78 protein-coding genes are annotated in these 101,126 nt (G+C 48.1%); 58 read left to right on the top strand and 20 right to left on the bottom strand.

Annotated elements, in window-relative coordinates:
- The 5 genes from FC96_RS09795 to FC96_RS09775 form a co-directional block, all read left to right on the top strand.
- Nucleotides 1-2,825: MiiA motif-containing surface protein (locus FC96_RS09795; protein WP_156403212.1), on the top strand; the 2,825-nt coding region annotated here is incomplete at its 5' end.
- Nucleotides 2,826-2,976: 151 nt separating this feature from the next.
- Nucleotides 2,977-3,945, top strand: coding sequence for a glycosyltransferase family A protein (locus FC96_RS09790; RefSeq protein WP_056942865.1), 969 nt, complete (start codon nucleotides 2,977-2,979; stop codon nucleotides 3,943-3,945).
- A gap of 176 nt (nucleotides 3,946-4,121) precedes the next feature.
- Nucleotides 4,122-4,436 carry a hypothetical protein gene (locus FC96_RS09785; protein ID WP_054661120.1) on the top strand — a complete coding sequence of 105 codons (315 nt, stop codon included), beginning with the start codon at nucleotides 4,122-4,124 and terminating at the stop codon, nucleotides 4,434-4,436.
- Nucleotides 4,437-4,892: 456 nt separating this feature from the next.
- Entirely contained in the window at nucleotides 4,893-6,887 is a 1,995-nt protein-coding gene (locus FC96_RS09780; RefSeq protein WP_054661119.1) for a KxYKxGKxW signal peptide domain-containing protein, read from the top strand.
- A gap of 747 nt (nucleotides 6,888-7,634) precedes the next feature.
- Complete coding sequence (locus tag FC96_RS09775; RefSeq protein ID WP_056942864.1) at nucleotides 7,635-8,096, top strand: universal stress protein; 462 nt, start codon at nucleotides 7,635-7,637, stop codon at nucleotides 8,094-8,096.
- 209 nt (nucleotides 8,097-8,305) lie between these two features.
- Here FC96_RS09775 and FC96_RS09770 read toward each other — a convergent pair whose 3' ends face one another.
- Nucleotides 8,306-8,491 carry a DUF6290 family protein gene (locus FC96_RS09770; protein WP_056942863.1) on the bottom strand — a complete coding sequence of 62 codons (186 nt, stop codon included), beginning with the start codon at nucleotides 8,489-8,491 and terminating at the stop codon, nucleotides 8,306-8,308.
- Nucleotides 8,492-8,721: 230 nt separating this feature from the next.
- Here FC96_RS09770 and FC96_RS12935 point away from each other — a divergent pair, with 230 nt between their 5' ends.
- The 3 genes from FC96_RS12935 to FC96_RS09760 all read left to right on the top strand — a co-directional run bounded on the left by FC96_RS12935 (nucleotide 8,722) and on the right by FC96_RS09760 (nucleotide 10,400).
- Complete coding sequence (locus FC96_RS12935) at nucleotides 8,722-8,898, top strand: hypothetical protein (RefSeq protein ID WP_156403211.1); 177 nt, start codon at nucleotides 8,722-8,724, stop codon at nucleotides 8,896-8,898.
- A gap of 159 nt (nucleotides 8,899-9,057) precedes the next feature.
- The gene (locus FC96_RS09765) at nucleotides 9,058-10,044 is read left to right on the top strand and encodes a type II TA system antitoxin MqsA family protein (protein WP_054661116.1); all 987 of its coding nucleotides are present in this window, start codon (nucleotides 9,058-9,060) and stop codon (nucleotides 10,042-10,044) included.
- A 44-nt stretch (nucleotides 10,045-10,088) separates the two neighbouring features.
- Entirely contained in the window at nucleotides 10,089-10,400 is a 312-nt protein-coding gene (locus tag FC96_RS09760) for a helix-turn-helix domain-containing protein (RefSeq protein WP_056942862.1), read from the top strand.
- A 191-nt stretch (nucleotides 10,401-10,591) separates the two neighbouring features.
- On the opposite strand, the gene FC96_RS09755 is transcribed toward FC96_RS09760, so the two are convergent.
- The 4 genes from FC96_RS09755 to FC96_RS09745 all read right to left on the bottom strand — a co-directional run bounded on the left by FC96_RS09755 (nucleotide 10,592) and on the right by FC96_RS09745 (nucleotide 14,677).
- Nucleotides 10,592-11,575 carry an AAA family ATPase gene (locus tag FC96_RS09755; RefSeq protein ID WP_235804753.1) on the bottom strand — a complete coding sequence of 328 codons (984 nt, stop codon included), beginning with the start codon at nucleotides 11,573-11,575 and terminating at the stop codon, nucleotides 10,592-10,594.
- Between the two features lie 49 nt (nucleotides 11,576-11,624).
- Nucleotides 11,625-11,777, bottom strand: a complete 153-nt coding sequence (locus tag FC96_RS13205) for a hypothetical protein (RefSeq protein WP_235804752.1) — start codon at nucleotides 11,775-11,777, stop codon at nucleotides 11,625-11,627.
- A gap of 599 nt (nucleotides 11,778-12,376) precedes the next feature.
- Nucleotides 12,377-13,807 (bottom strand): MFS transporter, encoded by a 1,431-nt coding sequence (locus FC96_RS09750; protein ID WP_056942861.1) that lies wholly within the window; start codon nucleotides 13,805-13,807, stop codon nucleotides 12,377-12,379.
- A gap of 24 nt (nucleotides 13,808-13,831) precedes the next feature.
- On the bottom strand, nucleotides 13,832-14,677 hold the full coding sequence (locus tag FC96_RS09745; RefSeq protein WP_056942860.1) for an NAD(P)-dependent oxidoreductase: 846 nt from the start codon (nucleotides 14,675-14,677) through the stop codon (nucleotides 13,832-13,834).
- 590 nt (nucleotides 14,678-15,267) lie between these two features.
- Between FC96_RS09745 and FC96_RS09740 the strand changes: the two genes are divergently transcribed.
- The 7 genes from FC96_RS09740 to FC96_RS09715 all read left to right on the top strand — a co-directional run bounded on the left by FC96_RS09740 (nucleotide 15,268) and on the right by FC96_RS09715 (nucleotide 22,706).
- The gene (locus tag FC96_RS09740) at nucleotides 15,268-15,636 is read left to right on the top strand and encodes a hypothetical protein (RefSeq protein ID WP_056942859.1); all 369 of its coding nucleotides are present in this window, start codon (nucleotides 15,268-15,270) and stop codon (nucleotides 15,634-15,636) included.
- Between the two features lie 199 nt (nucleotides 15,637-15,835).
- Nucleotides 15,836-16,951, top strand: a complete 1,116-nt coding sequence (locus tag FC96_RS13200) for a protease pro-enzyme activation domain-containing protein (protein ID WP_235804751.1) — start codon at nucleotides 15,836-15,838, stop codon at nucleotides 16,949-16,951.
- Between the two features lie 18 nt (nucleotides 16,952-16,969).
- Entirely contained in the window at nucleotides 16,970-17,683 is a 714-nt protein-coding gene (locus tag FC96_RS13195; protein ID WP_054661110.1) for a S8/S53 family peptidase, read from the top strand.
- A 148-nt stretch (nucleotides 17,684-17,831) separates the two neighbouring features.
- Nucleotides 17,832-19,688, top strand: a complete 1,857-nt coding sequence (locus FC96_RS09730; RefSeq protein ID WP_056942858.1) for a S53 family peptidase — start codon at nucleotides 17,832-17,834, stop codon at nucleotides 19,686-19,688.
- Between the two features lie 136 nt (nucleotides 19,689-19,824).
- On the top strand, nucleotides 19,825-20,484 hold the full coding sequence (locus tag FC96_RS09725) for a hypothetical protein (RefSeq protein WP_056942857.1): 660 nt from the start codon (nucleotides 19,825-19,827) through the stop codon (nucleotides 20,482-20,484).
- A gap of 336 nt (nucleotides 20,485-20,820) precedes the next feature.
- Complete coding sequence (locus tag FC96_RS09720; protein WP_056942856.1) at nucleotides 20,821-21,873, top strand: matrixin family metalloprotease; 1,053 nt, start codon at nucleotides 20,821-20,823, stop codon at nucleotides 21,871-21,873.
- A 152-nt stretch (nucleotides 21,874-22,025) separates the two neighbouring features.
- Nucleotides 22,026-22,706: a hypothetical protein gene (locus FC96_RS09715; RefSeq protein WP_056942855.1), complete on the top strand. Its 681-nt coding sequence runs from the start codon at nucleotides 22,026-22,028 to the stop codon at nucleotides 22,704-22,706.
- 309 nt (nucleotides 22,707-23,015) lie between these two features.
- Here FC96_RS09715 and FC96_RS13190 read toward each other — a convergent pair whose 3' ends face one another.
- Nucleotides 23,016-23,138, bottom strand: a complete 123-nt coding sequence (locus FC96_RS13190; protein WP_235804750.1) for a type II toxin-antitoxin system RelB/DinJ family antitoxin — start codon at nucleotides 23,136-23,138, stop codon at nucleotides 23,016-23,018.
- A 56-nt stretch (nucleotides 23,139-23,194) separates the two neighbouring features.
- Entirely contained in the window at nucleotides 23,195-23,992 is a 798-nt protein-coding gene (locus FC96_RS09705) for a hypothetical protein (RefSeq protein ID WP_054661101.1), read from the bottom strand.
- A 195-nt stretch (nucleotides 23,993-24,187) separates the two neighbouring features.
- On the opposite strand from FC96_RS09705, the gene FC96_RS09700 reads away from it, so the two are divergent.
- On the top strand, nucleotides 24,188-24,862 hold the full coding sequence (locus tag FC96_RS09700; RefSeq protein WP_054661100.1) for a hypothetical protein: 675 nt from the start codon (nucleotides 24,188-24,190) through the stop codon (nucleotides 24,860-24,862).
- A 42-nt stretch (nucleotides 24,863-24,904) separates the two neighbouring features.
- Here the strand turns inward: FC96_RS09700 and FC96_RS09695 are convergent, their stop codons facing one another.
- Nucleotides 24,905-25,438: a helix-turn-helix domain-containing protein gene (locus FC96_RS09695; RefSeq protein WP_056942854.1), complete on the bottom strand. Its 534-nt coding sequence runs from the start codon at nucleotides 25,436-25,438 to the stop codon at nucleotides 24,905-24,907.
- A 416-nt stretch (nucleotides 25,439-25,854) separates the two neighbouring features.
- Here FC96_RS09695 and FC96_RS09685 point away from each other — a divergent pair, with 416 nt between their 5' ends.
- From FC96_RS09685 to FC96_RS09645, 9 genes are all read left to right on the top strand, one after another.
- Entirely contained in the window at nucleotides 25,855-26,601 is a 747-nt protein-coding gene (locus FC96_RS09685; protein ID WP_054661098.1) for a WxL domain-containing protein, read from the top strand.
- Between the two features lie 97 nt (nucleotides 26,602-26,698).
- Complete coding sequence (locus tag FC96_RS09680; protein WP_082593549.1) at nucleotides 26,699-27,757, top strand: WxLIP family cell surface protein; 1,059 nt, start codon at nucleotides 26,699-26,701, stop codon at nucleotides 27,755-27,757.
- Entirely contained in the window at nucleotides 27,720-28,124 is a 405-nt protein-coding gene (locus FC96_RS09675) for an LPXTG cell wall anchor domain-containing protein (protein WP_056942852.1), read from the top strand. Before FC96_RS09680 ends, FC96_RS09675 begins: the two co-directional genes overlap by 38 nt.
- The gene (locus tag FC96_RS09670; RefSeq protein ID WP_056942851.1) at nucleotides 28,124-29,761 is read left to right on the top strand and encodes a hypothetical protein; all 1,638 of its coding nucleotides are present in this window, start codon (nucleotides 28,124-28,126) and stop codon (nucleotides 29,759-29,761) included. The genes FC96_RS09675 and FC96_RS09670 overlap by 1 nt, the downstream gene beginning before the upstream one ends.
- Before the next feature lie 660 nt (nucleotides 29,762-30,421).
- Nucleotides 30,422-31,867, top strand: coding sequence for a SpaA isopeptide-forming pilin-related protein (locus FC96_RS09665; protein ID WP_054661094.1), 1,446 nt, complete (start codon nucleotides 30,422-30,424; stop codon nucleotides 31,865-31,867).
- A 110-nt stretch (nucleotides 31,868-31,977) separates the two neighbouring features.
- On the top strand, nucleotides 31,978-33,228 hold the full coding sequence (locus FC96_RS09660) for a glycosyltransferase family 2 protein (protein WP_162253153.1): 1,251 nt from the start codon (nucleotides 31,978-31,980) through the stop codon (nucleotides 33,226-33,228).
- Entirely contained in the window at nucleotides 33,228-34,778 is a 1,551-nt protein-coding gene (locus tag FC96_RS09655; RefSeq protein WP_056942850.1) for a glycosyltransferase family 39 protein, read from the top strand. Before FC96_RS09660 ends, FC96_RS09655 begins: the two co-directional genes overlap by 1 nt.
- Before the next feature lie 189 nt (nucleotides 34,779-34,967).
- Complete coding sequence (locus tag FC96_RS09650; RefSeq protein ID WP_082593541.1) at nucleotides 34,968-36,890, top strand: acyltransferase family protein; 1,923 nt, start codon at nucleotides 34,968-34,970, stop codon at nucleotides 36,888-36,890.
- Nucleotides 36,891-37,286: 396 nt separating this feature from the next.
- Entirely contained in the window at nucleotides 37,287-37,685 is a 399-nt protein-coding gene (locus tag FC96_RS09645; RefSeq protein WP_056942849.1) for a hypothetical protein, read from the top strand.
- Nucleotides 37,686-38,251: 566 nt separating this feature from the next.
- Here FC96_RS09645 and FC96_RS09640 read toward each other — a convergent pair.
- The 3 genes from FC96_RS09640 to FC96_RS09630 all read right to left on the bottom strand — a co-directional run bounded on the left by FC96_RS09640 (nucleotide 38,252) and on the right by FC96_RS09630 (nucleotide 39,407).
- Nucleotides 38,252-38,848, bottom strand: a complete 597-nt coding sequence (locus FC96_RS09640) for an NADPH-dependent FMN reductase (RefSeq protein ID WP_054661080.1) — start codon at nucleotides 38,846-38,848, stop codon at nucleotides 38,252-38,254.
- Between the two features lie 84 nt (nucleotides 38,849-38,932).
- The gene (locus FC96_RS09635) at nucleotides 38,933-39,190 is read right to left on the bottom strand and encodes a hypothetical protein (RefSeq protein ID WP_056942848.1); all 258 of its coding nucleotides are present in this window, start codon (nucleotides 39,188-39,190) and stop codon (nucleotides 38,933-38,935) included.
- Complete coding sequence (locus FC96_RS09630; protein WP_054661076.1) at nucleotides 39,183-39,407, bottom strand: hypothetical protein; 225 nt, start codon at nucleotides 39,405-39,407, stop codon at nucleotides 39,183-39,185. Before FC96_RS09630 ends, FC96_RS09635 begins: the two co-directional genes overlap by 8 nt.
- A 239-nt stretch (nucleotides 39,408-39,646) precedes the next feature.
- On the opposite strand from FC96_RS09630, the gene FC96_RS09625 reads away from it, so the two are divergent.
- From FC96_RS09625 to FC96_RS09600, 6 genes are all read left to right on the top strand, one after another.
- The gene (locus FC96_RS09625; protein WP_054661074.1) at nucleotides 39,647-40,264 is read left to right on the top strand and encodes a hydrolase; all 618 of its coding nucleotides are present in this window, start codon (nucleotides 39,647-39,649) and stop codon (nucleotides 40,262-40,264) included.
- 12 nt (nucleotides 40,265-40,276) lie between these two features.
- The gene (locus tag FC96_RS09620) at nucleotides 40,277-41,071 is read left to right on the top strand and encodes an alpha/beta hydrolase (RefSeq protein WP_054661072.1); all 795 of its coding nucleotides are present in this window, start codon (nucleotides 40,277-40,279) and stop codon (nucleotides 41,069-41,071) included.
- Between the two features lie 18 nt (nucleotides 41,072-41,089).
- Nucleotides 41,090-41,437, top strand: coding sequence for a hypothetical protein (locus FC96_RS09615; RefSeq protein ID WP_054661070.1), 348 nt, complete (start codon nucleotides 41,090-41,092; stop codon nucleotides 41,435-41,437).
- A 500-nt stretch (nucleotides 41,438-41,937) separates the two neighbouring features.
- On the top strand, nucleotides 41,938-42,630 hold the full coding sequence (locus FC96_RS09610) for an Ig-like domain-containing protein (RefSeq protein WP_054661068.1): 693 nt from the start codon (nucleotides 41,938-41,940) through the stop codon (nucleotides 42,628-42,630).
- Nucleotides 42,631-42,694: 64 nt separating this feature from the next.
- On the top strand, nucleotides 42,695-43,243 hold the full coding sequence (locus tag FC96_RS09605; protein WP_054661066.1) for a TetR/AcrR family transcriptional regulator: 549 nt from the start codon (nucleotides 42,695-42,697) through the stop codon (nucleotides 43,241-43,243).
- A 151-nt stretch (nucleotides 43,244-43,394) separates the two neighbouring features.
- Complete coding sequence (locus FC96_RS09600) at nucleotides 43,395-45,284, top strand: S53 family peptidase (protein WP_056942847.1); 1,890 nt, start codon at nucleotides 43,395-43,397, stop codon at nucleotides 45,282-45,284.
- Nucleotides 45,285-45,334: 50 nt separating this feature from the next.
- Here the strand turns inward: FC96_RS09600 and FC96_RS09595 are convergent, their stop codons facing one another.
- Nucleotides 45,335-46,867: a DUF5776 domain-containing protein gene (locus FC96_RS09595; RefSeq protein ID WP_056942846.1), complete on the bottom strand. Its 1,533-nt coding sequence runs from the start codon at nucleotides 46,865-46,867 to the stop codon at nucleotides 45,335-45,337.
- Nucleotides 46,868-47,070: 203 nt separating this feature from the next.
- Here FC96_RS09595 and FC96_RS09590 point away from each other — a divergent pair, with 203 nt between their 5' ends.
- Entirely contained in the window at nucleotides 47,071-48,897 is a 1,827-nt protein-coding gene (locus tag FC96_RS09590; protein WP_056942845.1) for an FAD-dependent oxidoreductase, read from the top strand.
- 472 nt (nucleotides 48,898-49,369) lie between these two features.
- Nucleotides 49,370-50,269 (top strand): 3-hydroxyacyl-CoA dehydrogenase, encoded by a 900-nt coding sequence (locus FC96_RS09585; protein WP_056942844.1) that lies wholly within the window; start codon nucleotides 49,370-49,372, stop codon nucleotides 50,267-50,269.
- A 61-nt stretch (nucleotides 50,270-50,330) separates the two neighbouring features.
- Here FC96_RS09585 and FC96_RS09580 read toward each other — a convergent pair whose 3' ends face one another.
- The 6 genes from FC96_RS09580 to FC96_RS09560 all read right to left on the bottom strand — a co-directional run bounded on the left by FC96_RS09580 (nucleotide 50,331) and on the right by FC96_RS09560 (nucleotide 55,561).
- Nucleotides 50,331-51,527 (bottom strand): MFS transporter, encoded by a 1,197-nt coding sequence (locus tag FC96_RS09580; protein ID WP_056942843.1) that lies wholly within the window; start codon nucleotides 51,525-51,527, stop codon nucleotides 50,331-50,333.
- A 148-nt stretch (nucleotides 51,528-51,675) separates the two neighbouring features.
- Nucleotides 51,676-52,182 carry a transcription repressor NadR gene (locus FC96_RS09575; RefSeq protein WP_054661052.1) on the bottom strand — a complete coding sequence of 169 codons (507 nt, stop codon included), beginning with the start codon at nucleotides 52,180-52,182 and terminating at the stop codon, nucleotides 51,676-51,678.
- Between the two features lie 19 nt (nucleotides 52,183-52,201).
- The gene (locus tag FC96_RS09570; RefSeq protein ID WP_054661050.1) at nucleotides 52,202-53,077 is read right to left on the bottom strand and encodes a DegV family protein; all 876 of its coding nucleotides are present in this window, start codon (nucleotides 53,075-53,077) and stop codon (nucleotides 52,202-52,204) included.
- A 107-nt stretch (nucleotides 53,078-53,184) separates the two neighbouring features.
- On the bottom strand, nucleotides 53,185-53,358 hold the full coding sequence (locus FC96_RS12930) for a hypothetical protein (RefSeq protein ID WP_156403210.1): 174 nt from the start codon (nucleotides 53,356-53,358) through the stop codon (nucleotides 53,185-53,187).
- 132 nt (nucleotides 53,359-53,490) lie between these two features.
- Nucleotides 53,491-54,027 carry a GNAT family N-acetyltransferase gene (locus FC96_RS09565; RefSeq protein ID WP_056942842.1) on the bottom strand — a complete coding sequence of 179 codons (537 nt, stop codon included), beginning with the start codon at nucleotides 54,025-54,027 and terminating at the stop codon, nucleotides 53,491-53,493.
- A gap of 97 nt (nucleotides 54,028-54,124) precedes the next feature.
- Entirely contained in the window at nucleotides 54,125-55,561 is a 1,437-nt protein-coding gene (locus FC96_RS09560) for an NAD-dependent succinate-semialdehyde dehydrogenase (RefSeq protein WP_056942841.1), read from the bottom strand.
- Nucleotides 55,562-55,966: 405 nt separating this feature from the next.
- Between FC96_RS09560 and FC96_RS09555 the strand changes: the two genes are divergently transcribed.
- The 3 genes from FC96_RS09555 to FC96_RS09545 all read left to right on the top strand — a co-directional run bounded on the left by FC96_RS09555 (nucleotide 55,967) and on the right by FC96_RS09545 (nucleotide 59,971).
- Nucleotides 55,967-57,223, top strand: a complete 1,257-nt coding sequence (locus FC96_RS09555) for a hypothetical protein (RefSeq protein WP_054661048.1) — start codon at nucleotides 55,967-55,969, stop codon at nucleotides 57,221-57,223.
- 201 nt (nucleotides 57,224-57,424) lie between these two features.
- A complete protein-coding gene (locus FC96_RS09550; protein ID WP_156403209.1) occupies nucleotides 57,425-58,372 on the top strand; it encodes a hypothetical protein in 948 nt (315 codons plus the stop codon).
- 408 nt (nucleotides 58,373-58,780) lie between these two features.
- Nucleotides 58,781-59,971 carry a M57 family metalloprotease gene (locus FC96_RS09545; RefSeq protein WP_056942839.1) on the top strand — a complete coding sequence of 397 codons (1,191 nt, stop codon included), beginning with the start codon at nucleotides 58,781-58,783 and terminating at the stop codon, nucleotides 59,969-59,971.
- 65 nt (nucleotides 59,972-60,036) lie between these two features.
- Here FC96_RS09545 and FC96_RS09540 read toward each other — a convergent pair whose 3' ends face one another.
- Nucleotides 60,037-60,486, bottom strand: coding sequence for a hypothetical protein (locus FC96_RS09540; RefSeq protein WP_056942838.1), 450 nt, complete (start codon nucleotides 60,484-60,486; stop codon nucleotides 60,037-60,039).
- A gap of 324 nt (nucleotides 60,487-60,810) precedes the next feature.
- Between FC96_RS09540 and FC96_RS13240 the strand changes: the two genes are divergently transcribed.
- The 14 genes from FC96_RS13240 to guaB all read left to right on the top strand — a co-directional run bounded on the left by FC96_RS13240 (nucleotide 60,811) and on the right by guaB (nucleotide 82,855).
- The gene (locus tag FC96_RS13240) at nucleotides 60,811-68,214 is read left to right on the top strand and encodes a DUF7601 domain-containing protein (RefSeq protein ID WP_056942837.1); all 7,404 of its coding nucleotides are present in this window, start codon (nucleotides 60,811-60,813) and stop codon (nucleotides 68,212-68,214) included.
- A gap of 208 nt (nucleotides 68,215-68,422) precedes the next feature.
- On the top strand, nucleotides 68,423-69,103 hold the full coding sequence (gene rpiA, locus FC96_RS09530) for a ribose-5-phosphate isomerase RpiA (RefSeq protein WP_056942836.1): 681 nt from the start codon (nucleotides 68,423-68,425) through the stop codon (nucleotides 69,101-69,103).
- Between the two features lie 1,905 nt (nucleotides 69,104-71,008).
- On the top strand, nucleotides 71,009-71,812 hold the full coding sequence (locus tag FC96_RS09525) for an alkaline phosphatase family protein (RefSeq protein ID WP_056942835.1): 804 nt from the start codon (nucleotides 71,009-71,011) through the stop codon (nucleotides 71,810-71,812).
- 55 nt (nucleotides 71,813-71,867) lie between these two features.
- On the top strand, nucleotides 71,868-73,133 hold the full coding sequence (locus FC96_RS09520; protein WP_056942867.1) for a NupC/NupG family nucleoside CNT transporter: 1,266 nt from the start codon (nucleotides 71,868-71,870) through the stop codon (nucleotides 73,131-73,133).
- A 406-nt stretch (nucleotides 73,134-73,539) separates the two neighbouring features.
- Entirely contained in the window at nucleotides 73,540-74,841 is a 1,302-nt protein-coding gene (locus FC96_RS09515; protein WP_056942834.1) for an NCS2 family permease, read from the top strand.
- 76 nt (nucleotides 74,842-74,917) lie between these two features.
- Nucleotides 74,918-75,832, top strand: coding sequence for a ribonucleoside hydrolase RihC (gene rihC / locus FC96_RS09510; protein ID WP_056942833.1), 915 nt, complete (start codon nucleotides 74,918-74,920; stop codon nucleotides 75,830-75,832).
- Nucleotides 75,833-76,060: 228 nt separating this feature from the next.
- The gene (gene rsmG, locus FC96_RS09505; protein WP_056942832.1) at nucleotides 76,061-76,792 is read left to right on the top strand and encodes a 16S rRNA (guanine(527)-N(7))-methyltransferase RsmG; all 732 of its coding nucleotides are present in this window, start codon (nucleotides 76,061-76,063) and stop codon (nucleotides 76,790-76,792) included.
- Nucleotides 76,793-76,812: 20 nt separating this feature from the next.
- The gene (noc, locus tag FC96_RS09500; protein WP_056942831.1) at nucleotides 76,813-77,643 is read left to right on the top strand and encodes a nucleoid occlusion protein; all 831 of its coding nucleotides are present in this window, start codon (nucleotides 76,813-76,815) and stop codon (nucleotides 77,641-77,643) included.
- 9 nt (nucleotides 77,644-77,652) lie between these two features.
- Nucleotides 77,653-78,420 carry a ParA family protein gene (locus FC96_RS09495; RefSeq protein ID WP_056942830.1) on the top strand — a complete coding sequence of 256 codons (768 nt, stop codon included), beginning with the start codon at nucleotides 77,653-77,655 and terminating at the stop codon, nucleotides 78,418-78,420.
- Entirely contained in the window at nucleotides 78,410-79,294 is an 885-nt protein-coding gene (locus FC96_RS09490) for a ParB/RepB/Spo0J family partition protein (RefSeq protein WP_056942829.1), read from the top strand. The genes FC96_RS09495 and FC96_RS09490 overlap by 11 nt, the downstream gene beginning before the upstream one ends.
- 22 nt (nucleotides 79,295-79,316) lie before the next feature.
- A complete protein-coding gene (locus FC96_RS09485; RefSeq protein WP_056942828.1) occupies nucleotides 79,317-79,508 on the top strand; it encodes a DUF951 domain-containing protein in 192 nt (63 codons plus the stop codon).
- Between the two features lie 24 nt (nucleotides 79,509-79,532).
- Entirely contained in the window at nucleotides 79,533-80,633 is a 1,101-nt protein-coding gene (gene ychF / locus FC96_RS09480; protein ID WP_056942827.1) for a redox-regulated ATPase YchF, read from the top strand.
- A gap of 126 nt (nucleotides 80,634-80,759) precedes the next feature.
- Entirely contained in the window at nucleotides 80,760-81,515 is a 756-nt protein-coding gene (locus FC96_RS09475) for a DUF1129 family protein (RefSeq protein ID WP_056942826.1), read from the top strand.
- Between the two features lie 200 nt (nucleotides 81,516-81,715).
- Nucleotides 81,716-82,855: an IMP dehydrogenase gene (gene guaB / locus FC96_RS09470; RefSeq protein ID WP_056942825.1), complete on the top strand. Its 1,140-nt coding sequence runs from the start codon at nucleotides 81,716-81,718 to the stop codon at nucleotides 82,853-82,855.
- A gap of 99 nt (nucleotides 82,856-82,954) precedes the next feature.
- Here the strand turns inward: guaB and FC96_RS09465 are convergent, their stop codons facing one another.
- Nucleotides 82,955-84,277 (bottom strand): MFS transporter, encoded by a 1,323-nt coding sequence (locus tag FC96_RS09465; protein ID WP_056942824.1) that lies wholly within the window; start codon nucleotides 84,275-84,277, stop codon nucleotides 82,955-82,957.
- 233 nt (nucleotides 84,278-84,510) lie between these two features.
- Here FC96_RS09465 and croR point away from each other — a divergent pair, with 233 nt between their 5' ends.
- The 8 genes from croR to FC96_RS09425 all read left to right on the top strand — a co-directional run.
- The gene (croR, locus tag FC96_RS09460) at nucleotides 84,511-85,200 is read left to right on the top strand and encodes a response regulator transcription factor CroR (RefSeq protein ID WP_054661012.1); all 690 of its coding nucleotides are present in this window, start codon (nucleotides 84,511-84,513) and stop codon (nucleotides 85,198-85,200) included.
- A 20-nt stretch (nucleotides 85,201-85,220) separates the two neighbouring features.
- The gene (locus FC96_RS09455) at nucleotides 85,221-86,420 is read left to right on the top strand and encodes a sensor histidine kinase (protein WP_056942823.1); all 1,200 of its coding nucleotides are present in this window, start codon (nucleotides 85,221-85,223) and stop codon (nucleotides 86,418-86,420) included.
- Nucleotides 86,395-87,717: a D-alanyl-D-alanine carboxypeptidase family protein gene (locus FC96_RS09450; protein WP_056942822.1), complete on the top strand. Its 1,323-nt coding sequence runs from the start codon at nucleotides 86,395-86,397 to the stop codon at nucleotides 87,715-87,717. The genes FC96_RS09455 and FC96_RS09450 overlap by 26 nt, the downstream gene beginning before the upstream one ends.
- Nucleotides 87,718-87,836: 119 nt before the next feature.
- Complete coding sequence (locus FC96_RS09445) at nucleotides 87,837-88,643, top strand: AzlC family ABC transporter permease (protein ID WP_056942821.1); 807 nt, start codon at nucleotides 87,837-87,839, stop codon at nucleotides 88,641-88,643.
- Nucleotides 88,644-88,652: 9 nt separating this feature from the next.
- The gene (locus FC96_RS09440) at nucleotides 88,653-88,997 is read left to right on the top strand and encodes an AzlD domain-containing protein (RefSeq protein ID WP_056942820.1); all 345 of its coding nucleotides are present in this window, start codon (nucleotides 88,653-88,655) and stop codon (nucleotides 88,995-88,997) included.
- Nucleotides 88,998-89,319: 322 nt separating this feature from the next.
- A complete protein-coding gene (locus FC96_RS09435; protein ID WP_056942819.1) occupies nucleotides 89,320-90,921 on the top strand; it encodes a glycosyltransferase family 4 protein in 1,602 nt (533 codons plus the stop codon).
- The gene (locus tag FC96_RS09430) at nucleotides 90,921-92,435 is read left to right on the top strand and encodes a glycosyltransferase (RefSeq protein WP_054661005.1); all 1,515 of its coding nucleotides are present in this window, start codon (nucleotides 90,921-90,923) and stop codon (nucleotides 92,433-92,435) included. The genes FC96_RS09435 and FC96_RS09430 overlap by 1 nt, the downstream gene beginning before the upstream one ends.
- 29 nt (nucleotides 92,436-92,464) lie before the next feature.
- Nucleotides 92,465-101,126: KxYKxGKxW signal peptide domain-containing protein (locus tag FC96_RS09425; protein WP_056942818.1), on the top strand; the 8,662-nt coding region annotated here is incomplete at its 3' end.

Raw genomic sequence — 101,126 nt, 5'->3', positions numbered from 1 at the left:
CATTGACGATTCCTAAGGGTAAGGATGCCACGATCACTAGCCAAACTACTGACGAAGACGGCAACACTGTTCTGATCTTCGGTGACGGTTCTAAAGTCACGGTTGCCAAGGGCGACAAAGGCGACAAGGGTGATAAAGGTGAAGATGGTCAAACGCCTAAGGTTGAATTAGGCCAAGATGCTGATGGCAACCCAGTCTACAACTTCTACTACACCGATGAAGATGGCAACAAAGTCATTACTAGCACTGTTCCCGCACCTAAGGATGGTCAAACGCCATCAATTGATGAGTCGAAGACTGTAACTGACGCTGATGGTAACACCACCTACTTCTTCGTTTACCCAGATGGCAGTAACGCTGGTTCAATTACGGTTCACAACGGTAAAGATGGTAAGGATGCGCAGATCCCTGATATCACGGCAACCCCAAGTGATGACGGCAAGACGACGCACATTACCTTCACCTACACGAACCCAGATGGCTCAACGACCACTAAGACCATTGATGTTCAAAATGGTAAGGACGGTCAATCACCATCAATCGATCCTTCGAAGACGACGGTTGACGAAGACACGAATTCAACCACCTACTACTTCACTTACCCAGACGGCACGCCTGCTGGTTCCTTCACTGTTTACAACGGTAAGGATTCAACCATCTTGAACTCAACCACTGATGAAGATGGCAACACCGTTGTAACCTTCAACGATGGTAAGACGATTACCATTAAGAAGGGTAATGATGGCAAGGATGCTGAAATCACTGATCAGTATAATGACCAAGATGGCAACACGGTTATCGTCTTCAGCGATGGTAAGAAGGTCACTATTTCTAAGGGTGACAAAGGTGACAAGGGTGATACTGGCGAAGCCGGTCAGGATGCCACGATTACTGACACCACCACGGACAAAGATGGTAACACGGTCATTATCTTCGGTGATGGTTCAAAGGTCACTGTCGCTAAGGGTGACAAGGGTGATAAAGGCGATGATGGTCAAGATGCCACCATTACTGGAACTACGAAGGATGAAGACGGCAACGTCGTTATTACCTTCGGCGATGGTTCAACAGTCACGATCCCTAAGGGCGATAAAGGTGACAAAGGTGATAAGGGCGATCAAGGTGAACCTGGTCAAACACCGACTATCGAAGCTGGCCTAGATAAAGACGGCAACCTCGTTTACAACTACTACATCACTGATGATGAAGGTGGCAAGATCCTCGTCGGAACTGTTCCAGCACCTAAGGACGGTAAGGATGGTCAAACGCCGTCGATCGACCAAACTAAGACCACGGTTAACAAGGACACTGGGACAACCACTTACTACTTCACTTATCCAGATGGTACGCCGGCTGGCTCAATTACCGTTCAAAACGGTAAGGACGGCAAAGACGGTGAAGATGGTAAGGATGCGCCAATTCCAACGATCACGGCAACTCCAAGTGACGATGGTAAGACGACCAACATTACCTTCACTTACACCAACCCAGATGGGACGACCACGAGTCAAACAATCAACATCCCTAATGGTAAGGACGGTCAAACCCCTTCAATTGACTTGTCGAAGACGACAACTGACGAAGATGGCAACACCACTTACTACTTCACTTACCCAGATGGTAGTGAAGCCGGTCACTTCACCGTGAAGAACGGTAAAGATGGCGCCGACGGTAAGGATGGCGTTGATGGTAAAGACGGTGTTGACGGTAAAGATGGTCAAGACGGCAAAGACGGTCAAGATGGCAAAGATGGTAAGGACGGTACCGATGGCACCAACGGGACTACCGGCACTGGTGATATTAACATCGACAACAATAACACCAATGGCGATAACACCAACACCAACAACGTAAACGTTAACGGTGAAGGCACTGGTACTGATACCACAACCACTGAAACTACCAAGACGACTACGACGAACTCTGATGGTTCAACGACCACGAAGGAAACGACCAAGACGACCACGACTAAGAGCGATGGCGGCAAGGAAGTTACCGTCAATGTCAACGTTAAGATCGAAAATCCAGACGGCAATTCTACCGAAACGACGACTACAACCACGACTACGACGCCTGGTAAGGATGGTCAGACAACCACTACTACCACGACAACTGGTGAAGGTGGCAACGGTGGAAATGGTGGTAACGGTGGCAACAACACCAATACCAACACGAACACTAATACGAACATCAACAACAATGGTGGGAATACTGGCACAAATGGTGGTAACACGAACACTAACACCAACACCAATACACCAGGTAACGGTGGCAATACCACAACGACAACCACGACGCCAGGTAATGGCGGTGGTACGACAAATATCACTAATATTACCAACACCCCAGGTAACGGTGGTAACACCACTACTACCACGACGCCAGGTAATGGTGGCAATACTGTTAACATTACCAACACGCCGGGTAACGGTGGCAACACCACGACAACCACGATTACGCCAGGTAATGATGGTAACACCACCACGCCGGGTAACGGTGAAAATGGTGGTAACACTGGGACCAATCGTCAAGGTGAAGATGGCATTATCACCACTGGGTACGTTGTTTCTAACAACGGATCTGGTAACGGTGGCGCAGGGTCATCAACCATCGCCGGGGCGATGAGCAATGGCTCACAAACCGACTTGGTTAATGGCTTGAACAAGGCTACAAACGGCAAATTGCCACAAACTGACGACGCTAACAATTCTGCATTGGTTGTTGCCGGCATTGGTTTGACAGTAATGGAAGCCATGGTCGCATTCGGCGTTGCCCGTCGTCGTCGGAACCGGCGCGATAGCATCGAACACGAATCGTTGTACTAAGCTTTCATCTGATAGTCACTCGCAGCATCGTTGAGTGACAAACGAGAAGCTGTGTGTCGACATGAGTTCCGTGGCGGCATGCAGCTTTCTTGTTAGGAAAGGGGCGAAGCGCTCCTTTCCATACATAACTGAGTAGAAGGGGGAACTCACTTTGAATCCACATATTAGCATCATTATTGCCGTTAACGACGCGCGCGAGGACGACCTGGCGATGCCGTTATCATCCATTAATAACCAATTAGGCGTTGACTTCCGCGACATCGAGATCATTTTGGTCGATGGTGGCCGGTATCGGCTTACGGACTTGACCGCGTTTCGGTTATTTAAAAACATCCGGATCGACTACCAACAACCCGACAACGTTTTATCTTGGACCGAGTCCTTTGAATGGGGACTCAGCGTCGCCCACGGGGACTATGTCATGTTTATGGGACCTGACGGCTTGTTGAATCAGACGAGCGTTATCCAGACGTTCAATACCACGGCCGAGCAGAATCCTGATGCCGATGTGCTGACAGGGCTGGTGCTTGAACAAGACATCACTCGATCACGGCAGACCGAATACACGATCGGTGAGGAACTCACGACCGTGAGAGGACGCTGGCTTAAGCGCAGTTTTCTGAATCAGTTTGGGCTTCACTGGCAGGACAATGGCGAGTATGCCGACGAATTATATAGCCGGTTGGTTAACGCGTTTGCCCGCGTCGATGTATCAGTGAACGAGATTGCGTACGCTCGCTTTGTGAGTCGTGATGTTCGTGGTGAGGTACTGGCAACAGCTTCCAGAGAGATGACGGTGGGGTGGTTAACCATGATTGGTGACTATTTGACAGCGTTACAGCGGGTCGATCAAAAGACCTACGAAGACGAATTTGCGCGGGAATGTGTGCGGTATTATACCCAACAGCAGCGGGTACTGGAATCTGAACGCAAGCCGTTTGCGGCGGTCATGCAGGCGATTGTGGAACAAAACGCCAACGCTTGGCCCCGGGTGCAAGATTTTATCGCCCATGTGAAACTTCAGGATTCATCACCGGAAGCTCCTTGGAACGCGAACCCACAAGCGTTTGACCAGTATGTGAATTGGTTGAATCAGGTCGTTGTTGCAGCGCAGCAGTAACGTGGGTGACTGAATGGCCATTCAAGTGTGATTAGGAAATGCACGATATCCTTGGTCTAGTGGACCGGAATCGTGCGTTTTTAGTTGTTTAATCGACCACATAGCAAGGGAGAATCGAGTGCCATGGATAAACTTATTTCAATTATTATTCCGTTTCACGGCAACTTGCAACTTGGGTGGTTGCAAACCGGTATCAACTGGCCGTCATCAAGAAAAAGTTGCCAGAGCGGTATCATTCGGATTTTTGTTGGTACATCGCTGAATTAGCGCTGAGAATGCAGGTCACCCAATCTACGGACCTCGATCAGGCATTAGCCGAACAAAAGCAGTTGTTGCGGGAGAACCAGGTAATCTGGACGGGACTGTACACGGCTAAGGAACCGGTTCAGTTAGTGGCTCAAGACCTGATTGGCAAAACAGCCAAATATCATGGGTTGACAACGGCTGTGGTTCCACAATATCTGGAGATGATGAACGGGTTGCTACGCTAACCGGTTAAAGAAGCCTAGAAGTGTGTTCGATAGCTGGCCGAAAGCTGGGTAAATCAAGTAAGAACGTTACAGCCAGCGTGGTTGGCTTATTTGTTGGACAAGTAAACCTTTTTTTGAGGGATATTGTGATGTTTTAAAGTAACCGAGTGATATTAGGCTATTAAGCGACCAGCAACTGTTAGTAGGCTGAAAAAGTGATGTAAAGCATTCGTTTTTATAAAGCGCTTGTTCGTCGAACTGATTAGAAATTATAAATTATGATTGTTAAAGGATCGTGATAACAAGCCATCTATTATTTTGACGATAAGATAAATTTCTGTCAAAAAATTCATTATTTTTTAAATAAATTACATTGACACTATTAATAAAATGTACTATTTTTGTTGGTAGGGAGCCGTGCCAACAAAAGAGGCCCAATCTTTGGGAGAAATGCTCGAATAACAAGGAGGACTACATATGTCTAAGTATGTTGAAAAAGCGCACAATAAATTAATCAATGATTCGATTGAAAAGAAAGAACATCGCAAACTTTATAAATCAGGTAAGCAGTGGTTGATTGCAGGCATTATGGTGGCATCATTTGCTGGCACGTTATTAGGCGTTGGGCAGTTTACAGATGCTCATGCGGCGACGACTGTTGAGGCGCAGCGGACACAGACCGCACCAGTAGAGACGACACCAACTGATGCTAGTACTCAGGAGGCGCCGAGTTCGGATTCAAGTACAGAGTCTAGCGTAGCGTCAAGTGCCGCGTCGGGTTCAGCTTCGAGCGCAGAAAACAGTGCGGCCGGCTCGCAGTACACTGTTAACTATGTTGATGAAGATGAAAACAATACAGCGTCGGGAGCTGAGTCCAGTGCAGGTTCCAATGCAGGTTCCAGTGCAGGTTCTGGTGCTATATCAAGTGCGGGTTCCAGCGCCGCATCAAGCGCAGGTTCCAGCCAAGCAGCTTCATCTTATACGGTTAATTATGTTGATGACGAAGAAGACGATGCAGTACTTAGGTCGTATGTTATTAAGCCAACAGGATCAACCATAGGAGCTGATTATACTGCTACTTCTGCTGATGAGTCAGGTGCCATCGCAGACGATCTTGATATGACTATCTACGAATTAGACCCATCATTAGTGTCTGAAGATGGTGAAGATGGCTATGTGAATGGTCAACTAGAACGTATCGCAAGTCCTGAGCTTGGGAAGACGTATATTATTCAGCTCAAACATAAGCATAAGTCTGGAGAAGCTACAGTAACTCAAAAGGTCTTCTATCAGTATGAAGATGGTAGCCAGGCGGCAAAGCCTACTTCTACTACCGTTAATTTCACGACTGATACTGACCTAGTGCTGAAGGCTCAGGGTAAGGATTCGTACACTCGTCAAGATGGTAGCGTAATCCAACAAGTGACTTACACAAACGTTGATGGGCAAAAGGAATTCGCTGAAGTGACGGCACCGGTTATCAAAGGCGCGACTCCGGATAAGCAAAGTGTTCCGGCGGTCAGCACCAGTGATGAAAACGGGGTTCCTAAGGATAGTACCATCACTATTACCTATACGCTGAATCACGACACACCAGCTGATAATCCAGATAAACTTGATTTAACTGAAACGGTTACCGAAAACGTTGTCTATCAAGACGATAAGGGAAACCAAATCAGTCAAGATAACGGGGTCCAAAACATCACGTTCTACCGAACGGCAACCGCTAAGAATGACGGAAGTGGAGACTTTGACTATACGGCATGGACAACTGATCCAAGTGGTGTTTCTAAGTCTGATACTGATAAGACAGGTGTCTTCCAAGCCCTGACACCAGTGCTCTTGAATAAGGACGGTTACACCAGTAAGTACGTCAATACAACGGTTGATGATAAAGAAGTGGGCACCACTAACACAGACGTATCAGTTGCTGGCGACGCAAAGGTCGTGGTTCGGACCGTTCAACTGACGGCGATCCCGAAGACCACAGGGACTGGGACCTCAACCGGCACCGGGACTAGTACTGGTACCCCAATTGTGACAACGGGGACGCCGACCGATACCGAAACAACCACTGGTACTGGGACGCCAACCGGGACGGGAACGACCACCGGTACCGGCACCTCAACTGAGACGCCAATCGTCACGGAAACAGATACCAACACGCCAACGGGTCAGCAGACCGAAACACCGACCAACGGTAATACTGGTGAAGGCGGCAATGACGTGGTCGAAACTGGGACGGACGAAGCCGTAACCAATGGCACCAGCCAAGGCGGAACGACTTATACGTACCGTGACACGGCTACCCCAACTCAGGTAGGTACTGGAAGCGCAGCAATCACTGAAAGTGCTAAGTTGCCACAAACAGGTGAAGAGTCTAACGCCGGATTGCTTGGCCTTGGCCTTAGTTTGATTTCACTTGAAATCGTTGGTGCATACGGGTTAGCTCGGCGTCGACACGATGCTTAACACTTGGTTTAAGTAGAATTAAAGAATGAAAGGCACCATACTGAACCCCTAATGTTGACCAAGCATTAGGGGCTCAGTTTGTGAACTGCCTGATTTTTTAAAAATAACGAAAATTATGACAGCGTGAATGGCTTGTTTTTGCCTGATTATAATTTATTATAGAGAGTGTAGAGGGCTTAGCAGTCAGCGTGTGACGAGTTTTAATTCTGGTCAGGGGGAGCCGACCGGGACTGACTAGTGACGCGGGCTAAGTTTATGAGCCACCCATCGGTATTCAATGGTACCGATTGACCCGACGCTGAGCCGCTCGATACTATAGGGAGTATTTTGGAAACCGTTAACAGGTAACCGCATGTCAGTGTGTGACGGGCTCTAGCTCGTCGACTGTTTTAAAGTCTAGTAGGTGGTGGCAGATTGCAGGGAGGATGCCACACCGCCTACCGGACTCGTGTGTTGCGTGACCGTGATCACGGATACTTAGACGGACCAGGTGCGCTGCGTCCGTCGCTTCAACTCGCCAGTACCGTCGGGGGACTTACTGGAGTTTGTAGAAAACATAAAAAATGCACGATACCGTGGATCTGAAAAGACCGGTATCGTGCATTTTTTATAGTTTTAATTTGAAAAAATCTAGAATATTTCGAAAATTCTTCACACTTCTTTTACATCTGGCCTGTATATTAATCATTACAGGTTGGTTATGGCTACCTCCAGCACCAACCAAGTTAAAAAATGGGAGATGTTAGAATGAGTAATGGATTCGAATCGCAAGGCAACTACGGTTATTTAGCTGATAAGAAACAGATTGTGGTTGGGGTCGACGGCGGCCATCAGGCCAAGGGCGCCCTGGATAACGCGGTGAAGCTATCGCGGGCTGGCCAGATTCCCATCACACTGGTTCAAGTGGTGGACCCCGAGCTGACGAAGCACGTGGCCAATCCCCAATCATACTTAAAACATCTCACGGAAACGGTTGAGCAGGAGCTAAAGGCGTTGTGTGAACAATTACCAGCCGATATCAAGCATTCGTACCAGATGACCATCGGCGACCCGGTCAACACGTTAATTAGTTACTTGAAGGAGTCCACCAACTACCTGTTAGTGGCCCAGTCAAACGGTGGCGGGTACAACATTCAAAAGATCGGTCACGTAGCGAAGGCGTTAATGAGCAACGGTCACCGAAACTTGGAAACGGTCTTAACAATCTAGTGAGTTTTGACAACGTTAATGAAGTGCGCAAAGAAATTGCGTCCTGACGTCTTGCCCGGAGAGGCGACGTGGGACGCAATTTTTGGTTGTTCACTCAATTTCGAGCACATCGCGGTGAATCTAATCGGCATAGCGTATCCGTGGCTGAGATGGATGAGCGCTAATTTGGCAACTGGTGCTGCTTGAATTTCAGTGGTCGGTCAGTGTCATCAACGGTCAAGCCCCAGCCGCTGACGAATGGCAGCACTTGAGACTGTTTTGCCATGACTGGCTGTGAGGTTTGCATTGGCGTCGTTGTAGTCTACTTCATCTGTCATTCGGTCAAGCACAGCCTCGCGCATGTAGGTTGTAACAGAGACACCATGTAAGTCGGCAAGTTTTTTTGATTTTTTCATATTGATCGGCTGTAAAACGGAGAGAGGTCACGGTTGATTTGGTCATCTTGATCACCCTTTCTTTTCTTAAGATTATTATAGCGGGGTGCGGGCCCTGTTTGAAGTGGTTAGGTTTGATAATTGCACGCCAATGCGGTGGAGACTGCGTAGTTTCTTTTTGATAGCGAAATTCTTGCTACAAATTTGTAGCAATGCTATGCTAATTTTAGGAACTGGAGTGTAGAAAAGCCATGGGCCCAGCAAGCGATGCAACGATTCGCCGATTTCTACTGGAGTTCAAGAAATCCCTTAGGCGTGGTCAGTGGCACATTGTTCAACGGACGGTTGATTATGCTCGAATCACTGAAATGACGCCTAAAGCAATTAAAATTATCCTTTTGGGACTGACGCCCAACGCGACTACGTGAAGGGACCTGAGGAGGATAGGGATAGACCGGGTGAATATTTGTGGGTCTTCAATAAAAACGGTGAGAGTGTTAAGCCTTTGTATATAAAGCTAAAGCTCATGAATGGATGGGTGAAGGTTATTTCTTTTCACGAAACGATTTACGATTAGGGGAGATAACATGAAAACTGAAGTAAAGGTCATCAATGAAACCTATACGATTCGGGGGGAAGAAGTTCGCCTGTCTATTAAAGCTCGGATTGACGTGGATAGCGGCGAGCGCATGTTTGATGAAGAACTGGACAATGAGGCGGTTTCAAGGGCGTTTGATCAATACCGGCAGCGGCATGGCATGATTACTCCTGAACGGATTAAAGCCCTCCGACAGTCATTTGGACTGACTCAACGAGACTTTGCGGCATTGCTGGGGTGGAGTGCCACCACCATCGCAACCTATGAGACGGGTTCGCTGCCTTCGGTGGCTAATAATAAGCTATTATTAGCGCTTGAGAAGGATTCTGATATGGCTCAAACAATATATGAGTCTTCTAAACAGGCAATGACCGAGCAAGGCAAGGCAGCGTTTGAACAAAAGCTTGATCCGCCAAAAAGAGCCAACGCTACGAAGATGATTGAGCGCGGCATTAATGACCTATTTGCGGCCCGACGCTATTCAGAATTTTCTGGCTATCAGGCGTTTGACTTAAAGAAATTCTCTAATATGGTGTTGTTCTTTGTGAGCCATGTTTCGAAATTAACGAAGACTAAGCTGAACAAACTGTTATTCTACTCGGATTTCGAGTATTTTGGCCGGTATACCGTCTCGATAAGCGGGGTAGCGTATGCGCGCCTTCCCCATGGGCCAGCCCCGGATCAATTTGATTTACTATATGGCGCTATGGAGGGTGCTCAGCTCATGACCGGAAAAGAGAGTGAGTCGGGTCAGTATGACTGGTATTACGAGGCGGCTAACGTTGATTTTGATGCCGATCTTTTCTCGAAAGAGGAATTAGAGGTGATGGCGGTGACGTTGGCGCGCTTTAAAGACATGGACACCAAAGCAATATCGGCCTTTTCTCATGGGGAGGCGGCCTGGCGGAACAACGCGAATGGCCAATTGATTTCGTATGATGATGCCAGTTCGTTGTCCGTTTTGGCTGGTGAGTAGTGGGACCTGTTCCAAGCAAACCAATATGCAGGAGTTGATGACTGATGACCGAAAAAAAGAGTCAAATTATGCAGAGCGTCGACGATTATCAAGCCTTTCTAGCCGGTGATGAGTCAAAAGCGACGGTTGATATCGCTACGGTCAGACCGATACCTGATTTCTCGGCTGCTGAAATTAAGACAATTCGGCGCAAGAATCACATGACGCAGCAGATGCTAGCCCATACGTTACTGGTATCACCGCGAACGGTAGAAGCTTGGGAAATTGGTAAAACGCGGCCTAATGGTCCCTCTAAAGTGATTTTGTCGCTGCTTGATAAGGACCCAGACAAGTTTAAGGAGCTTATGGATAGCTGAGTGTGATGGACAGGGAGATTGCCGGTACTTTGCGGCGATAAGGCTGGCACATGTTAGACTACTAGCTTGTTATTTTTTATAAAAGAGGCGAAAACCGATTTTGGTTTTCGCCTTTTCTAGAGGTTCTAGTCATCGTTTAGCGTTGAAGTCCCAATTGATTCACCGGCTAGGGCAGTGACGGATTGATTATTTTAGGATTGAAGCTGCTGAAGAAGTTCCATGTAAGCGTCGTAGTCGGGGGCGGTGCCTCCTAAGTAATTGGACATGAAAATTTCGGCGCGGTTAATATCTTGACGGTCAGCAATATCAGAATATCGGTCGATGGCTATTTCGCTATCCTGACGGCGGGATACAAATATCTGGTCACCGCGGCTTAAGTCGTCAATTAAATCAGCATAGTGCGTGCTGAAAATTAAAACGGCGCGGTTCGGGTTAATTTTGGGATTCGTAAAATAAGCCATGAAGGTTCGAACAATTGCAAGGTTGAAATGGTTTTCCAATTCATCAATGAAAATGAGACCACCGGACCGCAAAGCAGCGACAATATACTGATACAGAGTGATCCCTTTGACGGTCCCAGAAGATAGGTAGTATTCAATGGTGGCAAAATTACTGTCGGTTATTTCCTTTTCGCTGTTATTGAATTTTAGCCGGTAAAAGGCCTGATTATCCTTATTTTCGATGTAAAGATAATCGATTGTCGGGTCAAGATAACGCAATAGTGCTTGAGAGATTTTGCTTTCCGAAGGGTTGATGAACGGCACATTTGTATTGGTAAACATTAACGTATCAAATATTGGTTGCGTCGTATACTCGTTTGAGGCGAAGACGGTGCGCATCAGCGAGTCGTCATCTGCTAGCAGACTCAACTGTAAATTATCCAATTGTTGCCGATCTATAAACACTTTTGCCGACGTAAAATCAAATAAGGCCTTTCGGCTCATATTTTGCGTTGCGTTTTTCTCAAGGATAATCTCTGAATCAACCGACCATTGGCCAGATTGATCAGCTTTTGGTTTTAAGACGATTTTGTCGAGATAAATAACATGATCACTACCATAAAAGTAGGTGTTGAATGAGATAGGTGTCGTGCCAATCAGCGTTTCCTTTAGGTGAGTTTGATCAATCGAGCGTTGGTGTAAAAGTAACGAAAGCATTCCCATCACTAGCTTCATTGACAATGTCTTTCCTGAAGCATTTCGGCCGATTAAAGTGGTGATGTTGTTAAATCCAAACGTTCCCAAAAAGATGGGTTAGATCGAAGTGTTTGTCAGTAAAAACCCGCTGACTAGCGACTAGTGAGAACGAGACGTTTTTCTTGAATAACGGATGATTGATAATTTCAATTTTTAAGAAGCTTAGACGGTTATTTTTCATTCCTAGCACCTCCTTCAACGACTATAACATAGTTTTAAACGCGATATCCGTTTGAAACCGACCGTTACTTGTTTAAATTTTAATCAGAATTCGGTTTGGAAACATCGGTGTGTCGATGAGTCTAGCATTCGTTGTCGAATGGCGCTTTGTTACCCGTTATTTTGATTGACATGACCGACTTAATTCGATATATTATTGGTATTGAAAAGAGGCCACCGGGGGCCTGCCCGATGACCTCAACACGGTCTAGATAACTATTGGTCAGAAGCTAATCCTTGTGGTTAGCTTCTTTTAGTATCTGAGTTGCGCGAGCATACACGAGATATGCCTTCGCTAATACCCAGATGGTGATGGCTATTTCTAGCGTCACCCAGACCTCCAGTTTCTCTATATGGCATAACAACACCTCCTGGTCTAGGGAAGATTGAGGGGTGTATGTTATCCGTTACCGCATGGGATAGCTACGCTGTTATGCAGTAGTTGAACGCTGTAACATTTAAAATCTATCCTCTAGTGTGGGGTTTATAGGCCACCACCAAAACGCCTCCTAGTCATCTTAGCCGATTACTGGGAGGCGTTTTTTAATTCACAGATGTCACTTACTCCGACTCCTTCGCTGATTTCCGGGCCGCCCGCAAACTCGAAATGTAGCGGTTGGCGACAATGATTGCCGCGATAATTGAGATGACAAAGGCGCCGAAGAAGACGATCGCAAAGGCGTGCATGAAAGCTGGACCCACCTGTGGTGTGATGTGGGTGACGCCAGGGAGGAAGAAGAACAGCAGCGTTGCGCTAAAGCTGACCCCGACAGTCGTGCCAATCGTCCGGGCAAACGAGTTCAGTGAGCCGGCGATCCCAGACAGGTCCTTTGGCACCAATCCCATGGTCAACGCGTTGTTTGGCGACAGGAAGAACGCCATCCCGAAACCGTTGAGCACGATTGGCAGGATAATTCGTGGAAAGTCGAGGTTGCCGGGATACATAATGTAGCCAATTTGCGAGAAGGCCAAAATGACGAGGCCAAAGGTGGTCATGAGCTGCCGGTCAAAGTGGTCGGCTAGGTAACCTGAGATTGGCGAGAAAATCAGCATGACGATGGGCTGAATCATGATAATCAACCCGCTATTGAACGGCGATAGGCCGCTATAGCTCTGCAAGTAAAAGGGTAGTAAGACGTTTGAGACCGAGTTGACCAGCATCACCAACAATAAGGCGGTGATGGAGACCATGTAGCGCCGGTTGTGCAGGATTTGCGGGGCGATCCACGGTGTTTTGGCACGGTCGTCTTGAACAAACGAGTAGAAAATGAGCGCCGCCCCAACGGCCAGCACGAGAAAAGCAATCACAGTCTGAGAGTGGTCCTGAAAAATGAGGCCACTTAAGAAGAACAAGATGACCCCAACTGAGAAGATGGATTGACCCAACCAGTTGACCCCCTTGGCCGCCGTCAACACTTGGCTGGCCTTTTCTTTTGGCACCGGCAAGACCTTCATCCCAAACACGATAATGAGTAACATCAGTGGTACGTTGATCAGGTAAATCCACCGCCATGAAGCCACCGACATGATGAAACCGCCGATGGACGGTCCGGAGATGGAGCCGACTGAGATAAACATGGAGATGTAGGAGAGCGCCTCGGCCCGCTTGCTATCCGCAAAGTAATCCGACACGATCCCCATGGAATTGGCCATGATCATGGCTGACCCGACCGACTGAATCACCCGGCCAATCAAAATCACGGTCAGCGTGGGCGCGATCCCGGTGATTGCCGAACCGACAGTAAAGATGAGGCCGCCGGCGAGGAAAATGCAGTTTTTCGACAAGATATCACCGAAGTGGCCAAACGCCACAAGAAAAATAGTGGTGGTAATGAGCCCAATTTGTAGGACCCAGGTCGCGCCACTACTACTGACGCCCAGTGATAATGCAATTTTGGGAATAGCTAGACTTGTACTGGAGCCTGCTAAGGCACTCAGTAGCGAAAAGACGCCTAGCACGAAAATAACGCGTAAGCCTTTCTTATCAGTCATAATTTTCTCCTCTTATTCGATGCCTTATTTTTTTAGCGAAGTGTTTTTATGAGTGATATCGCTAAAGCGTGCTTCGCCCTCCACGGCGTCAACCGCCATTTGCAACCGACGCATGGAGGCTTTGACCATTGGTAATTCAACCAACTTGTCGGTGGCGGAGAGCAGTTCAACCTCATCTGCGACGGAGTCCTTGAGCGGCCGCGGATTATTTTCATCCAATGCTCGGGTAACAACGGGCTTCAGCGGTCCCAGTTGCATCAGGTGCAGCGTGGTGTCGTAGTCGATATCGTAGACGTCGGCCAGGTCCAGTGTTTCGCGAATTCCAGCTTCGGCGGCCATAATGCCGACGTTAGTGATGAGCTTGAGCTTAGCACCGTTTCCCGATTTACCAACGTATTCAACGTGGCCGAAGGTTTCAAGTACGGGCTTTGCTGACTCATAAGCAGTTTTATCTCCTGCGGGAATCAACACTAATGACCCTTCGCGAGCATACCGGACACCGCCGATAATTGGTGCGTCGAGCAGTTTCGTCTGAGCTGGCATGGCGGCCTTAATGGTAGCAATTTTCTCCGGGTCCAGGGTGGAAGTAACAATCAGAATACTGTCCGGATTAAGAAAGTGAACGATTCCAGATTGGTTGCCGGTCCCGAGGTGCAGATCAAGCACGTCGGTTGACATGACCGATGTGATGATGATGGATGACGCTCGAACGGCTTCTTCAAGCGAGTGAGCAACGTGAATCTGGTCGCTTGCTAAGCGGCGGGTCTTGTCGCTATCCCGGTCAAAAACCGTGACGGTATACCCATTAGCTACAAGGTGTGGCACCATTTCACTTCCCATGAAACCAGTGCCGATGAATGTAATGTTCATGATTGAAATCCCCCTCATATGTCAGTTCGAAAATAATCTTACTTCTATAAGAATAGGTTACCACTAACGACTTTAATCACGGTATTTAACGTCTCGTGCACCTAACCCTTCGGCAGGAGTGGGAGTTTGCATGATATGATCGCATAGTTAGTCGTCATCTTCTGCCAGCGCTCGATACAAGGCCGCTTGACTCTCCACGTGAATCAGGGGGATTTTTTGCATGGGCGACGACCACTAGAGCACGCAAACGGTGTTGGCTGAATCAAACTGTTACGTTATGCAAACAATAAATTTCATGAAAACGAGTAGTGCTGAAAAAAGAGTGTACTAACAGTATTTTAGGTTTTTCGGTCGTCAATAGAATATGCATAGAAATTAAATGTTGCGAATCAATTGCCTTGTAGGTTGGGCTAATGAAGTGGTAATCTATTTTATAAAATGGGGTCAAATAAAAGCTTGCTTTTATCAAATTTATGATTGATAAATGACTTATAGATGATGGCTTTTGGAATCGATTGGAAAGCCGTGACTGGGGTATACAACGGCATGGTAAACGTGTCCGCTAGCACATCATTGGGGGAGGAAATGAAGTGAACAACGAAATTCGACGGTTCGAAACGATCGGTGACCTTTTTAACTACTATGCAGCTCAAAATGTGGACGCAATTTCGCTTGATGTTAGAAGTGGAACCCTGACATTTCGAACGGGTCGCAAGCTTAAAGAGGTCTTGGTACACGGTGGACGACTTGTCTCAAGCCGGATTCAACTTCCTGTTATTCGAAATGTGGCGCAACGAAGAGTGTTATTAAACTTTGATCCAGATGCGTTTATTGAACTGTTAAGTCAAAGTGGAATTGCTTTTTTGAAATATACTTTTCGGATTAGATTGCTGGACTTTTACGACAGCCAAGAGCGATTAATCTTGTCTCACAATTACGAAATAGCAGACGAACTTTAAAAAGTGGCTAATTTCCGAGTTGGATTACTTTGAGTTCGTTTTTTTTTTTGATAAGCTATCACCTGAAATATTACAAAACGTTTGCGATATAACACTTTTAATGTTTCAACTAAATACTGTAACAATAGACAGAGGAGTTTGCCGATTTAATTAATCTGCTGGAAACCGAAAGTTGTTGAGACCAAAATAGGGGGAGTTTATGATGAAACACCAATTATTACGATTTAGTCTGGCGTTGGTAGGCGGAGCTGTGTTTGGCGGCCTAACAGGCGGCTTCGCGCCTCAAGCAAATGCTGCGACGACGTCAGTGTCGATTGCTTTGAAACCACAGAATCAACAAGCGTTAACGGATGCTGTCTATGACACGGTTGATCCGACGTCGCCCAACTACCATCACTATTTGAGCGCAGGCGAGGTTGCCAATCAGTTTGGTCGGTCTGACAGTGATATTGCAGCTTTTAAGCGGTATTTCAAGAAGTACAAACTGCAGACCAGTGTTTATCGGGGGCATTTTTACATACAAGTTCGAGGGTCTTATACCAACCTGGTTAAGGCGTTCAAAGCCAAGCGATCCCAGCATGGTAAGACCAAGATTACGACGTATCAGTTACCAGTCAATCTGAAAAAACAAGTGTTGGCCGTTGTGGGACTGAACGCTAAAAAAACAGCAACCAAGCGTTCTCACAAGACGACAACAAGCATTAAGCTTGCGGCTCAAAAGCCGAACACCGACTTATCAGGTACCGAATTTTCTAAGAAGTACGGTGCCACTAAGTTTACAAGCCATTATCAAGTTGATCAGCTTTACAAGCGTGGATTAGCAGGCGCAGGTCAACAAATTGGGCTCATTGCTGGTTCTGATTTCAAAACGGGAGATGTGAAGCGCTACCTTACTGAAAACGGCATCTCAGCGGATACTAGCCGGATTCATAAACACTACGTTGGACCGAAAAAAGATATCCAAGGCACTCTAACGGATAATTCTTTCCGCCCCGCTCAAGTTGAAACGACATTAGATGTCGAACAGGCTGCTTCTGTTGCGCCCGGAGCGCAAATTCAGACTTACTTATTCCCGCTGAATTCCAATGCAGTCAGTGGCGATGCGGGTTACTTGAATGGCTATGCGTATGCGATTGCTGACAATAAGGTCAAGCAAATTTCAAGTAGTTATGGGTATGCTAATGAACTGGTTGGAATGGATGCTTGGGCAAGTGTGACACCTAAGCAATACAATGCGGCATTTAACGCCTTATTCCAACAGGCTGCGTTACAAGGGATTACACTGTTCAACGCTTCAGGAGACCACGGACCATAAGAAGATACAGAAGCCGGGATGAAACCAAACTTTACGTTCTCAACGTCACCATTTGAAGTTCAGGTGGGTGGTACAACGTTGCCGTTCCAGAAAATTACAAGTTCTGGTCAATTGATCAAGGTGTTAACGGAACGTGCCTGGGGTAAGTCATACGGCTTATCTGCTGCTGAATTAAAGCAAGGGGCCTTCGCCGGTGGTGCTGGTGGTTTTTCAAAGCTTAACGCAACACCGCGTTACCAGTTAGGTGTCCCAGGGGTTAATACGTTTAGTGCAATCCAACGGCTAACGTTTAAAAACGGCAAGTTTGCGCTTAATAAGCATCCGAAATTGATTCACGGAACTGGTCACGGGCGCAATATTCCGGACGTTTCAGGAAACGCTGACCAAGACACGGGTTATGCTGTTTATACAAGCTTGTCTAAGACTAAGGGCAAGCATCCTCACAAGGCCCAAGCATCGTGGATGGTTGCTGGTGGGACCAGTTTCGTTGCCCCACAAATGGCAGCCGCTAACGCAGTGATGAATAGTGGATTATCCACTCCAATCGGTTTCTGGAATCCGCAAATTTACAAGTTCGCCCAAGAAGCTGATTCACCGTTTAACGTACTTGATTCGGATACGAACAACGACAACCTGTATTACACGGGACAACCTGGTAAGTTGTACAACCAAGCCACTGGGTTGGGAACCGTGAACTTTGAAAAACTGTACGGGAAGTTTGGTGGCAAGTAAGTCTAGTTGCTTGGTGTTACCGGCCTTACAGCATATAATATCGCTAAAGAAAAACGCCAACGCTCTTCTTGACTGTTATGGGAAATTAACAGGTGAGGAAGGGCGTTTGGTCTACCCGGAGAGGGATAAGTTAAAGGGGGAAGTTAAGATGAAGCAGAAAGGGTTACGATTGGCGTTGGCAGCCGTTGGGGGTGCTCTTATTGGGGGTGGCGTGTTTGTGGCAACTGCGCAAAGTGCTCAGGCAGACCAGATATCAGTTTCTTTGGTACTGAAACCGCATAATGCCGCTGAGATGGCACAAGCAGCATACGCAACGGTTGATCCGACATCACCTAACTATCATCATTACCTAAGTGCCGGTGATGTGGCGACACAGTTCGGTCACACCACTAGTGAAATTCAACAGTTCAAAGATTATTTTAGCAAGTACAAGCTCAGAACTAGTGTGTACCACGGGAACCTTTATTTGCGGATTAAGGGAAATTACAATAGCATGATGAAGGCTTTTAAGGCCACTAGAACAGCGACGGCTAAGAGTGACCGAACGAGTTATAAGTTACCTGGTAACTTACAAGACCAGCTCGTTGCCGTCGTGGGGCTGACCTCCAAGGATATTAATGGCGGGAAAAAGCATCAGGCTACCAAGAAGAAGTCCCACTTGAAAACGCACGTGGAAAAGACGAGCGATACCCCGAATACAGGGCTGTCTAATAAGGCCTTTTCAGAAGCTTATGGGGTGGCAAAATTTGCTGACCGATATCAAGTCAATAAGCTCTACGACAGAGGTCTAACGGGGACAAACCAACAAATTGGGATTATCAGTGGCTCTGATTTTAACGTCAGCGACGTTTCCAAATATCTCGAACAGGTTGGCGTGACGCCCAATGTGTCGCGGATTCAAAAACAATACATTGGACCGAAAAAGGATATCACGAATTTAATGTCATCACCAACGGGTCGGCCAATGCAGTTTGAGACCACTTTGGATGTTGATCAAGCTGCATCAGTAGCGCCGAACGCCGGAGTTCAAGTTTACATTGTGCCTGGAATGTCTAACTACGTCACGAATGAGGCCGCCATGTTGAACGGTTTTGCGTACGCTATTGCCGATAACAAGGTTAGACAGATTTCGACCAGCTATGCGTATGGAAATGAGTTAATTCCAGATGATCAAGGGGAAAGCGAAACGATTACGTCCTATAACAACGCTTACAACGTTATTTTCCAGCAAGCTGCTGTTGAAGGGATTACCATTTTTAATGCGAGTGGGGATTCTGGCCCATACATGGAACCGTCTGCGAAGCAAAATTTGTCGATCCCAACGTCGGAATATCAAGTTGAAGTCGGCGGTACAACCATACCATTCCAAAAAATTACGACGGATGGTCAACTCGTTCAAAACGATCAAGAACGGGCCTGGGGAAAACTGTCCGGCCTGACAAAGGCCCAGATCAAGCAGGGAATCTTCAGTGGTAGTACGGGTGGCTTCTCGCGATTGAACCCAACCCCGAAGTACCAACTGGGGGTACCCGGTGTCAATACGTTTAACGCGATTCAACATCTGACTTTTAAGGATGACAAATACACAATCAACAAGAATCCCAAGATGATCAGTGGTACCGGGAGCGGTCGAAACGTTCCTGATGTGGCTGGGAATGCGGATGCTGACACAGGCTACGCGGTCTATGTGAGCTACACGAAAACACCGAACGGAGACGATGCTTCCAAAACGTGGTCGGTTGCTGGTGGGACCAGTTTCGTGGCACCCCAGATGGCGGCGGTTAACGCCTTGATGAACAGCGGTCTAAACGCACCAATCGGCTTTTGGAATCCGCAAATTTACAAGTTTGCGCAAAGTAGCGATTCGCCATTTACACCATTGGATTCAATCACGAACAACGATAATTTATACTATACAGGTCAGCCAGGCAAGCTGTACAACCAAGCAACTGGGCTTGGAACGATCAACTTTGATAAGTTGTATAGCAACTTTGGCGGAAAGTAGTGATAGGAGAGCGGCTTTGGGCCGCTCCTTTTTTGAGTGTGCGAGGAATTTCCATGGCTAGCTAAATAAGTAATGGAAGTTTCTCTAGTTTTTTATTTGGAACAAAATTATAATACTGTTAAAAGGGGGAGGCATTATGTTTATTAGCAAAAAAAGAGTGGTAAGTACCTTAGCGATTACAATTGGGTTAATTGGGTTGGCCACGTCAATCCAGGCCAATGCTAAAACGACGTTCGAAGATTATTATGCTGTGACAACTAAAGCCACAAAGGCTTTGCCAAAAGGAACACGGGTGCAGGTTTATCGCACAGCCACCAAGAATGGTAAGCAATTTGCCAGTGTCGATGTTTCGCGTCTTAGCTATGAAGTCCAAAAACGAGCAGGAAATAAGTATTCAGTTGTTATCGCTACCGCAAACTTAAAGAAGATTGCGACACCAGCTTCTGACAAGTTAACTGTTTTATCTAAGGGCGCAAAATATACAACGGACGCTAGATACAAAGCTGCAAATAAATTAAAGGTTACGACGGACGGCTACGTTCAGTATTTTGCGAATAGTTTCAAGAAAGCGCCGATTTCTAGTACGAAATTAACGGCCTCCCGGGCCAAGGGCAACATTGTTTACCTGTACAGCAAGACCAACATGGCAAAGTTGCCAGATAAGCATATTCATAAGCATGGGAACTATCAATATCGGTTAGCCATTCGTGATAATCAGAAGCAGGATGAGTTGTCCCAAAGTTATTCGGTGGGGACGTTGAAGAATTTATTTTATGACGTAACTATGAAAGCATAGAATCAGTATTCTGAAAGAAGTAGCCACATCCGTTTCCACGAATTGTATTGACCTGTATTTCGATTAAAAGACATCAAGTAAAGACTTCACGCAAAGGTCGCAGTTTTTACAGGTGATATTTTATTTCAATAATATTAAACTTACGGACATAAAAACAATATAACGGCAGAACCGTCTGAATAGATGGTTCTTTTTAATATTTTTATCAAATTTAAGTCTTTTTATGTATAGATACAAAAATCTATGAAAAATCATACAAAGTTCTAACTTTGTTCACATCTTATGGTTATTATTAAATCAGTTACAAAAATACTATGTTGAAAGAGGGTCCTCGTTATGTCTCCAAGATTGAAAAAAGTTTTAGCCAGTGTCAGTTTGCTGTCTACAGTTGCATTAACCCCACTAGCAGCTTCTGCCGCTGCAACTCCTCAGTTGGTCAGCAGTGACGGTTATCCAGTTCGTTATCAAAATGCCAAAGCTTCTTTTTATAACAAATCAGCTAGTGAAGGTTACGCCAATGTATGGCGTGCTGCTCGAGATAATTGGAATTCGACAGGGGCATTTACTTGGACCGAAACCAGCAATGTAGACTCACGGACTTTCACTTCCTCAGTTAGCAGAAATGATGGTGATTGGTATAATGCTACAGGGTTAACTTATTCGCGAGTCCAGATTGATGCCAATAACCCAGCCTGGCAAACAGGTGCTTCGATTTATCTTAACCGCTATTATTTAGATCTAGATAACTACACGACTGCGGAAAAAGAAACTGTAGCCACCCATGAAATGGGTCATGGGTTAGGATTAGATCATAATCCAGAAACAAATAGCATTATGTATTATGCAGCTCGGGATCAGTCAATTAGTAACGATGACATTCAAGGAGCAGTAAATATTTACTCATCAGCACGTGTGCTTAACTCTGATGAAACAGAACCAGAATCAGTTGCTAATGATACGGCCGGCATGCATCTTGAATATCGGAAAGATTATACTGGGCAAAGTGGTCTCGCTCAACTTAAAAATGACAGTGAGATGACGGTAGTTGGAACTATTAAATCTGCTAAGGAAACTGATGATTTTTCTGAAGATACGCCAAGTCATTACACAACTCATAAGTTAGCAATTAGCGAAACACTAAAAGGAACGGCTTTAGAATCAGTTGATTTCATTCAAGCTGGAACTAGTAAAGTTGTCAACAGCGATACGAAAGCGCTTAAAGATGGCGATCGCGTCTTAGTCACCCTTCAAAAAGACGATAGTGGTAACTGGCACGCGGTTAACAATGGGCAAGGATTATTCATCGGTGATAGTTCTAAAGCTCGTTCGGCTGAAACGTTCTCACGTGCTTCCGATGGTAGTACAGTAACAGCTGATATGTTTAAATAACGTTTTGAATTATTAAACCTACATCAGTCATACCAATGAAAATTGGGTCGGCTGATGTAGTTTTTTTGATTACAGGTTAAAATAAATGAAAAAACTTTTTCTGGTTTTTTAGGTGAAACAAAATTATAATATTGTCAAAAGGGGGAGTTACCATGTTTAGAAGTAAGAAGGTTTTATTAAAGGGTTTAATTGCAACTGTTGGTGTGTTTGGATTTGTTGCATCGACGCAGGCAGCTGCTAAAACCACTCCAGTTGCTCGACAGACAACACCGACAACTTTTTACGCAGTTACGAAAGCTGCTACAAAGGCGTTACCAAAGGGTACCCGGGTTCAAGTTAACTATACGGTAACTAAGAACGGTAAGAAATATGCTGCCGTTGACGCATCGCGTCTTAGCTATAAGCTGCAAAAACAGGCTGGTAGCCGTTCACAATTGGATGTTATCGCGTCTAACTTAAAGAAGGTTGCGACGCCAGCTTCTGACAAGTTGAATGTATTGTATAAAGGTGCAGCGTATACAACCGCAACCAAGGCCGCTAACGCCCACAAAATCAAGGTAACAACTGATGGATACGTTCAGTATTTTGCAAATAGTGTGAAAAAAGCACCTGTTTCTAGCACTAAGATTACTGCTTCTCGGAGTAAGGGGAATATCACTTATCTGTACAGCAAGACCAATATGGCCAAATTACCAGACAAGCGGATTAGTAAGCACGGCAATTACCAATATCGATTAGCTATTCGTAACAATAATAAACAGAATAAATTGTCTCAAAGTTATTCAGTAGGGACGTTGAAAAACTTGTTTTACGTACCAACTTTAAAAGCATAGAGTGAATAGTTGGAAAAGAGATGCAAAATGAAATGCCCCATAACCGTTGGACAAATTGACGGCTATGGGGCATTTCATTTTGACAGTTTTTTGATTTATCGCTAGTTTTCTTAGTCATTTTGGTTATACTGATTGCTTTTAAAAATTGTTCGAGCATGCTTGCTGAACAACTATTTAACAGCTTAGCTATTAATGATTTAACCAGCTCACCCCGGCCTCAGGGTTGCTGATTTCGATGTAATCTCGGCTTTTGATAGCATTTTGCAAGCGAAGGTTTGGTTGGGAGACTTCGAAAGGGAGGCCACCTTTTTAGATGGTCTTTTTCGCGAAGAGTCGAAAAGCTTCTCCTAGGGTTAATCCGCGTCTCCTGAGGACAACTTCTAACGCTTCTTTTTCTTGTTCATCCATCCTGAAATGTACTTGGCTAGTCATAAGTCTCACCTCCGTTGTAATGGTAGTGCTACAGGATGCCCGTGGTAACCGATCGCTTACTCCAAGTCAGGCTGATCTGACAACTCATCCAATTGCCGAAAATTATTTTGTCGAATTTCGGCAACAAGGCGCTTGATTTGCTCGTCATCGTAATCGGGACCCAACAATTTTTGGGCGATTTGCCTGGCCTGCGCAAGGTCTAGCTGCTCTCTGAATTGACTGGGTGTGAACGACTTCGCAACCTGACTCCGTGGTGGTTCAGGCGGATTCGTCACCTGAATTTCTGCGGCGTAGCGGTTCACAGCGTGGGCCATGAATCGCAGTGACTTCAGGCGGTTCGCCATCGTGCGACGAGATAGGTTGAGTTTTAAGCTTCCGATTCCCTCGAATTCGACGAAGGTGGTGTTGTCCGGGCCGGTGCTGAGATCAAACTGGTCTTTGAGATACCGGATCCAAGAGGGGTGGTTATACGCATTCGCCTTGCCCGGGATCATCATGAGATTGCCGCAAGCATATGGAACCAGCCGATTCATCTGGAGAGCTTGGCCGACCGTGCGACAAATGTCAGCCCGGTAGTTGAACACAAAGGTTTCGGGGAGCGTATTCAAAAGCCGGTTAATCGTGGGTCGGATCGCGATGATACCGCGCTTCCGATACAGGATAACAGTATGGTACTGACTGTTATCTTCCAGCGGAAACATGGCTCGAAAATCATCCCAGTCCACCTGATAGGTCGCGGTGTCATCGTGATTAAAGATGTCGGAAGCCTTTAAGTGTAAGGGGTCTAAGTAACCCTGGGTGCGAACAGTGTCAGACAGGGGCAACGTTAAGTGTGCAAATTGGTAAAATGTCACCGAATATTCCTCCATTGGGGGTGCGGGGTGGCGTCAACAAAATTAGGTATAGCCCAATTTATTCACCCACAATATAACTTGGTCGCGGATAATATGCAAGTATTTTTGTTCTGAGGGCCGCATTTAAGTCCTCCTTGAATTCTAACTGAACGCAAAAAACAAAAATGTTATCCTACCTCTAGGAGGGTGATAATAATGAAAAATATACAATGCTTAGGATTAATCGTTGTTACCATGGGTGCGCTAACCATTGGGGGAATCACGGCTAGCGCTCAAACAACCGGTTCAGATAATTTGCCATCGCAAGTTGGTCAATTAGTGGTCACTGACACGGCTAAATTCGCTAAAATAAAGGATAATTATAAATCGTTTGATTTAATGACCACGGCCCCTAATTCGGTCGATGGCACCAGAACGACGAGTTGGGAATCGGCTAACTTAAGTGATCAACCATTTAATAACGTTGTTCGGGTTCAAAAGGTCGCCAATAACGGCTCACAGTACGGGTGGTATCAAATTTCGCGGTTGGGTAATCTAAGCAACGCGCATTATTGGGTATCGGGGCAGGCTGTCACTAAGCCGACAACGTTCTTGGCAGCCCTAACGGCTAAAAATACCACGTCGACGACGTCCATTGACCATCCGGCACTGACAAGTGAGATTCAGTTCACAATTAAGAAAGCCGTTCCGGTCTATAACGTTAAGGGCCTGGACCTATTAATGTTGACCACGCCTAACGAAACGACTAGTTACCATCTGACCCAAGACCAAGTGGTCAAAACGCCGGCGGGGCAAATCCTGTACCCCATTGGTCATGACCGATATGTGAACAGCCACGATGTTAACGCGTCCCATGTGACTCTATTGTAATTATGTAAGAGACCGCCATTCTCGGCGGTCTTTTTTAGTCACTTAGTCGAGTTGGGTCAGGGCCACTTGCACCTTTTGACGCCATTTATAAACAGTTTGTCTTGAAACGTGCCATTTTTTAGCGATGGCGGAAATGCTCAAATTATTTTCAAGGCGGTCAATGATGAAGCGTTGGCCCCAGATGTCGCAAGTCTCAAGCAGAGCCGTCAGTTGACTGGCTTCCAGAATGGCTTGCTCCATATCAAAATTAAGGGCGGCTGCATCAATGGCCTCATCCACCACGGTTTGTTCCTGCACGTTCTCGCGGGTCGCTGCAGGTCGGGTGACCATGTTGAGAAATCGCCGGTAGAGCGCCAGCCGGGCGTACGCGAGAAACGGCTTGGGGTGGAGCCAAGGATCATCGGGGTATTTTTGGAAAATATCGACAAATAACAGCCACCCTTCTTGAACGAAGTCCTCGTAACGGTCGTCATAGTGGCGGATGCCCAGTTGTTTCAGCGCGCTATAAATGATGATGCGGTGGTCGCCAGTGGATAGAAATTCAAATGCGTCGTGATTTTGGTTTTTGTTCGTCATTTTTTGACCTCTCAAATTAGATTAGCCATACCGGTATGACGAGGTTAGTGTACTGGGAGTTTGGGTCGTGAAACAAACCAGCTTACAGGTAGTCAAGAATGGTAAGTTCATGAGGAATATTAGAGGGGAACACCGGATAAATATTGGTATAGAACGATTTTGCGATGAGTTAAAAAATGATGAGCAAACGATAGTTTTTAATAAAACAAAAATGTTCTGGAAAGTTTGTGATTTTAGGGTTAAGTCTTGCTGCTACGCAGTTGCTAAGATGAAATTAGATCATTAGAACCGTTCATTAAACTTAGCGAAGAATTCGTCAATTTGTGAGCGTAAATCTTTAGATTAATGAACGAACATGTTATCATACAGTCACTTGATAATGTTTCATTTGAAATTTAAAACGAGGGGCGATATACATGTTTAAGAAGGCAAGTTTGTTAAAGGGATTAGTCACACTAGGGACATTGGCATTAGCGTTTGGGGGAACAGTTTCAGCATCCGCAGCGGATACAACCACGGCCAATCCGGGGCCAGGAACGTCTAGCAGCAACTTAAGCGGCAACACTTCTGTGAGTGGCGCCAAGACCATTTTCACACCTGACGAAAAGTCAAACACGGCAACGGGGAAGTCAACGGCCGAATTCAAAGTGAACGGTGGCGTTTTGAACTTAGTGGCTGTTCCAGATTTGAACTTTGGCGAAATTTCTGGGAACACCATCATCAATGGTGGGACTCAGAAGTTAGTTAGCAACAAGGTTACTGACCCTGGGACATCAAAGAATAAGACAGCGTTTGATGGGAATAGTACCGGGGACTTGATCATCAGTGACTTACGTGGAACGACTGGTGGCTGGACGTTAAATGCAGCGATGAACCCAGAATTTACAACTGATGGCGGGACCGCAATCGCTGGTGTTACCATTGACCTTAAGGGGTCAGCTAATTCGTCCTTAAACAAGGCATTAACGCTTGCAGGTACGAAGATCAGCGAGACGGCTCAAGCTATCGTCGACGGTAAGAGTAATGGTGCCGGTGATACTGACTTTAAGTTAAGTACAGCCGACAACGCCACATTGACGTTCCCGGCAAACACTAACAGCGCCTTCACTTCAAAGGCCCCTTATCAAAGTGATATTACTTGGACCTTAGTTGCAGCTCAATAAGTTTGAAATTCTGACGGGTGCAAGTTTTTGTACCCGTTTTTTGTTAAATTTCAAAAGAAGGCGAGGTGGTCAGGCCCGGGTGCCTGATCCTGTTAAGATGAAAAAATTTTGGACCGTATTATTGACGATTGTGAGTTTATTAATTGGTGGTGGGCTGTTTAGTCAAACAGCTGCTGCCGCAGACAATGGGGCGAAATTCACCATTAAGCCCATCTACCCGAAAAACCAGCTCGATTCCTCTCTTGGTTATTTTCAATTAAAAACGAAGCCAGGTTCGACTGGGAAACTTGGCGTCACTGTGGCTAACTTGGATCGGTCGCAAAGCCGTAAGATTAAAGTACAACCCGTTGTGGCAACCACTTCGGACGACGGGCAGATTAACTACACGCCAAGCAATAGTAAGTTAAATGCAAGTGCGCAGTTGGAATTGCCGAAGCTGATGTCAAAAGCCGTCACCGTTAAACTTGCGCCATTGACGCAGCGCCAAGTTACCTTTAGTTACAAGATTCCGGATGCTGGGTTCAAGGGGACGCTTCTAGGCAGTATTTACGCACTAGACGAAACGGCTTCTAATTCTAAGGCAAAAGGTTTCACGATTAACAATCGCTTTGCGATGGCACTGGGCGTCTCAATGACGACCAACCCGAACTGGGTGGTATCGCCAAACTTCGAGTTGGGTGATGTGGCGGCTCGAGTGGTGGATAATCAACCGGCTGTCGTGGCGAACCTTCGCAACGTAGCGCCGACTTACTTCCGTGGCATGAACGTCAAAACTGATGTCACGCAGAAGGGAGAGAGCAAGAAACTCTATCAAGCACGGTTGAATGATGGGTCAATGGCCCCAACGTCGAATTTTAACTTCCGGGTTGATACGAAGGGTAAGGCAATCCCAGCTGGTGATTACACGTTAAATATGACGGTTAAAGTCGGCAAACGCACGTGGCATCTGACGAAGGACTTCACTGTTACGGCTGCAGATCACGACAAGATCGCAGCAAAAATTGGTGAGAAGCAACCGAACAACTGGCTTTATTGGTTGATTGGGATTTTAATCATCCTACTTCTCATTTTGTTGGCATGGACCTTCTATCGTCTCGGCAAAAAAGGGGGCCGCAAAGATGACAAGCCCACACAGGACAAACCAGAAGATCATTAAAACTAGCCTCTTGCTGGTTGTTTTTGGGGTGGCGTTTTTCTTGATTGGGCAAACATCAATGGTTGCAGCAAAGGAGAGCACGGCTCAGTTTGAAGTTGTCGGTCGGGCCCCAGACGTTATTGACCAAGGAAACTTGCCAACGGGAAAACTTCCGCCAAAAAAGCCGGGTATCACCCAACTGACAAGAGGTCGCGCGGTGCCTGACCAGAATAAGGGGCAGCAAGCAACACCTAAAAACGCAAACCAGTCCAAGGGATGGCTGCCGCAAACGGATGAAGCAACTTGGGGTGTGGTCACGGCGATTGGCGTCGTTTTGGCCCTTATCTGGCTTATTTTGTGGCGGCAACGGAAAAGGGGGCGTGAGTGATGACAAAGTTCAAACAGATTGTTGGCTGGGTCGCGATGGCCCTAGCTATTCTAGGTTTAACGGTCTTCATGAGCGCTGGCCGAGCAGCAGCCGATACTAGTGCTCCCGCAGATCCGACGGGGGACACGGCCCCGAGTGAGTTGGGGAAGTATTGGCAGTTTATAGGGTTTAGTGGTGTCACTCAAAATGGTATGATTGCCCAACCTAATAATCAAAATGTGGTCGCGACCTCAGGAAGTTCAATGGACGTACCACTTAGTTTTCAAGCGACTAATGATAATGGAATCTGGCCGTATTGGCCATTCCCGCAGAAAAAGACAAATGCTGTTTCCTATCGAAGATATGACAGCAGCTGGGGTACTAGTTTTAGTTCCACCAAGAGCTATAAGTCTAATGAAAAGCAGCCAATTTCTTCGCTCACTAGTAGTATTTCAGTGCCGACAACTCCAGGAACGTACTACTATCAGTTGAAGTTACAGTTTACTGATGGGTCGCCCAAAACCATTTATAGCGAGGTCTTTTCCATAACTGTGGTCCCTCAACCCGTAAAAGCTATTGGGGTTGCGCCAACGGCTAATCCGCAAGAGGTTTTGTGGGGGCAACCCAGTCGCGTTCAGGCTAATCTAAATCCAAGTAATAGTACGGCAATCGTTTCTTGGCAATCCAGTGCACCAGCTGGGCAGACGGCTAGTCTCAGTAATTCAACGGGGAATTCAACGTTACTCTACACTCCAAATCCGTCACCTGATGAAGATAAGGGGGATAATGCTGCATTTTGGGCGGATAACGGCACCCCAATGACAGTTACGGCCACTGCCACTAACGACGACAAGTCAACGGTGACTGGCGAGGCCAAGGTCACATTAGGTGGGCTGCACCCGCTGACGGTCGAAAAAGGACAGGCAATTTCACTGAAGCCAGCAGCGTTAAATAACGTGAGTTATCCGGGGACACCGCAGTTCTCCTGGCGCATCTATGATGCAAATAAAAAGACGTACAGCCTCCAAACCGGCGAAACTGCTGAGTTAAACAAGGATACGTTCAAGTGGAACAACGTTCAGGGGTCTTCGAACAAGATGTACTATCAACTAGTGGTGGGCTTTAAAAATGATAAGGGGACGACGTATTGGTACAGCAACATCGCCCCAATTACCATTACCACCACAACGAAGACGCCGACGTTAATTGCTGTTCCCGACCTCGCTTTCCGGCTGAGTTCTGGCCAGGATCCGACGGTTGCTGATTTCTACCAAAGCAGTGGGGTCAAGCTTAATTACGTGACGCCGGCTAATTTGAAAGCGCCGACCTATGACGGTAATAAGGCTGGTGCCATTGCGGTCGGGGGCAAGAACGTCCCGTGGACACTATCGGTTGCTTTCTCGGCGTTTAAGAGTACAGCTGGCAACTACCTGGCGACGAGTGCCGGTGGGGCAGCCACAATCGGCTTGCAACTTAGCACTGGCGCTGCAGTGACCTTAAAGGATAATAACCAAGCTCAACAGGTCGCCCAAAGTAGCGTTAGTGATTTTTCAGCAACCGTTGACAACAAGAGTAGCCTCGTCTTTGGTCAGATCCCGAGTATCAAGGCGGGCACGTACCAATCAACGGCAACGTGGACCCTGGTCAAGGGACCTTAAAAATACCGCTTCAAGTTGTTTATTACTTGAAGCGGTATTTTTTTTACTTTTTTATAAAAACCGTGTGAGTTCACAGTGTTTAGCCATTTTAATCCAGGTCCTTTGTTTCAAAAAAACGACTGTCTTTGTGATTGTTATCACCTATTTAATCTGCTTAAACAATGAATAAGAGACTGGAAAATTTTTTTTAGAAATATATTATTTATCGAAATCTAATGCGTTGGTATGAATAATCCGACAATCAGTAGAAAGATGATATTACATAAATTTAGCTATGTCATTCCGAAATGTTATGAAAACGCTATATATTAGTCAGAGGGGGAAATAGATGACTCGAGATGAACAAAGTTTAAGTGCCGGTTCATATATTTAAGAGAGACTAATATTATAATTTACGGTCTAATTATGCTATTATTCCCGTTATAAAATTTATCAATTTAGTTAACGTAAGCACTTTGTCTTAAAGAAAAAGTACTGATCTTTTTAGCAATTGACACTGATTTGGTCATTTAAATCTTAATAATTTCCGTTCAGCCCTATCAACACTGGAATACCGGCATGTTTCCAAGGTGATAATCAGTCGATAATTATTGAGACATTTATACAAATATGTTACATTCTCATGCGTAGGTGGTTTTTATTTTTGAGGAGGAAGAGTAGATGAAAGAGAATTTTTGTCAAGTTACCATGCGTCGGATCGGACTACTGGGGATTGTAGCCGCTCTGGTCGTGGTATTTAGTTTTATTGGGGCCAATTCTGCTTCGGCCAAAACGGTTGCGGTTAAGGGGTTAGACGCAGCCAGTGTCACGTTGAACGAAGCCGAATCGGGTAAAACGGTTAATGCGACTGATTCATTGAGTCAATGGGTCGCTTATAAAGCCAACTACAAATGGTCAATTGACGATGCAACTAAGATTGAAGCAGGTGATACAGCAACGGTGAATTTGCCAGATGCTGTAAAACCGGCTTACGATTATCAATTCGCAATTTACAGCGATGATGACGCCAGCACATCAGTTGGTGAATTTGCCATCAAGGCGGGTAGCAACGAAGGGACGATTACATTTTCTGATTACTTCGTGACCCACGACAAAAACCGTCAGGGGACGTTGCAAATTACGGTTAACGGGACGGACACTACCGGGGCGCCCAACACTAATTGGGAAATTAACAAGCTCGGGTGGATTTCAAGTCAAGATCCTGTGACCACCACGCCTAATAAAGCAACTTGGAATATTGCACTGAATCCAAACAGCAATCATTTAACTAACGTGGTCATCGAAGACACGTTAGGTGAAGGCCAAAAGTTTGATGCTGATTCATTAGTTGCCCACACGGGAAGTTTTGATGCAAACAGCATGTTTAAGGACGATGGCGGGATTATTAAGCCAGAAATTACCGTTGATGGTAACCACGTTACTATCAAATTTGCGACTTTAACTACTGCTGTTAATATGACGTATACCGCTGATTTAACGGAAGTTCCAGCATCAAAACAGTGGACAAACACGGCCACTTTCTCGGCTGATGGAAGCGGCTCACCATTGACGGCTAGCTCATCTGCTACGATTGCCTGGGGTGGCAGTGGTAACGGTGAAGGTGATAAAGAGACCCCTAAAAAGACGGGTTACGTGACATTGATAAAAACCAGTGAGGGTTATTGTCCGAAGCGCCTTTCGGGTGCGGTCTTTAGCTTATATAGCAAGGATGGCAAACTCGTAAAGTCTGGTTTAACCACGAACTCGCGTGGTCAATTCACCGTTGAAAAATTGACGGTTGGCGATTACTATTTCGTAGAAACTAAAGCGCCAGCAGGGTATCAACGCCAAGATGGTCATGTGGCCTTTACAATTTATGACAACCAAATGACCAATGTCACGGTGAAAAACGCGAAGCAAGCAAAGCAACCTTGCCAGCCAACCCGGCCATCTCACCACAAAGACAACTGCAACACGCCTCGTCCGCACAATACGCGTCCGGGTTGCCAACCACGTAGCCCAAAACGGACGTCTAACTGTTATCCATATCAAATTCAAATTAAGCGGAGCTGCTGGTCAATTCCTGTTCGCCAAGTGTGCTCATGGGGCTTTGGCTTCTTCTTTTAATGCGAAAAATAAATAACTAACTGAACATAGCCACCTACAATTAACATTTAATGGTCCCACAATCCTTAGGATTGGGGGCCATTTCATTAATCCTAAATACGGGGGAACGAATGTTGATCTTTTTGGTTATGAATTTATTGATCGCACTGGGATTTGGCGGCTGGAATTTGTATCTCGCCATTCGGCGACCAATGGGGATGTTACACTATTTACCGGAGCAGGTACGATCGTTTAACAAAATGGTTATCCTAGTACCGGCGATGAATGAAGAAGAAACGATTGCTGATACGGTCACGCGCTTGCTGCAAATTGCGCAAGACGTTCAGAACACTTTTGATTTACGAATTATGGTTATCGACGACGCCTCCAGTGATGGCACCGTTGAGGCGTTGTCGGCGTTGGGACGCCACGCGCACTTGACGCTTTTGAAGCGACAGCTACCTAACGCCCAAACCGGGAAAGGCGACGCGTTGAATGCGGCCCTGGATTGGCTTGGTCAGCATCATATGGTGTCGGATAAAACGATCATTGGGGTGATCGATAGCGACAGTACACCGGAGACCGCTTTTTTTAATAAGGTTCACTGGGCGTTTAACCATTCCCATTATGATCTAGTTCAGACCGGCGTGAGCATTAACAACGCCCACACGTTTTTAGGCCTGATGCAAGAGTTTGAATTTAACGTTGCCAACAAGTTGGTTCAGGTTATGCGGATGGACTGGGGGTCAGCACTGGCTAGCGGAAACGGTCAGTTTATGACGCTTGAAATGGCTCGTAGCATTCGCTGGAGCGATGCCTTGTTAGACGATTTAGAGTTTTCACTGAAGGGCCTATTGAAAGGGTATTACGGCGGTTTTTTACCGTACAATCCGGTGCCCCAACAGGCGACGTCTGTATACCGGGCATTATTGCGGCAACGAACGCGTTGGTGTCAAGGCGGGATGCAGTGCCTATTTAAGTACGGGCGTCAGATTGCTAAGTCCCCCCGAATTGCGGGCCGGTTAAAGGTCGATATCTGGGCGTTTATGTTGCTGCCGTTTATTGGCTTATTTATCTTACCGACTTCGGTGAGCGCCATTTTAACGTACGGCTGGTTAATGGTGGGGAATTTCGGCTTTCAGACGGCCATTATGGTGGTCATCGTGGTGGCTAATTTAGGGTTAAATTTACTGCTGTTGCGCGCTGCTAAGATGGCGGCCGTGTACCGTCAGCGGGGCCAGATTGTTAAGATGCTGGTGGGCAATCTCATCTACATCTGGCTCCTTGCACCAGTGCCGTACATGGCCTTGTACCGGTTGTTGACCGGCCAAAACGGCTGGGCCAAGACAACCCATGCCCAGTTGAGTGGTGGTGAGAGCTAATGGTGCAGACGGTTCAACGCAGTGTTCAGATCGCCGTTGCTGGGATTACCGTTCTAGTAGTGGGCTGGCTGCTTGTTGCGACTTGGCAGGTCAATTTGCCGTACCGCAACCAGCAGGCATTACCTTTTGCACTCTGGTTAGTTGGGATATTGGCAATTCTTGGGGGTCTCGGAATCTATTGGCTGAGTCGCCGGTTCACGGGTTGGTATCTTTTAACGTTAGTACTAGCCAGTTTACCGAAGTTAGGCCTGATTTTCCTGCTGCCTATTAAGCCCCAGTCGGATATGTGGAGTTATAATTTTGAGGCTCAAATGCTGTTAGCCCGCTTTTCTTGGCAAGATCTATTCGATAAGCAATGGCTGGATTTCTCAGTCATTTCACCACACGTTTTTCACATCAGCAGTACGTTTCACTGGATTTACTGGTTAACGTTTAGCCACTATCAAGTCATTCAATTGGTCAATATCGTATTGGTGGCGATTTGTAGCTGGTTGATTTTTGTGTTGCTCAGACGGATAGTATCACGGACTGCGGGCCTCATTGGAGGGCTAATTTTCTTCTTTATTCCGTCCAATTACGTTTATTCGTGTCTGATGGGCGCCGAGTATTTTCAACTAACGGCGTTCCTACTTGCATTGTTAGGACTTTATCGATTGATAACCAGTGACCATGGTCGGTTCTGGCGCGCCGCACTTGGGCTCATTGTGTGCTTGTTGCTCGTGAATTTCTACCGACCCAACGGCGTGGTCATTCTCATGGCTATCGGCTTGTGGTTGGTCTTTCGAATTGGAGGTAATCAGGCTGGGTGGCGAAAGCGCCTGTTAATGGTAGCACTCATTGCGGGTCCTGTGCTTTTAGTGGATCAACAAAGTACCAACCTGGATAAATTGGCGTACGGAATTCCGATTGCTGACCGGTCAGTGGAAACGGCCTATACGCTAGCGACGGGGTGGAACCGGAATTCTAGCGGGATGTACAACTACGACCTCGTGAATCGAATTGAGGAAATTAACCGTTCGGACCAGCCAGTCGCTCAGAAATTTACGACGATGCAAGACTATCTGACGGATAACTTTCACAAGAATTTTAGCACTACACTACATCGGGGGGAGTTGCTGACCTTCCTTCATACGAAGCTGAAAATTCTGGTTAACGGTAATTTTGGCTTTAATTTCTTCTTTGTCGAGAATCAGGCGCAATTGAATCGATATCATGTGAATCGGGACCAGTGGCGCTCGCCCGTCACGGCCTTTACAACGGCTTTTCAACTGGTGCTGTTTACGGTATTATTGGGGACAAGTCTGGTCGGGTTATTGATGGCGTGGTCCCGGTACCGTGATAACCGGGTGCAAAATGGCTTTTTGCTGATGAACCTACTGCTTGACGGGTTAGTCCTTTCCAGTCTCTTAGTGGAGGTGCAACCGCGTTATCAGATTATTTGGTACGTGCCGATGGCGCTATTGGCCGGTGCTGGCATTGCGTACGCGTGTGCCGCATGGTCACTTTACCGACCGCACGTCTTGAAATGGGCGGGATTGCCTGAATTTTAACGGCAGTGATGAACAACATGACCCTTTCAGACGGTTCTGGCGAACGTTGTTAAATCGGTTATTTTACGAAAAAAATTAAGACCAATCTGTTGAAATGCACTGGCCGTCCTCTATAATGGGTTAGTATGGACTGTTATGGTGCGGTATTCGCCAGACAGAATAAATTGATAAAGATATGGAGAATTGAGCGTGCAACGGAGTGGGGAGAAGCGACTGAGAAACAGTCGCTACATAACAGGTTTTGATGGCATAAGAACAATTGCAGTGCTTGGGGTAATTATTTACCACTTACTTCCTTATAATCTTCAGGGGGGATACTTGGGAGTTCCGATTTTCTTCGTAGTTTCCGGGTACTTAATTACGGATTTACTACTCCAAGAGTATGAGCAAAATGGTCGAATTGATATTTTAGGTTTTTATGAACGCCGAATGAAGCGACTTTACCCGGCGTTGGTCACAATGGTGTTAGCAACGGCGGCCTACATCACGCTGTTTGAACGATCACTATTCGTGAACCTAAAGTCCATCATTTGGACGAACATGTTATACGTCTACAACTGGTGGGAAATCGGCCACGGGTCGTCATACTTTGATCGGTTTAACGGGGAGTCCCCTTTTACTCATTTGTGGTCGTTATCAATTGAAGGGCAGTACTACGCCTTTTGGCCCGTTATTCTAGTCCTGTTACTCATGATTTTTAAACAACGCAAGACATTTTTCTACTTGTTGTTCGGTCTGGCCGCAGCATCCGCAGCATGGATGGCGTTTTTATTTAAGTCTGTAGACGACACAAACCGAGTGTATTACGGGACGGATACGCGGATGTTTGCGATTCTGCTTGGCGTTGGTCTCGCGTTTGCCTGGCCGGCAACAAAGCTTCGCAGTGATATTGAGGACGGGCCGCGACGGATGCTGAACGGGGTGGGGCTGGTCTCACTCTTAGCGGTCGTGATCATGTTCTTTACGATGTCAGGACAGAGTACGTTCACCTACCATGGTGGCATGTTCCTGTTTACGGTGGTTTCCACCGTATTAGTGGCAACTGTGGCCCATCCAGCGGGCATTATGAACAAGATTTTCAGCAACCCGGTATTTGACTGGGTCGGGAAACGCAGTTACGGGATTTACCTGTACCAATTTCCAGTGATGATTTTCTTCGAAGCCAAGGTGACCAACGCAGCGGATCATCCTGTTTTATATCCGTTGATTGAAGCCGCCATTATTTTACTGATTAGTGACTTGTCATACCGTTACTTAGAACGGCCACTACGGCGATACCACTACTCAGAATTACCAGGAGCCATCCGTGATGCTTTCAGCCGGAATTCTCGGTTTGGATGGAAACGGCTTGTGGCAATTCCGGCAGTTCTGGTGATTGTGATTGCTCTGTATGGGGCCGCAACGGCACCGAACAAGTTGCCGGCACAAGCAACGGCGCTTCAAAACCACATTGAGAAAAACCAGAAACAAGCAGATAAGCAAAATGCGCAAGCCCTTAAGAAACAAAAGGCCGCCGAGAAACGGCTAAAGCAAGAAAAAGACCAAAAGGACGCCGTTAAAAAGGCGAAGTTAACGCGCCGTGAGCGGTTTGTGATGCGGTCATATGGGCTAACTAAAGCGCAGGTTGTACTTGCCCGTGATACGCCAGTTACTGCGATTGGCGACTCGGTGATGGTTGATGTTTCAACTGATCTCCAACAGGTCTTTCCAAACGCCTACGTGTCCGCTCAAGTCGGTCGTCAAATCTGGCAAGCGCCGGATGTGATTAAGCAGTTAATCGCAAAGGGCGCCCTTGCCAATACAGTCTTGATTAACCTTGGGACGAACAGTCCGATGACTAATCAACAGATCAACGACGTGATGAAGTTGATTGGCAAGAAACGGCAAGTATTTTGGATTAACACCCATGTGCCAACCCGGAATTGGGAATCACAGGTGAATGCAACCATCAACCGCGCCGCTAAGCGGTACAAGAATCTGACGGTTGTTGACTGGCATGGTTTGAGCCAAAACAGCCCGTCGTGGTTCTACGGTGATCACGTTCACCCGAATCCGACTGGGAACAAGCAGTTTGCTAAACTCGTGGCACAGGCGGTTTTAAAAGCCGACTAAGTCGATGATTTAAGGCGTTACCGGATTTTCGGTAACGCCTTTTTTATACGGTGAAAATAAAAATGCAGATTTCCCCAACCGACTTGGAGGGGATGTTACCATAGCAATGCGTCAAAGTAACTCAGCTACTGGGTGATGCCCGTGGTGCCAACGATCGGGGAAGGTTGGTTGGACCATGGTTCGGCATCGCCGCTAGTTAACGGGGAGTTGCTGAATGATAGGACTACGGCGCAACTGGGCCTTGCCAATACGGTGAGGCCTTTTGACGTTGTACACACTTTCTGGTGTTTTGTGGTTGGCGCTCGCTCAAATTGCGGGGTAGACTGAAATTAGGCAGTGGCTTACTGATAACTTGGGGTGACAAACGATTATTCTCAAATATTGGAGTTGATCGGTATGATTAAGAAAACATTGGGCTGGCTAGCATTAGGGGCCGCCCTAGGATTCGGGGGATTAGCCGCTAATCAAACGGCCTCCGCCGCAACGTGGCACGCTGGGACCCCGAGCCTAATTCGACACCAAACGATGCAGTTTAAGGAAGACGGCGGTGTTGACACCATCACCGCCACGGCAAACACGATCACGTACAAAACGCCTTATCGCCGGTTGTATTCAACCCATGCAAAGTTCGCGGTTAGCGGTCAGACGACCGTGGTGAAGTGCAAATCGGGTGGCTATACCCGATACTTTAAGTTCAAAAAAGTTGGCACCACTACGTACAATTTTCAATTTGGCGAGTGGTACCTCAATGGTCGGGTTTATTATGATAACGCGAACCCGTTTACGGTGGTCTAGTTGACCATTCTGAAAACTGTGATGCCATGATAAAGGGCTGGCTCATTAGAATCTTTGGATTCCGGTGAGCCAGCCTTTTTGCCTTTTATTAATAACGGATCTCGGCGAATGTAAACGGTTGATATTTTTGATTCGAGGTATTAGAGTACAGACGTGAAAATCAGATGACGGAATGGGGTTGGTCGTAATTGGAAGGAATCCTGACAGTTTTTACGGTGTTATTTCTGACATTAATTATGGTCTCTTTCCTGTGGCCGACTGTTTTTAATATGACTTGGCAAAAGGTTTTCTGGATAATTCTTGGTGGTGGCATAGCTATTGCAATCGCCGGGATCTATCAATTTTTTCGTCACGAAAAGTGATAGCTGCTTTTAACCGGTCCTTCTAACAGTGCTCACCTTTAAACTTGAGCGCCGCTATGGGGGACCTTTTTAATTTAATCCCCGGTCTCAAAGACGCCTCCGCAAGCAATTAACGCTCGTTTTTCGTGCGGGACAAAAAAAGCGGTGACGCCGGCCGTTAGTTGGTCGGGTCACCGCTACGCATTATAATCGCTTCTGGGTTAATTAATGATTAATCGGTTCGTAAGGGTGGTCCTTAAGCAGTTGGCTATAAAACGTAATATCGTGCGTGGCTTCGGCTAAGCGGTTCGCAAAGTGGGCGCTGTTGGGGTGGTCCTTTAAGGTCCCGTCAGCGGCAAAGTTGTCACCAGCGTTCCACAGTAGCACGGGCGTCGGCAGGACAATCATCTGGAGCATCTGTAAAATACCCACCATGTTTGCTGCGGCTAACATCCCACCATCACTGTAAGAAGAATAGGTGACGATCTGAACGGGCTTGTGGTCGGTTTCGGGACCCACGTAGTCGAGGGCGTTTTTAAAAGCCCCGGTTAAGGCGTGGTCGTATTCTGGCGACACGAAGACGAAACCATCCATTTTAGCCAGCGTTTCAAGCCAGCGGGATTCGTTTTCCTGCAAGTCTTGGATGCGTTGGCTCAGGGGCGTTTCGTCGTGGTGGTAGGGTGCAAGGGGAAAGTCCCGTAATTTGAGCCAGTGGTACGTCACATCAGCCGTATTGGGTGTCTGTTTTTGCCAGTAGTCTAAGATGGTTTCGCCCAGCGAACCGGCTCGGATCGAACCAAGTATAATTCCGATATTTAACATTTTAAAGCCTTCTTTATATATTAATGGAATAACATTTTAAGTATATCAGGCGTGTCAAATCGGGGCTCGACCGGCTTGGTCACCTTAAAATAACTCTAGCCGTGGCTGAACCAGCGCTTTTTGGACGACAAACTGGTGATGTTCGTTGATGTGGCCGTATAGCGCAATCTTATCACCTGGGTGGCCCTCGTACAAAAAGTTGAGGGCGTGTCGGGTCATGAAACAGTTCAGGACTTGCTCGTTGTATTGCACCTTAAACACGATGGCGGGTGGATCGTTGCGCACTAGCTTGGGCTCGTTGACGAGGGTCCCGTTCAAGCCGTAGTTATCAATGTTATTCATAGTCGCTGACCTCGTTGAAGACCGACCCTGCCCGGACAACCCGTGAAAGGGGGAGTCTGAGTTCACCGTGGGTCGTCGTCGCCAGGGTGAGTTGATCGTCGCGACACCCGGTGGCATACCCGTAGTAGGTCACAGGTAGTTGATCGGGCAGTTCGAGTTGAACCTTCAATAATTCGCCGTACTTCATCGCTTCTTCGATGCTTGCTTGAACCGTCATTGGCAATCCCTCCAACTGAATTAATAAGTTAAACTCATTATACGAACAAATGTTCGATTATTCAAGAAGAAAATTTAGATTCCTTGTGAACCGCGATTAAATCACGATTGTGAGAGGGGTGACGGTTCTGATGATTGAGCTGGTGAGCAGTCAAAGCCAAAATTGAGCAAGCTAAACGCTTTCAATGCCTTAAGGACGCCCTTATACTACAGTTACAATCTAGAAAGGATGTGTTACTTATGACTAGTTTAGCACCTCGTGATCCGCAAAAGGATGAATTACTGAGCCCGGATAACAGCGCTTTTTTATTGATCGATTACCAACCAACGCAAATCGACTCAATCAATTCAATGGACCGGTTCCAGCTGATTCAAAACATTTCGGCCGTGACGAAACTCATGCAGGCCTACAAGGTTCCCATCGTCTTATCGACCGTTAACGTCGCAACCGGTCGTAACAAGGAAACGGTGCCGCAACTTAAGAATCTGTTACCAGACCAGAAGAGCTATGACCGGACGTCCATTAATGCCTGGGAAGATAAAGAATTTAACGATGCCGTTAAAGCCTTGAAACGGCCAAACTTAATCATTGCGGCCCTTTGGACGGAAGCTTGTCTGACGTTTCCAACGCTTGACGCAATTGGTGAAGGCTACAATGTCTATCCCGTTGTTGATGCGGTGGGTGGCACGAGTGTGACGGCTCATAAGACGGCCTTACGGCGGGTTGAACAAGCCGGCGCCCACCTGACGACGTTTGCTCAATTGGCCTGCGAATTCCAGCGTGATTGGAACCGGATTGACACTGTCCCAGCCTTTGTTAAGAGCTTGGTTGATACTGGGATTTTCCTCTCGTTATAAAGGAGACGTAAAATGACAGCAATAAAAAGTGAACTGGACGTTTTATACAACTCAGATGAGGGATTAAAGGCCGATGTGTACTACGATGCCGACCTTGAGGACTACGCTGGCGCCGTTATCGATATTCACGGTGGCGGCTGGTTTCGCGGGGATAAGGCTAAGGATGCGGATTGGGCGCAACGATTAGCTGGCGAGGGGTACTACGTGTTTGTGCCAAATTACCGGTACGCCCCAGCCGCCCATTTTCCGGCCCCGTTGAACGATATGGAGGCCCTGTACTACTGGCTCACAACGTCGGACTATCCGTTTGATCACGACCACATTGGCGTGGTGGGATCTTCAGCCGGGGGCAACATGGCGGTTGAAATGGGGATTCGGTACGGCTTACCAGTGGTCTCACTTTCCGGGATTTTAGACATCGACCACTGGTTGGCTGACCACCAAGACGTTGTCCCCCAAGAGGGCGATACGAGTCAGTTCAATAGCACCGCAAGCAGTGACATTAACCAGACAGGTGCCAATGATGCTTTTTATAAGTGGTTTGTGTTGAATTACTTTGATGATAAGACCACCGAGTTTGAATCGGGCACGCCTTACCACCGGGTTTCAGATAAAACTGGTCCCATGTACTTAGCGAACTCGATGAATGAATTTGTGCCAACCAGTGGTGTCTTTCAACTGGCCCAAACGTTGGTGGATCACGGTATTCCGGTGACAACGCGCTTCCTAACGGGGACCCGGCATGCGAAAGGGTATCTGGATGATGTTTACGACGAAACCGTCTTATTCTTACGGCAAACAATGTAACGGGGGAGGAATTCAGAAATGTTAGATGTTAAGGGTTCCATTGATAATTTAAGTACCACGGTGACGCGCCACTTTGCCCACATTAAGAACCAACACGAATTTATTCGGGCTTGGGCCGTGCAGTTCGAACTGGCCTACACGGATTTTCGGGTGATTGAAATGGCCCTGCAGTTAAGCGGTGACGCGCAGCATCCGCTGTTAGTAGAATTTGCGGCCGCCTATGACGCCGTGTACAAGTACGAGTACGCTTTTGCCGGCGGTGGCCTGGAGGGCTTCAACCAGCAGTTTGGCAATCAAATCGACGATTACGAAAAGGCCAAGGATCACTTGTTAGAGGTGATTGAAAAGGTGAAAGCCGTCGATTAATTGGAGAGGTTCACGAAATGAGGCAGGGAGCCTCATTTTTTTTGTGCAAAATGACCAATCAGGTTCATACCAGATTGAAAGTAGCGGGAAAAAGGCGGGTGAAATGTGACAGTGACGCTTAAATGCGAGTGGCCTGTCACGAACTTTTAGGTTGAGGTCCGCTCCTTAATCGCGGTGGCGCGCGGGTAGCGAGAAGAATCGACCCGCGGACAGGCCGGCAGAATTTGTCATAAACTTTAAGGCCCGCTTTAGCTGGCGTTAAGTTGTCATTAAGTTGGTCGCCGTATTCTAATAACATCAGCAAGGCAATCACTTGTTGATCAACGATCGAAAGGAGGCATGAGTCATGATTATCTTTAACGGTATTAAGGCGGGACTTTCCGCGGGTGCCAATACCGTTGCGAACATCTTCTCAGCCGACGCAAAGGTCATTCGTCAGGTTTTCCACTGAACTTAATTGGCCAACTAATAACTGATTTAACTTAAAGGAGAGATTACTTATGATGAAAAACATGTTAACTAAATTATCCGCTACTACTTTAACCTTAGCCACTCTTGGTGCCCCTGTGGTTGCCAACGCCGCTACAACACCGACTCACTCACAGTCTCAATCAACGACGAGCCGAACGATTAGTAAGACCGGGACGGCCACTCATACCCCAACGACGGCGCAACAGGGGACGACGGCTAAGGCCCCAACGGCAGCGAATACGAGTGTGACCACGCCAAAGCCAAATACCCAAGCGGTCACCGGTAAAGCACCTGCTGGGGCCAAGGTTACAATCAAGGATGCGCAGGGCCACGTTTTGGGCAGCACGACCGCTAACAGCCAAGGGACCTTTACCGCTAAATTAAACGATAAGCTCGACCCGCAACAAAAACTCCAGATTGCGGTGAAAAATGATGGTGTGACCAGAAAGTTGGCGCCAGTTGTTGCGGCGACTAAGCAGGCCACGACATTATCAGTCGACCGGGTCACGTCGAATTCGACTCGGGTTACTGGCCGAGCCACGGCCGGTGCAAAGGTGACGGTTCGAACTCAGAGCGGCCGAACTCTGGCTAGTGGTTACGCCACATCGAACGGCACGTTTAGCACAAAATTAACGCAAAAGGTGTCAACCGGCACCAAGTTAGACGTGACCGCGAGTCATTCCGGTTACACCACGGCCGTCCAAACGATGATGGTTCAATAGACCAGTGATCGTTATTGCCAAAGCCCCTTAGCAATAACCGCGGGCTTTGAAAGGACCGACTGATTTGGAACGGACCCTACGGACGTACCTAGCCATTATGACGGCGCTAGACCGATTCAGACGGGCCAACCAACCCTTTGACCGGCTGACCGTGGCCGGAGTCGCTCACGCCGCTGGTATTTCAAGGCAGACGATTTACCGACACTATAAAACGCTAACCACACCAATTTCGATTGCCTTACAGCAACGAATGCGTCAGTTTGAAGCGCGCACTGCCACGCCGTTTAAAAACTCTCAGCACTTTGTTGAGACGATTCTTGAGTTCTGGGTGCCGAACCGGGCTTTGTTAAAGCTGGTGGTGTGGGCCCAATTAGGGCCGCAGCTCGAAGCGGATGTTCGTAACTGGGTCGCGGGGCGACTAATCGGAACGGTGGCGCCATCTGAACGGCCGATTCTAGTCAACTACTACACCGAAGTGAGCCTCGGGCTGATTAAAGCCGGCCTTGCTGTCGGCGGACCGATTGCCCCTTTCATAGTCGAGCAAACACAGCTGTTTCAGCGGTTGACGGATAATGGGCGGGGTTTGATTAACCGGTCGTCGACCATCAATTAAACGTTCAATCAAAAACGTGATGCCGTTACTAGACATCACGTTTCTTTGTGTGACAATTTTCACGAGATGTTGCGATTGTTACGTGAAGCCTTTCGCCCAGGCAGTGGCTCTGTTAGACTAAACAGGAGGGTAGATGGTAGGAGGACATGATATGAAAATGGCTAGGAAACGGTTAGTTGCAGCACTAGCGGGTGCCGCGTTCGTCGCGGGTGTGCAACTCACAGTGGCGCCTCAGGCCGCCGAAGCAAAAGTAAAGGCAAAGTCGTCACAGTACGCGGTGTCAGTTGCTTTAAAACCAACCGACCAAGCGGGGATGGTTGACCAGGTTTACGCCACCGCCGATCCAACAAGTGACCAGTACCGCAAGTACTTAACGCCCAGAGACGTCGCCGATAAGTATGGCCGCTCCGGGAGTGACATCAATCAGTTTAAACGGTATTTTAAAAAATACCACGTTCAGGCTAATCCGTACGCGGGAAACTTGTTCTTAAAGGTCAAGGGATCATACGGCAACGTCAAGCGGGCCTTTCACGCCAAGCTGAGCAAGCACCGCACGGTTTACAAATTGCCTAGCGCGCTGAAACGCCAGGTGTCGTCGGTGATTGGGCTGGTCGGGACCCGCAAGGCGCTTTTGCAAGCTCAGGGGTTCAAACTCAAGACAAAGATTGATACTTCCGGGCAAACCCCGGCACTAACGGGTCAGAAGTCGACCTTTTCAGAAAAGTATGGTCCAGCCAAATTTGCGGATCAATACCAACTGGATAAGGTCTACGAGCGTCAGTTGACGGGGAAGGGCCAACGAATTGGCCTCGTCGCCGCCGCTGATTTTTATAAGTCAGACGTTCAAAAATACCTCAAACAAAATGGTCTGGCGACGGATGTCTCGCGGATTCATAAGATCTACCTGGGTTCCAAAAAGGCCAGTCAGTATACGATGTCGGTGGATGCGAGCATGCAGGCCGAGGTGACGCTGGATGTTGAACAGGCCGCCTCAGTCGCACCGGGTGCTGACGTTGACGTCTACATTTACCCGGAGGCTGACAAGGTCATGTCACCAGACATGTCGCTCCTGCATACTTTTAACGCCGCCATTAGCGATAATTTAGACAAACAACTTTCCACCAGCATCGCGATGGGTAACGAGGTCACGGGTCTGGGCAGCGACTTAAGTGAAACCAAGCAACAGTATAGCGCCGCTTATAACCAAGCCTTTGAACAAGCGGCATTGCAAGGCATCACGGTGTTCAACGCTAGCGGGGACAGTGGTCCATATAGTGCCGTGAGCGCAAAATTCAACCAAGATATGATGACGTCACCGTATGAAGTCTCGGTTGGGGGCACCACGTTGCCGTTTGAAAAGATTGAAAATGGCCATGTTGTCCACGTTAAAAAGGAACGCGCGTGGGGTAATATCTATAACATCAACCCACTAGCGAAGTTCCTGCGACAACCTTATCCAGCCGGTGGTGGCGGTTTTTCACGGTTGAATGCGACACCCCGCTATCAAGTCGGGGTGCCCGGGGTGAATACCTTTACCGCCATCAAGCATTTACAGTACAAGAAGAAGGGCGTCTTTAAACTGAGCCTCTTTGGTCATCGGTTTAAAATTCCACTGCCAGCCTACTTTAAGGTCATCAAAAATCCGCAACTCATTCACGGCACCGGCACGGGTCGGAACTTGCCGGATATCGCGGGCAATGCCGATCCAGACACCGGCTATGGGCTGTGCCTGACAGCGGCGCATAGTAAAAAGGAAAAGGGACAAACAGTCTGGCAGATTGCGGGTGGCACTAGCGCCACAGCACCGCAAATGGCAGCGGCCAGCGCTGTGATGAACAGCGGTTTGAGTCAGCCCGCGGGTTTCTGGAACCCCCAAATTTACAAGTACGCGCAAGCCTCTGATTCACCATTTACACCACTTAATGACACGTTTAACAACGATAATTTATACTATGCCGGGACGCCTGGAACGTTGTATAACCAAGCAACGGGGCTGGGTACCGTGAACTTTGACCAGCTGTATACGAAGTTTAAAGGGTAGTTAAAAAGGCCAACCAGTTTTTGAACTGATTGGCCTTTTTTGATGGCTGATTAATACCGTCCAGCAATAATCAACTTCTTGTTGGTGGATACATAGTCGCCGTTGCTGAGCTGGTAGCGAGTCGTTAAATGATGCCTTACTAGCTTAACCACCCGTAAGTGGGTGCCCTTCTTAAAGTGGGCCTTTTTCCCCGTCAGTGATTTTGTCCGATAAGCATTCAGACCATTTTTAGCCACAACGGTGATGACTTTGCCCTTAGCTAAGGTCCGGTAGTAGACGGGTTGCACAAAACTGGCTCTAGCGGTAATGTAGCCGGTCTTTCCCGCCGATTTCCAAGTGTGATTCACGTCTCGGACCTTGTAGCGCAAGCGGCCAGCAGAACTATAGCTGAAGCCGGTAACAACAAACATTGGACGATTGATCCGGCGTTGCTTATTGTAGTGAAGGCGTTTGGTCTTACTGGTAAACGTTGGGCTACTGTACAAGTTGATGGCTTTTACGGCGTACACGGCTTGGCCGCGGTATAACCCATTAACGGCTTCCGGTAGACCAGTTAAGCCACTGACTGGCGGTGCCGGATGCGTTGGGATTGGCACCATTGGAACGACCAGCTGTGGTAAGGAGACCTGGTTGCCGTTGATTTGGACGCCTCCCAGCCGTTGCCCGAGCTGCTGGGCTAGAGCGGTCTCGTCAACCATGTAGCCTTGGAGGCCAAACTGGGCGTTAACCTCATCAGTGAGCTTGTGGAACTGATCCGTGGTCAGGTTAGTCTTGCTGGCTTGGTTGTAAGCGTTGGTTGCATCGACCAGCGCGAGCTCGTGGTTCAGATACTGCGTCATCGTTTTGAGCCCTGACACCCAGTCAGCCTGAGCACCGTTCTGGTTAAGATAGTCGGTGTAGAGGTCCTGGAACGTTGCGTTGGTCAGCGTATTATCCATCGTTGTTAGCTGACCTGTTTTGTAGGTTTGGGCGGCGGCCCCGTCTTTAGCAATACCGACGGAAAATTGGCCGGTGACTTGCGTTGAATTTTTAGTTAAATGCAAGGTGAGCTTTGTTTCGACCTCACCATTTTCAGGTGTTTTGAACGTCGCTAGTTGCGCGAGCTGGGCGTTGAGACTGTCTTGGCTCAGATAGTAGCCATCAAAGCCCAGGCCTTCCCAGTTTCTTGTTGCAAGTTCTTTAAAAGCGTCAACCGTGAGCGCTGATTCACCTGGATTATTTGCATTGTAGAGATCGGTTGCCGTTTGTGCCGACGTTCGATTATTGACGTAATCAGAGATAGCGACTAACTGCTGGAGGGTCACCATGAGTCGATCGTCCGCTTGTTTAATTAAATCGAGATATGTTGTGCTCTGGAGGCCACTAGCCGGAATTTGGGGAACAGTCCCCGTTGCGCCATCCGATATTGGAATGGGGGTCTGATTGCCGGCTTGGGCATCGATTAAAAATTTAACCTGATACATAGACTCGGCAGCTTGAACCGTGTCCTTGGTACCGTTGATCGGTGGCGTTGAGGTGATGATGCCACCACCAATAAAAAGGGTCATCGCGAATAGGAGACTTAGTTTTAACGTCTTCTTCATAGAGGTTCCTCCTTGCCGTTATACACTGTCATAGTTTTGTCTTATATTCAGAATATCATGACGGTAAGGTCCAAGTCAGCTTTTCCGCTCAGTAAATATGGCCTCGGCGGCTTAATGATAAAAGCCACTGTCTGAACCGAACAAAGGTGATATGATAGAGTCAATGAAATTGTAAGCGGATACAACAATGGAGGGTGATTGTGATGACTGAAACGTATCAGGGTCAAGCAAAGGGGTTTCATGGGCCCATCAAAGCCAAGGTAGTGTTAGATGGCGATCGAATTGTTCAAGCTTCAGTAGATTATGAACCAGGGACGGTGGGCGGCTTAGGTCTCGACCGATTGGCTGACCGGGTGACTGAAGCCGGCAGCGTTGATGTGGACGCCATTGCTGGGGCCACGGTCAGTTCAATTGGCTTTTTGAACGCGGCGCAAAAAGCGGTTGCCGTTTCGAAAGGGGAGATGACGGCAGAACAGGCAACTGATCCGGCAACGCCAAGTCCCTTTCAAGCAGCCGATACCGTTGCGAGTGCGTCTATGAATACCAATACGGTTGTTCGCAATCCGTCTCCGGTTGTGAAGCCGATTGCCTACCACGATGGGTTTGACTTTGACGCCAGCTATGACATCGTGGTCGTTGGCTCAGGCGGTGCCGGCTTATCGGCCGCCGTTGAAGCTGCGCGCGCTGGTCTTTCGGTGTTCATTTCAGAAAAAGCGGGTGTTCCAGGTGGGACGACGAACTTTTCGGGTGGCGTCATGCAGGCGGCGGGGACAGATTATCAGAAGCAATTGACGGATAATCAGGATGATACCCCGGAAAAGCATGCGCGGATGTTGTTAGATGCCGGTTCAGATCTCGTTGACTCGGTATTGGTCAAAGACATTACCAAGCACGCGTCTGAAAATATTGACTGGCTGGCTGAGATGGGAATTAAATGGCAGTCGGTGTACGGCGCCAACCATTTGCCACTTGTTGAGGATCAGGACTTGGCCGATCGCATTCACGTCTATGATAACGGTAAGGGTGGCGGCGGTCAGATGGGCGATGGCATCGTGTTAACCCAAACGTTGTTAGCTGAAGCGCAAAAGGCGGGGGCTGTTTTAAGTCTGGATTCACCAACGGTGGCGCTTATTCAAGATACCCAAAAACGGCGAATTTACGGTGTTGCGGTAGACGTTGAAGGGACTCGGCAAAACATTGAAGCTACGCGCGGCGTAATATTGGCCACAGCGGGTATTGACCATAATCTGGAGCTTGCCAAAGCATTCAATCCGCAGCACTATGCAGATTTACAACGCCACGCGAACCGCTCAGCAAGTACGAATACCGGGGACGGTCTGTTCCTTGGAATGGCAAGCGATGCTGCCGTGACCGGAATGGGTGGCGTGATTGACTTAGAAGAAAAAACGGCCGTGGGTACGACTAATAAAGTGCCTGCGATGCCGATGATTTTTGTGAACGCGTTGGGTCAGCGGTTTGTCTGTGAAGATACGACTTACGGGTACTCATCACGAGCTGTTTTCCAACAGGAAGCGGCGTTGGGCAAACCCACCTATATGATCTTTGGTGAAGCAAATGCAAACGAGCCGGGCAGCCCATGGACGGCTGACCAGTTAGCAGCTGAGGTTGCAGCAGGCACATTGAGCAAAGCGGCGACACTAGCTGACCTGGCGGATAAAATTGGCCTCTCCGCTATCAACTTGGAAGCAACAGTGACTCGCTGGAATCAAGACGTGGCAAAGGGAACGGATGAGGCCTGGAACCGGAGAACCGGATTGAAGCCGATTGAAGGACCGTATTACGCCCACCGCAACCGACTGATGAACTTGGGTGCAATCGGCGGCCTGAGAATTAATCAGGACGGCCAGGTACTCGACACCCTAGGCTGGCCAATCAGAGGGTTGTACGCCGCAGGGTTAAATGCGGGCGGGTGGTTAGGCCCATTCTACCCAGGATCGGGCGTCGCAATTGCGGGCATCGTGCAGCAGGGCCGACGGGCGGCGCAGACGTTGATAAGGAAGAGAGTGTGAGCCAAGGCGATTAGACCGCGGAGTGTAAGCGGAATAGTCTGAAACTCCCGGGTTTGGAGTTTTTGGCTATTTCGGTTCCATAGTAGCAATCAGTGTCGCGGAGCACGTTTAAGGAAGAGAGTGTGACGGGACACGGGTTGATTGCGGAGTGGAAGCGAGAAACTCGGAAAATCCGGGGTTTGGATTTTGTGAGTTTTTCGGTTCCATAGTAGCAATCAGTGTCGCGGAGCACGTTTAAGGAAGAGAGTGTGACGGGACACGGGTTGATTGCGGAGTGGAAGCGGAATAGCCAGAAACTCCTGGGTTTGGAGTTTTTGGCTATTTCGGTTCCACAGTAGCAATCAGTGTCACGGAGCACGTTTAAAGTGTGAGCCCAAAAACAAGCTAATTTCTTGTAACCGTTTTCGAAACCGGCTAAACTGCTGTTGGATAGAGCGAAAGGTTTGTCTCAACGCGGACAAGGAGGGTTATCATGACACATATTAGTAATGTGACCGTTGCTGGTAGTGGTGTGTTAGGCAGTCAAATTGCGTACCAATCGGCCTATAGTGGCAAAAACGTCATCATTTACGATATTAATGATGAGGCGATTGCCAAGGCTAAGGACCGGATTAAAAGTTTGCGGTCGTTGTATAAAAAAGACCTTGATATTACGGATAGTCAGTTTGAAGCAGGACTGGAGCGGGTCCAATATTCGTCGGACTTAGCAACGGCAGTGGCCGATGCGGACTTAGTGATTGAAGCAATTCCGGAAAAACCAGAGATCAAACACGATTTTTACGCGCGATTGGCAGCGGTGGCGCCGGCGAAAACGATTTTTGCTAGCAATTCGTCGACCATGGTCCCTAGTTTGTTCATGGCTGAGACCGGCCGACCGGAGAAGTTTTTGAACCTGCACTTTGCAAACCAAGTTTGGCTGAACAATACGGCGGAGGTCATGGGCTCGCCGAAAACGGATCCGGCGGTTTATGATGAGATCGTTGCCTTTGCCCGGGAAATTGGGATGGTGCCGATTCAACTTAAAAAAGAGCAACCCGGTTATATTTTAAACTCGCTGTTGATTCCATTTTTAAACGCTGGTCAGACCTTGTGGGCCAAGGGAGTTGCCGATCCACAAACCATTGACAAGACATGGATGAAAGCAACCGGCGCACCTCAGGGGCCGTTTGCGATTCTAGACATTGTGGGCCTTCGGACAGCCTATAACATCGGGGCGACGCTATCTAACCAAAGCCACGATGAGACGCTTCAAACCGCAGTTAGCCGACTCAAGGAAATGATTGATGCCGGGAAACTGGGCCGTGAATCGGGTGAAGGGTTCTACACTTATCCCAATCCGGCGTATGAGGATCCGAAGTTTTTAGAGATGTAAATGAACCAAAAAAGGTCGCTGGGCGTTTCCGCTCAGCGACCTTTTAGTTAGGCGGTCTCGGTTAAGCAGCTGGATTTTGGGCAGCCATCGTTTCTTTACCGAGGATCAAAATTGCGGCGATTGCGATCAGAATGGCCGCGAAGAAAATCCCGAAGATAATGGTGATCGCCACGTGGGCTTGCAATAGAAGGCCGACCAGAAGTGGGCCGACAATGCCGCCAATTCGCCCGAAACCTGCAGCCAGGCCGGTACCAGTTCCCCGAACTTCAGCTGGGTACTGTTCCGGTGAGTAGGCGTAAAGGGCACCCCAAGCGCCAAGGTTGAAGAACGAGAGGAGGACGCCGAAAATCATGAGCATGACCAGCGACTGGGCGAGGCCAAAAAGGATGGCGGAAAATGCGGTCCCCGTGAGAAACACCACCAGCGTGAGCTTGCGGCCCCAACGCTCGATGGCCCAGGCGGCCGTGAAATAACCAGGTAACTGGGCTAACGTCATTAGTAAAACGTAGCCGAAGCTTTCTACGATGCTGTAGCCGCGCAAGACCATGACGCTTGGCAACCAGAGGAACATGCCGTAGTAGGAGAAAACGACCATGAACCAGACCGTCCATAGCATGAGGGTTGCTGAGAAGTAAGTGCCACTCCAAATGGTGCGAAGACGGGTGGTCAGACTTAATCTTTGTTGGGGCACTTGTGATGTGGTGCCCTTTAAGTGGATGCGCAAGACAATCGCGTAGACCGCCGTCAAACTCGTCATGGCAACGGCGACTCGCCAGCCAAATTGGGGAATGAGAAAGTAAGAAATGAGCGCGGACAGCAGCCAACCACCGGCCCAGAAACTTTCAAGGAGGACAACGGTTCGCCCACGGATGGTGGCTGGGGCCTTCTCTGAGACTAAAGTAGAAGCAACGGGTAGTTCACCACCCAGGCCGATTCCCACAATAAACCGGAGGCCGATAAAGACGATGTAACTACCTGCAAGGGCGGACAGCCCGTTAAAAATTGAAAAGATCAGGAGACTTGAAATCAAAATATTTTGACGTTGGAATCGGTCGGCTAAGGCGCCTAAAGCGACCGCGCCAACCGCCATTCCCAGTGAGCTGATACTCCCAATCAGCCCCACTTGGGCGCTAGTTAACTGCCATTCTTTGGCCAAAGCAGCCACCACAAAGGACAGCATCCCGACGTCCATCGCGTCAAAAAGCCAGGCAAAGCCAGCAGCAGCTAGTAATTTTCGATAACTTGGTTCAGTTTGCAAGTTCGTCACCTCATACAGGTGTCAAGACACCCTGTTTTAACTTAATATACGAGATTTCAGCTTAGTTTGCAATGGATAATTTAAAATGTGTCAAGACACATGGCCCCCCTCAATATTGTGATTAACATTGAGGGGGGTCATTAGTGGTTCACTCATATAGGTAGCCGGCCGTGCGTAGGGCCGTTTTAATCGCAGTTAAGGTGGCGCGATCGGGGGCTGAAATCTGGTGGGTGTGTACCCCATCCGTAAGCTCGGAGAGTAAGTGGCCGCCCAGTTCCTTGCGCTTTCGGTCGAAGGTTAAGACCTCGGCGCGGGTTGCAATGTGCAGCTCACCTTTCAATAAGCCATAAAGCGGATGTTCGATTTCAACGTTATCAACGACCCCGCCAGCGTCAACGATGAGGTTGAGCTCAGAAGTCGTGTCGTCGGGAAAATGCCGGACCACGACGGCCATTGTCGCCGCTGCGGTCGTTTCGTATTGGTAGCCGCGGGCCGTGGGGATGATGGCTTCACCCTTGGCCCGTAACAACGCGACATCACCGACAATCGTTTGGCGGCTGACGTTAAGTTGATGCGATAGGGTGGCGGCGGTGACGGGCTGCGAGGCCGCTAACAGCGTGTTTCTGATTTGTCGGCGGCGGGTTTCGTTATCCATGACACTCGTCCTTTCGTGATTAATCAATGGGCCATTGTTCCCAGTCGTAATCCCAGAGCAACGCCATGGTCCCGGCGCCGACGTGGACCCCAACGACTGGCCCAATATTACTTGTATCAATAGTCAAGTCAGGATAAGCCGCTTGAAGTTCGGCGCCCCATTTGACTTGGGTGGCCTTAGCGTCGGCATCAACGATCGTTAGGCGGAGCGGATAATTCGTTTTTTGATCCGCTTCGCTGAACCGCTTTTTCAGTGACGTCCAAGCCCGCTTCATAGTGCGCTCACGGTCAACGGCAACGATTTGGGCATTATCGTTAAACGTTAAGATGGGCTTGATTCGCAAAAGATTGCCAATGAAACTTGACGCGTTGGACAACCGGCCAGTCCGCACTAAGTGAGTGAGGTCGTCGACGACAAAGTAGGCGTCAATGGTCTCGCGGAACTTGGTGAGTTGGGCAATAATTTCTTCGGGTTCTTTGTCAGCCATCGCTAATCGGGCCGCGAGCGTCGCTAGGTTTGCTTCGCCAGCCGAGGCAATTTTTGAGTCAAACGGATAGACCTTGATATTATCCACAGCGGGTAAAAAGTTGACGAGGTTGTCGTAAAACGAGGTAATCCCGCTTGATAAGTGAATGCTGATGACGGCCTCATACCCCGCCTCAGCTAAGCGGTCGTAGGTTTCCTTCATTTGTTCAGGTGTAATCTGCGCGGTCGTCGGTAGTTCGGCGCTGGCAGCCATTCGCGTATAAAATTCTTCAGTTGTAATGTCCACGTTATCTAGGAAAGTTTGCCGGCCAAAAATAACCGTAATTGGAACGACAGTTATTCCCCATTTCTTGGCCTCTGCGGCGTCCAGATAACTGGCTGAGTCCGTGACAATTGCTGTCTTGGTCATATGTGCCTCCCCGTAATTTTGAAGTTATTCTTCATTATACGAGTTCTTGTTAAAAATACTAGAATTAAAAAAACGGCACCTGGTGGGCGCCGTTCGTAGCAAACGAATTACTTAGTAGTGGTTGTTGTCGTGGCTGCTGAAGCATCAGTAGCAGTCCCCGTTGACTTGCCTAAGCCTGAAATCAAGGCTTGAACAACGGCGTATGGCTTTGTTAACCATGCACCAACTGTTAATAAGCTACCCAAAGTAAGGTTTGTGATACCAGATAAAAATAACCCCATTGTTGTTTCCTCCCATTTATCAAAAACTTGTAGACAACGTCTACCCTATAAACATATCACATTTTGGCGGTTTTTAGTTTAAAAGTCGATTACGAGTTTGGAAAAATGTGACATTTCAAGGATTGGCGACCATCATATGTCCGAGGTGAGTAATGACCATTCGTTTTCATCATGAAAACCGTCAGCTAGCCGCTCACCGTCCCGATGGGTGCCATCCAGATGAAAGCCGGCGCGTTTGGCGACCGCGTTACTCTCAACGTTGTCTGTGGCCGCCCGGATGATCACCTTATTGAGACCAGCCTCAGCGAACCCGAGTTGGCTAAAGCCTAAAACGGCGCGGTGCATGATGCCCTGGCCACGAAATGGGGCACCGAGCCAGTAGCCGATGTCAGCGCTGGCATTATTGTAAAAATGGTTAAAGGAAATCATCCCAGCGGGCTGGTAGTCCACCCAAATGACGGTGTTGAGGGACTCGTTATGCCCGAAATGTTCATTGAAGGTAACCAGTGAGTCCTGTTCGTCAGTGACCGTTTGAATCTCGGCAACCCAGGGGAGAAAGCGCCCAATCGTTGCCCGGTCTGCATCAAGTAGCGCAAATAGGGCAGGGCCGTCGGATTGAGGTCGGGGAATCGCCAACTGAATCTGATCGTCAATCATATAACTAAACATGAAAAACACCTCTCTTTGTATAGGTAGTTTACGCCAAAATAGTGCGACAAAAAAGCCACTGAGTCGAGTTGAACTCAGCGGCTTCTTATATAGTCGATTACTTTTGGTTAGCTGGAACCGGATCAGTGGCTACGAGTCCACCTGCAACATTATCAAGATTTGGTTTGGCTGTCTTGACGATCAGTTGTTCGTTGGTGAAGGCCAATGCCCCGATGTGGCTCATTTCACGGCCATAGCCGGAGAGCTTTACCCCACCAAATGGCAGTTCTGGTAACGTCACCATGAAGTTGTTAACAAAGACCATACCAGTTTCAATCTGGGCGGCAACTTCGGCACCGTGATCTTCATCACCGGCAAAGACAATCCCCCCGAGGCCGTATGGGTTATCGTTAGCAAGCTCGATGGCTTCGGCTTCTGAATGAACCTTGTAGACGGCTGCGATTGGACCAAACATCTCTTCCGCATAAGCCGGATTATTTTTATCAATATCCGTTAAGATGGTTGGCATGAAGAATTGGCCTGGTAAGTCGATTGGCTCGTTACCATAAGCAACGTTGGCCCCCGCCTTGATGGCTTCATCAAGTTGTTTTTGCAATTTTTCCTTAGCCCGCTTAGTATTCATTGGTGCCAAGGACGTGTTAGGGTCTAACGGGTCACCAGGGACGACTTTGCTGAACTTGTCCTTTAAGGCCTCAACAAATTGGTCATAAACGTTATCCATGACGATGAATCGCTTGGATGACGTGCAAACTTGACCGGTGTTGTAGAGCCGGGCCCGCCAAGCAATGTCGATGACGTCGTCCATGTTAGCATCGCCGAGCACAACGAACGGGTCCATCCCGCCAAGTTCCATCGTGTTCTTCTTCAGATTTTTTCCGGCCGCTTCGGCGACTGCGGTCCCGCCACGTTCGGAGCCAGTCAGGGCCACGCCTTGGACCCGCTTATCTTCGATGGCTTCGGTAACTTGGTCATAGGATAAGAACAGGTTGGTCAGGGCACCATCTGGGGCACCAGCAGCTTTGACAATGTCTGCGAATAATTGGGCTGAGGCAGGCGTGTTGGCGGCGTGCTTCAAGATCATGGGATTGCCGACCATGAAGTTGGGTGCAAACACCCGCATAATTTGGTAGTACGGGAAGTTCCAAGGTTCAACCATCATGACGATGCCGGTTGCTTGATGGTGAATCTCAGCCGCCCCGGTTGCAATGGTGTCGACAACTTCTGGTTTCAACAGGTCCTCGCCATGATCAGCAAACCAGTCTGCGATGATGGCACAAAGTTCCACCTCGCCCTCGGATTCTCGAAGCAACTTCCCCATGTCAATCGTACAAGTCCGGGCTAGTTCATCAGAGTAGTCGCGTAACTTGGCGGCCACGTTATGGAGAATTTTGGCTCGCTCAGCAATGGGCTGCTTTTTGGTTCGCTGATAAAGGGCGTGACCGGTTGTTAGTGCTTCTTGTAAGGCTTCGTCGGTCGCGTAAGGATACTCCTTCACGACTTCGTTGTTATAAGGATTAATCGTAGCATATGACATATTTTGCCTCCTATAGGTGACTGTTGCATTAACAGATTTTAATAAGACTACGGAACTAGGAGGACTAACCTCCATGTCTAAATGATAGCGCATTCTTGAATTGGTTACAATACCCTTGTTTGTGATAAAAACAGCAATCTATAGGACTTTATGAGCAAGTTTCACAAGCTAAATTATAAATTGGTATAGGTTATCGTAATTAACTTGATACTCAATCAGTCGTTATTGAAGATTACCTCGTTTATATTATTATGTGGTGAACGCAATTTGTAATATTACATTTATTTGGAAACATAGTTTAAGGTTTGTAATAATTTGACTTAAATGTTACCCTTATTCTGGTGTTAGAAGAACACCGTGGTTCATGTTTGGGGAGCCGAATACTTAACAAGGAAGTGTATCCTTATGAATAAAGGGTTAAAGAAATCACTATATTTTGGGTTAGCAGCCGTTTCATTTTTAGGCGCTGCTGGCTTTGCATCATCTAATGCAAGTGCTAAGACGTACGCTCGCGTGACGTCTAACCGGTTAATGACATCAGAACCTGGCCAACGAAACGTGGTCACTAATGGGACTAACGCGCTTTACACGAAGGCTGGAACGTTACGTGGGGCCCGCGTGGTTGCTTCAAAGTCAACGTTAGCTCAATTGGGTAACTCAAAGAGCTCACAAAAGTACTTCCGGGCTTACCGGGTTGCAACAACTAACCGCGGTTCTGTTTACTACAAGGTTGTGTCATTTGACCAACAATACCGTGGCTGGATTTACGGTGGCACCTCAACAGCTGCATTTGGCGGTGGCATCACCACTACCGACACGATGACCAGCGCTGCGCTACCATCATCAACGACTGGCTACAGCTTAGTGGACATCAACAAGAACACGCTGTGGGAATCACCAAAGTGGAGCCAATACCTGGCAAAGCAATCTGACATGAGTGGCTACAAGGCTGGCGATACCTTTAAGATTATCGGTGCCGCTACGAAATCTCGTGAAGGCTGGTTATACTACCAAGTTGTTGACGAAAACAACGCTAATGTTACGGGTTGGGTCTTTGTGGATGGGTTGAAGCAAACAGTTGAAAATGGTGTTGTCAACATCAACTACGTAACTTCAGCCGGTACCTCTGTTGGGACAGCTAAGTGGACTATCGGGGCCTCTGATTTAAAGAGTGGTGCAACCGCTACGGCCGGTGCTAAATTAGTCGATATTTTGAACACGACAAATTCATTAACGACTGCCGCAGCAACCAACGCACCTAAGGGTTATACGATTGACACTAGTGCTAACCTGACTAACCTTGCAACATTAGCAGTTGGTGGCACTTACACGGTTCAAGTTAAGGCTGCTACAACAGCAACTTCAAAATTTGACTACTATATCAAGAGTGGAAGCGGCAACTACTCAGTTGCTCCTGAAAGTTCATTCGATCAATCGACTAAGACCGCTATTGCAAATGCCGACAAGTCAGCCTTCACTGGTGACGCTGGTAAAACCATTAGTACGTCAGTCTACAATGCTGCACCATTTACTGCTGGAACTGGTATGAACACGATCACTGTTGGTGGTAAGACTTACACCTTCAACTTAACGGATACGCTTCACGCAAACTCAAACACAACGTTTGGTAATACTGTTCACCTATACTACTCTGCTAGCTAAGCATTATTTAAGCTCATTGGCCACCGTAATTTCTAAAATTACGGTGGTTTTTTGCGTACATGGCATAAAAATCAGACACTTTTCACTCATTTTCCCGACTTTTGCTCATCTGTGGTATAAAAATTGTCAGCAATAAGTAAGTTTGGTACGCTGAATCTAATGTAGATGACGCAATACTATCAGTTGAAGGGAGTAATCGTGATGAAGACTTACCAACTAGTATTAACGGCAGGCGCCATGCTGGCCATAGGAGGCACTGGGATGAAAACGGCTACCGCGAAAACGCCACAAAAGATTGTCTCAAACCGAACAATGACGACACCCGCAGCAACTCGAAACGTGGTACCGACTGGTCGCAATGCCTTATATTCTAAGGCAGGGTTTATGCGGTCGAAAAAAACGGTTGCTTCAATGGCAACCATGAAACGGCTAGCAAGCTCAACGAACTCAAGGGATTATTTCCGGGTTTACCAGATTGCCACGACTAACAAGGGGGCGGTCTATTACAAGATGGTTTCCTTTGATGGTAAGTACCGCGGCTGGGTGTATGGTGGTCGCACTGCCGGGAATTTCGCCGGCGGTCTAAAAACGGCCCAAACGACACAACAAGAATCGCTGCCACTTGTTTTGCGAGGTTATAGTCTGGGTGGCGGAGGCAATGATCTCTGGAATGCACCACAATGGACTCAGTATAAAGCGGCCAAGCGGAGTTGGGCAGGTTATAGAGCGGGCGACACGTTTGTGATTCGTGATGCCGTGACTAAAACTCGGGAGGGTAGCTTATATTATCTCGTGACGGATGAACGAGACAGTGCGGTTCACGGCTGGATTTACGCGGCTGGACTTGAGGCCCCCGCGGAAGCCCAACCTGAAATGCCAACGACGACGACCACCTATGTCACCGTGGTGTACAAAGATTCAGCAGGTCAGACCGTGGGGAGTTATCTCTGGAATATTCCCGAAGCGGATTTCCGGCCACAAGCTAATAAGGTGGCTGGTGCGCGGATGCAGGATGTTTTGAATACGACGGTCAGCCTCTGGGACGTGGCCAAGCAAAACGTCCCAGCCGGTCACACCTTTACTAGCAGTTCCACGCCGGAGGCTGAAAAAGTTGTCTTGGGTGGGACGTTCACAATTACTGTAAAGTGAATCAGACTGGTGAGTATTTGAGCTGGTAACAGTGTAAAAAACGGGTGAGAACCACAGTTGACCCGAAATTGTGTATGTTTGTTCGTGGGGGGATGTGCTATCTTTTCAGTAAGGGCTATCCCCAGCCCGGTTTTTTTCTCGGGTTCATGCAATTTTTGCGGGCGATGGGCTAATTTATGACCACATCACCCGTCAAGCAATTTGTCGCAAGACAATGACTTGCTTCCCCGAAGGTCGTCGCGAGACGATCTTTTTTAGATTTATCGCAATTTTTTAAGTTATACTTAAGCTAGAAATGCTTCGACGAAAAAGATTTCGATTTGGTGTCAATTATGTGTCATTTCCGGTGGTTGACGGGTGCTATGGTATGATATTGATGGATAGGATTGGATCATAGGAGGAATTGGAATGAGAAAGATTGGACGATTCGCCGTCGCGTTATTAGCGGCTGGTATGATTGGGACGGTCAGCCAGTCGATTGGCCAACCCGCAACGGCGCAAGCAGCCGCAAAAGTAAAGGTCGTTTGGAATAAAAAGACGGGCCAACAGACCCTCAAGGTTAAGTCTTCGGCTAAGGGGTACGTGTACACCAGTCGACTGAAGCACAAGGTGCTAAAGCTTTCCAACTATAAAAAGACGACCTTTTATTCAAGCCGCTCAGCGAAGCTAAAGGTGAACGGCTCAAACCGGCTTTACTACTATGTGACCAACTCAAGTAATAAAAAAGCCGGTTGGGTTTGGAACGGCTATTTAACACGGCAGTCATCTTCAAGTTCGTCAGCCGCCTCATCAAAGAAACCAACGCTTATTTCGATGAGCACTTTGCAGACGTTAATTGATACGGGAACGGATTTAGATCCGTCAGCACAAATTCTCAACCAACCGAGTGCATTTTATAAAACATACGAGAGTGTCCTAAAAAAGAACTTCAACATGAATGGGCAAATTTCTAACTTTACAAATCACCGGGCAAAAATCTACGTTGCTAAGAGCAACCTAACCAGCTACGTTCAGGATGCTATGGCCACCTGGAACAAGGCGCTTGGTCGGACGGTGTTCACGCTGGGCTCAGCGGCGGATCATAATATTACGCTGACGACCAAAGCCAGCAGCCAGTGGGATGGGTTGAACCAGGGCGACACCATCTACGTCAACTCAAAGGGGTTAAGTGACCCGAACTATACGAACACGGTTGCTGATACGCCGGAGATTCGGACGTTGTATGCGCAATACACAGCGGCCGTTGCCAACTATAAAGCCGCTTCAAGCATGTCAGACCGGGAATCTTACCGCTTAGAAGCCAATGCGTTGGCCGATAAAATGTCGGCTGCCCAAATTGCGGCTGCACCGACCGCTCGCCAGTACTGGGAAAACGTGATCACCCACGAGCTCGGTCATTCACTGGGGATCGATCACACCCCATATCTGATTGATGTGATGTATGCAGATGCTAGTTCCGACGGGTTCAGTGACGCGGTGGACGCTAAGTACGCGTGGAAGACGCCGAAAGACCCCGGATCAACTCGAAACGAAACCGGCCAGTTATCACCGCGAGACATTGACCGGGCCAAGCTTGGGTTTAAATTAGGATATTGGTAAGATCAACAATTTATATAAAAATGCCGCTATGTCAATAGCGGCATTTTTATTTAGCCAAATTCAGTCTAATGCCACCAATCAATAAAATCCTGGTAAGCATTGTGTTGTTCGGAAGTCGAAACCTTCACCATAATCAACTTTACGGTCTCGCCCAGCTTCACCGACCGCAGTGCTTTCACATTTTCAAGATTAGTCCGATCTAACTTGTAGTTGTGCGGAAACTGGGCCAAAACATCACTGCCTTCTGTCATCAAATCGTCATTTAACAGGTCAGTCACGTCTTGTCCGGGCGTCTTTGCGTGAGCGCTAGACCAAGGGCAGCTCCCCAAAAAATGCTGTTTACCCGTGTAAAACTTCAGCTGAACCTGATGCTGTGAAATCGCTTTTGATGACTGAAATTGCTGAACCGAATGGTGTGACTGTTTTGTGAAAATTAGGCTAAGACTAATGAGTACCGTAACCGTTAAGATGGCTAATATCAGAATCCGGCGCCTACCCGTGGAACGGTATACCAATTGGTCACCTCCTATGCATGAACCCCTTATGCATGATTAGTATCCCAAAAAAATATGGTGTAAAAGCGATAAATATGTGAAGAAAAGTTGAAAATACTTTGAAGGTTTTACGACTCTACCTTGAATAGACCGAAATGCTGTCTGGCCGGGGGAAATTAGGGGGTTTAATAGGTTATATAATCGGCTTTCTTCATATTTTAACTGGCATTAGAGAACCAATTAAATAACATAAAACAAAAGTCACACTTTGTTCCATTTTTGTACATATTTAGATGGTATCCTGAAGTTGTAGTAAAACTGTCGGTTTAAAAAGGAGTGGAGACGATGTTAAAGAAAGCGATGATTCAATTCATATCTGCGTTAACGTTGATTCTTGGAACCGTCTTTCCAAGTACATCGGCTTTAGCAACAACTTCGGTCGAACCAGTGGCCATCAATAGCGCGAGGCTTGTGACCTCAGATGATCAAGTTATTGGCGATCGGGTGAAGTCGGGCACCGATGCCAATTTACAGTTACAGGTGACCCTCTCCCCCCAGTCCGGTGATACTGACCGGGGGCGGGTTCAAATTTGGTTGCCTGAAGAACAGCTGAAAATAGTGACTGATAAGTTACCATTGGAGGTTGACGCAACGACGGGCGGCGGTACGGTTGAAATCCGGCGCAATCGGCAACAGAAGCTGAGTTTAAACTGGTTCAACGTGGAAAATACCGCGACATTTAGCGTAACGTTACCAGTTCAGTTAGGCACGCCAATGACTCGCTATGCGCTACCAGTGATGATTGGGGATGCGACAACTAGGCTATCACCACTAGAAATTCTAGCGGGTGACGCCAGCGAGGAAGCGATTCAGCAGCCCGTTGACGAAAACCGCTGGCCGAGCCGGGTTGTTGACCGGTTGGCCGCTAATGAACAGGCAGAAAAGACGGAGTCAGCGCAGGTTGGGGATGCTGAGACGGAAGCGGCAACTGCGCAGTCAACGGCCCAAAATGAGGCTCGAAAGAGTGCTCAAAACGCAAGTGACCAGTTAGCGGAAGCAACGAAAGCTAAAGCGGTTTTAAAGGCGCGACAGGGCGCTAGCGAAACCAACAGCCGGACGGCGAAAAATCGAGCAGTGCAAAATGGTGATTTGGCAACCGCCTTGGATGCCGGTGATTCATTCTTTGACAAAGTGACGTTAACCCCCAAGGGTGAAGCGGCGCAAGACATTACAAATGGCGGTGAGTTTGATGTTAGTCAACTTACCGGCGAGAGTTTTAAGTTAGATTATGCCTGGTCAACGGAGGCGTTAAAGAAAAAAATTGGCGACGGCTTGTCACTAAATGATTTCTATAAATTCAGGATTTACGGGGTTAATCATCTCGAACAAGAGGTTCAAAATGGTGAAATTAAGTCTGAATATGGAACAGTGGGTACCTATACCGTTTTAAACGGTGGCTCGGCATCACGACCGTATTTAGAAGTGACGATTACGTTTAGCGATGAACGCCCCCTCATCACGCCAGCTCATTTTACGATGTCCTTGGACATGTCCTATTACGGGGACGGCCCGATTATCGCGGAATTCCGAGACGAGGCAATTATTAATGTCGATCCATCTAAGGACGATAATATCGTTTCAAAACAGGGTCAGTTTGTCGGAGACCAGAAGATTAAATGGACGGTTACTTTGGATCAGAAAAAATGGGAAGATTTGTCCGGCCAGATGGATGGTTTTTCCTTAGTCGACCAGGTCGTATCCGGTAACCACAGTTTAGTGACACCAACAGATAATAAGATCCTGGTGAGAATGGGTGACAAGGATGTCAGCGAGTATTTCACGGCGAAGATTGAAAATGACAAGCTGGTGGTTGCTGCAAAAAAGGTGGCGGTCGGTGATGAAGAGGAACCGTCTTATCTGGAGGTCACGGACAATCTTGAATTTACCATCTACACCGAATATCAAGAGGCCAATGACCAAGTACTCTTTAAGAATGCTGCCCAGGTTCAGCAGGACGGTGACCCAATTAGTAAAGAAGTTACGGCTTCCGTTTCTGCCTACGGGTTAGATAAGCAATTGTTAGATTATGCGCAATCCGAAGGGACGTATACTTGGCAGGTTGACGTGGATTTGGCGGGGTACGAAATTACCGAAGGCTTGCTCAGGACGTTGACCTTAACGGATACACTCAGAGGCCCGCAAGCGTTTGAGGCAGAGAAGCTTGACCTGAAAGTGGCGGTGGGGTCGTCGCAGGACTATACGAGCTTATTTAAGTCTGAAATTAATCCCGATAACGAGCGACAGCTCACGTTGACGATTGATCAAGGGCGTGAGTTAGATGAGCTGGTCGAAGCTTTGAAATCAAATCCGACACTGTCTTTGACGTTTAAATCGGTCGCCAAAACGGTTGATGGTGAAGGCGATTTAGACGCAATCGACAACGACATCACCGCGAAACTTGATACAATTTCGCAAAAGACGAGTGCTAACGTCACAGAGAAATTTTTAATTCAAAAGACCGGGACGTTTGACTATTCGGCTTCAGAGAATAAAGCCAAGGTCGAGTGGACGTTGACGATTCCCAGACATGATTTTGAGACGGTGGAGATTGTTGACTTATTGCCGACGGGCGTGACGAAAGACGGTGTGTCACAAGTATTAGTAAATGGAAACAAATATTCGGCACACGTTTTTGGGTACTCTGATGGCGATTATGATTCGAAAGAGCACAACTATCACTTCGTACCTGAAGCTGGTACGGACAAAGAACCCAATGCCATAAAGTTCACTTTGGATGAAAGCTACTCACCTGGTCCAGTGACCATCAAAATTGTAACCCGTCACGATTGGCCGGATGCGAATGCTGATGATCAGGTAGTGACTCACGTGAATAAGGTCTCAGCGAAGAGCACTTATAATTCGCGAGTTTTATGGGAAAAAGATGACGCCACCGTCTGGATTCCATCGCCAATTGCCCATAACGGATTTAAAGAGGGTAAGCTGAACCTAAGTGATGACCCTGATAAGACCAGTTCAGTGACGTGGACGGTTGGGTTTGGGACTCGTTGGAACACGGTATTTGGCGGGGAAGGAAATGTACAAGAGATTACGGTGGCTGAAAAATTGAACGATGGCACACCAAATTATTTAAGCTATTTGACGAGTCGGGATTTTACGCTTCATGAAGTGGAGGTGGGCCAGAACCATCAATTGGTGGTCAAGGACAATCCGATTCCAGAAGACGCCTACGACATCAGGATAGTTAAGGATGAGGAGGATGCCAACCTGGTTAAAATCACCATTCAGATGAAGGGCCCGACGAAGTACGATCGGTTGGCCTTGCGGTTTGATACACCCATTGACTGGAATGCTTGGCAGGTTGAAGAAGGCAAGACTCAGCCAGAAAAAGCCATCTTCAAGAATGCCGCAAAGGTCTCGTACAACGACCTTGACTTCAAAGAGGTTAAAGCCAGCCAAGAGGTGTCCTTGAACGGTTTGTACGCGAATAAAACCGCTGAGTGGAATGAGGAAAAGGGGCAAATAAATTGGAAAGTAATCCTGAACGCTCGCGGTGAAAAACACGAAAATGTGGTGATTAAAGATGCGTTAACAGGTAGTCACGAGTACGCGTTTTCCGAGGATAAATTCAATTTGTATACCGTGGACGTTACCCATGAGAGGCAGGGGAATAAGTACGTTCCGACAGTTGTCCCCAATAGTCAAAAACAGCTGACGAGAGGCGTCGATTACGATCTCGTTCCGGCAGCGGATGGTAAGTCGTTTACCATCCGAATGGCAAGTTTGACTAAACCAGTGTTACTACAGTATGCAACGATTAAAACGGCTGAATCGTCGAGCAATTCGGACTGGTATAGTAATGCAGTTGAAATGAAGTCTAATCTGTGGCGGATTCAAACGTCCTATACGGCTAATATTAGTTCGGAGGCCTTACTGTCGGAATTCTCGGCCAGATTCTTTAAGGTTGATGAAAAAAATCAACCTCAAACCGGGGCAAAGTTCCGGCTTGAACAATATGACGCGACGACCGGTGCTTGGAAAGTGGCCGAGAACCTCCTTCATGAGACGTATGATGACGTTGCGGTGACCCCTGAAGGATTCTTGGAATTTTACCACTTAGCTCAAGATCCGAAGTACCGGTTGGTTGAAGTGAACGCAAAAGCGGGTTATGACTCGAATATTGAACCGTTTGAGTTTACGTATGCGTCGTATGAAAAACTCGAGGAGTCAGAGCGAACCATTACCAACTATCCCATCGGGAAGACTGGCCACCTATTGATTCGCAAGACGGTGGCAGGCGACTTAGGCCTGAATGTTTTCACCTTTAAAATCCGGGCTGTGACGGGTAATGGTGAAGTTGATACAAGGTTTAATAACAGTTATCAGGTTGAAGGGTCCGCTAAAAAAGTCGTCTTCCACCACGGTGAAGCGACGGTGACCATTGAAGCGGGCGGGAAGTTAGAAGTGATTAATTTGCCAGTCTTGATTCCGGGCACCTCAGACAAGTGGCAGTACCAAGTTGAAGAAGTGAAGTCGACCGATGCGAACTACGAAACCACGGTGGCAGTCGATAACGAGCAGATGACAGTGGGTACCGAGTCATCCGTTATCACGTTGGATGACGACCAAACGCGCCACGTTTTCTTTAGAAATGCGAAACGGGCTGGGGACTTTGTCTTGACCAAGACAGTGGATGATCCGCGAAACGTGTTGACTGGCCAAACATTCAACTTTGAAGTGGCCGCCGCTGACAAGTTTGATTCGGAGAATACGACCTTTGACGGCACGATTTCTGGATCGGACGGTCAAACCCACTCACGTTTAAAGGTTCGACTGGTGACTGGTCAAATGCAATTTAAGATCGACGACAATGAGTGGAAAACGAGCCTTCAGTTGAAAGCCAATGAAAGCCTTAGTGTCGTTGGCCTGCCGCATTCGCTCCAATTATCGGCGACAGAATTAGGAGCCAGTCAGTATGACGTGATCAGTTCACCAAGTGGTGAGGCTAATGGTGACCGCTATACGACTAAACCGGTCTCGCTGGCTGACGGTAAAACCAGCGGAATTACCATCACCAATGCGCCACGGGTTGGTGACCTTGAACTGCATAAGACGGTGGTTAATGGTCGCGATCAGGATGAAACGCGAGACTTTAAGTTCCGGATTACGACTTCAGACGATCAGTTTGAGGGCACCTTCGATGTTGAAGGAAATACCAAACAAAAAGAGATAACTTTTGAAAACGGGGTTGCAACAGTGACGCTTGCACATGCTGAACACTTGAAAATCGTTAATCTGCCAAGCGAGATGCAGTTTACGATTGAAGAAGAAGCCCAGCATGGCTTTACGACCACTTGGAAAGACTTGGCTGGCGCGTCGGGTGACGGGGCTAAGGCAACTGTAACGATAAAGATGAACAAGACGGTTGGTGCTGCCTTTACCAACACTCGCGAGCCGGAAGGTAAACTTCGGATTGAGAAAGTGGGCCAGGGCAAGGTGAGTTCAGAAGAAACCTTTACCTTCGCGATTAAATCTAGTGATGATAGTTATGCTGGGAGTGTACCAGCACAGGTTTACACTAAGGGTGAGAGCCAAGCGGAATACACTTACAACGTAGCGTTTGTTAACGGCGAAGCTCTCGTTAATTTGACCGCTGGGCAAGTCATCATCCTCGACGAATTGCCACTTGCGAGTTACCAGGTCAGTGAAAACGATCCTGAAGTGGCGGGAATGACGACCACTTGGACAGCAAATCAGCAGGCCGGTTCGGGGCTAATCGCGGCTAATCTGCCGTTGGAAGCAAACCAACAGCTGAACGTTGTCTTCACCAATACGTTGTCAACCGGCGATTTCACGTTAACCAAAGTGGTGTCGGGGGCGGAGCCTGGCGATTTGAAACAAGACTTTAAGTTTAACCTGAAGCTGACGAAAAATGCTGACCGGATGCCTGACGGTCAGTATCATGCAACAATCAACGAAAAAAAAATGACGGTGACCTTCAAGAACGGTGAAGCCACTGTGCACTTGCAGCACGGGGAAACGCTGCACCTGACAGATTTACCGGCAGGCGTGGGCATCAGTGTCTCCGAGGCGACAGTGTCTGATATGACGCCGTACTGGTCACTGAACAACGGGGCATACAAGGCTTATGACGCAACTGAGTTACCTGAAATTGAAATTGGGCAAACCACTCAGCATTTGCGGTTCAAAAACGAGCGACATCAAACCGCTGAGTTACAGCTCAACAAAACGGTGACGGGACCAGTTGATGCTGATGAAGACTATGAATTTGTGGTGGAAGCCGCGGCCGACCTCGACGTGACCGGCCCGATTCTACTTGAACGAATTGACGCTGACGGTCAGGTGATTGAAGTTAACGCCAACCTAAAATTTGACGCGGGGAAATTGATGGTGACGGTCAAGGGTGGCCAAACAGTTCGCTTGAGCGGACTAACCCTTGGATCATACACCGTCCGGGAAACAGCGCCAACCATTGAACAGATGACAACTAAGTGGTCACTGAACGGTGGGGCATACGTGGACGGGCTGGCGACAAAAGCCATGGCACTTTCTGGTACGAGTTTGACCGATGTGCATTTTGTGAACGCGGTAGCGTCTGGTGAATTACAAGTTGAAAAAACGGTTGCCGGGGACTTATCCGAAACCGATCGGAACCGAGACTTCACCTTTGACATCACATTCTTGAATCATGACCTGGCCGTTGACACAACCCTGAATCGGCAGGTATCGGCGACCCATCACACGGCCAAGGGCGATCAGTCGGTCCAAGTAGCGGTTCATCAAGGGGTGGCGACGGTTCACCTGAAAGCAGATGAACGGCTAACCCTTCATCATCTGTTGCCACAACAGCGGGTCACGGTGACTGAGACTAACGGTGACGGTTTTGTGACGACCCATAAAGTGGGCTTGCAAGCCAGTGTTGCGGGAGCTAAGACGGGGGTTGTGACGATTCAGGATGGTCAAACGACCCGAATCGCCTTCACGAACACCCGTGAGACGACCCCAATCAACACGTGGTTAACGTTATCGAAGTCGGTGACAGGTGTCGTGAATGATGATCGGGCATTCAACTTTACAGTTCAGTTTACTGACGCGGATCAGCGGCCAGTGACGGGGCTTGTGCCTTACGTGAAAGTGTCTAGTTCAAGCCCGAGTGTCACTGGGCAACTGCACCTCGATGAACAAGGCCGAGCTTCCGTTGAATTAAAACACGGCGAGACGATCCGGTTCCAACTGTTGAACGGGACGAGCTACCATATTGAAGAAGCTGACTATTCAGCAGATGGTTATGTGACAAGCGTGGCGCAAGGGACAGGCACGGCTCGTGATACCCGCGTTGTATCGGGAACGGTGCATGATCAATGCACGTCTCAAAATACGGTGCACTACACGAATGCGTACCGCTTAACGGACCTACCAGAATCCCACGACCCAACAACGCCGGAATTAGCAGATTTGCCAAGTTTCGTTGGTGGTGGGGGAATGACGGGGACGACTGGAACCACCGGAGCGATGGGTGCAGCTGGCCCATCAGGGGTCACTGGAGCTTCGGGTACGGGGACGACGACTCCGGCAGGCACAACACCAGGCAAAGGCTTCCTGCCACAAACGGGCGAATTCTTAGCGGCCAACTGGCTTCTTGTTTTAGCCGGTTTTGGCGGATTGACGTTACTTGCGATGGCCTTGTGGGTGTCTCGCAAGCGGAATTAGTACCGAAGCGCAACCTTGAAACGACGAGCCTCAACATTTTGGCTCGTCGTTTTTTGCGTGGATTAGGTAAACAGAAGTCATTTGTTTACCTAATGGATTTAAGGTTTAGAGGGCGCTTTCATCTTGACCCAATTGCGATTAAAAAGTACCATTAACAATGGAAATGAAATTTATCAAAACGATTTACTAACTTTGCTGGGAGGCTCACATGAAATCACAAGATGAGTTAAAAAAAGAAGCTGGCTATCGCGCGGCTGACTTGGTTGAAGACGGCATGACCGTTGGGCTCGGAACGGGGAGTACCGTTCGTTACTTACTTGACGCCCTTGGCGAACGAATCAAAAAGGATGGCGTGCACTTTATTGGTGTGCCGACGTCTAAGCGGACTGCCGATTACGGCCGCGAGCTCGGAATGGAAATCAAATCATTGGACGATGTCGATCAAATCGACATTACCATTGATGGTGCGGACGAAGTGGACCCTGACCTAAACGGGATTAAGGGTGGTGGCGGTGCCCAAACCTGGGAAAAGTTAGTTGCAACGAATTCGAAGACCTGTGCTTGGATTGTTGATGAAAGTAAGGTTGTGGATCAACTAGGCAAGTTCCCACTACCTGTCGAGGTGCTCGCATACGGCCACAAACAACTGGTTAAGCGGATGGCTGATCTGGGCTATCGTCCAGAAGTTCGGTTGGTTGATGGCCAACCATTCGAAACAGATGAAGGTAACATTATTATTGACTTGCATTTAGACCAGATTGACGACCCATACGCATTAGCAGACAAGCTTAGCAACATGACCGGCGTTGTTGAGCATGGGTTGTTCCTCGATATGACCCAGACAGTGGTCATTGGTGGGCAAGATGGCACGAAACTAATGAACAAGTAGTCTATTTTCCTAGCTTTTTTTTAAAAAAATTTCTGATTGATCAAAAAAATTTGATTACAGAAATTTTTTTGTTTGAAAAAAGAGGGGTTAAATACACAACTTGCCTCAGTCTGTGAACGTTGATATACTGGGCTTATTAGGGAGATTGGCCAAATCAGTGGCATGGCGAAAAAATTGTGAAATTTAGTAAAATAATTGATGTAAAATTTGTTAATAACATTGGCTCGATTTTTGCATATTATCTCAGTTGAGAAGCGTCAAAGTACCCATCAGATTTTTGGCTTAAAAAGCGTGCCCGCCGAATGAGGGGGATAAAAATAAAAAAAATCGTGGTAAAAAATACCCGTTTTTACAGCCGTTTATTAGTTTTTGATGAAAAAAATTAGCGATTTTCTGGCCGGGTCTGGGGATGTTCCAAGAAATGTGACAGCTGATTGAAAGTGTATATTTGACGTAAAGTATGCATAAAAATAATTTTATTTAGTGAACATGTTGTTTATATTTGTATAAAGCTGAAGAACGAAGCAAACAAAGGACAAAAAACTGGTAATGTATTATTTGTTTTTCGGGAGCATTTTGTTATAATGAATTTGCGGATGGCGATGAACCAAACCGCGTCAAGTCATGACAGAAGAATAGTCGAATCTCAGAGAATACTCCGACGGTGGATTCACCCAGTTCACCCCTAGAATACTATCCAAAAGCATTGTATTTTCTCCCAAGGAGTACCTCAAATTAGGTTCGTTTATTCAGTCAATTGGAAGCCAGGCTGCCCCCCAGCAGTCTGGCTTCTTTCTTGTTTTACGGGCGTTTTAGCCGGTCGAAAAAAATTTTTGAATTTTAGCGGCTTTTTTGTTGTAACCGGTTACATGATATGGTATATTAAGGACGTGGAAGAGATGGGATTCAAACCCAGCGTTTCAATGAAGTAGCACCACTAAGATTATGATTTACACCCGTTTTGTAGATCCTTATTGGTACAACGAATTTAGAAACAAAGTGTTTGTTCTCAAGCTTAAAAAGCGTCATGTGTGATTCAAAGCACCACCGGATTTCTAACGAACACTAGCCCCTAAGTTTTTGTAACACCAAACAATTGAATAGCTTGTTTCAGCTTAGCGTTTCTGCTCAAAACGTGCGAATGCCTTAGATTTAGCAGCATCATCTTAGGAGTTACAAAGGGTTCGAATGTCATGTAGGCTGGGTTTATGCGATGACTCTAAGAAAAGTCTTTGGAGCGTAAAGAGTCGAAGTGATGAGATTCAGGTTGAAGTTCCAGTTTTAGAAAGTATCAGACTTACTGATTTGGTTAGCGGTGAATCGAAACGACGATCAGTACGATTACAGTGTTCACGGCAGCTGACTGAAAATGAAGATAATATGAGGCGATAGATTATTAAGTGTATGTTTACGAAACGGGTTCACGGGTTTAATCGCCGCGTCTCTTCCAAAGTGTCATAGGACTCAGGGATTGTAGCTTAACCACATCCCTTGAGTCCTATGTTTTTGTCTTGGGAACTTTGAACGCGTCACAAACGACTGATGACGTTTCAGTTTCCGGCTATTGTTGGTAACAAGTGTTTATTGCGAGAAGATTTTCTCAACTACACGAGACGGCAATCTCCTCCGAGGCGTATAATGAAGTTCCTTGGCAGGGGCAGAAGGCTAATAGTCTTCTCTTAAAGGATTTACCGTTGAAATCAACAGTGAGTCCTTTTTTTATCCTTGGTAGTGAAATTATGTTCACTTATAAATGAAATTTATATCATTTCCACGTCTCACTAGGGGTTGACGGAATTCTCGTTTTGACACTTATTTACACCGTTTTGGAAAAACGGTATCATAAACGACGAGGTCTTTCGTAGGTAGAAAGGCTTAGTTAAAAACGGAGGCGGATGACCAACTATGCCAGACCATATTGTGATCGTAGACCTGTTTGCTACTGGATTTGGCGAGGCGCCTGAGGCGAATCGTTACGATTCAGTCGGCGCAGATGGCCTAGGTCATACGGCTTCATCGGTACCTGAGTTTAGCGTGCCCACAATGCAACGTTGGGGACTAGGCAACGTCCGATTTAACCACCCCATTGCCGGAATAGAGCCGGTGGATTCAGCGTTAGGTTACTTTGGCCGCGTTCACGTCGAAACGACCAATTGGAACCAAGACACTGGGTTTGCGGAGCTCTGGCAGGGGGATGCTGATCGGACGTTACACCAGGTAAGTCAGTTTGCTTCGGTGCAACTTATCAGTGCAATGCCCGTTGATCGGATATCGTTTCCCGTTTTACTTGTGGATGACGACCGTGCCGGATTTGAGATGGTGCGAAGCGCTGATCAGAACGTGCAATACTTACGTCTTGGCTCGGGGTTAACCCATTCGCTAAGAGGCGACGTTGGCGGTTTTGCCACGTGGCTTGAGTGGGTGGATCACGAACTTGCAACGTTAAGTGAACAATTATCACCCGATGACTGGTTGATTGTGACATCATCCGTTGCAACCGATCCCACCCTTGGCCGTTTTACAAGAGAGTACGTGCCATTATTAATCGAGGTTAAAGGTCAGGGGACTGGTCAAGCACTCGGGATTCGCCGAACGTTAGCTGATGTTTCGGCTAGTATCATGGCCACCGTCACACCGTTGGTTCCAGCAATGGGCCACCCGTTTTTAACTGAGTTAGGGCTGGTTGATCATCACATGGATGGCGACTAGCGACTTTCAAATGCGTTTGTCTCAAAAACTAGAAAGAGGGTTTAATTGGATGTCGATGTACTTGCTCGTCAACATTTTAGGGATTATCGTTTATCTCGCAATCGCACTTCTATTCTCAAAGAAGAAGCGGGAAATCAACTGGAAATCCACTGGGATTGTGTTGGTTTTGAACCTTGTTATTGCATGGATCTTGACTAGCTTTTCTTGGGGCCGTGATGCAGTGCAAGCTGCTGCTGATGGTTTCAACTGGTTAGTTCAAGTGGCTTATACGGGGATCAACTTTGCATTGCCTAACTGGGTAACACCTGAGTTTGGCGGAACTGCCAAATCCATGAACTTCGTTACGAGTTCACTGTTACCAATTCTGTTGATTGTGCCATTGTTTGATATTTTGACCTACATTGGCTTCCTGCCATGGGTTATCAAATGGATTGGCCGTGGATTATCAGCAATCACGGGTCAACCAAAGTTCGAATCATTCTTCTCCGTTGAAATGATGTTTCTTGGTAACACGGAAGCGTTGGCCGTTTCACGGTTACAGATTCAATCAATGCGGGCAGAACGTAACGTTACGATTGCTCTGATGTCCATGTCATGTATTACGGCCTCCATCGTGGGTGCTTACACCCAAATGGTGCCAGGGAACTACGTCTTGACAGCGATTCCATTGAACATTTTAAACGCTATTATTATCACCAATATTTTGAACCCCGTTTCAGTTTCTAAAGAAGAAGATACCATCGCTAAGATGGGTGGCTCTACCGATAACGGTGCCGCTGAGGCTGATGGCCTTGAAGAGAATGGTAAAAAAGAACCATTCTTCTCATTCTTGGGTGATTCCATCTTGGGTGCGGGGCGTTTGATCTTGATTATTGCCGCTAACGTTATCGCATTCGTTGCCTTGGCAGCGTTGATTGATAAGGTTTTGGGCCTCTTCAACCCATGGCTATCACTAGAACACATTCTTGGGATTATCATGTTCCCATTTGCATGGTTAATGGGTCTGGATGTCGATCATGCCTTCCAGTTTGCCCAATATATGGGGACTAAGTTGGTCACAAACGAATTCGTTGTGATGGGTAAAATTGCCCCAACGATTCACGATGTTGCCAAGTACGGTGCTCACTATCAAGCCCAATTGACGGTCTTCTTAACGTCATTTGCTAACTTCAGTACGACTGGTATGATTATCGGGGCCTTCAAGGGCTTAGCCAACAAAGAATCAAACAACTTGATTTCAAAAAATGTTGGTTACATGCTATTGTCAGGGATCTTGGTTTCATTAATGTCTGCCGGGATCGTGGGTCTGTTCGTGTGGTAGAAAAAGTGGTGCGTGCGTCTGCGCGCTCACTTTACCGGGTGATTTGATGCTCGGTCGGCCACGTTAACATGGCACCTCATTATCTAAAGAATTTAACACCGCCTTAAATGGCACCTGACAACCCAGATCGCTTTGATCTGGGTTGTTTAGACGGGTGACCGAAAGTCGGAGGAAGACTCGGGTGGTTTAACCGCCTTGGTGTACTCTAAACGTGCTCCCCAAGGCAAACCGCTACTGTGGAAGCGAAAAACTCACAAAATCCAAACCCGGATTTTCCGAGTTTCCCGCTTCCACTCCGCGGTTTAACCGCCTTGGCTCACACTCTGACCTGAAACCCAACCAGCTGCTCTCGCCCCTGCTGGTTGCAATGCCCACCTCATTCCGTCGCGAGTTGGAAGGTTTTATCATGAATCAATTGGATCAAAAAAATAAATTGTCTCTGGCTCAAGTTTGGTCTCGTAAAGATCTTTTACGAAACGAAATTGTGGCTGGTTTGACCAGCTTTTTTGCTATTTCTTACATCATCATCGTTAACCCCCTAATTCTTAAAGACGCAGGTATTCCTAGCGACTTGAGTGTTTTTGCGACCATTTTCAGTTCCGTTATCGGTTGCTTCATTATGGGGTTCTATGCCAATGCACCTGTCGTTTTGACGCCTGGAATGGGGGTTAATGCCTTTTTCACCTACACGATTGTTGTGGGGATGGGGCTGTCTTGGCAGACGGCCATTGCGATTTCAATTATCGCCAGTGGGATCTATGCCGTTATTGCTCACACCAGGCTCAGCACCGTGTTGGCGACCGAAATTCCGAACTCGCTAAAAAGCGGCATCACGGCCGGCATTGGGATGTTCTTGGTTGAGATTGGCCTTCAAAAGGCCGGTCTGATTGTTGCTGGAAAGTCTTCGTTGATTGAACTTGGTCATTTAACGGCTCCCGGGCCCCTTCTGGCACTGTTTGGTCTCGTCTTGACCCTGGTGCTTTATATTCGTAACGTTAATGGTGGATTTTTGATTGGAATCATTGCAACCAGTGTCATTGGTGTCCTGCTAAAAATAAAGGACAGCGATAGTGTCACGGTTTCTTTGTTACGGCTGGTTGATTACCCGAAAATTATGTTTAAAGGCGATTTTTCACAGCTCATCAGTGTCCCGTTTATCCTGGCAACCTTTTCAATGACGATGATTTTAGTGTTTGAGTCGATGGGGCTTTTGCAGGGAATTTTGCCGGATAATCGGAAATTTAAAAAGTCGTTTCGGGCGAGTTCGATTTCGACCTTTATCTCCGGTTTCTTGGGCACAAGTCCGACCGTGGCTGCGGCCGAAAGCGCGTCGGGAATTGAATCTGGTGGCCGGACGGGCGTCATGGCGATCACGGCTGGGGTCATGTTTACGTTGTCGCTATTTTTTGTGCCACTTTTGAGTTACGTTCCTCAAGCCGCGATTGCCCCCGTTATCATTATTACGGGCGCTATCATGATGGAAGCTATCGGCAACATTGATATGCACGATTTTGCGGCCTGGTTCCCAGCGTTTTTGATTATTGTGTTGATTCCGCTGACCAACAGCATTTCGACGGGGTTAGCCTTTGGCTTTGTTTGTTACCCGATTTTGCGAGTGGCCTCCGGTGACGGTCGCAATTTACACCCCGCAATGTACGTATTGGGTGGTCTCTTTTTAGCTGATTTAGTGCTCAGCGCTATATTGTAATTGTGAATCCGTTTCCAATTTTGGCTAAATCAGGTATGATAAGAGATGAACAAATCTTTGTTTGGAGGAACTATCAATGACCACTAAGATAATTATGGACACAGACCCAGGAATTGACGACGCCGCGGCAATTACGATGGCGATTAACGACCCAAAGCTTGACTTGAAGTTAATCACAACGGTGGCGGGGAATGTGACAGTCGATAAAACGACGAAAAACGCTTTAAAGCTCGTTCGTTTCTTTAACTCGGATATTCCGGTTGCAGCTGGGGCGAAACAACCCTTAATCAAACCATTTGAAGACGCCGCTCGGATTCACGGCGAATCGGGGATGCCCGGCTACGTCTTCCCAGAAGACTTACCAACGCCGCTTGAAAAAAATGCGGTTGAGGCTTTACGAGATGAAATTATGGCCAGTGATGAAAAAATCACTTTGATACCGACTGGCTCGTACACTAACATTGCGTTGTTGTTCGCCCAGTACCCCGAAGTAAAGGACCATATTGAACGCATTGTTGCGATGGGTGGGACGCTTGGCAAAGGCAATATGACCTCTGCTGCTGAATTTAATGTCTTTACCGATCCTCACGCGGCTAAAATGATGTATCACTCAGGGGTTCCAATCGTGATGGTGGGTCTCGACATTACCATGAAGGCCTTGTTAACGCATGATAGCATCGAAACGTTACCAACGTTAAACGAGACCGGCAAGATGCTTCACGATATCATCATTAACGATGGTGATAATTCAGATAAGGGCATCGCCATGCACGACGTTAACACCATTTTCTACCTGCTTCATCCGGAAGCCATCACCACTGAAAAGATGTGGGTGGACGTTCAAACTGAAGGTCCGGCCATGGGCGAAACAGTCGGTGATATCCGCGGTGCTTACCACAATGGTAAGACGAACACGGCAGTTTGTGTGGACATTGATGCTGACGCTTTTAACAAGTGGTTTATTGAAGAAGTCAAAGCAATTCAAAATTAACCATCGAAAGCCGTCCAATTGGACGGCTTTTTTGATTGGGACGCATCCTCAGGAACCCGTTTCACATGGACCAATAATCTAGTATAATAACAGATAGACGGCACAGAAACTGAGATGCCCGTGATCGAATCTCGAATGGCTTATTCTATTGCGTAAGCTAGGCATTTAGGGTAAAGTAGAACGGTACGTGAAACATGAGTGTTTCACAGATTTTGATGGGAGAATCACATGAACGAAGGACAATTTATTTCGGCACTTGAAGCGCACGGTATCACATTAAATGAGCATCAACTCAAGCAATTTGATCAATACTTTGAATTGTTGGTGGAGACGAATAAGCACTTGAACTTAACCACGATTACCGAACGCGGGGACGTTTATTTAAAGCACTTTTTCGACTCAATCACACCGGCGTTTTTTGTGCCAGCTTTACAGCACGATGCGCTTACGCTGTGCGATGTCGGTGCGGGGGCGGGGTTCCCGTCAATTCCACTGAAGATTGTCTTTCCGCAACTTAAGGTCGCGATTGTGGATTCCTTAAATAAACGCATTAAGTTTTTAGAGACGCTGATTGCCAAACTGGGCTTAACAGACGTTTCGGTTCACCACGCGCGAGCTGAAGAGTTTGGTGGCAAACGTTCAGCATACCGGGAAGCCTTTGACGTTGTGACGGCCCGGGCGGTCGCTCGCATGAGCGTTTTGAGTGAGCTCTGCCTGCCACTAGTCAAGGTTGGCGGGCAATTTGTGGCGCTCAAAGCGGCCCAGGCTGAAAGTGATCTCGAACAGGGCCAAAAGGCCATTAAATTGTTAGGGGGCCACGTGACGTTAGACTCAGCTCTAACGTTGCCGGAATCCGGCGATCCACGACACATTGTGGTCATTGAAAAAAAACTAGCAACGCCGAAGCGTTATCCGCGCAAAGCGGGGACACCTAATAAGGAACCGCTCGGCGAAAGTTAGGTCATGGAGGGAAGATTTGCATGGCATTTTCATTATTCGGTAATAACAAAGAGCAAAAAGAGGACGCGATGCCGGTTAAGCAAAACGTTGTCATGGTTCCCGTATCAGCGATTATGCCTAACCGCTTCCAACCGCGGCAGGTATTTGATGAACGCCGGATTACGGAATTAGCGGAGACCATCAAGGAACACGGTTTGCTCCAACCCATTGTGTTACGGGAATACGAACCAGAACACTACGAGATTATTGCGGGTGAACGGCGGTTCCGCGCTGTTAATGAACTCAAGTGGGACACGGTGCCAGCCATCATTCAAAAGTTGAGTGATGACGAGACGGCGTCGCTAGCCCTGATTGAAAACCTCCAGCGTGAAGGGCTGTCTCCCATTGAAGAAGCGCAGGCTTACCAAGCTTTGATGAAGTTAAACCAGCTGACCCAAGCCCAACTTGCGGGCGAGGTGGGGAAGAGCCAGTCCTTTATTGCCAATAAGTTACGTTTACTGAAGCTGAGCCAGCCCGTTCAAGACGCGATGATGGCGCATGAAATTTCCGAACGCCATGGTCGAGCACTCTTAGCCGTGACGGATAAACAACAGGCCAAATTATTGAAACGGATTATGAGTGATCATTTGACGGTCAAGGATGCGGAACGGCTGATTCAGCGAATGAAGGTCAAGACCAAAAAGAAACCGACGACTCGGTCGGTGTCTGGGGACACCCGAGTCGCTGTCAACACGATTCGCCAATCGATTAAGATGGTGACAGATGCGGGATTACCGATTGAAGCGGAAGAGCAAAATGAATCGGACCGGTACCGAATCATCATCGACATTATGAAAAAAGAAAAGGAGTGACGACAACCAATGGCTATCATCATTGCGCTAGCAAACCAAAAAGGTGGCGTTGGCAAAACCACCACCGGTGTTAATTTGGGCGCCGGTTTAGCGAGCCTGAACAACCACGTATTAATCGTTGATATTGATGCGCAAGGAAATGCCACAAGTGGCGTTGGGGTGCAGAAATCGGCCATTGATAAGGACATTTATGATGTTTTAGTCAATGAAGAGCCCATTAAAAACGTCGTGATTCACACCCAACATGCTGGGTTGGACATCGCTCCTGCTACGATCCAACTGTCTGGTGCTGAGGTTGAGTTAACCTCACAAATTGCTCGAGAGACCCGTCTTCAAGAAGCTTTAAAGGCGGTTCGCGACGATTACGATTACATTTTAATTGACTGTCCGCCATCGTTGGGATTACTGACCATTAACGCTTTTACGGCTTGCGATTCCATCCTGATTCCGGTGCAGAGTGAATACTACGCATTGGAAGGATTAAGCCAGCTGTTGAACACGATTCAACTCGTTCGCAAACACTTCAATCCAGACCTCAGAATTGAAGGGGTATTGTTGACGATGTATGATGCTAGAACCAACCTCGGCCGTCAGGTTAATGAGGAAGTCAAAAAGTATTTCAAAGAAAAGGTCTACAACACCATTATTCCGCGAAATGTCCGACTGTCCGAAGCCCCAAGCCACGGGCTTCCAATCATTGATTATGACCCGAAGTCGACCGGTGCAAAAGTATATACGGACCTAGCAAAGGAAGTGGCAGCAGCTCATGGCAAGTAATAACAATAAAGGGCTAGGGCGCGGGATTGAAGCGCTCTTTTCCGACAATAGCGTCGATCCAGAAAAAGAGACCGTTGTTGATTTGAAGCTTGGCCAAATCCGACCAAACCCTTATCAACCACGCCAAAAATTTGACCAAGCCGCGCTGAAGGACCTTGCGAAGTCCATCAAAAAATCCGGGGTCTTCCAGCCCATCATCGTTCGGCAACCTGATCCCGAAGTTGCGCGGTATGAGATATTAGCCGGTGAACGTCGGTTCCGGGCGTCTAAAATGATTGAAAACGAAACGATTCCAGCCATTGTTCGAGAAGTGACTGAGAGTCAAATGATGGAAATCGCGGTTTTGGAAAACCTGCAACGGGAGGATTTGACCCCGTTGGAAGAAGCAGAAGCCTACGACATGTTGATGAGTAACTTGAATCTGACTCAGGCTCAGGTGTCGTCACGACTAGGTAAAAGCCGGCCCTACATCGCAAACTATTTGCGGTTGTTAGGGTTACCCAAGCAGGTGAAGGACTTACTACAAAAGAAAAAACTCTCGATGGGTCAGGCCCGGACGTTACTGTCATTAAAGGACCGTTCCAAGATCGTCAGTGTCGCTAATCGGGCAGCGGATGGTCAGATGACCGTTCGGGCGCTAGAAGACGTGGTCAACAAGTTGAATGGGCAAGCCAAGGCTAAGCCAACTCGCCAATCAACCAAGGCCAAGTCACCGTACCTGCGTGCCAGCGAAAACGTATTACAAGATAAGTTTGGCACCAGCGTTTCCATTAATGAATCAAAGAAGCCGGGTTACGGCAAGATTGAGATTGAATACTTGTCGGAGGACGACTTGAACCGGATATTGGAATTGCTGGACGTTCATTTGGATTAGTTCGTTAGAAAGGGTGGTTCGAATGTACGATTTACACGATATGGTAGAAATGAAAAAGGCACATCCGTGTGGAACAAACCGGTGGGAAATCATTCGCATGGGTGCCGACATCAAAATTAAGTGCACGGGGTGCGGTCACATTGTGATGATGAGCCGTCGCGACTTTGAAAAGCGCCTTAAAAAAGTCCTCGAGCATGCAAGTGAAGCAGAATAATTAAAGGAAGAGTGAGAGTGAATCATGGCATTAACTGCAGGAATCGTTGGGTTGCCAAACGTTGGTAAGTCGACTTTATTTAACGCAATCACCAAAGCGGGAGCGGAAATGGCGAACTATCCGTTTGCGACGATCGACCCAAACGTTGGGATGGTTGAAGTGCCAGACAAACGCTTAGATCGCATTCAAGAACTGATCCCAGCCAAGAAAGTGGTACCGACCACGTTTGAATTTACGGATATTGCCGGCATCGTTAAAGGGGCCAGCAAGGGTGAGGGTCTTGGTAACAAGTTCCTGGAAAATATTCGCCAAGTTGACGCCATCGTGCACGTTGTCCGAGCATTTGATGACGATAACATTACCCACGTTTCTGGTAAGGTTGATCCCGTGGATGATATCGAAACCATCAACCTCGAGCTTGGACTAGCTGACTTGGAAGCCGTTGATAAGCGGTTGGCCAAGGTTCAACGGGCTGCCAAGGGGAACGATAAGGAAGCCAAAGCTGAATTAGCGGTACTCGAAAAGATCAAGCCGGTGTTGGAGGCTGGTAAAAGCGTTCGAACCATCGAGTTTAATGAGGATGAACAGCCAATCGTTAAGGGCTTATTCTTGCTCACGAGCAAGCCTGTCCTGTACGTGGCCAACATTGCTGAGGATGACATGGCTGATCCGGAAAGCTCGAAGTACTTCAAAACAATTGAAGACTATGCGGCCCAAGAAGGGGCTGAGGCCATTGCGGTTGCGGCGGAAGCCGAGGAAGAAATCGCGCAATTAGACGATGCTGAAAAGGCGGACTTTCTAGAAGCTGAAGGCGTGGAAGAACCCGGGTTGAACCGGTTGATTCGGGCCTCATACTCACTGTTAGGCTTACAAACGTTCTTCACGGCCGGTGGTAAGGAAACCAAAGCTTGGACGTTTAGAGCTGGCACCAAAGCTCCCCAAGCAGCTGGGATCATTCATTCCGATTTTGAGCGGGGCTTTATCCGCGCAGAAGTGATGTCGTTTGAAGACTTAGACCAGTATGAATCGGAAGCGGCTGTTAAAGAAGCCGGTAAGTTGCGCGTGGAAGGTAAAGATTACACCATGGCCGACGGGGATATCGTAGAGTTTAGATTTAACGTCTAAGAGTGTGACAGAACCGAGTTGCTTGCGACGAATTAGGTGCAAGCCGGGTTTTGAAACACGTATTAACTGTGGCACATCCGAGAAATAAAAGCTAAGCCCTAGCACCCCAGAAAGGAGCACCACCCCATGAGTGAAAATAAGACGCAACCTCGCAACGCTGGTCATCAACAGCGTAACGCTGGCGTTAAGCAAGACCGTAACTCAGCGGTCAAAGAAGAGCGGTCAGCGTTTGACAATATTGGTTTAACAAAGCGCAACGCCGATTATATGTTTCGATTTAACCAGGCGTTACAAAACGTCACTAAACTAGATACCGACAAGAAGACTGAAATCGTTCAGGGTATGGTTGATGAACTGATTGAAGGCCAGAAGTCAGGGATGACGGCTAAGAGTCAGTATGGCGATATTAAGACCCGCATCGACGGTTTGGTCAACGGTCCTAAGCGACCAGTTGGCGCGGACGATCCATTTTGGCCGAGTGCCCTATACAACGGCCTGACTTTCTTCATGTTCTTCGGCGTCATGTTTGGCATTATGTACTTCTTTGCAAAAGGCAACCAAACCGGCCAACAGGTCGGTATTGTGTCGGTCCTGTTTAGTGCCATCATTGCTGGGATTGCATTACCAATGATTCCACGGGCATTTGACACGAAACGGCAACACCGGTTTAACATCTGGATTCGGATTTTATTTGCCCTGATTTTTGTTGTGATTTGGCTGGGACTCTTCTATGGCATGGCTTACCTACCATGGTGGATGAACCCGATCATTCCGGCATGGCTCCAGATTGCGCTAGGCGTGATTGCCGGTGGCGCAGCTTACCTTGTCCGTCGCAAGTGGAAATTAACGCAAGGGTTCTTCAGCACCCAGCCACGGCGCTAAACCCGAACACTTTAACTCATAATTTCAGTAATAGTCCATTATCCAGCTGGGGTAATGGGCTTTTTGCGTGTTCTTAATTCGAATCAAACCGGTTTCACGAACTTTTTTACTAACAATTCAATGAGAGTTGTTGCGTTTTATGAGTGAGGCTGGTATATTACGAAACAATACAAAAATTAAATAAGGGAGCGCTATATTTCATGACAACTAATTGGGAAACAAAGTTCACAAAACAGGGTCTTACTTTTGATGATGTCTTGTTGATTCCGGCCGAAAGTCACGTATTACCGAACGATGTGGATTTGAAGGTGCAATTAGCTGATAATTTGAAATTAAACGTTCCATTTCTCAGTGCCAGCATGGACACGGTGACGGAGGCCAACATGGCCATTGCGATGGCGCAAAATGGTGGGTTGGGTGTCATTCATAAAAACATGGCAATTGAGGCGCAAGCTGCCGAGGTGACCAAGGTCAAAGCGGTGGCTGGCGATGCCGCCCACCCGCTTGCTGCGGTTGACACCCAAGGCCGTTTATTGACGGCTGCGGCGGTTGGGGTTACTTCTGATACGTTTGACCGAGCCCAAGCATTGTTAGATGCAGGTGTCGATGCCATCATTATTGATACGGCCCACGGTCACTCAGCCGGTGTGTTACGCAAGGTTGCCGAAATTCGGGAGACGTATCCTGACGCAACGTTGATTGCTGGTAACGTGGCGACGGGTGCCGGCACCCGGGCTCTGTTTGAAGCTGGGGTCGACGTCGTTAAGGTCGGTATTGGTCCCGGTTCAATCTGCACGACCCGCGTGGTTGCCGGGGTTGGCGTACCACAGTTGACGGCGATTTACGATGCGGCCGAAGTGGCCCAAGAATTTAAGAAACCGATTATCGCAGATGGTGGTATTAAGTACTCTGGCGATATTGTTAAAGCCTTGGCAGCCGGTGGTAACGCTGTGATGCTGGGCTCAATGCTATCTGGGACGGATGAAGCGCCGGGTGAAATCTTCGAAGAAGATGGCGAGAAGTTCAAGAGCTATCGTGGGATGGGATCGATTGCCGCCATGGAACATGGTTCGGCTGATCGTTACTTCCAAGGTGGTGTCAACGAAGCCAACAAGCTTGTTCCGGAAGGGATCGAAGCCCGTGTGGCCTATAAGGGCAGTGTGAGTGACATTTTGTTCCAAATGGTCGGTGGCCTCCGTTCTGGAATGGGTTATACAGGTTCCGCAACCGTGCAGGAGCTGATTGATAACGCTCAGTTTGTTCGGATTTCCAGCGCTGGGTTGGTTGAATCACATCCGCACGATGTCCAGTTAACGAAAGCGGCACCTAACTACAAATAAGCAAAACAAACAAAAGTGCTCGTGACGGTCGATGTGACCATTACGAGCACTTTTCAGTCATGATTAAAGTGGCGGTGAAAGAAACGCCACCGAATGGGCTTAACGCCGAAGCAGAACGCGATCCATGGCTGCTTCGTTGTAAAAGTGTAAGAGTGCCATCATCGCAGCGTAGATGACAAGTGGAATCCAGACGTAGTTAACGTTAATCATTGTCAGTGTTGCGGCGTTTTGAGCATGATTAGCGACATACCCTGAGAGGTCAAATAATCCGGCAGTTATCAGACCGCCGAGGCCAAGCCCTAGATTGACCCCCAGGTCACTTGCACTAGAGAAGACCCCTTCTGCTTGGACGCCAAACGTTGCCCCATAGCGAATTGTGTCGGCAATCATGATGGATATTAAGCCCACGACCATCCCTTGGCCGATGCCGTTGATCGCAATGGCCGTGAGGAGCAAGCCTAACTGGTGACCGTAGACGCCAATCGCTAGGACCACTTGACCTGTTATGGCAAGGCTCAGACCAATTTGCATGGTTTTCTTGTGGCCAAACCGGTTAGCGAGTGAAATGATGGCTAGCACGCCAATTAACGAAGTGAAAGTGAAGCTGTTGGCCCAAGCGACGAGGCCTTCGTTATTTAGACCATACTTGAAGTAGTAAATAGTCGTCTGGTTTTTAATGGCCGTGACCAGCCAAAATAAGATGATAATGGCGGTTAGCACCAACCATGGGTGGTTTTTTCGTGCCGCTTTAAAAATGGTGCGCAGCGGCTTATGGGCAAGCTCGGGTTGGCTAAATAGCTCGCGAATTTGAAAGAACGTGTTTAAGATCAAAAAAAGTGAGATCGCACCGAACAACAGGATGGTCAAAAAGAACCCCTTTGCTTGGTCTTGACCGCCAAAGAAGCTCACCAGTGGGAGGGTGAACACGGCCACGACTAGCTGAACGGAACTGCCGAAGAATTGGCGGATGACCCCGAGGAGCGTTAATTCTTTTGGGTTGTCCGACAGGGTGGGTAAGACTGACGTGACGGGCAGGTTGACCGTTGAATAAAAGAAGCCGAGGCCAAGGTAGGTGCCGTACGCCCAGAGAAGCTTGATATCGTAAGTTGCCGGTGGGATCACAAAAGTCAGGACCGCAAAAACAACGTAGGGCACGGCATACCACAGGAAAAACGGCCGTGATTTGCCGTAGCGGGAATGGGTTTTATCAATCATAATCCCGACTAGCGGGCTCTCAAGGGTATCTGCAATTCGGGCGACGATGAACATAAGGGCCACGTCAGCGGCTTTGAGACCGTAAACGTCTGTGTAGAAAAAGAGCAGGTACGTGGTCATGAGCTGGAAGACGAGGTTATCAGCCGCATCACTTAAGCCATAGCTGACTCGTTCGCGCCAAGAGGTATGCCAGGTTCCAATTTGCATCTATCGGGTCCTCCTTCAATTGATGATTTACAATATAATTGTACACTTTGAATTGTGGCGGTGAAAGTGATAATGTGTGGGGGACTTAAAAAGTGGCTGTTTAAGCTTTTCTTAATCCGCTTATGAGTTAATAAAACAAGGGGTGAAACCCTGTTGTTTGAGGCTGGTTTTGGTACAATAGAACCAATAACGCAGCGCGTTACCTGAACGAAACCGATAAAGGAGTCCATAACATGAAAATATTAGTCGTAGATGACGATACAGAAATTGCGAACTTATTAGAAATTTACATTAAAAACGAAGGCTACGAACCAGTGGCTGCCTACAACGGAAAAGAAGCCCTAACGAAGCTGCATACCATGCCAGATATTGGTTTGATGGTCCTCGACATCATGATGCCCGAAATGAACGGGATCGAAGTCATCAAGGAAGTGCGGAAAGACTCCCAGATTCCCATCTTGATCCTATCAGCAAAAGCCGATGATATGGACAAAATTCAGGGACTTATCAGTGGCGCCGACGATTACGTGACGAAGCCGTTTAACTCACTTGAAATTATGGCGCGGATCAAATCATTACTACGCCGGTCTCAAAACCAAGTGACGGAAGACGAACCGGATATTTTAGACATTGGCTCATTAACCATCAATAAAGACTCACACGAAGTTAAGACCCTGAACGATCAAGAAGTCAACTTGACGGCGCTGGAATTTGGCATTTTATACTTATTGGCAAGCCATCCAAACCGGGTCTTTTCGGCTGACGAAATTTTTGAGCGCGTTTGGCGCCAAGAATCCATTGTGTCCGCTAAAACGGTGATGGTTCATGTCAGTCACTTGCGGGATAAAATCGAAGAGGCCACCGGCGGTGAAAAAGTGATTCAAACCGTCTGGGGTGTTGGTTACAAAATTGAGTCACACTAATTTGGAATCGGGGATTGTATTTGAAACTTACAGGCCGGGAAAAAAGTGCCCTTATTATGGAGGGAATTGTCACGGTGATTATTTTGCTGCTGCTGAATCTCTCCGTGATAGTCATTTTAAATGAAATGATCCAGACTAATCCGGGACTTCAAGATGGTATCTTTATCATCAAACGGTCGATTGTGATTGGTCCGGCACGCTATCAGCTCTGGAGCTGGGAGAACGTCTTTATCGGCGCTATGCTGATTGCAGACGGAATCGTGGTTTACTGGCGCTTGATTCGTCGGTACCGGCAGATGCAGCTGCGCCACATTATTGATGAACTGCACTACATCGCCAACGGTCATTACGATCACCGGATTCCGTTTAAGATCAAGGGCGACACGCAGCGGGTGATTGAGTCCGTCAATGCCTTGGTCGATTCAGTCATTGAGTCGATTCAAGAAGAGCGCCGGATCGAAAAATCAAAGGATGAGTTGATCACCAACGTCAGCCATGACTTGAGGACGCCACTCACCTCCATCATTGGTTACCTGGGGTTGATTGAAAACCGCCAGTACCATTCTGAGGAGGAAATATTAAAATACACGAATACGGCGTACAATAAGGCCATTCAAATGAAGTCCCTGGTTGACGATTTGTTTGTGTACACCAAAATGCGCCAAGCAGATACGCCATTGTCAATTGCACAACTGGACCTTGGCCAGATGTTGGAGCAGTTGGCGGCTAGTTTTGAACTGGAAGCCAACGAGCAGGGCATGACACTGCACGTTGACACGCCGGACCAGCCAATCCGAATTCAAGCGGATGCGGAAAAGTTAGGTCGGGTCTTCAATAATCTTATTACGAACGCCTTGAAATACGGTGATGGTGGGCATAATATTTATTTACGGGTTAAGCAAGTTAATGCAAATGAAGTGGCTGCCAGCGTTGAAAACGACGGTGCTGAAATTCCTCAGCAGTCGCTTGATCAAGTGTTTGAACGGTTTTATCGGGTCGAAGGGTCGCGCTCGAAAGCGACGGGCGGTACCGGGCTAGGATTAGCCATCGCCCAAAGTATTGTGCAGTTACACGGCGGGTACATCTACGTGACTTCGGCGCCTTCAATGACCCGCTTCATCATTCACTTGCCAATCCAGCACGGGCAAAAGTTACAAGCCCAAATTCCCGACACTCTTGGAGGAACACTCACCGATGATGAAACAACTGAAACTCATTAAGCAACTTAAAAGCGGGAGCCAAAAGGCGCTCGCTTGTTTTGCTGTCCTGATGACTGCGGTCTTTGTGGGGACTGCTCACCCGGCAAACGCCGCGGCAAAGCCTGGACTAGCGGTCCGATCAGCCATCGCCATTGATGCTGATTCGGGGCAGATTCTTTACCAGAAACAGGCCAAAAAGGCACTACCGATTGCGTCGGTGACGAAGTTATTATCAACCTATATCGTGTTAGAGCAGATTAAATCAGGCAAGTTGACGTGGCAAACGCCGGTCAAAATTGACAGTGCGACGGCCAAATTAAGTCACAAGTCGATTCTAACTAACGTGCCCTTGACGGCTGGTCATAAGTATTCAGTCCGTCAGCTCTATAACGCCACGTTGATTTATTCCGCAAACGCTGCGGTGACGGCGCTAGGGACTAAAATCGCGGGTAGTCCGCAAAAGTTTTTAACCAAAATGCGTGAAACGGCGCTCAAATTAGGCTTAACCTCAGCCAAAATTGCGACTGCCTCAGGGATTACGAATGGTCAAGCTGGTCGCCAGTTGGGCGATCCCAAGGTGGACGCTAAAGTTGAAAATAAAATGTCAGCCATTGATGTCGCTAAGCTGGCCAAGCGGTTAATCGCGGATTTTCCGGCGGTTCTGCAAACGACCGGTCGTCGTGCGGCCTGGTTTGATAAGGGCGGCAGCAGCCAAACAGCGATGATAAACTGGAATTTGATGTTAAAGGGTGGTAGCCAAGCAACGGCGAACCTCCCCGTTGACGGCCTTAAAACCGGGACGTCAACGGCGGCCGGTGGGAACTTTGTGGGGACTGTGAACAAGCAAGGCCACCGACTGATTACCGTGGTGATGCACGCCGGTAACGGCAACGGTGGTGATGCCACCCGGTTTGTTCAAACTCGGCGGTTAATGAACTGGGTTTATGCCACCTATCGACCAGTTAAGCTGGCGACCGGGGCGGCAGTGGCTGGTGCGGATAGTGTCAAGGCCTTCTATGGTAGGGCCAAAACCGCTGACATCGCCCTTGCTCAACCCACGACGTTGTGGCTGAAAAAGACCCAGTCAAAGTCAACCATCTCCGGTCAGTTGCAGTTGGCTAAAAGCGCGACTGAAAAGGACGGCTTGAAAACCCCCATTAAGAAGGGCGCTGATGTTGGGCGCATTTCGCTGAAGCTCGATGGTCAAAAGGTGGCCAGTGTTGATGGCTCAACGATGGCGCCGGCAAAGGTTAGCCAGACCGATGACCGGGCAAACTGGTTCGTCCGGGTATGGCGGGATTTTCTTGCGCTGTTTTGACACTGATATGGTGTATGAAAATGATTTGAAACATGGTAGAATAAACAATGTTGTGAAGAATTAGTAGTCAGGCTACATATCGGCCAGCCCAAAGATTGCTGGCACGATGACGCTTTGTGATGGAGGCATTATTCTTGACTAAACAAGTGCCAGATCCAAATGAGCCACGGTGGCGTCGAACACTGCAAATTTCGATGCCGTTAAACTTGAGCTACGTGCCAATTGGCCTAGCTGCTGGTGTTTTATTGCATGCGGCTGGGTTTAATACGCTGTTGACCGCATTGGTTTCCGTGGTGATTTTCTCCGGTGGCGCGCAATTCATGATTGCTTCAATGTTGACAATCAATGCGCCGCTCCTATCCATTGTTTTAATGCTCTTTTTCCTGGAGCTTCGATACGCCTTGCTTGGTTCTAGCCTTTCAAAATATTTGAGGGGCCAGAATGAGGGCTTTTTATTCTTTTTTGCAGTTTCAATGAATGACGAAAACTACGCCGTAAACTATTTGAAGTTTGCGACGGATAAAAAATGGACGCCGACTGACGCTCTCCAAGTGGAGCACTGGTCGTTGTTGTTTTGGTCTGTCAGTAACGTGATTGGGAGTTTAATTGGCAGTGCGCTGAAGATTAATCTCGACGTTGTGCACTTTGCGTTAACCGCGTTGTTCTTGTACATGATCATCATGCAGGTTAAGAGTCGCTTGGCGATTCTAGTTGCCTTGATTTCAGCGGCATTAGCCGTCTTTTTCCTGATGCTGACTAAGAGTACGTTAGGATTAGTCATTGCAACGCTGATTGCGTCGTTTCTCGGGTTCGCACTTGAACACGAACTTCGCGTCCGGCGACCGAAAAGTCGGTTCTTATGGCGACTTCACAGTCCGGGCAGTGGTGGCGAACCAGTTGAAAATGCTAGTGATGAAAGTTTGTAGGGGAGCAATATGGACACAGTAAACACTTGGAATACGACGCAACACTTTTGGCTTGTTGTACTGGGCTTTTTTGTGGCTTTTGCCCCCCGGTACATTCCAATCAAAATTTTTACCCAACGTAAGATCCCAGAGTGGTTCAACGAGTGGATGAAGTTTGTGCCAGTCTCGCTCTTTACCGCCTTAGTGGTCAAAGATTTGTTTATTACGGCCACCTATCAATTTGACCCGATGGCCCACCTACCGGAAATTATTTCGGCCATTATCGTGGGGGTCATCGCTTACTTTACCCGCTCAATGGCGATATCGGTTGTCATTGGATTAGTTAGCGTATTCTTATTAGCAATGCTTATATAATTTTATAATATAAAACGCTCATCTCAAACCTTGAGATGAGCGTTTTATTTTTTTGAAAATTTTAAAAAAACACGGGACATATCCCTTGTTTTTCTAGTGACAAAATCGTATTATTGTTTGATTGAAAGGTTTAAATTTTTGCTCAACAATATCAGAATTGTTAGAGTGTGTAAATTTTCCGGAAATTGATTTTCGAGAAAGGCGACTATTTAGTTGCTTAGGACGGGTAGAAAGTCAGCTAAATATACATAAATAGCGATTGTTAGCTGCAAGGGGAGAATGCGAGTAAAGGGGAGAATGCGAGTAAAGGGGAGAATTTATCATGTTTTTTCATGTTAATGCAACAATGCCGCGACAGAAATCGGGGATTGAACACGCTGAATTAAAGCGGTTCAAATTGTTAAATGGGCACGGTGTTGATTCACGGGTGATTTTGCGAGACTGGGATCCAAATGTTCACTATAACGCTAATGATGCGGGAATTTCAGATGATCAACTCATTAATATGTTTGACTACTTTCAAGAGGCGACTCACGTTTCGGCTAAAAAGCTGCACGTAGGTGACCTCGATTTTGGCGTTCTCCATACCAAAAACGAGTGGGAAGCGGGCCACAATCGTTACCTTGTGACAACCCGGTCAGGGCAGCTGGTGGCTAGGGTTAACGTTGATGCCACGGATGATCAACGGGTTGTTTCGACTGAATTATTCGACGGCTTTAACAATCTGTATCGGGTGGACCAGTATGACCGTCGTGGTTTTGTTTCACTTAGTCAGTGGTATACGCCGGACAATAAGATTGGGACAGAAACTTGGCAAACACCAAGTGGCCGGACTGTTATTGAGAGCTTTAACCGAGCCAATGCAGTGGGCGAAACCAATAAATCTGGTTGGCGGTTAACAGATAAGCAGGGCAAAGTCTGGCAGTTTGATTCAATTGAGTTATTGACGTTGCACTTTTTTGACTGCCTGAATGACGACTTTTGGTCGGATGATGAACCTAACATCTTCGTTCTCGATCGTGGGCACCTTGGTGATTGGGGCCTCTTACACTTAAAGCGACCGGCCTACGTTGTGATGCATTTACATAACTCACATGCGGGGGACGCGCAAGATCCGATGCATTCGGTTCTCAATAACCACTACGAATTCTCGATGAATGCGCTGGATGAGTACGATGCGGTCGTTTCTGCGACGCATAAGCAGACTCAAGACGTTATTGCACGGTTCCATCCGAAAACGGAACTCTTTACGATCCCAGTTGGCGTCGTGCCAAACAGTCAACTGCAAGCGCCACGGGTCCCGGTTAAGGACCGGACCTTTGGCAAGGTGGTGGCGTTTGCCCGAATTGCTTGGGAAAAGCACCTTGACGACCTTGTTCGAGCGGTTGGTATCGTTCATCAGACCGTTCCAGAAGTTAGCCTTGATCTGTATGGCTACGCGGACTCTTCGGACAACTATAAAGCCCGTCGAGCCGTGGAAGCCGCCATCAAAGACTACCACCTAGAAGACGTTGTTTCGATGAAGGGGTACACAACCGACGTTGGCAAAGTTGAAGATTCTGCGATGATGTATGGGCTAACGTCTCGAATGGAAGGATTTAATTTGGCCATTATGGAAGCCATCTCACATGGCCTGATTTCATTTACCTACGATGTGAACTACGGACCAAACGAAATTGTGGAGGATGGGGTTAACGGGAACGTGGTCCCTTATGAAAATGTTCAGGCCTTGGCGGATGCAATGCTTAAGGTTTTGCAGGATCCGGACTTAGCCCAGCGGTATTCAACGGGGGCTTACGAATCGGCTGAACGGTATTCAGATGCGAATGTGTGGGCGGCTTGGCAACGCTTGATTGCCGATGCCCAACATAAATGGCCCACTAAGTTAGCGGCCTTACCAAATCATCAGGAGGTGCAAGACTAATGAATTATTTTGTCAGTGAAAATATCTTCGCCTTCAATTCAGGTACAGAGCATAGTCAAGCGAAGCGGACCCGGTTGTTTAATAAAATGGGGGCTAATGCGAAATACGTGACGCGGGACTACAACCGGTTTCTGGCTCGTGATGCAGTAGCACTCGGATTAGACCACACCCAGGTCCTGAATATGTACGATTTCTTTCAGGGGCGCACCGATACAGTTCGCGTTGAACAGCCGCTTCGGTTACTAAAACAAATTCCGCTAGATCAATACCACATTGTGTCAGACAATCCAAACTACTCAGTTATCCAACATGCCGGGGTTCCAATCGCACGAGTTAATGTGATGCCAGCAACGGTTGGATTGGTTGGTGACATTAGCTACTATGATCGGTTTGGCAATACGACGGTTCGGGAAAATTGGGATTGGCGGGGGTTTAAGTCCTCAATTGATTACTTCCATCCAGACGGCCAACTTGGGGTTCGCAAGATTTTAAATGCGGCTGGAGATACGGTCATTGAGATTACGCATATGAACGTGGATGGCAAACTTCAAGCCACCATGTGGAAGTTGCTGAATTACAAAGGGCATAACTTTCGATTTAACACCGAAGATCAACTATTTCTGTTTTTCCTGAATGAACAGTTGATGACGGATCCGGAGTCACTTGTGATTTCCGACCGTCGGAGTCTCGATTACGTGGTGGCAGACGTCACAGCGGTTCACAATAAGTGGGCCTACCTTCACGACATTCATATCGTGGATGAAAAGGAGCCACTTAAAGGGCGTTTGTTTGAAGCTTACGTTCCGGTTCTGGAGTCTCGAGCAAAAGATTTTGCTGGTGTTTTTGTGGCAACAGAGGCCCAAAAGCAAGATATCAAACGCCGATTCCCCAAGTTGACCGTTGTTGTTGCCCCGGATACGGTAGTCGAGCAACCACGCCTAGATGAGGGGGTACCAGCGGCGTCGAGCGAGGCGCACCACATTTTATGGGTCGGTCGGCTATCGCCAGAGCGCCGACCGGAAGAGGCGTTAAAAGCGTTTGCGACCGTTATTAAGAACGTGCCCGATGCCACCTTAGAGTTCCGCGGATACCCGGTTAGTGCCACGTATTTAACTGAACTGAAGCAGTTAGCAGACAAATTAGGAGTGACCGAGCACGTGACTTTTGACGAGTATGTGACGGGAGACGCGTTAGCAAAACGCTATAAAAACGCAGCCGTGCTACTGCAAACCGCAAGTGGGGAAGGCTTTGGAATGACTGTTACTGAGGGGTTCAGTTACGGGGTCCCAGCCGTTGCTTACGATGTCCGATACGGCTTAAAAGAACAAATTCGTGACGGCGAAAACGGCTTTTTAGTTCACGATGGGAGCACCAGTATTCTGGCCGCTCGGTTGACGGAAATTTTGACCAACGACGCATTTAGACAGACAATGCGCCAAGCTGCATTTGACACTGCCCAAACGTATGGGGAGGCAACTGTATTTAAGGCCTGGCAGCAAGCATTCGGTAGCTAGGGAAGGCTACCGCGAGGGGGATTACATCTATGTTTATGCACCTACAAAATTTAAAACGCGAAAAAGGGGCCAAAAACGGCCATTTTAAAATGTATAAAGCTGGTAAAAGCTGGATATTTGCGTCCGCTTTTTCGGTTGCTTTAGCCTTGGGTGTCGCAACGGCACCAACGGCTAAGGCCGATACTGTGGCAACTTCTAGTTCAGAAGTGGCGCAGAGTAGCCAGGATAGTGAGTCAGCGAGCGCTCAGCTTCAGAGTAGCGACACCGTGACGTTGGCGCCTGGAGAACAGACCGATAGTGCACCGGTTTTGAATGGCAGCACTGGGTTAGGCGATATTATGCCAGCAAGTGCTCCAGATTCTGGTACAGCGACTCAGACTAGCAGTGAAACAACAAGTGTCGTACCAGCAAGCAGTACAAGTGTAAGTTCGGCAACGAGTCAGTCAACGAGTTCGGCAACTACTGATGTTGCCTCATCCTCGACTGAAACCACTCAATCAGGACAAACTGGCAGCCAAGATTCAGGGCAATCCAGCTTGTCCACTTTGGCGTCCAGTGAAGCAACGCAGGGTAGTGTGGAAAAGTCTAGTAACCTTTCTACGGCCTCAGTTGCAGTAAAATCACCGCAGACTAAAATGTTGCGTGCCGCTAGTACCGGTGTAAGTGCGAGTTCCGCTGCAGCTACTTCTCAAGCAATATCTATGGCCATCTCACTTGCTTCGATGGTGGCCGAAGTCACCAGCCAGGCGTCACAAGGACCTAAAGATGCTACGAGTTACGCCAGTGCTGCCAGTGCAGCGGTCAGTCAAATTAGTGCGGCTGCTAGTTCAGCGGCAAGTGCCTATGCTGAGATTCAGAAAATATTGGCCTCCAATGCAAGTAATGCTGCGGTTCAAAGCGCAGCATCAACCGCTAGTGCGGCAGTTGATAGTGCTAATTCACAGTTGAGTGCTGTAAAGTCCACAGCGGTTCAAGCGTCTTCCGTAGCTGCGGCCGTATCGAGTACGGTTGCTTCAACTTCTAGTGCAGTGGCAGCTATGAGCCAAACGAATGCTATTGTTCAAATGCAATACGTTGAGCTTCAAAGTATGGCCGTTTCGGGAAATCAAAAGCAAGTGGACGCCGATACTCAGGGCATTATATCGCTGGTTAACACACAGATAACGCCCAGGTTATCTGTGTATCAAGCGGCGAGTACTGCACTAGACACTACGATTGAGACGGTTAAAGCAGCTGCTGACGCTATAGCCGCTCAGAGCACGGCCGCTGCCCAGGCCAATCAAACCGCTCAAGACGCTTTAAAAGCGGCTCAAACAGCGGTTGCTGCAATACCAATTTTGGAATCTGCGGCTGCCGCTTCAACGGCCGCTTCGTTGGCTAATTCGAATGCTCAGGAAGCGTTATTGAGTGCGGCGGATAACGTGACAGCTGCAAGTAAAGCGGCTTCAGAAGCTCAGAAATCAGCGGCTGCTGCTAAAAGTAGTGCAGATGCCGCTTCAGCGGCTATCCAAAAAAATGATACTGCTCAGATGGACAGTGCTGGGCAGTATCGACCAGCTACTAGCATTGCCTTAGATGAGCTAAAAAAAGCCCAGGATCAAAGTAGCTCAGCCGCAGTTGCTGCGAATAATGCTAAGGCAGCGGCGGATAGTGCCGCTGCAGCCTACGCCTCTGTTAAGAGTGCAGCAGACTCACTAGCAGCTAATGCGGCAGCTGCCTCATCTGCAGCAAGTTCTGCGGTTGAAGCCGCAAACGCTGGTAGCCTAGATGATGCAACTAAATACTACGGTGCGGCAAGTGCAGCGGCATCCGAGGCTGTGGCAGAGTCGCAGACCGTTACCGCTGGAAATCAGACCATCAGTGATGCGACGGTCAGTGCGACAACTGCCGCTCAAATTGCTAAGACAGCAGCAGATGCTGGTGCAGATGCGAGCCAAAAGGCAATCGACGCCGCGATAACGGCTGATGTCAATAAGGCAATTGATGACATTCGGTCAGACGTGAGTGCTAATGGAGATGAAATTGCAGGGTATTTAAAGCAGGCCAGTGAGTCAGCTGATTCAGTTGCTACGATTGCTGGATCAACGGTTACAACAGCTGGTTCAGTTGCTGACAATACGACAATGGCGTCTTCGGCAGCTGGGAGCGTTGCAGATTTACTGAAGAATAACCCAGACAATCCGATTATTGTCGAGGCAAACAGCGAGGCACAAGCAGCACTGAGTGAGGCATTGGTTCAGTCAACTGCAGCGGCGAACGCGTTATCATCTGCTTCGGCAACAAATACATCTACGGCGGCATCTGTGAGTGATGCGCAGAAATATTTAACGAAACATAACGAATATGCTGACGAAGCGCTGGCAAACATTGATCCAATCAAGGATTTATTAGCTCAGGGGAAACTTGAAGAAGCTCAGAAATTAGCCCATGACACATTACTCATCATGCGGGGGGACGAGGATCAGGAAGATCTACCCTCCGATTTTGATAACCGGCTTGGGGCATACGACGCTAGTGATGCGGCTTCTCAAGCAGTAAAAGCGGTACAGCCTGCGTTTGACGCAACTGTGAGTGCCTTAAAAGCTGCGAGCGCTGCTAACGATGCCGCTCAAGCGGCTTTGAAAAAAGCCCAAGCCGCAGTTAAGGATACTGAAACGGCTAACAGTGAGGCTAACACTGCTTCCGAAGGTGCTCAGCAGTCTAAAGACGCCTCTGACTTGGCTGCAGCATCGGCTAGCGCGTCGGATACGAATGCTGCTAAGGCAGCCAGCGAAGCTAAAGATTCTGCTAAAGCAGCTGGGGAAAGTGCAAAATCGGCTGCGGCGGCCAGCGACGCCATTCAAGACATTGTTAAGGACAACGCAGAAAACGCAACGGTGACCAGTGCGGCTACCACGGCACAACAAGCAGTTTCGGATGCCAATGCGCAATCGACTGCGGCCTCAACTGCAGCCTCAACGGCGGCAGAGCAAGCAGCGATTGCAAAACAAGCAGCAAGTGATGCCGCAGCGGGCGCGGCGCAAGTGACGACGCTAAACCAGCAAGCAAGTACGGCGGCTCAAGCTGCTAAAGATGCGGCGGCAAAGGGCGATACTGCCAGTGCAACTGACCTCAATAAGCAGGCCAAAACAGCAGCCGACTCTGCGGCAACGACTGCGGCGACTGTAACAGCTGCCAATGAAAAGGCAGCTGCAGCAGAAAAAGCAGCTCAAAACGCGGCTGCGGATGCTAAGAAGGCTGCTGAATTAGCAGAAACGGCAAACCAGCAAGCGCAAAATGCTTTGACGGCCGCTGAAAGTGCTGCCAAGTCTGCTCAAGCGGATAGCGATTCTGCAGCAACGACCAGTACTGAGGCAAGCCAGGCCGATGATGTTGCAACGGCAGCACGAACGGCTGCTCAAAGCAGTGGCACACAGGCAAATAAGGCCGCTGATGACGCTGCGGCTTCAGCTCAGCAAGCCCAGTCTAGTGCAGACGCTGCAACAACAGCCTCTGAAGGGATCAACGATCTGTTAACAAGTCACGGATCAAATGCCACAGTTGCCAGTGCTGCAAGTACGGCAAAAACAGCGGTTGATGATGCAACTGATCAGGCTCAAAGTGCGGCTGCTGCTGCTTCTAGTGCAGCTACAGCAGCTAAAAATGCGCAAACGGCAGTTGATAAAGCAAATGCTGCAGCAAGCAATGCGCAGGATTTGAGCCAACAAGCGCAAGCAAAGGCTGATGAAGCTAAGAAAGCAGCCCAAAAAGGACAAACTGACTCGGCTAGTTCGTTAAATCAAGCGGCTGCTGATTTGGCAAGTCAGGCAACGAGTGCGGCTAGCGAGGCCGAAATCTCAGCTAAGGACGTTGCGACTGCTGAAAAGCAGGCAACGGATCAAGCGGCCATTGCAAAACAAGCCGCTGACGATGCGGCAGCGGCTCAGGCTAAAGCTGAGCAGGCGCTAAATGATGCCAAGCAAGCAGCTGGTGCTTCTGATCAAGCAATCAAGGATGCCGGGACCCAATCAGAAGCTGCTCAGACAGCTGAAACCAACGCTAATTTAGATTTAACATCGGCGAACGCTGCTAATACAAATGCAGCACAAGATGTCTCAGACGCAAATCAAGCGGCTTCTGACGCAGCAGCCAGCGCAAAATCGGCGGCTCAGGCTAGTGATGCCATTGACGCGTTGCAAAGTAGTCATGCAGAAAATGTAGCGATTGCCAGTGCAGCCACCACCGCGAAGTCGGCCGTCACCGAAGCCAACCAACAATCTGCTGCAGCCCAATCCGCAGCAGATGTCGCTAAGACAAAGGCTGACCTTGCTTCTAGCGCAGCAGCGACTGCAAAATCAGCTGCAGATCAAGTCGAAACGCTTAATCAAACGGCTCAAGAAGCTGCTAAAAATGCTGAGGCTGCGGCAAAAACAGGTGATTTAAAGGGTGCTGAAAATTACACGGCAACCGCTTCGGCAGCTGCCAGTGAAGCAACCGCTGCTGCTCAAATAGTAGCTGACCAAAACACAGCGGCCCAATCTGCCGCAAATGAGGCAAAATCAGCTGCGGATGATGCAAAGACGGCGGCTGAAACGGCCGAAATAGCTAACCAAAATGCTCAAAAAGCGCTAACAGATGCTCAAGAAGCGGCTGAAACGGCGCAAACTGGGACTGATTTAGCGGACCAACAATCCGAAGCTGCTCAAGAAACTAAGAATGCAGCAGACCAAGATCTGACAAGTGTTACAACGGCCAATACAAATGCTGGCTCAGATGCTGCCGATGCTAAAACGGCTGCGGAAGGGGCTGAAAAGAGTGCAACGTCGGCTGCGGAAGCAAGCGAGGCCGTCAACCAAATCGCTGCCTCAAACGCCACAAATACGGTTGTGGCTGATGCCGCAACAAAAGCAACGAGTGCTGCAAAAGAAGCGGCAGATCAATCTGAAGCCGCTCAACAGGCAGCAGCAGAAGCTCAAAAACAGGCTGATATTGCTCAGGAAGCCGTGTCTGAGGCGAATGAAGCTGTCAAAACTGTTAATGACATGAACCAGGCTGCAGCTAGTGCGGCAGCTGATGCTAAGAAAGCAGCCGCGACAGGCGATACGATTGGCACAGCTACAAATAATGACCTGGCTTTGTCTGCTGCCAACGCTGCAGCAGAAGCCGGCGCATTAGTTGCTGCTGCTAAGGAAAAGGCGACGACGGCTGAAACTGCTGCTAAAGCCGCAGCAGATCAGGCCAAAGCGGCTTCAACGGCGGCTGATCTGGCTAACCAAGCCGCCCAAGCCGCTTTAGCGGCAGCCCAAACGGCAGCAAAGAACGCCCAAGAAGGGGCAACTAAAGCAACTGATACTACTAGTAACGCAAACAAAGCGAGTGAAGCAGCTGGCACCGATTTAACTGCTGCTCAAGATGCTTCTCAACGGGCGAATGATGCCGCAGATGCTGCCCAAAAGGCGGCTGACGCAGCTAAGGCCAGTTCAACCGCAACAGAGTCGGCAGCTGACGAAATTGTTGATTTATTGAAAGATAATCCGGCTAATCAGACCGTCATTAAGGCGAATGAGACGGCCAGTGCTGCAATTGATGATGCTAAAGCGGCTAGCGCTGCCGCGTCAACGGCGGCCGAATCCGCTAAAACTGCTGCTGACACAGCAGTTAGTGAAAGTCAGAAGGCCTCGGCGGCAGCTACGGAAGCCGCAAATGCAGCCCGAGCAGCTATTACGGCAGCTGAGGCGGCAACAAAAGCAGCCAACAACGGTGACGTCACTGAAGCAGATCGACTAAACGCATTAGCAAGTGCCAGTGCTGAATTAGCAGAAACTGCTGCTGAGAAAGTTGCAACTACCAATCAGGCCGCTCAATCCGCGGCTGACGGTGCTGTAGCAGCTCAACAGACGGCTGAGGCGGAAGAAGCAAAAGCGGCAGAGGCGCAGAAATCTGCTGAAGATGCGTTAAAAGCTGCGCAACAAGCAGTAGCAGACGCAGCAACGATTACTGATAGTGCCGCGAAGGACGCCGCCGGGGCAGCTGCTGATTCAACAACTGCCAAACAATCTGCTTCTACGGCTGACAACCATCAACAAGCCGCTGATCAGTCGAAATCTACAGCTGATAGCGCAACAAGTGCTGCTAATAACAGTAGTGAGGCTGCTAGTTCGGCCGTAACAGTAACCGATCAATTGGCTTCGGAAAATCCCAATAATCCAATAATTGCAAGTGCTGCAACTAAGGCAGATTCAGCAAGCCAAACTGCTTCAAGTGCAGCAGATCAGGCACAGTCAGCAGCCAGCGCTGCGGATAGCTATTCCAAGGATGCCGATTCAGCGGCTACTGCAGCTAAAGTGGCCTCAAACGCGGCTTCTACCGCCGCTGATACTGCAAGTGCTGCTGCTACCGCGGCAAGTTCATATGCGGCTGAAGGAGATTTAACAAACGCTAATTCTCAGGCCACTACTGCTCGGGTTGCGTCGGTTGCTGCTTCAATCGCGGCTAGCAACGCGGCTGCTAAGGAATCAGCTGCTTCATCTGCCGCTGCTAAAGCGGCAAGCGCAGCTGATGATGCGAACGCTGCTCAGCAAGCAGCATCAAACGCAGCTGAAGTGGCGAAGAATGCTGAAGAGGAAGCTACTCAAGCTGCGCAAAAGGCTGGGGATGCAGCCAGCACGGCTTCTGAAGCCACATCGACCGCTGATGATGCGAACGTTTTAGCAACTGACGACGCTGCTTCAGCGGCATCCCACAAAACGGACGCGTCCTGTTCCGCTGAGCTAGCTTCTGAAGCTGCCAGCGCGGCTACTAGTGCGGCTGAAATTGCTAGTTCAGCAAGTTCATTAACGGATCAGCTGGCAAGTGAAAATCCGTCTAATCCAACGATTACAACGGCTAATGAAACAGCTTCGAGCGCTAATTCAACTGCTCAGTCCGCTGCTATGGTGGCTGACTCTGCTGCTACGGTGGCTTCAGTTGCCGCTTCGACGGCGTCAGATGCTGAATCGGAAGCTGCCTCTGCCGCTGCAGTGACGACGAGCGCCGCTAACGTTGCGAGTGAAAATGCCTCCTCAGCAAGCGAGGCTGCGGCTATCGGTGATACCGATCTTGCGTCAAGCTACGCTTCAAACGCTAATTCTGCAGCCGTCACTGCTTCCAGTGCAGCGACTGTGGTTAGCGATGCAAATAGCAAGGCCGCTAGCGCAGCTTTAGTGGCTTCCAGCGCAGCGAGTGAGGCAGTTAGTGCAAAGGAAATCGCAACCACCCAAGCGAGTGTTGCTTCCAGCGCTGCTGCCACTGCTACCAGCGCAGCAAGCGAAGCGAGTGCAGCTACAAGTGCTGCCGTTTCGGATAGTACGGCAGCTGATTCAGATGCCACAACTGCTAGCGAAGCCGCTAACAATGCGGATGCCGATGCCTCAAACGCTGCCTCAGACGCCACTCGGGCTTCGACCGCGGCTAGTGAAGCAACAGTGAGTTCAACGGCGACTAGTAACTCAGTCGACCAAACGAATAGTCTGGCGTCAGCCTATCCAAATGATAAGACAATTAGTCAAGCAATTGATGATGTGACAGAAGCTTCAACGGTGGCAAGTCAGGCAACGAGTGAAGCAGAAAGTGCCGCTTCAGATGCTGCCAGTGCTGCTGCAAAGGCTAAGAGTGAGGCGGCAAAAGCTTCAACTGCTAACGATGAAGCAACCGCTGCCAGTGCAGCAGCTTCCGAAGCAACTAAGGCAGCAAGTGAAGCGGCAGCTAGCGGCGATACTGATGCCGCAAGTAGCGCAGTGGCAAAGGCTTCCAGTGCTGCAAGCGTGGCTTCAACTGCTGCTTCTGAAGCGACCGCTGCTTCAACTGCTGCTAGCAGTGCTGCTTCAGATGCTTCAACGGCAGCTGATAAAGCAGAAAGTGCTGCTTCAACCGCTGCCAGTGCAGCTTCTGCGGCCAACGATGCCTTTTCAATGGCAAGTAGTGCTGCCAGCAATGCTGATGCGGCCAAATCAGCTGCGGCAACTGATGATAGCAATGCCCAGAGCAATGCATCACAAGCCTCAACGGCTGCCTCCAATGCAAGTTCGGCAGCGACTGGTGCCAAAGACGATTCAACAGCTGCCTCAAATGCAGCTTCTAGTGCTGCCAGCGAGGCATCAGCAGCCTCAAATGCAGCCAGTGATGCTGATAGTTTAGCCAAGGATAATCCAAGTAATGCCAATATTTCGGATGCGAACTCAACGGCCAGTTCGGCCTCAAATGATGCTTCAAGCGCAGCCAGTGATGCTGATAGTGCCTCAACCGCTGCATCTAACGCAGCCTCGACAGCTAGTGAAGAAGCAAGTAAGGCGTCAACCGCTGAGGAGCAAGCATCAAGTGCGGCGTCAGAAGCATCAAGTGCGGCTTCCGCAGCCAGTTCAGCAATTGCAGCAGGCGATAGTTCAGCCGCTTCAAGTGCGGGATCAGCAGCCTCCAGTGCTGCAAGTGTGGCTTCAAGTGCTGCGAGTGCGGCTAACAGTGCCTCAACAGCAGCAAGTAAGGCTTCAGATGCTGCCTCAGACGCTGCATCGGCAGCTTCAAGCGCTGAAAGTAAGGCGTCCAGTGCGGCGTCCACAGCTTCAAGCGCAGCGAGTCAAGCAAGCTCAGCTGCGAGTGTGGCCCAAGATACCTCAACGGCCACGAGTAACGCTTCAGATGCCTCAAGTGCTGCGGCAGGTGCAAGCGAAGCGGCTT

Source organism: Secundilactobacillus kimchicus JCM 15530 (assembly GCF_001433995.1).
Classification (GTDB): domain Bacteria; phylum Bacillota; class Bacilli; order Lactobacillales; family Lactobacillaceae; genus Secundilactobacillus; species Secundilactobacillus kimchicus.
The sequence above is the reverse complement of the archived record's forward strand: the minus strand, read 5'-3'. Positions and strand labels throughout refer to the sequence as shown.

Excerpts from the sequence above, each read along its gene's own strand:
- FC96_RS09780 (WP_054661119.1), top strand. The coding sequence starts at position 4,893 with ATGTCTAAGTATGTTGAAAAAGCGCACAATAAATTAATCAATGATTCG.
- FC96_RS09775 (WP_056942864.1), top strand. The coding sequence starts at position 7,635 with ATGAGTAATGGATTCGAATCGCAAGGCAACTACGGTTATTTAGCTGAT.
- FC96_RS09770 (WP_056942863.1), bottom strand. The coding sequence starts at position 8,491 with ATGAAAAAATCAAAAAAACTTGCCGACTTACATGGTGTCTCTGTTACA.
- FC96_RS12935 (WP_156403211.1), top strand. The coding sequence starts at position 8,722 with ATGGGCCCAGCAAGCGATGCAACGATTCGCCGATTTCTACTGGAGTTC.
- FC96_RS09765 (WP_054661116.1), top strand. The coding sequence starts at position 9,058 with ATGAAAACTGAAGTAAAGGTCATCAATGAAACCTATACGATTCGGGGG.
- FC96_RS09760 (WP_056942862.1), top strand. The coding sequence starts at position 10,089 with ATGACCGAAAAAAAGAGTCAAATTATGCAGAGCGTCGACGATTATCAA.
- FC96_RS09755 (WP_235804753.1), bottom strand. The coding sequence starts at position 11,575 with ATGAAGCTAGTGATGGGAATGCTTTCGTTACTTTTACACCAACGCTCG.
- FC96_RS13205 (WP_235804752.1), bottom strand. The coding sequence starts at position 11,777 with ATGAAAAATAACCGTCTAAGCTTCTTAAAAATTGAAATTATCAATCAT.
- FC96_RS09750 (WP_056942861.1), bottom strand. The coding sequence starts at position 13,807 with ATGACTGATAAGAAAGGCTTACGCGTTATTTTCGTGCTAGGCGTCTTT.
- FC96_RS09745 (WP_056942860.1), bottom strand. The coding sequence starts at position 14,677 with ATGAACATTACATTCATCGGCACTGGTTTCATGGGAAGTGAAATGGTG.
- FC96_RS13200 (WP_235804751.1), top strand. The coding sequence starts at position 15,836 with ATGATGAAACACCAATTATTACGATTTAGTCTGGCGTTGGTAGGCGGA.
- FC96_RS13195 (WP_054661110.1), top strand. The coding sequence starts at position 16,970 with ATGAAACCAAACTTTACGTTCTCAACGTCACCATTTGAAGTTCAGGTG.
- FC96_RS09730 (WP_056942858.1), top strand. The coding sequence starts at position 17,832 with ATGAAGCAGAAAGGGTTACGATTGGCGTTGGCAGCCGTTGGGGGTGCT.
- FC96_RS09725 (WP_056942857.1), top strand. The coding sequence starts at position 19,825 with ATGTTTATTAGCAAAAAAAGAGTGGTAAGTACCTTAGCGATTACAATT.
- FC96_RS09720 (WP_056942856.1), top strand. The coding sequence starts at position 20,821 with ATGTCTCCAAGATTGAAAAAAGTTTTAGCCAGTGTCAGTTTGCTGTCT.
- FC96_RS09715 (WP_056942855.1), top strand. The coding sequence starts at position 22,026 with ATGTTTAGAAGTAAGAAGGTTTTATTAAAGGGTTTAATTGCAACTGTT.
- FC96_RS13190 (WP_235804750.1), bottom strand. The coding sequence starts at position 23,138 with ATGACTAGCCAAGTACATTTCAGGATGGATGAACAAGAAAAAGAAGCG.
- FC96_RS09700 (WP_054661100.1), top strand. The coding sequence starts at position 24,188 with ATGAAAAATATACAATGCTTAGGATTAATCGTTGTTACCATGGGTGCG.
- FC96_RS09695 (WP_056942854.1), bottom strand. The coding sequence starts at position 25,438 with ATGACGAACAAAAACCAAAATCACGACGCATTTGAATTTCTATCCACT.
- FC96_RS09685 (WP_054661098.1), top strand. The coding sequence starts at position 25,855 with ATGTTTAAGAAGGCAAGTTTGTTAAAGGGATTAGTCACACTAGGGACA.
- FC96_RS09680 (WP_082593549.1), top strand. The coding sequence starts at position 26,699 with ATGAAAAAATTTTGGACCGTATTATTGACGATTGTGAGTTTATTAATT.
- FC96_RS09675 (WP_056942852.1), top strand. The coding sequence starts at position 27,720 with ATGACAAGCCCACACAGGACAAACCAGAAGATCATTAAAACTAGCCTC.
- FC96_RS09670 (WP_056942851.1), top strand. The coding sequence starts at position 28,124 with ATGACAAAGTTCAAACAGATTGTTGGCTGGGTCGCGATGGCCCTAGCT.
- FC96_RS09665 (WP_054661094.1), top strand. The coding sequence starts at position 30,422 with ATGAAAGAGAATTTTTGTCAAGTTACCATGCGTCGGATCGGACTACTG.
- FC96_RS09660 (WP_162253153.1), top strand. The coding sequence starts at position 31,978 with ATGTTGATCTTTTTGGTTATGAATTTATTGATCGCACTGGGATTTGGC.
- FC96_RS09655 (WP_056942850.1), top strand. The coding sequence starts at position 33,228 with ATGGTGCAGACGGTTCAACGCAGTGTTCAGATCGCCGTTGCTGGGATT.
- FC96_RS09645 (WP_056942849.1), top strand. The coding sequence starts at position 37,287 with ATGATTAAGAAAACATTGGGCTGGCTAGCATTAGGGGCCGCCCTAGGA.
- FC96_RS09640 (WP_054661080.1), bottom strand. The coding sequence starts at position 38,848 with ATGTTAAATATCGGAATTATACTTGGTTCGATCCGAGCCGGTTCGCTG.
- FC96_RS09635 (WP_056942848.1), bottom strand. The coding sequence starts at position 39,190 with ATGAATAACATTGATAACTACGGCTTGAACGGGACCCTCGTCAACGAG.
- FC96_RS09630 (WP_054661076.1), bottom strand. The coding sequence starts at position 39,407 with ATGACGGTTCAAGCAAGCATCGAAGAAGCGATGAAGTACGGCGAATTA.
- FC96_RS09625 (WP_054661074.1), top strand. The coding sequence starts at position 39,647 with ATGACTAGTTTAGCACCTCGTGATCCGCAAAAGGATGAATTACTGAGC.
- FC96_RS09620 (WP_054661072.1), top strand. The coding sequence starts at position 40,277 with ATGACAGCAATAAAAAGTGAACTGGACGTTTTATACAACTCAGATGAG.
- FC96_RS09615 (WP_054661070.1), top strand. The coding sequence starts at position 41,090 with ATGTTAGATGTTAAGGGTTCCATTGATAATTTAAGTACCACGGTGACG.
- FC96_RS09610 (WP_054661068.1), top strand. The coding sequence starts at position 41,938 with ATGATGAAAAACATGTTAACTAAATTATCCGCTACTACTTTAACCTTA.
- FC96_RS09600 (WP_056942847.1), top strand. The coding sequence starts at position 43,395 with ATGAAAATGGCTAGGAAACGGTTAGTTGCAGCACTAGCGGGTGCCGCG.
- FC96_RS09595 (WP_056942846.1), bottom strand. The coding sequence starts at position 46,867 with ATGAAGAAGACGTTAAAACTAAGTCTCCTATTCGCGATGACCCTTTTT.
- FC96_RS09590 (WP_056942845.1), top strand. The coding sequence starts at position 47,071 with ATGACTGAAACGTATCAGGGTCAAGCAAAGGGGTTTCATGGGCCCATC.
- FC96_RS09585 (WP_056942844.1), top strand. The coding sequence starts at position 49,370 with ATGACACATATTAGTAATGTGACCGTTGCTGGTAGTGGTGTGTTAGGC.
- FC96_RS09575 (WP_054661052.1), bottom strand. The coding sequence starts at position 52,182 with ATGGATAACGAAACCCGCCGCCGACAAATCAGAAACACGCTGTTAGCG.
- FC96_RS09570 (WP_054661050.1), bottom strand. The coding sequence starts at position 53,077 with ATGACCAAGACAGCAATTGTCACGGACTCAGCCAGTTATCTGGACGCC.
- FC96_RS12930 (WP_156403210.1), bottom strand. The coding sequence starts at position 53,358 with ATGGGGTTATTTTTATCTGGTATCACAAACCTTACTTTGGGTAGCTTA.
- FC96_RS09565 (WP_056942842.1), bottom strand. The coding sequence starts at position 54,027 with ATGTTTAGTTATATGATTGACGATCAGATTCAGTTGGCGATTCCCCGA.
- FC96_RS09560 (WP_056942841.1), bottom strand. The coding sequence starts at position 55,561 with ATGTCATATGCTACGATTAATCCTTATAACAACGAAGTCGTGAAGGAG.
- FC96_RS09555 (WP_054661048.1), top strand. The coding sequence starts at position 55,967 with ATGAATAAAGGGTTAAAGAAATCACTATATTTTGGGTTAGCAGCCGTT.
- FC96_RS09550 (WP_156403209.1), top strand. The coding sequence starts at position 57,425 with ATGAAGACTTACCAACTAGTATTAACGGCAGGCGCCATGCTGGCCATA.
- FC96_RS09545 (WP_056942839.1), top strand. The coding sequence starts at position 58,781 with ATGAGAAAGATTGGACGATTCGCCGTCGCGTTATTAGCGGCTGGTATG.
- FC96_RS13240 (WP_056942837.1), top strand. The coding sequence starts at position 60,811 with ATGTTAAAGAAAGCGATGATTCAATTCATATCTGCGTTAACGTTGATT.
- rpiA (WP_056942836.1), top strand. The coding sequence starts at position 68,423 with ATGAAATCACAAGATGAGTTAAAAAAAGAAGCTGGCTATCGCGCGGCT.
- FC96_RS09525 (WP_056942835.1), top strand. The coding sequence starts at position 71,009 with ATGCCAGACCATATTGTGATCGTAGACCTGTTTGCTACTGGATTTGGC.
- FC96_RS09520 (WP_056942867.1), top strand. The coding sequence starts at position 71,868 with ATGTACTTGCTCGTCAACATTTTAGGGATTATCGTTTATCTCGCAATC.
- FC96_RS09515 (WP_056942834.1), top strand. The coding sequence starts at position 73,540 with ATGAATCAATTGGATCAAAAAAATAAATTGTCTCTGGCTCAAGTTTGG.
- rihC (WP_056942833.1), top strand. The coding sequence starts at position 74,918 with ATGACCACTAAGATAATTATGGACACAGACCCAGGAATTGACGACGCC.
- rsmG (WP_056942832.1), top strand. The coding sequence starts at position 76,061 with ATGAACGAAGGACAATTTATTTCGGCACTTGAAGCGCACGGTATCACA.
- noc (WP_056942831.1), top strand. The coding sequence starts at position 76,813 with ATGGCATTTTCATTATTCGGTAATAACAAAGAGCAAAAAGAGGACGCG.
- FC96_RS09495 (WP_056942830.1), top strand. The coding sequence starts at position 77,653 with ATGGCTATCATCATTGCGCTAGCAAACCAAAAAGGTGGCGTTGGCAAA.
- FC96_RS09490 (WP_056942829.1), top strand. The coding sequence starts at position 78,410 with ATGGCAAGTAATAACAATAAAGGGCTAGGGCGCGGGATTGAAGCGCTC.
- FC96_RS09485 (WP_056942828.1), top strand. The coding sequence starts at position 79,317 with ATGTACGATTTACACGATATGGTAGAAATGAAAAAGGCACATCCGTGT.
- ychF (WP_056942827.1), top strand. The coding sequence starts at position 79,533 with ATGGCATTAACTGCAGGAATCGTTGGGTTGCCAAACGTTGGTAAGTCG.
- FC96_RS09475 (WP_056942826.1), top strand. The coding sequence starts at position 80,760 with ATGAGTGAAAATAAGACGCAACCTCGCAACGCTGGTCATCAACAGCGT.
- guaB (WP_056942825.1), top strand. The coding sequence starts at position 81,716 with ATGACAACTAATTGGGAAACAAAGTTCACAAAACAGGGTCTTACTTTT.
- FC96_RS09465 (WP_056942824.1), bottom strand. The coding sequence starts at position 84,277 with ATGCAAATTGGAACCTGGCATACCTCTTGGCGCGAACGAGTCAGCTAT.
- croR (WP_054661012.1), top strand. The coding sequence starts at position 84,511 with ATGAAAATATTAGTCGTAGATGACGATACAGAAATTGCGAACTTATTA.
- FC96_RS09450 (WP_056942822.1), top strand. The coding sequence starts at position 86,395 with ATGATGAAACAACTGAAACTCATTAAGCAACTTAAAAGCGGGAGCCAA.
- FC96_RS09445 (WP_056942821.1), top strand. The coding sequence starts at position 87,837 with ATGGAGGCATTATTCTTGACTAAACAAGTGCCAGATCCAAATGAGCCA.
- FC96_RS09440 (WP_056942820.1), top strand. The coding sequence starts at position 88,653 with ATGGACACAGTAAACACTTGGAATACGACGCAACACTTTTGGCTTGTT.
- FC96_RS09435 (WP_056942819.1), top strand. The coding sequence starts at position 89,320 with ATGTTTTTTCATGTTAATGCAACAATGCCGCGACAGAAATCGGGGATT.
- FC96_RS09430 (WP_054661005.1), top strand. The coding sequence starts at position 90,921 with ATGAATTATTTTGTCAGTGAAAATATCTTCGCCTTCAATTCAGGTACA.